A 111291-nucleotide genomic window follows, 5' to 3' on the forward strand; every position below is an offset into this window, starting at 1 on the left:
CGTACGCCGATAGGTCGGGGTAGGCGCCGGTGAGGACCGGGTCGTTGAACAGCCGGTTGTGCAGGACGTCGTACGCCTCGGCGGCGGCGAGGTCCTGCTCGGAGCCGGAGGCCGGCCAGACGGGCGTGCAGTTGTTCGTGATCAGCACGTGGCGCGCTCCGGCCGCCCGCAGCGCCTGTGTTGCCAGGCCGTGGCCGAGTAGCTGGTGGTGGGCGGTCGGCAGCGCGCCGAGCATGAGCGTCCTGCCGGGGGCGTGCATGCCGAGGGCGTATCCGTACACCATGTGGACGAACGGCTCGTTCAGTGTGATCCACATGGAGACCCGGTCGGCGAGCCGGTCGGCCACGACGGCGGCGTAGTCGGCGAAATATCGCGACGTGTCGCGGTCGAGCCAGCCGCCCTCGTCCTCCAGGGCCTGCGGCAGGTCCCAGTGGAAGAGCGTCGGGACCGGGGTGATCCCCTTCTCGTGGAGCGCGTCCACGAGGCGGTCGTAGAAGTCGAGCCCGGCCTGGTTGACCCGGCCCCGGCCGGTCGGCAGGACCCGCGGCCAGGCGATCGAGAACCGGTAGGCGTCCACCCCCAGACCGGCCATCAGGGCGACGTCCTCGGCGTACCGGTGATAGTGGTCGCAGGCGACGTCGCCGGTATGCCCGTCACGGACCTTGTGGGGGGTGTGGGAGAAGGTGTCCCAGACGGAGGGGCCCCGGCCGTCCTCCGCGACGGCTCCTTCGATCTGGTAGGACGCGGTGGCCGTACCCCACAGGAACATGCCGTCTCCCGTTATCATGAGTGTTACTCGCGTTAACGTATCCGCCTGATGGGCGGGAGACAATGGCGGCATGACCACAGGGGGAACGTTGCGCCGGCGGCCCGCCCAGCGCCGCAGTCAGGAGCGCGTGGAGCGCATGCTCGACGAGTGCGCCGGGCTGCTCGACGAGGTGGGGTACGAGGCGCTGACGACCAAGGAGGTCGCCCGCCGGGCCGAGGTGCCGATCGGCACCTTCTACCAGTTCTTCACGGACAAGCAGAGCCTGGTCCGCGCGCTCGCGCTGCGGAACCTGGAGGCCTACCTGGACCGGATGGCGACCCTGCTGTCCGACGCGCGGCTGTCCGACTGGGCCGGCGCGGTCGACCTCGGCATCGACGAGTTCGTCCGGATGAAGCGCACCATGCCCGGCTTCGGGGTGGTGGACTTCGGCGAGGTGCTGGCCGCCCCCGGCGGCCCGGCCCTGCCCGGCACCCAGCGGATGCTCGACGAGGCCCTGGAGAACAACGTGGTCGTGGCCGACCGGCTGCGCTCGATGATGGTGGAGGTGCTCGGCGTCGTGCCGGGCGACGGCCTGTCCCGCGCCTTCGTGGTCGCCGTCGAGGCCGCCGACGCCGTGCTCAAGCTGGCCTTCCGCGCCCACCCGGACGGCGACCCCGACCTCATCGCCGAATGCAAACGCCTCGTCCGCCGCTACCTCTCCGACCACCTTCATTAGGCGCCTGTCCGGACGCTCTGAAGAACCCGCGATCCGAACCCGGAGCGGCGGGGGTCGTACACCCTGAAGGCGTATCGGCTCCTGAGAGTTGCGGCAGGCCGGCCGCCACGTTTCGTATACGGGCAGGCCGCGGTCGCGAAGGAGCCGCTCCTGTGGGTGGCGGACGTAGTGGTGAGCAGTACGGCGAGGGCGCTGGCGCGAGGCGAGGACCCCGGAACTGTCGGCTTGGGGGATGCGCTTTCGTACGTGGGCTGTGAGCCTGCATGACCTCTGAACACGCGAAAGCCGGGCCACCACCTGCGGAGGTTAACCCGGCTTCACTTCGTAACCCCGAGTGGGCTACGCATCACTAATAGTATTCAACTTTGACTTCCTGTCAAGTCCCTCGGGCCAGGGGCCGCCCGCCGTACAGAGCGCACGGCGGGTGAGGAAGGGCGGCGGTACCTCGGCGGCGTGGGTCGGCCGACGCCTCCGCTCCGTGACCGGCGCAGACTGAGCGGGCCGGCGAGTGTGATCACATCGCCGCTGAAAGTTTCACCATTGCACGTGATCCACCACTGCTGATGTGGGCGGTTCGCTGCCTCGGCCTGTCCCGGAATACGGGCTGATCCGGCGGCGATCCGGGGTGTCGCAGGCTCCGCATGTCGGATCGCGCCGGGCCGCCGGCAACCGGCGCGTCACCGGATACGCCTGCCACTGACCTGGTAGATCACGCCCACGGGCTGCCAGGGCGTGCCGCTCGGGTGACCGGCGGCACCCAGCCGCGACGCGTGTGAAGTTCACCATGTCGCGAACGATCACTTTGCCTTATGGCGCCGGGGTGGGCGAAGGCGCGCCTTCCCACGCTCCATCGACTCTTGCGAGACACCCCTCAAAATGCCACATTACCCATCGACATCAGACGGCATACGTCATACGTTACGACGTCACAGTCGGTAACGCTATGTCTGCCACGGATTCTTAGGGCGTGTTATGGCCGCGCATGCCGTGAGGACGGCCGGCTCCTCGGCCCGGAAAGACGCACGGCCCTCCGATCGAAGTCCTCGACCACAAGACAGGCGCCACACCCGCGCAGTGGCACACCCCCGATGAGTTCTCCTGTGGCGGGTCGATCGCGCGGCGAAAATATGCTCGGAACCAGCGAAGGGAACAGAGCGTGAAGTCAGCCCTGTCCACCACTGGGAAGGCGTTAGCAGCGCTTGCGGTGTTCGTCGCCGCCGTGTTGCTGCCGACCTTCGCAGGCCCGGCCTCGGCAGCGACCCAGGCAACCTACTACGTCGCTCCCGACGGAAACGACGCGAACCCCGGAACGATAGCGTCGCCGTTCAAAACCCTGCAGCGCGCGAGGGACGTCGTCCGCACGGTGAACGCCAGCATGTCAGGCGACATCTACGTGTATCTCCGCGGGGGCAACTATCCGGTCGGCAGCACAATCGACTTCACGCCGGCCGACTCCGGCACGAATGGTTACCGGGTCATCTACGCCGCGTACCAGAACGAGACGCCGATCCTCAGCGGAGGCGTCCAGGTAACCGGATGGACGCAGCACAGCGGCAACATCTGGAAAGCCCCGCTGAATCGCAGCAACAAGCTCCGTGCGCTCTATGTCAACGACAAGCGGGCGTACATGGCCTCGAAGACGATGAATTCGGCCGGATGCTACGGGACCTACAACATCACGGCGGGACAGGCGTCCTGGGCGTGGGAATCGGGTTCGCAGTGCGCGGGGGCGAAGTACAGCCTCAGTGATTTCCCCGCTGTCGCCGCCAACCAGGACGACATCGAGATAGAGACGTCGACGACCTGGACCACGGCCATCGTGGGCGTCCGGCAGGTCACCACCGAGGGCTCGAACCGCATAGCTCTGTTCCAGCAGCCGGGAGCGGCCATCGCCCAGGGCGCCTTCAACGGCAACGCCCAGGTCGGCGGCAGCCACAAGGTGATGAACGCCTACGAGTTCCTGGACGCGCCGGGCGAGTTCTTCTTCGACAAGACGAGCCGGACCTTGTACTACTACAAGGCGAGCTCGGAGGACATGACGACCGCCGCGGTCTGGGCGCCGAACAACGTGTCCACCCTTATCAAGGTCGCCGGCACCTCCACGAGCAACCGCGCCAAGAACATCACGTTCTCCGGCCTCACGGTCCAGCACTCCGACTGGAACCTGTTCAACGTGGCCGGCTCGGTGTTCAAGCAGGCCCAGCAGGGCAATCTCGGCGCACAGGTGTACGCCAAGCAGAACTTCCACGCCTATTACTACCGCAACGTCGACCTGGCGCCCGGCATGATCCAGATCGAGAACGCCGACGGGCTCGTCCTGCAGAACAACCGGATTCAGCACACCGGCGTCGACGGAATCACCCTGGCCAACGACGTGGTGAACACCCAGTTGATCGGTAACTACACCAACGACATCGCCGGATCCGCCATCGACGTGGGCCACCCCCAGCATGTCTACATCGGGGACTACACCTCGTCGAACCGCGAGAAGTATCCCGTTCAGGTCGAGGGCGCCCCCAAGAACATCGAGATCAAGAACAACTACATCTACGACAGCGCCGTGTTGTTCAACGGGCACAGCCCCATCTCGGCGTACTTCGCCGACACCCTGTCCATCCAGCACAACCGCATCGAGAAGACCCCGTGGTCCGGTGTCACGCTCGGCTGGGGGTGGTGGAACTTCGACGGATCGTCAGGCTCGATCGCGCCCAACCGGCCGACCACCACGGCGAGGAACAACACCATCAGCTACAACCACTTCATCGACACGGTGCAGCGGCTGAGCGACACGGCGCCCATCTACACGCTGGGCAACCAGCCGGGCACCACGATCACCAACAACTATCTGCAGGGCGTCCCCTCCGGTCACAAGTACGGACTCCACCCGGACGAGGGCTCGGGAAACATCACCTTCCGCGACAACGTCCTGAGCGTGGACAAGAACGTCACGTGGCTCATCAACTCCGACGACTTCGGGCGTAAGCACGACCTGAGCATCACGCAGACCTACGGCCCCATCAACAAGGTCTCCAACAAGAACCTGCCGAACAGCACGGTCCAGGACATCCTCGTGTACTCCGACTATGTCTGGCCGTCGCAGGCCTACGGCATCGCCGTGAACTCCGGACTCGAGGACGCATACCGGAACATCGTCCCGCAGAGCAATCTCTCCCTGCCGGACTACGTCCTGCCCGCCAGCACGTTCGTCGCCTCCGGTGTGACGTCGATTCCGATCCGGAGCGCCGGCGACGCGAGCAAGACGGTCTGGCTGGCTCCCTCGGGTACGACCAACTTCACCGCCGGAAACACGATGACCACGGCGAGCGGAACCGCGACCTCCATCGCTGTTCCGGCGTCGAACGGCGAGTATCGGCTCTACGTCGTGGACGCCCAGGGCAATCGATCGGCCGAGTCGAAGTCGCTCGTCAGGCAGGGGAACGGCGGTAGCAACCCGCAGCAGGGCGTCCAGATCGTGGGCGGCCAGTCCGGCCGGTGCGTCGATGTGCCGAACTCCAGCACCACCAACGGCACCCAGGTGCAGCTGTGGGACTGCGGGAGCGGCACCAACCAGCGGTGGACGTACACCTCGGGCAAGCAGCTGCAGGTGCTCGGCAACAAGTGCCTGGACGCCTACGGCCAGGGCACCGCCAACGGCACCCAGGCGATCATCTGGGACTGCAACGGACAGACCAACCAGCAGTGGAACGTCAACTCCAACGGCACGATCACCGGCGTGCAGTCCGGGCTGTGCCTCGACGCCAACGCGGCCGGCACCGCCAACGGCACGAAGCTCATCCTCTGGGCCTGCAACGGCGGAAACAACCAGAAGTGGACCCTGCGCAGCTGACGTGAGGTCCTGACCGGGCCGCGGGCGGTCGTACACGCACCGCCCGCGGCCCGCACAGCTCCACAGATCGAGGTCGTCCGGCAGGCGTCAGTCGGCAGACGTGGCGACGAGGGCGGGCGCGGCGTCGCGAGACGGGGTACGCCACGGGAGTATCGCGGCCGTCGCGACGAGCAGCACCACGCCGATCGCGATCGCGGCGCGGGCGCCGGCGAGGCCGGCCAGGACGCCCCACACGGCCGTGAGCGTGGCGGTCGTCGTCCGCGAGGTGATGGTCCAGGCGGTCAGGACCCGCGCCACCTTGCCGTCCTCCACCCGTTCGAGCCGGTAGGTGGCGAAGACGGGGTTGAAGACGCCCATGCAGGTGATCAGGCCGAACTCGACCAGCATGATCAGCGCGAGGCCGGCCGGGCCCTGCCCCGTGAACGGGAGCCCGACGAGCCAGGGCACCCGCGCGACGCCGAACGTCAGCAGCATCGCCCGCTGCCCGAACCGGCGGACGAGCGGGCGGGAGATCCGCGAACCCAGGATGCCGCCCAGGCAGGGAACGCCGAAGGCGAGCCCGTACTGCAGCGGCGTCAGGCCGAGATCGTGCAGCATCAGGAAGGTCAGCGGCGGAGCCGTCGCCATGATGAGCGCGGAGACGAGCACCGTGTTCGCGAACAGGACGCGCAGCCCGCGGTCCGCGACGATCGTCCGCCACCCCTCGGCGATCTCCGCCCGGCGCGAGGTGCCCGTACGGCGGACAGGTGGGTCCGGCTCGGGAGCCGTGATCGCGCGGATCCCCAGCGCGGACAGCAGATAGCTGGCCGCGTTCAGGGCGACCGTGACAACAGGGCCGAGCATCCCGATGAGCGCGCCTCCGGCCGGCGGGCCGACAGCGGTGGACGTCCACATGACCATCTCGAACCGGCCGTTCGCCTCCATCAGGTGGCTCTTGGGCACGAGGGCCTTGAGGTGGGCCCCGCCGGCCCCCACGAAGACGATGTCGGCCAGGGCGACGACCACGGCCACGACGAGCAGGTGCGCGTACGTCAACGCGCCTGCGGCGTACGCGACCGGCACGGTCAGCAGCGTCAGGAAGCGGACCAGGTCGGCCCGGATCATGAGCCGCCGCTTCCTCCGGAACTCCATCCACGGGCCGAGCGGCACAGCCAGCAGGGCGCCGGCGGCTCCGCCGGCCGCCGCGATCAGGGACACCTGCGCGGCGCCGGCGTGCAGGGCCAGGATGGCGATCAGCGGGAACGCGTCCAGCGCCAGCCATGTCCCCAGCGAGCTCACCGCGTAGGCCCCCCACAACCACGCGAAGTCCCGTCCCAGCCCCCGCGCCATCGGCCGCCCCCGCCTCTCCCCAAGCGAACAGAGGTCGATCCAACACCCGTCCGGGACCGGGAGCCAACCGACGGCCGTCAGCCGGTCCGGCGCCGGGACTACTCCGTGCCGTCCGCCGGCAGGCGCTCCGGCAGCCCGAGCCGCGGGAACCGGTCGCCGTGGAACGTGACGATCTCGGTGATCGCCCCGCCGGTGACGCGCAGGACGTCGATCGTCAGCGGCAGGTACGCGCCCTCCCGCTTCCGCCACTGGTAGAAGGCGACGGCGGGCTGCCGGTTCACGGAGGTGGGGACGGCGCGCAGGTGCTTCATGCTCTCGAAGCCGCTCTCGACCCAGTCCTTCACCACCGCGTCGCGGCCGACGCACAGGCCCGGCGTGGGCGGCATCGAGCAGCGGACGTCGTCCCGCAGCAGGGCGGCGAGCCCGTCGACGTCCGTGGCCACGCTGGCCTCGGTGTAGCGGCGCACCAGCTCGCGCGTCCCGGCGTCCTCCTCGCCGCCGGTCCAGTCCTGCCGTTCGGAGGGCAGATGCTCCCGCATGCCGGCGCGGGCCCGTTGCAGCGCGCTGTTCACGGAGTTGACCGAGTCGCCGAGGAGCTCCGCGACCTCCTTCGCCGGCCAGCCGAGCACGTCCCGCAGGATCAGCACGGCCCGCGGGCGCGGCGCGAGGTGCTGGACCGCGACCACGTACGCCAGCTCGATCGTCTCCCGCGCGACGGCGACGGCCTCCGGCTCGTCCGCGTCGCCCGCGGGCAGTTCGTCGAGCAGCCGGTCCGGGTACGGCTGCAGCCACAGCACCTCGCCGCCTGTCGCGGGCTCCGGGCGGCCCCTGGCGAGGAGGTCCAGGCAGGCGTTGGTGGCGATCCGGTACAGCCAGGCCCGGAACGTCGACCGCCCCTCGAAGGTCTCCCGCCGCCGCCAGGCCCGGAGGAACGTCTCCTGCACGGTGTCCTCGGCGTCCTCGAACGACCCGAGCATCCGGTAGCAGTGCACGTGCAGCTCCCGCCGGTGCCGCTCCGCCAGCCCCGAGAACGCCGGCTCGTCGACCTCGCCCGGACCGCTTGCACCCAGTCCACTTGCGCCCAGACCGCTCACGTTCGGCTCCTCCGGCCGCGTGTCCGCACTCATCACGTCATCCTTCCGCCTCGTCGTGTCCCTAGGTGTGACGGGTGCGGGCGCGACAACTCATCACCCGGGCCGGCATGGCCGGCCCGGGGCCGGATCGGGCTGAGCGGCCCCGGCGGGAGAGGTCCCGCGCCGGGGCCGGTGGGGGTCAGACGGGGGCGTCGAGGCGGGAGAGCAGGTCGTCGTCGAGCTTCACGTCGGCCATGACCTCCTCCAGCTGGGCGACCGAGCTGACCCCGACGATCGGGAGGATGTCCTGCGCGCGCAGCCAGGCGAGCACGACCTGGTTGCGCGTCGCGCCGATCTCACCCGCCACCTCGTCGAGCACGGCCAGCCGCCTGGTGGTGCCCGGGTGGTCGTAGTGCTCGGGCAGCGGCTTGGCCGTGTACGCGCCCGCCAGCAGTGTGGAGTAGACCCACAGCTTCAGGTCGCCCTCGGAGCGTACGTAGTCGAGCAGCTCTTCGGTGACCAGGGTGTGGCCGCCCTCGGGCAGCCGTACGCCGGGGCGGGGACGGAGGTAGGAGTGACGGAGCTGCACGTGGCCGTACCGGGTGCCGCCGCGCGCGGCCGCCAGTGTGCGGGCCCGCTCCAGCCGCCAGGTGGCGTGGTTGCTCGCGCCGATCTCCCTGGCCTTGCCGGCCCGCACCACCTCGTCGAAGGCGGCGACGGTCTCCTCCAGGGGCGTCGTCCTGTCGTCGATGTGGGCCCAGTACACGTCCACGTGATCGGTGCCGAGGCGCCGCAGGCTGCCCTCGATCGCGGCCCGCACGACACCGGCGGACAGGCCCTCGGCGGCGTCGAGCGTACGGGCGCCGGGCACGGACGGGCGGGCGCCGCACTTGGTGCTGATCACCACCGCGTCCCGGTCGCGGCGGGAGGCGAGCCACCGGCCGATGGTGGCCTCGCTCTCGTCCCCGGTCGCGCCGTCCATCCAGAAGGGGTAGTTGTTGGCCGTGTCGAGGATCGTTCCGCCGCCTTCGACGAAGCGGTCGAGTATGGCGAAAGAGGTCTCTTCGTCCACGGCTGTCCCGAAGGGGATCGTCCCCAGAGCGATTCTCATGCCGATCACCCTGCCGCCTGGAGCGCACTCCAGCGCAAGCCGCTTTCACCGGCGGCGGGTGAGGGCCTTCCGGCCGCGCGCCACGATCGTCTCGACGTCCTTCAGGTCGTCCATGTCGTGGGCGGTCGCCAGCGCCTCCTTCGCCGCGTCGTAGGCGTCCAGGGCAGCGTTCCAGTCGATTTCGCCGGTTCTGTCCGCTGCGCCGTCGATCTCCTCTCCCAGCCGCGTGACGTTCTCCTCCTGCACGCTCCGGGCGTCCGAGAAGCGGACGGCCCTTTCCGCGGCCTGCTTCCTGGCGGCCTTCCTCCGGCGGGTTCCGCGTACGACCAGCCCGAGGACGATCCAGAAGACGATCAGTCCCACGATGCCGAAGAAGACGACCCAGCCGGCGCCGAGCCTGCTGGTGGACCCGGACAGGTCGGCGTCCTCCGCGTAGTCGACCTCCAGGCCGGTGACCTCGGCGTCCTGGAAGGTCGCGCCCCGCAGCTCGGCCGACTGCAGGCTGGCGTCGGTCAGCGTCGCCTTGCGGAAGACCGCCTCCCGGAGCCTGCCGCTGTTGAGCTGTGCCCGGTCCATCCGCGCGGCGGTGAAGTCGGCCTGGTCCGCCGTGACGCTGGTCATCTCCGCCCCGCGAAGATCGGCGCCGGTCAATGTGGCCCCGGTCAGGTCGGAGCTGCTCATCGCGGCCTCCGAGAGGTCCGCCCGGGTCAGGTTCGCCCCGGTGAGGTCCGCGCTGCCGAGCGCGGCCCGTCGCAGGTGCGCGCCGGTCAGGTCCGCGCCCTTGAGGGAGCGGAAGGTCGTCCCGGCCGCGGAGACGTCCCGCAGGACGGCCCGGTTGAGCTTGACGCTGCTCAGGTCGAGGCCGTCCAGCTTGGCGCCGGTGAGGTCGGCGCAGCTCAGGTCGTCGGGGAAGTCGGTGACCGTGGTCAGGTCCCACCCCGCGTAGTGCTGGCCCTCGCCCGGCTCGCACGCCGCGCCGGGAGCGGGCAGGTCCTTCGGCATGCCCGTGCTCCCGGTCAGCCGGGCGCCCCTTACGTCACGCAGGTCGGCCCCGCCGAGGTCGGCGTCCCGGAAGTCCGCGCCGTCCATCACCGACCCGTACAGTTGAGCGTCCCGGAGGTCGGCCCGCCGCAACACGGCCTTGATCAGGGTGGCGCCGTAGAGCCGGGCCTTCGGGGCCTTCACCCGGGTGAGGTCGGCCCGGCGCAGGTCGGCCCCGTAGACGTCGGCGTCGGTGAGGTCGGTGCCGACCAGCTTCGCGTCGTCGAACTGGGCGGAGTACGCCTTGGCCCGCGTCAGCGTGGCTCCGCTCAGGTCGGCGCCCTCCAGGTGCGCGCCGTACGGCGAGGAGTCGTCCATCGTCGCCCCGCGCAGGTCCGCGCCCCGCAGGTCCGCGTAGTAGAGCTCGGCCTCGGACAGGTCGGCCTTGCCCAGCCTGACCCCGGCCATCTGGGCGTTCCCGAGATGCGTCCCCTTGAGCGACGCTCCGCGCAGGTCGGCCCCGGTGAGCGGGACGCGTACGTACAGCCCGTCCAGCGTGGCGCCACGCAGGTCGGCGCAGGACAGGTCGGCGGGCAGGGCGGCCCGGGTGAGATCCCGCCCGGCCAGTTTCGGGCCACTGCCGGGACGGCACGGGAGCGGCGCGGCGGAGGCCGGCGAGACCAGGACCACCGGCAGGACGACGGCGGCGGCGAGTGCCATGCCGGCGAGTAGGCGGGGAAGGCCGGGCATCTCTGTCTCACTGTCTCCTTCGGAAGCGCCGCCTTTCGGAGAAGGTCCCGGGAAAGGCGTTGAACAGCACCCGTTATATGGGGAACTGTTTGCGATCCGCTTGCGAACCGCCTACAGACACAACCGCTCGCGGCGGTACGGCATCCGCTGTGACAGGATCAATGGCGTGGCCGTGTACACACCTGGACAGGTCGTCGAGGAGACCGGTTTCAGCCTCGACACCCTTCGTTACTACGAACGGATCGGGCTGCTGGAGCCGATCGGCCGGAACGCGTCGGGCCAGCGGCGCTTCACCGAGGAGGACGTGAGCTGGCTCGGCATGGTCCGCTGCCTCCGGGACACCGGCATGCCGATCGCCGAGATGCTGCGCTTCGCCGCGCTCGTACGGCAGGGCGAGCACACCATCGCCGACCGGATCGCGCTGCTGGAGGAGCACGACCGGAAGGTCGAGGCCCAGATCGCCGACCTGCGTCAGAAGCAGGGCGGGGTGCAGCGGAAGATGCAGTACTACAAGGACGTGCTCACCATGCGCGCCATGCTCCCCGACTGCGAGCAGGCCTCCTGAGGGCCGGACCGGGCCGGTCCAGGTGCGTGACCGGCCATGCTGGACTGTGCCCGCTCGTGCCCGGCCCGCTGGTGCCCGGCCCGCTCGTGGCGGGCCGGGCGGGCGGCTTGTAAGGCCGGCTCAGGGGGCCCGGTACGCCTCGGCCTGGAGGTTGTAGAGCTCGGCGTAGAGCCCGTCGAGCGCGATCAGTTCGTCGTGCGTGCCGTGCTCGCGGACGAGGCCGTGGTCGAGCACGTAGATGCGGTCGGCGTAGCGGACGCTGGCGAGCCGGTGCGTGATGAGCAGCACCGTCCGCCCGTCGGCGTGTCGCCTGATCCGGTCGAACAACGCGTGCTCGGCCCGGGCGTCGAGGGCCGCCGTGGGCTCGTCGCAGATCAGCAGTGGCGCGTCGCGGTAGAAGCCGCGCGCCACCGCCACGCGCTGCCACTGGCCGCCCGACAGCTCGTGGCCGTTCTTGAACCGGCGGTCCAGCAGCGTGCGGTAGCCGTGCGGCAGTTCGGCGATGACCTGGTCGGCGCCCGCCACCTCGGCGGCGCGGACCACCTCGTCCTCGCCCCTCTGCATGCCCATCGTGATGTTGTGGCGGGCGGTCAGCGGCCACCGGGTGTGGTCCTGCGCGATGACCGCGATCCTGCGACGCAGGCTGTCAGGATCCACCTCGCTCACGTCGACGTCGTCCCACAGCACCCGCCCTCCGTCCGGCTCGTACAGCCCGGCGAGGATCTTGGCGAGGGTGGTCTTGCCCGAGCCGTTCTCCCCGACGAGGGCCACGACCTCCCCGCGCTCGACTCGGGCCGACACCCCGCGCAGGGCCGGGGCCGGCGTGGCGGGGTAGGTGAACGTGACGTCCTCGACCGTGATGCGCTCGAAGCGTTCCGGGGCCTGCCGCTCGCGGAGGGGCGGGACCCTGCTCTCGGCGTGCGCGACGAAGTCCAGGAAGTCGGTGAAGTAGAGGCCCTCCTCGTAGAGCCGGTTCGTCGCGTACAGGAGGTTCGCCAGCGACGCCTGGCCGGTCCGGATGGCGAGCACCGCGGTGCCGGCCACCGCGAGCGGCACCGCGCCGATCACCAGCAGCACCCCGAGCGTGACGTAGACGACGCCCTGACCGACGCCGCCGAGCGCCTCGCCCAGGACCCGCGCGAACGTCTGCCGCCGCGCGAGCGCGAGCATCGCCCGCTGCTCGCCCATGGCGACCTTGTCGAACATGCGGAGCAGGAAACCGCGCATGGTGAACGTGCGCACCTCGGCCGCGGTGTCCTTGTCGGCGAGCAGTTCCTCGATGATCCACTTGCGGCGGTGGACCGAGATCAGCTGCAGATTGGTCGTGTAGTTCATCCGGGCCGACCGGACCGCCGCCCAGGCGTCGGGCAGCACCGCCAGCAGGAGCAGCGGCAGCAGCACGGGGTGCAGCACGCCCAGCACGCTCGCCGCGGCCGCGAGCCCGACGAGGGCGGACACGGTGTCGATGGCCGTGCGCACGATCGAGTCGGCCACCATGCCGCGCATGCGGGCCCGCTGCAGCGCGTCGTGGAACTCCGGATCGTCGTAGCAGACGAGCTCGACCTGGCTCGTCAGCGTGTAGAGCCGTCGCTCGGTGATGCGGCTGACCTGGGGTGACAGCCGTGACTCGGCCCAGCCCGCAGCGGCCTGCACCGCCGTGCGCACGGTGGCGGCGAGACCCACGAGCAGCAGGCTCGGCAGCGCGGCCCGGACCCGGTCGGGGGTCGGGCCGGCCTGGAGCAGCGCGGTCAGGACGCCGGTGGTGGCCAGCAGGCCGAAGGCGGTGAAGACGCCGCCGAGCACGCTCAGCGCGATGGTGGCCAGGGTGTCGCGGGGGCTCGCCTCCCACGCGATGCGGAGGGCCTGGCGGGTCAGGCCGGGCAGCCGCCGCGCCACGGTCAGGAAGCTGAGCCCCGCCATCGTGCCGTAGTGCCGGGCCCACTGAGGTGACTCGATCTCCTCCAGATCAGGTAGGTCGTCCTCGGACAGATGGTCATGTCCCCCCTGCTGTGTGACCGTCATGCCAGCAGTGTGTGCGCCCGTACCGACAATTTCCCGGGCTCCGGCTGCGGCGCTTCCTTTGACGCACGTCCCTAACAGTCCGCCAACCTCCGTATGCAGAGACGTTATCGGGACAAACTTGACGGCGTGCCCGTGGAAGTGGCTGGATGGGCTGTGCTGACAACGTTGTCAGCCATATGTGTCTTCGGGGAGCCCGAAATCCTCGCGAAAAGCCTGAAGGGAATGTTGCGATGAGACGACGGTGGATGGCGGCCGTCGCGGTCTCGGTGGCAGGCCTGCTGACCCTTTCCGCGTGCGGCGGCGGTGACAAGCAGGACACCGCGGGTGGGCCGGCCGCGCACAAGAAGGTCGAGGTCTTCTCGTGGTGGACGGGCCCGGGTGAGGCCGACGGCCTGAAGGCGATGCGTGAGATCTTCGCCAAGGAGAACTCGAACTTCGAGTTCTTCGACGCGGCCGTGGCCGGCGGCTCGGGCGACCAGGCCAGGGCGCTGCTGTCGAGCAAGCTGCAGGCCAACCAGCCTCCGGACACCTTCCAGGGGCACGCCGGGGCCGAGCTCCAGGGCTACATCAAGAGCGGCAAGCTGGAGTCGCTGAACTTCCTCTACGACGAGCTGAAGCTCAAGGACGTGCTGCCGCAGCAGCTGATCGACCAGATCACGGTGGAGGGCCAGGTCTACTCCGTGCCGGTGAACATCCACCGGTCGAACGTCCTGTGGTTCAACCCCTCGGTCCTCAAGGACGCCAGGATCTCGGGCGCGCCGAAGACGGTGGACGAGTTCATCGCCGACCTGGAGAAGGTCAAGAAGAGCGGCAAGATCCCCCTGTCGATCGGCTCGCAGTGGACGCTCGTCCACCTGCTGGAGTCCGTGCTGCTCGGCTCGCTCGGCACCGACGCCTACAACGCCCTGTGGACGGCCACCTCCGACTGGTCCAACGCGAACGTGACCAAGGCGCTGGAGAACTTCAAGACGATCCTGTCGTACGCCGGGACCCCGCAGGACGACTGGCAGCCGGCGGCCAAGCAGGTCGCCGACGGCGAGGCCGCCTTCAACATCATGGGCGACTGGGCCTACGGCTACTTCCACAACCCGCCGGAGGGCGGTCTCGGCAAGGAGTCGAAGAAGGACTTCGACTGGGCCGCGTCCCCGGGCACGGACGGCACGTTCATGTGGCTGTCGGACAGCTTCACCCTGCCGAAGGGCGCGCCCAACCGCGACGGCGCGATCGCGTGGCTGAAGGTGGCCGCCAGCAAGGAGGGCCAGGACGCGTTCAACCCGCTGAAGGGCTCGATCCCCGCCCGCAAGGACGCCGACCAGTCGCTCTACAAGGACTACCTGTCCTGGAGCCTGGAGCAGTGGTCCGCCGACAAGCTGGCCGGCTCCATCCAGCACGGCGTGGTCGCCAACGACACCTGGCGTACCGCGATCACCGACGCGGTGGGTCTGTTCCAGCAGGACAAGAACGTCGCCAAGTTCCAGCAGGCGCTGGTCGCGGCGGCCAAGAACAGCGGCCAGTGAGCTGATCTCCCCGTACGGCCCACGCCGTGACCGCCGCCGGGCTCCGGCCGGCGCGGCGTGGGCCGTGCTTGACTTCTGAGAGGCGCAAGTGACGCGGGTGCGCAGATGGCTGCCGGGGCTGCTCCTGGTCTCGCCGTCGATCATCCTCATCGCGGTCTTCGTGTACGGCCTGCTGGGCTGGAACTTCAAGCTCGCCATGACCGACAAGCACAACGAGATCGCGGAGATCCCCGGCAAATTCGTGGGGCTGGAGAACTTCACCGGCATCTGGGGCGAGGAGCGCTGGGGCCTGTCGGTCCGGCACTCGATCGTCTTCACCCTGGTCTTCGTCGCCGGCGCGCTCGTCCTCGGCTGGCTCCTCGCGTTCCTGATGGAGAAGGGCATCCGGGCGGAGGGCGGCTTCCGCACCGTCTACCTGTTCCCGATGGCCGTCTCCTTCATCGCCACCGGAGTGGTGTGGCGGTGGCTGATGAACAGCGCGACGGGTGAGCACGCGGTGGGCCTCAACCGGCTCTTCCACTACATCGGGCTCGACTTCCTGCAGTGGCAGTGGTTCCGCGATCCCGACTGGGGCATGGCGGCCATGGCGATCCCGGCCGTCTGGCAGATGTCCGGATACATCATGGCGCTGTTCCTCGCCGGGTTCCGCGGCGTTCCCGACGAACTGCGGGAGGCCGCCCGGGTGGACGGCTGCGGCGAGTGGGGGGTCTACCGGCATGTGGTGCTGCCGATGCTGCGCCCGGTGACGCTCTCCGCGCTGATAATCCTCGGCCACATCTCGCTGAAGGTCTTCGACCTCGTCGTCGCGGTGTCGGGCAAGCAGATCATCACCGACGTGCCCGCGACGTTCATGTGGACGGCGGTCTACGACTCGCACGACCCGGCCAAGGGCGCGACGATCGCGTCCTACATCGTGCTGTCCGTCGTGATCTTCGTCGTGCCCTACCTGATCTGGAACGCCCGTAAGGGGAACCGTTCATGACCGCCCACGTCGCCGGGAAGGCCCCGCGTACGGCGCCCGCCGCCCCGGCCCGCGAGAAGGGCAGGGCGGGCACGTGGGTGCGGCTCGTCCTGTTGCTGCTGTTCGTCCTGGTCTTCCTGATCCCGGTCTACGTTCTGCTGGTCACGAGCTTCAAGCCGCTCAGCGAGGCCGACCCCGCCCAGGCGTGGAACCTCCCCAAGGTCTGGACGACCGAGGCGTGGAGCGTCGCCTGGGAGAAGCTCGAACCGGGCATCGTCAACAGCTTCCTGCTCGCGATCCCCGGGTCGCTGATCTCCGCCGCCCTCGGGTCGCTGAACGGATACGTGCTGTCCAAGTGGCGCTTCCCCGGTGCCGACGTGCTGTTCACGCTGTTCCTCTTCGGGATGTTCATCCCGTACCAGGGCGTCATGATCCCGCTGGTGCAGCTGATGGTGGACCTGGGCGACGCGCTCGGCGTGCAGCTCTACGGCGGCATCCCGGGCCTGGTCCTCGCCCACGTGGTGTACGGCATCCCGATCTGCACGCTGATCTTCCGCAACTACTACGTGACGATCCCCGACGAGCTGATCGAGGCCTCCCGCGTCGACGGCGCGGGCATGCTGCGCACGCTCTGGTCGATCGTGTTGCCGGTCTCCGGCCCGGCCTTCGCCGTGGTGATCATCTGGCAGTTCACCTCGATGTGGAACGACTTCCTCTTCGCCGTCTTCCTCACCGGGCCCACCTCGTGGCCGACCACGGTCATGCTCAACAACATCGCGGGCGCGGTGACGACGCCGTACAGCCAGCAGATGGCCGCGGCGATCCTGGCGTCCATCCCCACGATGGTCGTGTACGTCCTGCTCGGCCGGTTCTTCATGCGCGGCCTCATGGCCGGCGCGCTCAAGGGCTGACGCTCGGGGGCCGGTCGTCACAGAGCGGGGGCACCGGCCACCAGGGCGTCCCCGAGAGGGGTGCGGCGGTAGAGCACCTGCCGCCCGACGCGGGTGCCGGCCACCAGCCCGGCGGCGCGCAGCGCGCCCACGTGGCCGCCGGCCGTGCCGAGCGCCAGCCCGAGGCGGGCGGCGAGTTGCGTCGTGGTCGCCGGAGTCTCCAGCTCGGCCAGGATCCGGGCCCGGGACCGGCCGACCAGCCCGGCGAGCGCCGCGGCGCCGCCCGCCCGCGGGCGCCCCGCCGCCACCCCGCGCGCCGGATACACCAGCGCGTACGGCCAGGCGTCGTCGAGATAGGCGATCACGTTCCGTACGAAGACGCTGGGCAGGAACAGCAGGCCCCGGCCGTCCAGCCGGTGCCGCTCGTCCCCCTTGCCGGGGGCCCCGACCTCGATCCGGCCGGGTTCCGGCCGCCAGCGGACCCGCGGGCCGAGGTCGCCGAGCGCGGCCGCCCACCCGTACGTCGCCAGCCGCCCGGCCCGCTGGATCACGTCACGCTCCAGGACGGCGTGGAAACGCGGCCATTCCGGCGCCACCAGGTCGGTCCAGGTGCGCTCCAGCCCGTCGGCCAGCGACGCGACGACGTGCTCGTCGTCCAGCACCGTCATGATCTCGTCGGACGGCGGCGGCCGTCCGTCCAGCGACAGCGCGATCTCGGTGCGCGCCCGGTCCAGCGGTGTGGCCCGCATCGCCGCGATCTCCTCGGCGAAGGAGACGTTCACGCCCGCCGGCGGCGGTGCGATGAAGTCGGCGTTGTAGGCCCCCTGCCGGAACAGCGCCACCAGCGCCCGCGCTCCCGCGCTCGCGGTGAGCAGCCGGGCGAACCGGGGACGCGCCACGGCGGCCCAGGCCGCGTGCGCGCCCGCCTGCTGCCGCCCGGACAGCATCCACATGGCGTGCATGGTCTCGTTCAGCGGGGAGATGGCGAACCGGCTGGCGGCGACGTCCTGGGGGCCGACCTCGATCAGGTACACGACGTCCATTCTTCGGCCATTTCCGAAGGATTGGCGCGGCCGGAGGCCCGGTGCCGAGCATGGTCGCCGGGAGGTGGCCATGACACCGGGCCAGGACAGATCCACATTCCGGGCGTGCTTCGCCGTCGCGGAGTTCCGGGTGCTGTTCGGGAGCCAGCTGCTGCTGGTCCTGGGCGACACCGTGAAGATGCTCGCGTTCTCCGTTCTGGTCTACGCGCGGACGGGGTCGCCCGGCCTGGCGGCGCTCGCGTACATGATCGGGTTTCTGCCGCAGGTCGCGGGTGGCGTGTTCCTGCTGTCGCTCGCCGACCGGTGGCGCCCGCGTGCGCTCATGGTCGCGGGCGACCTCCTGCGCGTGGCCACGTGCCTGGTCCTCGGCCTCGGTGACCTGCCGATCGGGGTCATGCTCGCGCTGGTGTTCGCGGCGGGCGTGCCCACGCCGCTGTTCTCGGCCGCCCGCGCCGCCGTGCTGCCCGACGTGCTGGCCGGCGACGCGTACGTGCTCGGCCGGGCGGTGTTCGGCACCACCGCGGCGGGCGCGCAGATCGCGGGCCTGGCGGCCGGCGGCGGCCTGCTCGCCGTGTCGGGTCCCGCCCGGGCCCTGCTGATCACCGCGGCGTTGTCACTGGTCAGCGCGGTGGTCGTACGGCTGGGGCTGCGCGATCGCCCGGCGCGGGCCACGAGGGGCGAGCGGGAGGCCGGGGCCGTACGGACGACGTTGCGGGTCAACCGGGCGCTGCTGGCCGACCGGGCCGTCCGGGGGCTGCTGCTGGCCGGGTGGCTGCCGGCCATGCTCTCCGTCGGGGCGGAGGCCGTCTACCTGCCGTACCTGACGGACGAGGGATCGGCGCCGGGCGTGGGGATCGTCCTCGCCGCCGCGGCGGCGGGGATGGGAGCGGGGGAGTTCGTGGTCGGCAGGTTCGCCGCGCCCGCCCTGCGGGAACGGCTGGCCTTCCCGCTGGCGTTCGTGCTCGGCGTGCCGCTGCTCGGGTTCGCCGTCCGGCCGGGCGTCGCGGGAGCGGCGGTGCTGGCGGCGCTCTCGGGGGCCGGGCTGGCCTACAACCTGGGATTGCAGCGGCGGTTCCTCGACGCGGTGCCGCCGCACGCCCGGGGCCAGGCGTTCGGCCTGCAGACCTCCGGCGTGATGACGGCCCAGGCGCTGGGCGCCGCGGCGGCCGGGGCGCTCGCCGAGGCGGTGCCCGCCCATCTCGCCATCGCGCTGATGGGCTGCGCTTCCGTCGCCGCCGTGGTCGTGCTGCGCCGGCACCTGCGTGGCGGCGCGCGTCCCGGTGTCAGCCGCGGTCCCGGCGGGGCGGGGGAGGGCGCTCGCCCGAGCCGCGCGGGATCAGCCGGGTAGGCAGTTCGAACCGGGTGACCGGGCCGTCGTCCCCGGCCAGGCGCAGGAACAGCAGGTCGGCCGCCGTACGGCCGAGCCGGGCGGGGTCCTGCGCCACCACGGTCACGCCCAGCAGGTCGGCCAGTTCGAAGTCGTCGAACCCGACCAGGGCGAGGCCGCCGAGGCCGGGCGGCGCGCGGTCCGGGAAGGCGCCGGTCGTCGCCGGGCCGGTCGCGGAGCCGGTGATCGAGGCCAGCGCCCGCAGCGTCTCGACGGTGGTCCGGCCGTTGCCGGTCAGCAACGCGGTCGGCGGGTCGGACGCCCCCAGCAGCCGGGTGAGGTCGGCCCGCATGCGCGCCGGTTCGGCCGGTCCCATGGCCACCAGGCCCTCGTCGTACGGCAGGCCCGCGGCGGCCAGCGCCTCCCGGTAGCCGCGCAGCCGCTCGGCGGCCGTGAAGATCCTGGGAAGGTCGCCGAGGAAGGCGACGCGGCGATGACCGTGGGCGATCAGATGCGCCGTGCCCGCCCGGGCTCCGCCCACGTTGTCGGACAGGACGACGTCCGCCTCGCAGCCCGCGCCGGGCGGCCGGTCGGCGAACACCGCCCTGGTCCCCGCCTCGAACTCGGGAGCCAGATAGGTGTGGTCCGTCCCGGCGGGCACGATGATCAGCCCGTCCACCCGGCGGGCGCAGAAGGCGAGCACGAGGTCGCGCTCCCGGGCCGCGTCCTCCTGGGACGACCCGGTGAACAGCAGGCATCCGTGGTGCAGCGCGGTCTCCTCGACCGCCCGGCTGAGACTGGAGTAGAAGACGTCGGCGGCGTCCTCGATGACCAGGCCGATGCTCGCCGTACGGCCGCGGCGCAGCGTCCGCGCGCTGTCGTTGCGGCGGTAGCCGAGCCGGTCGATCGCGGCGTGCACCCGCAGCGCCGTCGCCGCGTTCACGCCGGGCTCGTTGTTGACGACGCGGGAGACGGTCTTCAGCGCCACGCCGGCCGCGGCGGCCACGTCGTTCATGGTCGGACGGCCGCGTCTGGTCTCTCCCACGCAGGGATCATCTCCCATTCCACGACGTCTGGACAACGTTGTCAGCACGCCGTCACGTCACGGCTCCATCGGCGTGTCCGGTCGCCACTCGGTCGGGCGGGGCGCAGGTCCGGCACCCGGCGGTCGCCGAGGTCGGCTTTGAACCGCGACGGTAGGGTTTCGCGGGTGATGAGGGGGATTGTTGGCTATCGGGGCGATGTATTGCTGATAGTCGGGTTTGTCCTAGCGGCGCTGAACCTCCGGCCCGCGCTCGCGGGCGTGTCGCCGATCCTTCCCACGATCATGCGCGACCTCGGCCTCGGCCCCGCGGGCGGCGGCGCCATCACCACGGTCATGGTGGGGTGCCTCGGCCTGCTCGCCCCGGCCGCGCCCGTGCTGGCCACCCGGATCGGGCTCGACCGCACCCTGCTGGCCGGCCTGCTCGTGCTCGCGGCCGGCGTGGCCCTGCGCAGCGCGGACGGGGTGAGCGCCCTGTACGGCGGGGCCGCGCTGGCCGGCGCGGCGATCGCCGTCATGAACGTGGTCATGCCGGGGCTGGTCAAGCAGCACTTCCCCGGCCGGATCGGCCTCTTCACCGGCCTGTACGTCTCGGTCATGGTGGGCGGGGCCGCCCTGGCCTCGGCGGTCATGGTCCCGCTGACCGACGGTCTCGGCTGGCGGACGGCGGCCGGTTCGGCGGCGCCGCTCGCGCTGCTGGCGGCGGCTCTGTGGGCGGTGGTCGCGGTCCGGCCGGGCGCCGTACGCCGGACGCCGCGCGTGGGGGCGGATCCGGCCCCGGTCGCACCGGCGGGATCGGCGGAGGTCCCGGCCGCGGAGAACCGGAGGGCCGGCGCCCGGGCGACGGCTCCGGGAGTACGGCGGATCCCGGCGACGGGGGAGGGGCAGGTCCCGGCGACGGACGGGCGGGCTGGTGGGCGGCCCTACCTCGCCCTGCTCCGCGCCCGCGCCACCTGGCTGGTCGCCGCCTTCATGGGCCTGCAGTCGCTGACCTTCTACGTCATGCTGGCCTGGCTGCCCACCATCTTCCAGGCGGCCGGTCTGCCGGCCGGGCAGGCGGGATACCTGCTGGGCCTGACGAACCTCGTGCAGATCCCCGCGGCGCTGATCGTCCCCCTGCACGCGGGACGTGCGCGTTCCCAGGTGCCGCACGTCGTCGCCGCCATGCTGCTGGTCATCGCCGGATACGCCGGACTGCTGCTCGCGCCCACGACGGCGCCCTGGTTGTGGATGGTCGTCCTGGGCCTCGGGCAGGGAGCCGCGATCGCCCTCGCCCTGCTCGTGATCACGGTGCGGGCGCCGGATCCGGCCTCGGTGACGGCGTTGTCGGCGGTCGCCCAGACGGGCGGCTACCTGCTCACCGCGCTCGGGCCGCTCGCGATCGGCGTGCTCCACGAGGTCTCGGGCGGCTGGACCGTGCCCCTGCTCGCCGGGCTGGGCGCCTGCGTCGTCCAGCTGGCCGTCGGCGTGTTCGCCGCCCGCCCCGCACCCGGCTGAGGATCGGCCCGTCGCCGGAAAGGGCCGCGGCGAGGTCAGTCGTCGCCGAGGATCATGTTGAGGACCCAGCTGATCACGCCCACGACGATGGCGCCCCAGAAGGCGGCGACGAATCCGCTGACGTGGAAGGGAAGGTCGAGCTGCCCGGCGAGCCAGCTCGTCAGCAGCAGGAGCGCGGCGTTCACCACGAGGGCGAACAGGCCCAGCGTGAGCACGTAGAACGCGCATCCGATGGTCTTGATGACCGGCTTGATGACGGCGTTCACCAGACCGAAGATCAGCGCGACCGCGAGGAGGGTGCCGATCTGTTTGGCGGTGGAGCCGGCGCTCACGGTGATGCCGTCAACCAGCTTGGTGGACGCCCACAGGGCCGCGGCCACCACAACGATCTTGAGTATGATCTTCACGTCCACGATCCTTCCACGGTGCGGCAAAGAGTGCGCGGTTTCCGTGTCCGGGGAACGGCCGGAGCCGTACGCCCGGTTCCCCCCGGCTTGACCGGGCGCGGCGGCCCGGTGGGTGTGGGCCCCGGCACGCCTTTCTCCCGGCGCCGGGTATAAGCGGCAAACATCGGGGAAACCCTCCTTGCGGAGGTGAGATCGAATGGACGTGGAAGAGCTGGAGTCGCTACCCGCGAAGGAGCTGCACGACCGGGCCGTGCGCTACGCCGTGCGACACGGTGACCTGGGTTTCCTGTGGGATCTGCTGAAGGTCATCCCGGCGGCCGAGGCGGCCAGCGGGAACACCGACGAGACCGCGAACGACCTCAGCAGAGTGTCGGCGCTGCTCAGCGATGCCATGGCGGCGGGCGAGGGCGAGCTCGGCGACGCGCTCCGGCCGGTCTACGTCGACTACCTGTCCAGACACCCCGACGCCTGAGCGCACTCCGCCCCTGCTCAGCAACCTCTCATCTCCCCACGTCACAATGACGGCGTGGTCAAGACACAGGTGCTGGTGGTCGACGACGAGCCCGAGGTCCGCGACGCGATCGCGCGCGCCCTGCGGGTCGAGGGGTACGGCGTGGCGACCGCGGGCGACGGCCTCGACGCCCTGGACGTCATCGGCGGCTCGGCGCCCGACCTGATGGTGCTCGACGTCCTGATGCCGGGGATGGACGGCATCGAGGTCTGCCGGGCGCTGCGGGGCGACGGCAACCGGCTGCCGGTCCTCATGCTGACCGCGCTGGACGGGATCGGCGACAAGGTCGCCGGGCTGGACGCGGGCGCCGACGACTACCTCGTCAAGCCGTTCGCGCTGGAGGAGCTGTTCGCCCGGGTGCGGGCGCTGCTGCGCCGCGCCGCGCCGTCGCCCGAGGCGGGCTTCGCCGACCTCCACCTGCTGCCGGACAGCAGGCAGGCCCGGCGCGGCCGCCGGCTCATCGACCTGACCAGGACCGAGTACGCCCTGCTGGACCTGCTGATCCGCAACGGCGGTCAGGTGCTCACCCGGCAGGTCATCCACGAGCGCATCTGGGGCTACGGCTTCCGGCCCGGCTCCAACCCCCTGGAGGTCTACATCCGCTACCTCCGCAGGAAGACCGAGGCGGGGGGCGAGCCCCGGCTGATCCACACCGTGCACGGCCTGGGGTACGCGCTGAGAGAGCCGGTCGTGGAGCCGGTCGGTGAGCCGGCGGGGGAGGAGCGGTGAAGCTCCGCTGGCGGCTCGCGATGGCCTCGGCGCTGGCCGCCGCGGTCAGCGTGATCGTCGTCATCGTGGCCGCCTACTTCATCACCTGCCGCCGGGTCGAGTGGGCGAGGGACCACTACGGGACGTACGAGGGGTACGGCGACTCCCCGCCCCGCGGTGTGCTGGCGGCCCTCGCGGACGTCGACGACCTGGGCTGGCCCTTCGTCGCCGTGGCCGTCGGCGGGCTGGTGCTGTCGGGGGCGCTCGGCTGGCTGGCCGCCCGGGCGGCGCTGCGGCCGGTGAACGCGCTCAAGGACGCCGCGGGACGGGTCACCACGACCCGGGATCTCACCACCCGCATCCAGGTGTCCGGGGACGACGAGCTGAGCAGCCTCGCCCGCAGCTTCAACGCCATGCTCGACGCCCTCGAACGCTCCGCGAAGTCGCAGAAACGCCTGGTCGCCGATGCCTCCCACGAGCTGCGCACGCCGCTCACCGCCGTACGGACCAACGTGGAGCTGCTGATCAGGGGCAACCTGCCCCCGGAGGACCGCGACGAGGCGAGCAGGGCCGTGATGAGCGGGCTGGAGGAGCTCACCGCGCTGGTCGCGGACGTGGTCGAACTGGCCCGCGACGAGGAGCCCGCCGTACTCGTGGAACGCGTGCGCTTCGACGAGCTGGTCTCCCGGGAGGTCGCCCGCGCGGCCAGGCACTGGCCCGCGACCGAGTACGCGGTGTCGGTCGAGCCCGCGGTGGTCCGCGGCGTGCCCGACCGGCTCGCCCGGGCCGTCGCCAACCTGCTCGACAACGCGGCGAAGTACAGCCCCAGGGGCGGGCGGGTCGAGGTGTCCCTGCAGGACGGCGTGCTGACCGTCCGCGACCACGGCCCGGGCATCTCGACCGACGACCTGCCGCACGTCTTCGACCGCTTCTACCGGGCGCCCTCGGCGCGGGCGCTGCCCGGGTCGGGGCTGGGGCTGGCGATCGTGGGCCAGGTGGTGGACAGCCACGGCGGCAGCGTTTCCGCCGGTCCCGCTCCCGGCGGAGGCACGCTCGTCCGGCTGGCGCTGCCAGTAGGGTAGACACATGGGCTCTGTACGCGTCGAGCGGACCGAGGACGGCTTCGTCGCCCGCAACGAGAGCGGCGCGGAGATCGTGATGGGCTCCGGTGACGGGCTGTTCAGCCCGGTGGAGCTGCTGCTGGCGGCCGTGGGCGGGTGCAACGTCATGACCGTCGAGCCGCTCACCGCCAAGCGCGGCCACCGGCTCGCGCGGCTCGCCGTGGAGGTCTCGGCGGAGAAGGAGAGCCCGACCCTGTTGCGGTCCGTCACCGTGACGTACGACGTGGAACTGCCGCCGGGGGACACGGGAGAGGTCTTCGAGGCCGTCGCCGGACGGGTCCACGAACGGCACTGCACGGTGAGCCGGTCCCTGCAGCAGGGCACCGAGGTCAGGCTCGTGCTCGGCGAGTAGCACGGGCGGGCGGAGCCCGCCGGATGCAGGCCGAAAGTCAACCTGCGTATGACGACTTCATGGCAAGCGGGCTTGTACTGTTGAAGCATGTCCTCGGGAGAGGACGAGAGACTTTTTCGATAAGGGCGCGGATGGGGGAACCGCGTCCGGAAAGCGGGGGACCCGCCGGTGCCTTTGGGGAGGGCATTCCTGGCGGAACCGCTTTGATCCGGAGCCGGGCAGTTGGGGGACTGCCCGGCTCCGGCATTTTCCGGCCCGTCCGAAGGCCGATCCCTTCCCCGCACACCCCGCTCGATCCCTTCCCCCGCCCACCCCCGCCCCGTCCCTTCTCCGCACGCCGCCGGCCGTCTCGCCGGCAGGTCCGACCGTCCGCCTGTCGGTGCGGCCTGTCCGCCTCGGGGTTCTTGACCGCCGCCTCCCGCCGGCTGCTCTCTCTTCTTTACTTTCATGAAGGAGCGCCTGCGGCGGATCGCCCCAGATGTGCGGCGTGGCCGACGTTGCCGCTGCACAAACAAGCCGACAGGTAGATCTTCCGCGTGTTATGTCCGGTTTACTTTGCTCCGTCCTGACTCATCCTGTAGTGTCCTATTCGTTGCCGCCGACCGGTGGCTGGATTGGACTTGGGGAGGCGATCACGGTGGGCGACCCCGCCCGGACCTCCGACCCAAGGCGCTTCGGATCCCACGTCTGACTCACGACGGCCTTCCGGCCGATCGCCATAGCTTCAGCGCACACGCCTCCGGGTGGTCGATCTGTCCCGCCCGGACACGTGGCCCGTCACCGCGACCCGCCGTACGGCGGGTCCCTTGATGACGCATGGCCATCCACTGTCGTCTCACGAAAGATCCCCAGCCTTGATGAAGACTCTGTCCGACCTGCGTGGCAAGCGACGGGTCACCGCCGTGGCCACGCTCGCCGGCGCCGCGGTGCTGGTCACGTCCCTCGTGGCCGCCGCCCCCGCGCCCGCGGAGCCGCCGGTCGGGGAAGCCGTCAACCTTTCCAGCATCGTCCCCATGCACGAGGAGGTCCTGTACGCGGGGGCCACCACGGGCTCGTACTTCTGGGACGACGCGTCGGGCCGCCAGGGAGACACCGGCATGCCGGCCATCGGCAAGCCGATGCAGAAGGGCCTCTTCGCCAGCCCGAGCTGGCCGCTCGGCACCGAGGGCTACATCATGTACAAGGGCCGGAAGGCCAAGTTCTTCATCGGCGACCGCGGCCCGGGCATCCCCTCCAACAGCGGCGTCATGCTGGACATTGACGGCAAGACCTTCGCCGAGCTCACCGGCACCACCTGGAACGAGAACACGCTGACCGTCAGCGGCGACGTCGGCCACATCCCGATCCAGTACGTCATCACGAGGTGGGGCGACGGGCCGGGCCTGCGCGGCGAGCCCGCTCCCTTCTCCAGTGGCGCGTGGCGGGGCTGACCCGGCACGGGTGATCCCCGCATCCGGCGATGTGCGCGACCTGCGCAGGACTGCTATGGTTACGGACATCGCGGGCGCCGCTAGCTCAGTTGGTTAGAGCAGCTGACTCTTAATCAGCGGGTCCGGGGTTCGAGTCCCTGGCGGCGCACAACATGTGATCAGGCCCGGCATCCGGAACGGATGCCGGGCCTGATCCGTCCCGCGCTCCGGGTCGTTGTCCGCACGGGTCGCCCGGTTTGTCTAAGATGCGTATGGGGTGCCGGGAAGTCTGGTCGGCTGTCGCTGACCCGATCCCGGAAACGGAGCCTCATGAGCACGCCCCGCCGCACCCCTCTTCTCGGCCCCGGGTCCCGGACGGAGACCCGCCGGATCGCCGACATCCTGCGGCAGGAGACCATCGGCGGCGCGTTGCTGCTGATCGCCGCGCTCGCGGCCCTCGTGTGGGCCAACTCGCCCTGGTCGGCCGGGTACGAGACGCTGCGGTCGGCCCGGGTGGGGCCCGAGGCGCTGCACCTCGACCTCAGCCTCGCGACCTGGGCCGCCGACGGGCTTCTGGCGATCTTCTTCTTCGTCGCCGGGCTGGAGCTGAAGCGCGAGTTCGTCGCGGGCGACCTGCGCGACCCCCGGCGGGCCGCGGTGCCGGTCGTGGCGGCGGCCGGCGGCGTGGTCGTGCCCGCGCTGCTCTACCTACTGGTGAACACGCAGCTCAACCCGCTGACCGGCCCCGGCGCGGACGGCGCGCTGCGGGGCTGGGCGGTGCCGACCGCCACCGACATCGCCTTCGCGCTGGCCGTGCTCGCCGTGGTGGGCAGGAACCTCCCGTCGGCCCTGCGCACGTTCCTCCTCACCCTCGCGGTCGTCGACGACCTGCTCGCCATCGCGATCATCGCGGTGTTCTACACCACGCACCTCGCGCCGCTTCCGCTGCTCGCGGCGCTGCTCCCGCTGGGCCTGTTCGCCGTGCTCGTACGGCGTGGGGTGCGCGCGTGGTGGCTGCTGGCGCCGCTCGCCGCGGTCACCTGGGCCCTGGTGCACGCCTCGGGCGTACACGCCACGGTGGCCGGCGTGCTGCTCGCCTTCACCGTCCCGGTCCACCGGGCCCCTGGGAAGGGCACGGCGGAGGCCGCCGGGGAAGGCACGGCGGAGGGCTCTGGGGAGAGCGCGGCGGAGGGCGCGGGCCCGGCCGAGCACTTCGAGCACCGGTTCCGGCCGCTCTCCGCCGGAGTGGCGGTGCCGCTGTTCGCCTTCCTCTCGGCCGGGGTGGCGTTCGGCGGGCCCGGGGGCCTGCCGGGACTGCTCACCGACGGCGTTCCTCTCGGCGTCGTCGCGGGGCTCGTCGCCGGCAAACCGCTGGGCATCACGGCGGCCACCTGGCTCGTCGCGCGGTTCACCCGGGCCGGCATCGACGAGGGCCTGGCCTGGGTGGACATCGTGGGGGTGGCGGTCCTGTCCGGCATCGGGTTCACGGTGTCGCTGCTCATCGGCGAGCTCGCGTTCGGCGCCGGATCCACCAGGGACGGCCAGGTCAAGGTCGCGGTGCTGACCGGGTCGCTGGTCGCGGCGCTGCTGGCCACGGTGATCCTGCGCCTGCGGGACCGCGTCTACCGCCGTATCGCCGAAATCGAAGCCGAAGCCGAAGCCGAAGCCGACGCCCAAGCCGACGCCGAAGCGCGGGCCGCCGCCCCGCCCACCACGTGACGGCTCACCAGGTGACGACTCGCTGGGTGACGGCTCACCAGGTGACGGGGAGCGCGTCGAGCCCTCCGGTCAGCCTGCCGGTCCGCGCCTCCAGCTCCTCGTACGGCACGGCGAGCGCGAGCGAGGGGAAGCGCGCGAACAGGGCGCCGAAGACGGCGTTGAGCTCGATCCGCGCCAGGCCCGCTCCCAGGCAGTGGTGCGGGCCGTGGCCGAAGCCGATGTGCGGCCGCGGATCACGCCTGCGGATGTCGAATCTCTCGGGGTCGGGGTAGACGCGCGCATCCCTGTTGGCCGCGTGGATCGCCAGCGCCACCAGCTCACCCTTCCGGATGCGCACCCCGCCGACCTCGACGTCGTCGTGCGCGTAACGGATCAGGCCGTGCTGGCTCGGCGCGCCGAACCGCATGATCTCTTCGACGGCGGCGTCGAGGAGGGAGGGATCACGCAGTAGCGCGTCGCGCTCGGCGGGATTGCGCAGGAACAGCAGGGTGCCGTAGTCGATCTGGTTGACCGTGGTCTCGTGGCCGGCGAACAGCAGGCCGCCCGCGATCCTCGCGATGTCCTCCTCGGGCAGTGAGGCGTTCGCGAGGTCGGTGTAGACGTCCTCGCCGGGGCTCTCGCGCTTGGCCTTCACGATCTCGTAGGTGTAGGCGTTCAGCTCCATCTGCGCGTCCGCGGACCGGGCGAGATCGGTGAGATCGGTCATCGCCTCGGCCACCGCCCGGAACCTGTCCCTGTCCTCGTACGGCACGCCGAGAAGCTCGCAGATCACCTGGATGGGGAGCGGAAGCGACAGCCCCGCGTGCAGGTCCGCCGGCGGGCCCTGCTCGGCGAGCCCGTCGAGGAGGTTCCCGACGAGCGCCCGCACGCCGTCCGACAGGGCGCGCATGCGCCGGGCCGAGAACGCGGGGGACAGCAGGCGCCGCATCTCCTTGTGGATGATCCGCTCGGTGGCGTAGTCGCCGGTCGGGCCGCCGAGCAGGACGTTGTTGGACAGCCGGGCCGCCGTCGCGGGGGCGGGGTGCGAGCGGCCGAACCGGTCGTCGCCGAAGACCTGCCGGATCTCGTCGTAACCCGTGACGAGCCATGCCTCGTCCCCGACATGGGTTCTGACCCTGGTGATCGGCGCGCTGGCGCGCAGCTCCCCGAAATATGGAGAGATATCCAGTATGTCCGGCCGATCGAACGGCAGTCGTGGCAGTTCGGGCATGGGCGGTCTTCCCTTCGGCCTAGGCGTGAACCACTCGAATCTCCCCCCTGACCGCCTGGCTGACAAGGTAGTAAAACCATGTCCGGTGTGACAGGAGAGCGGACGTTTGCCTCCTGCCATCGTCCCGTTCCTCCGGGTTCCGGCGTGGATCGTCAGGGTCGCGCCCGGGCGAGGCATGGGACGGATGGGGCTGGAGGAACGGGGATCAGGTGGTGGTGAAGTCACCGCAGCCCCGGGGGAGATCTTCACCCGGGCCGCGGTGGCGGGCCCTCCGGATGGGGGAGATGGCCTCTCACTACCAATCGTGTCCGGACGAGCACATCGTTGTGTCCCGGCACCGAGCCTGGAGGTGGTGACGAGTGCGGTTCTCCGCCGAGGACGCTGCGTACAGACAACTGAGCAGCGAGTACGCCGGCCGCTGGTCGGTCTGGAGAAGCGACGCCGGCCGCTGGTACGCGACCCGCATGACGCGGTCACTGTCCAGGATCGAGATGGACCGGGGGCTGATCATGACCGCCTGCGGGGAGAGCGCGGACGAGCTGCGCGCGCTTCTCATGGTTCAGGAAGGCCTGGCGGGCCAGCCGCTCCCCTCCTCCTGACAGCCGTGAGAGCCGTGACGGCCGGGCGGGGTGCGGGCCAGGCGTAGGGCAGGGTGCGGGCGGCGTGGGTCCGGTGGGATTAGTGGGAAAACGGGGGGGAAGATCGGTTTCATGACAGAACCGGTGGTCCGCCGACCCGTCCCCCCGACCGGTACGCAGCACGTCATCGCCGCGCACGGCTACCGGGCGATCGTCACCGAGGTGGGCGCGGGCCTTCGTGCCCTCACGTTCCGGGACCGGCCCCTCGTCATGTCGTACCCGGAGGGCAAGTCCCCCGTGGGCGGCGCCGGCCAACTGCTGCTCCCGTGGCCGAACCGGGTCAGGAACGGCCGGTACGACGCCGATGGCGAGACGCGGCAGCTCGCGATCACCGAGCCGCGGACCGGCAACGCCGCGCACGGCTTCACCCGCCTGCTGCCCTGGACGGTCCTCGACGCCGGCGAGACCTCGGTCCGCCTCGGGCTGCGGCTGTTCCCCCAGCCCGGTTATCCGCACGTGCTCGACCTCACGGCGTCGTACGCGCTGGGTGAGGCGGGCCTGGAGGTCGAGGTGTCGGCGGTCAACGTGGGGGAGGGGGTCGCGCCGTACGGCATGGGCGCGCATCCCTACCTGACGCTCGGCGAGGAGGCCGTAGAGACCGGGCATGACGCCGGGCACGGCGCGGGCCATGACTCCGTGCACGGCACGGGCCATGACGCCGTGCACGGCACGGTGGACGACGCGGTGCTGGAACTGCCCGCGGCCGAGTGGGCGCCCGTGGACGAGCAGCAGATCCCGGTCGGCCGCCGGACGGTCGAGGGCACCGAGTACGACTTCCGGGCGGGACGCCGCATCGGCGGCACCGTGCTCGACACGCCCTTCACGAACCTGGAGCGCCACGCCGGCGGCCTGGTGCGGGCACGGCTCAGGACCGCCGACGGCTCCCGGGGTGTGGAGCTGTGGGGCGGGCCGGGCATCGAGTGGCTCCAGGTCTTCACCGGGGACACGCTCGCCGCGCCGTACCGGCGCTCGGGGGTCGCGGTCGAGCCGATGAGCTGCCCGCCGAACGCCTTCGCGAGCGGGGAGTGCCTGGTGCGCCTGGCCCCGGGCGAGCGGGCCACCCACCGGTGGGGGATCACCGCACTGCCCGCGGCCGGAGCCTGACCGGCCGGCCGGAGGGGCCGCACGCCTCCGGAGCGGGCACGACACGGCACGGCGGGATTCCGGTCCGCGCCAAACGGAAGAGACGGAAGTGGCTGATTTCAGCTACTTTCATGACCACTCCCGAGGCCGGCGCGGACACCGGCGCGGAGGCCGGTCGCCCCGCGCTCCCGTGATCCGCACCCCTAGCTGCGGCGACGGCGCCGGAAGGCCGGTCACGCCGCCGTCGCGATCTCCGCACGCATCACAGATCGGGCATTGACCGGAAACAATCTTGTTTCTTTGAATTCACACGACCACGTTGTGTCCCGTATCTTGAGTCGTGGGAGCGCTCCCATAGCCTTAAGGAGGCGCGCGTGTCTCTCCCCTTCGGTGCGGCGCCGGTTGACCCGGCCCCCGTCTGGACCGCCGAGTGCCTCCTGCCCGCCGTCGGCGCGAGCGTCGCGACCGCGCGCTCCCTCGTCCGTCGTGAGCTCGGCCGATGGGGTCTGGACGCGCTGGTCGACGATTGCTGTCTGATCGTGAGCGAGCTCGCCTCCAACGTCGTGCGGCACGGCGGCAACGTCTTCACTCTCCGGCTCGGCAGCAACGGCTGCTGGGTGTACGGCGAGGTGTTCGACCAGGGCGACGGAGTGCCGTGCCAGCGCGACGCCGACCCGGAGTCGGTGAGCGGCCGGGGGCTGCTCATCGTGGACGAGCTCGCCGACGACTGGGGCGTGGCCGCCGCGGGCCGGGGCGGCAAGACCGTCTGGTTCCTGGCCGGGACGGGCAGCCGGTCGCTGCTGCCCGTCGTTCCGCACCAGTCACGCATCGCCGTCTGCTGACCCCGGACGCCCAGCCGTCCGCCTCGCCGTCCCTCTCACCGTTTCTCGGACGCTCCGGAGATCCGGGCCCCGTCCAGGTGGGCCAGCACGGCGTCCGCGATCTCCTCGGGCGTGTGCGCGGCGGGGTCGAGTGTCAGGTCCGCCACCTCCTGGAAGCCGGGCAGCCGCAGGTCGCGCTGCTCGGTCAGCATGCGCACCAGGTCGGGCTTGAAATGCGGCCGGTGAGGGCTCGACTTCATCCGCTCGGCGAGGACCTCGGGCGGGCCGTCGAGGAACACCACGAAGGCGGGGGCCAGAGCGTTGCGCGTCTCGGGGTCCTCGACCGTGCTGGCCGCGGCGGCGATCACCGGGGACCGGTCGTCCGTCAGCGCGTCCCGCAGCACCAGCGCCTCGCGCGCGTGCAGCTCGTCGGGGCCCAGATCCGCCGCGATCACCGCGGCGGTCGTGCCGTACCTGGCTTCGAGATCGGCGTCGCTGTCGCGCATGGGGCGGTCGAGGGCGGCGGCGAGCAGCCGTGCGACGGTGCTTTTGCCCGCGCCCATGAGTCCCATGACCACGACGGGGGTATCGGTCATGTTCGCCATGCTGCCCCATACGCCCACCGGCATGCGACGTTTGGAATCCGTGGAGGGGATAGAGCACAAGGCGAAGGAGGAAGCCATGACCATCGCCGGAAGCATCATCCTCATCATGTTGGGGGCCATCCTCACCTGGGCGGTCGACTTCACGATCGCGGGTCTCGACATCCAGGTCATCGGAGTGATCCTGATGGTGGGCGGCCTGGCCGGGCTGCTCTTCGGGATCTGGCGCATGACGACGCTGCGCCGCCGGACCACCGTCACCGCCGCCGCCCCCCTCGACGCCACCACCACCCGCCGTCAGGTGTACGAGGAGCGGCGCTACGACGACCCCATCTGATCCCCCCGCCCGACTTCTGCTGGTCTGAAGGGAGGCATGGACATGCCGGGACGTAAGGAACTGCCCTCGACCCTGGAGCGCTCGCCCAAGGAGGCCCAGGAGACCTGGATCAAGGCGCACGACTCCGCCGTCGAGACGTACGGCGAGGGCGAGCGCGCCCACCGCACGGCGTTCTCCGCGCTCAAGCACTCCTTCGAGAAGGTGGGCGACCACTGGGAGAAGAAGAAGAGGCGCGGGCCGTCGGACGAGCAGGCGAGGAAGAGCACGCCGAAGCAGGGCGAGACCGCCGAGGGCGTCGACGCCAACGCTTCCAAGCAGCACCTGTACGACGTCGCCAGCCGACTCGGCATCCCGGGCCGCTCCAAGATGACCAAGGACGAGCTGGTCGACGCCATCAAGAAGGCCAACCGCAGGGCGACCGCCAAGGCCCGCTGACAGCGCCGCGGGACCAGCCCATACAACGATGAACACGGAAACCGCGCCGCCGGACCGCCCTCAGGGGCCACGGTCCGGCGGCGCTTCCACGTGTGACGGGCGTCAGGGAAGCATGGCGAGGCGTCAGGGGAGCATGGCGAGGACGGCCTCGCGGATGGCGGTCCTGTCGATGCCGGCGTCCCGGAGCTGCTCCGCGGAGCCCGCGCTTCCGGGCATCCGCGCCACGGCCAGCTTGCGCACCGGCACCGGGTTCTCCGCGAGCGCCGAGAGCACGGCGTCGCCCAGCCCGCCCTCCGGCCAGTGGTCCTCCACCGTCACGACCCTGCCCGTGGCGGTGGCCATCGCGACCAGTTCGGGCGAGTCGAGCGGCTTGACGGAGTAGGCGTCGATGACGGTGACGGAGACGCCGTCCCCGGCGAGCAGGTCGGCGGCGGCCAGGGCCTCGTGCACGGTGACGCCCGCGGCCACGATCGTCGCCTGGCCGCCGGTCCGCAGGACCTTGCACCCGCCCACCGGGAACTCCTCGTCCGGCCCGTAGATCACCGGGGTCTCGCCCCTGGTGGTGCGGAGATAGCGGATGCCCTCCAGGCCGGCCATGTCCGCGACCAGCCGGGCCGTCTGGTTCGCGTCGCACGGATACAGCACGGTGCTGCCGTGCACCGCGCGGAAGGCCGCGAGGTCCTCCAGGCCCATCTGGGAGGGGCCGTCCTCGCCGATGGACACGCCGCCGTGCGAGCCGACGAGGCAGAGCCCGGCCCGGCTCACCGCGGCCATCCGGACGAAGTCGTACGCCCTGGTCAGGAAGGCGGCGAACGTCGCAACGTACGGGGTCCAGCCGCGCGCCTGCATGCCCGTCGCGGCGGCCACCATCTGCTGCTCGGCGATGTAGAACTCGAAGAAGCGCTCCGGATGCGCTTCGGCGAACGTCTCCAGCTTCGTCGAGTCGGCCACCTCGCCGTCGAGCGCGACCACGTCGCCCCGGGCCGTGCCGAGCGCGGCCAGGGCCTCGCCGAAGGCGGTCCGCGTGGCCACCTCCTCGCCCAGCTCGTACTTGGGCAGGACGAGCGGTCCGTCGGCGTACCGGTACGGCACGCCCTGGGAGGCGGGTGGGGTCATCGGCACGGTCAGCGAGCGGGGGCCGCCGAGCTCGCCGAGCGCCTGCTCGGCGTCGGCCAGCGGCTTGCCGTGCTTGCCCTCGCGGTCCTCGACCGCCGACACCCCGCGGCCCTTGCAGGTCCTGGCGATGATCGCGGTCGGGCGGCGCCGGGTGGCCCGGGCGTCCGCGAGGGCGAAGTCGATCTGGCCGGGGTCGTGGCCGTCGATCTCGATGGTGTGCCAGCCGAAGGCGCCGAGCCTGGCGGCGTACGCGGCGAGGTCCCAGCCGTGCCGGGTGGGGCCGCGCTGGCCGAGCCGGTTCACGTCGACGATCACCGTGAGGTTGTTCAGTCCCTCGTGCCCGGCGTGCTCGAAGGCCTCCCACATTGATCCCTCGGCGAGCTCGCTGTCGCCGCACAGCACCCAGACGTGGTTCGGCAGCCGGTCCAGCCGCCGCGCCGCCAGCGCGAGCCCCACGCCGACGGGCAGGCCGAATCCCAGCGAACCGGTGGCCACGTCGACGAACGGCACATCCGGCGTCGGATGCCCCTCCAGACGGCTGCCGCGCCTGCGGAAGGTCAGCAGTTCCTCGTCGGACACGACGCCCATGGCCTTGAGCATGGCGTAGAGGAGAGGGGAGGCGTGCCCCTTGGAGAAGACCAGGTGGTCGTTGGCCGGGTCGGCCGGGTTCTCGACGTCCACGCGGAGCTGCCGCGCGAGCAGTACGGCCATCAGCTCGGCCGCCGACATCGAGGACGTCGGGTGCCCCGAGCCGGCGGCAGCGGCGGCCCGCACCGAGTCCACCCGGAGCTGGGCCGCGAGTTCGCACAGGAACCGGTAGTCAAGCTCGTCCATCGTCCTCGACTACCCGGGTACGCCCCTTCGTATCGCCAGAAATGGGGCGTACCCGATATATCAGTGTTTTCTTGTCAGTTTCGGTTCTGCGGTCAGCGGCGGCGCAGCCCGATACCGGCGACGGCGGCGGCCCCGAGGGCGGCGGCGACCAGGCCGCGGTGCTGAGACATCCACAGCTGCGCGCTCCGGCCGTGCGAACGCCGGTCGAAACCGCCGTGCGCGCCGTAGTCCTTGTCCTCGTCGGCCGGCTCCCACAGGTTGGAGACGCCGGTCGGCGCCTTCTCGGTGGTGAGCTGCGACTTGACGCCGGTCCTGGCGAGGTAGCGGTCGAGCAGGGCGGGCACCGCCCGCTGCCCCATGATCGTGGCCGCGGTCATCCCGCCGACCCAGTACTCCTTCCGCTCCGGGTGCTCGGCGGCGTGGACGATCGCCCGCGCCGCCACCTCCGGCTGGTAGATCGGCGGCACCGGCTGGGCGTGGCGCCGCATCCGGTTCAGCCCCCAATCGAACTGCGGGGTGTTCAGGGCCGGCAGCTGCACCATCGTGATCTTCACGCCGGAGTCCTCGGCGAGCAGCTCCGTCCGCACCGACTCGGTGAAGCCGCTGATGGCGTGCTTGGCCCCGCAGTACGCCGACTGCAGCGGGATCGACCGGTAGGCCAGGGCCGAGCCCGCCTGCACGATCGCGCCCTTGTCCCGTGGTTTCATCAGCTCCAGGGCCACGCGGGTGCCCCACACGTAGCCGAGATAGGTCACCTTGGTCTCACGTTCGTACTCCTCCGGGGTGATCTGGAGGAACGGCGCGAAGACCGTCGTGAACGCGATGTTGATCCAGACGTCGATCGGCCCGAGCTCGGCCTCGGCCTGCTGGGCGGCCGCGCGGACCTGGTCGTAGTCGGAGACGTCCGCGGCGAAGACCTTGGCGGTCCCGCCCTCGGCTCCGACGTCGACGGCGGCGCCCGCCAGGCCCGCCTCCCCGCGTGCCACGAGGGCGACCTTCGCGCCCTCGGCTCCGAGCTGCCTGACCACGGCGCGGCCCACCCCGCCGCTCGCCCCGGTCACCACCACGACCTTGCCCCGCAGGCTCACCTCGTCATCCTCTCGATTGCGGCCCGCCGCCGAGTCTCTTCTGCCTGCGCACGGCGAGGAGCATGGCGGTCCCGACGACCGCCATGATCGCCAGGACGACCCCCGTCAGCCACCACAGGCGGCCGACGAAGGAGAGCACCAGTACGGCGAAGCAGAAGACCAGAGCGAACGACCCGATGCGGACGTAGATAACGTCCATCGGGGTCGCCTCGACCATGGGCTTTCCGGTCGGCGAACGTTGTTCTTCGGTCATGAACGGCCCCCTACCCTCGAATCCGGTTCACTATCGCGGTCGTCGACCTGTCCGGGACGTACCCGAGCACCCGCACCTCGCCGCCGAGCTCCCTGACCAGGTCGGCCTCGGGCAGCAGGTCAGGGTGGTAGTCGCCGCCCTTGACGTACACGTCCGGCCGGACCATCCGCAGCAGCTCGACCGGGCTGTCCTCGTCGAAGACGGTGATGTAGTCGACGCAGCCCATCGCGGCGAGCACCGCGACGCGGTCCTCGCAGCGGTTGATCGGCCGTCCCGGCCCCTTCAGCCGGGCCACCCCGGCGTCGCCGTTGACCGCCACGACCAGCACGTCGCCGAGCCGGGCGGCCTCCTCCAGACAGGCCACGTGGCCGCGGTGCAGCACGTCGAAGCAGCCGTTGGTGAACACGACGCGCCTGCCCTCGGCGCGGTCGCGCTCCAGGCAGGCGGCCAGCCGCCCGGGCGGCAGCGCGACGTCGGGGCGCAGCGCCTGCACCAGGTCCTCACGGGTGCACACGGCGGTGCCCGGGCGGCGCACCACCACGCTCGCCGCGGCCTGCGCGATGTCGGCGGCCCGCTCCGGCCCGGCGCCGGCCGCGAGGCTCAGGGAGAACGCGGCGGTGAACGTGTCGCCCGCGCCGATGCTCATCGTGTCGGGCGCGGGGCTCGCGAAGGTGCGATGCGGCTCCCGGCCGCGCCGGTGCAGGAGCGTGCCCTGGCCGTCCAGGGTGGTGACCACCAGTTCGGCGCCGGTGGCCTCGACGATCTCCTCCGACCGCGCGGACAGGAAGGCGACCCGGTCGTGGTCACCGCCCTCGCCGAGCAGCCGCACGATCTCGGCGTAGTTGGGCAGCACGGCCTTCGGGCGGCACTCCCGCCAGGCCGCCACGTCGTGGGCGTCCACGACGAGGACCGGCGCCCCCCGGGAGCCCGCGTTCCGGTCGGCGCTGAGCTCGCACAGCAGCCGGCGTACGGCCGGGGTGCAGACGCCGCCGCCGTAGTCGCAGGCGACGATGACGTCCGCGTGCGCCGCCAGCCGGGTGATCTCGTCGATGAGCTCGCGTTCCGCCGCCTCGGGCAGCGGCGCGTCGTCCTCCTCGTCGTACCGGGCCACGATCTGACCGTCCGTCAGCACCCGGCGCTTGACGGGCGTCCGCAGGCTCCGCACGATGACCAGGCCCTCGATGTCGAGCCGTCCCAGGGTCGCGTTGAGCGTCGCCCCCGCGGGGTCGGCGCCGGTGACGCCGACCATGTGCACCCGCGCGCCGAGCGCGGCGAGGTTCACGGCCGTGTTGGCGGCGCCGCCCGGCTGGTCCTCGATCCGTTCGATGGTCACGACCGGGACCGGAGCCTCCTGGGCCATTCGCTTGGTGCGCCCCCGCAGCCACGAGTCGAGCATCACGTCCCCGACGACGACGGCTGTGACTTCACCGAAGCGGTTGAGCGTCTCTTCCGTCATACCAGGGCGGCTACCCCGGCGGACGCAGGGAAAACAACAGTCACGCCAGGCGCGCCCGCCCGGTTTGGCGGGCCGGCACGGGGGTAACCGGGAGCAGACCGCTCCACACGAGCGCCCCGCCGGTGGTCAGCCGGCGGGCCGGACGGAATGGGGGGTGTCCGATGGACGAGAGGACGCGGGGAACCAGAGGTTCGTGCCCATGAGCGCGTTGCTCGTCGAAGGCGTCGAGCGGATCGCCGTCCTGCGGGCCAACGCGCTCGGCGACCTGCTGCTGGCCCTGCCCGCGATCGGGGCGCTGCGCCGGGCCTACCCGGCTGCGAAGATCACCCTGCTGGGCCGTGAGTGGCACGCGAAGTTCCTGCGGGGCCGCCCCGGCCCAGTGGACGAGGTCGTGCCCCTGCCGCCCATCTCCGGCGTCTCCTCCCCGGCGGACGGGTCCGCCGCCCCCGAGGAGCTGTACGAGCACCTGCGCGAGCGCAGGTTCGACCTGGCCGTCCAGATGCACGGCGGCGGGCGCAACTCCAACCCGTTCATCCGCCGCCTCGGCGCGCGGCTGACCGCCGGGCTGCGCACCCCCGACGCCGAACCGCTCGACCGCTGGGTGCCGTACGTCCACTACCAGCACGAGACGCTGCGCTACCTGGAGGTCGCGGGCCTGCTCGGCGCGGCGACCAGCGAGATCGAACCGAGGGTCGAGGTCGTCAGGGAGGACTGGGCCGAGCTCAACCGCGTGCTGGGCAAGGTGCCGCGCGGCCTGGTGGCGATCCATCCCGGCGCGCGCGACCGGCGCAGGCGCTGGCCCCCGGAGCGGTTCGCGGAGGTCGCCGACCGGCTCGGCCGGCCGGTGGTGGTGACCGGCGTCGAGGAGGAGCGCGACCTCGTCGAGAAGGTCGTCGCCCAGATGCAGGCCCCGGCGAGAGCCGTGATCGGGGAGCTGTCACTCGGCGGGCTCACCGCGTTGTACGCCGCCTGCGACCTGCTCGTCTCCAACGACACCGGGCCACGGCACCTGGCCGCGGCGACCGGCACGCCCACGGTCGGCGTCTACTGGTGCGGCAACATGATCAACTGGGGGCCGCTGAGCAGGGGCCACAACCGGCCGCTCATCTCCTGGACGTCGCGCTGCCCGGTCTGCGGCGCGGGCGCGACCAAGGACGGCATGCGGGAGTGCGGCCACCGGGACGTCTCCTGGGTCGCCGACGTCGGCGTCGACGACGTGCTCGAACAGGCCTGGGACCTGCTGCGATGAGCACGGCCGCGGCCGAGGTGTTCCAGGCGAAGCCCGTCGAGCTGCGGCCGAGCGATCCGGCCGAGCCGGGCATCAGGCGCCGCCGCCGGGGGCGCGGGTTCAGCTACACCTGGGCCTCCGGCCGGCCCGTGCGCGACCGCGCCGCGCTGCTCCGGATCAGGGCCCTCGCGATACCGCCGGCCTGGACCGACGTCTGGATCTGCGCTCATCCGAACGGCCACCTGCAGGCGGTGGGGACCGACTCGGCCGGCCGGCGCCAGTACCGCTACCACGACGAGTGGCGAAGGCAGCAGGACGAGGCCAAGTTCGACCACGTGCTGGAGATCGCCGAACGCCTCCCCGCGTTCCGGGAACGGGTCGCGCGGGATCTGCGCGGCGAGGGGCTGGGCCGCGAACGGGTGCTGGCCACGGCCGCCCGGATGCTCGACATCGGCTTCTTCCGCGTCGGCGGCGAGGAGTACACCGACTCCTACGGCCTGGCCACGCTCAGGACCTCGCACGTGAAGTGCGGCGACGGCAGGGTCGTGTGCCGCTATCTCGCCAAGGGCCGCAAGGAGCGGGAGCAGGTGCTCGCCGACGCCGAGGTCTGCGAGGTCCTGACCGCGCTGTCGAAGGGACACCGCGGCGAACTGCTGCGGTACCGCGCCGACGAGGGGGCCGACGAGAGCGCCGGCGAGGGGGCCGGCGAGACGGGGGAGGGGGCGTGGGTGGACGTGCGCAGCTCCGACATCAACGCCTATCTCAGGGACGCCTTCGGCTCCGACGTCTCGGCCAAGGACTTCCGCACCTGGCACGCCACCGTGCTCGCGGCCGTCGGGCTCGCCGTCTCCCGGCCGGTGCGCAGCGGCGCCGGCCGCAAGCGCGCGGTGTCCCGGGTGATGAAGGAGGTGTCGGAGTATCTCGGCAACACCCCGTCGGTGTGCCGCGCCTCCTACGTGGACCCGCGTCTCGTCGCGCTGTACGAGAAGGGCCGGACCATCCCCCTCGAACGGCTGGCCGAGGACGCCGAAGGCGGGCTCGCCACGCACGGACCGGTCGAGCAGGCCGTCATCGCCCTCCTGCGGCAGGCGCCGTCCCGGCGATCGGCGCGGCGGTCGGCACAGCGGTCGGCACGGCGCCGGCGCCACAAGGACCGCCGGGCCGCCTGACCCTGTCACTCCAAGAGGCAGCCTCCACCGTGCCGGCCGTCTCCCTCGTTCTTTCCGGGGCCGCCTCGCACGCGCGAGACGGCACGCCGAGCGGGGAGGCGGTCAGCGCACCCCCGCCCCGAGGGCCTGCACCGCGGCGTCGATCACCTGGGTCGCCGAGATCGCCCCGGCGTCCCCGGCCTCGTGCAGCAGCGGGTGCCGGCGGCCGTCCGGAGGCGACACCAGCACCGAGGGCGTCCGGTAGGCCGCCGCGAGCCGCGTCAGCGCGACGTCGCCGCTGATCACCAGGCGGGCCCCGGCGACCAGCGCGCACAACTGCCGCAGCGACGTGCGGCCGGCCAGCACGATCTGCGGCGGCAGCACCGCCCGGGTCGCCACGAGCAGCGCCATCGGCCGCTCGCGCAGGCTCCCGGTGATCACGACGGGCAGGCCGTCGTCCGCCAGCGTCCGCGCCACCTTGGCGAAGCGCTCCGCGGGCCAGCGCAGCGACGTGCCGCCCGCTCCCGGGTGGATCACGACCGCCCCCGGCGCCGGGCTGGCTGTCAGGGGCGTGGGCAGCGTCGTGTCCTCCGGGTCGGCAGGCACGCCGTACCACCGCAGCAGGCGGCACCAGCGCAGCACCTCGTGCTCGCCCGGTTGCCACCACGGGCCCCTGACCCAGGGCACGTCCCGGTTGGCGTACGCCCACAGGCGGTCGACGCCCCTGCCCTCGTGCCGCAGGTTCAGCAGGACGTGGTGGCTGCGCGGCCCCCGGCCGTGCAGGTTCACGGCGAGGTCCGGCAGGAGCGGGGGATGCCCGGCGTCCTCCTCGCCGGGGCCGGGCCACGACAGCGGCGCGAGCCCGCGGGCGGGCAGGATGCGGTCCACCGCGCCGGTGAGCGCCGCCAGTTCGCTCAGCTCCGGCGGGCACGCGAGGACGACGCGCAGCCCGTGCCGGCGCAGGGCGCGCAGCGCCGGCACGACGGTGAGCAATCCGCCGATGCCGTCGGAGCGCAGCACGAGAGCCGTGGACGTCATCGCCTCACCTCCGGGGGGCGACGCCGCTCACGACGCGCTCCGGTCGAGGTGGCGGGCGGGCAGCACCTGGTCGTAGGCGGCCAGGGTCTCGCCGGCGATCCGGCCCCAGTTGTACCTGGCCCGGGCGCGGTCCGCCCCGGCGATGCCGTACGCCGTGCGCCGCACCGGGTCGTCGATCAGCCGGCGCAGCGCCCTGGCCAGCACGGCGGGACGACGGGGCGGGACGAGGACGCCGGTCACGTTGTTGACGACGGTCTCCCGCTGCCCGCCGACGGCCGAGGCGACGACCGGGACGCCGCAGGCCATCGCCTCCAGCGCCACCATGCCGAACGGCTCGTACCACGGGACGGAGACGACCGCGGTGGCCGAGCGCATCAGCGCGGGGAGCCTGTCGCGCTCGACGCGGCCGAGGAAGCGCACCCGGTCGGACACCCCCGCCTGGGCCGCGAGCCAGCGCAGCCGGGTCACCTCGGGGTCGCGGTGCAGTTCGGCCGCCGGGGGGCCGCCCGCGACGACCAGTTCGGCGTCCCTCAGGTACTGCAGGGCGAGGATCGTGGTCTCCACGCCCTTGCGCGGCACCAGCCGGCCCACCGACAGCAGGCGCGGGCGGCCCGGCCGCTCCAGCGGCCGTACGTGGGGATTGAAGGTGGTCACGTCCACCCCGCAGGGGACCACCCGCGCGGTCCGGCGCGGCACCCGCATGCGGATCAGCTCGTCCACCTCGTCGCCGCAGGTCGCGATGACGGCGTCCACGCGCCGCCCGATCTCGGCCTCGGCCTCCACGCGGTCGCGCGGGCTGGTGTCGGCCGGGCCCTGGTGGCGCCGCTTGACGCTGCCGAGAGCGTGGTAGGTGTGCACGACGGGAATCCGCAGCTTCTCCGCCGCCGCGAGCGCGGCCAGGCCGCTCATCCAGAAGTGGCTGTGCACGACGTCGGGCCGGTCGAACAGCCACCGGTCGTGCAGCCACTTCCCGAAGTGGGGGACCCAGGGAAGGATCTCGTCCTTGGGGATCTCGGAGGCGGGGCCCGCGGGGACATGGACGACGTCCACACCGGGGGCGAAGGCGACGGTTTCCGCGAGGTCCTCACGGTCCTTGCGCGTGTAGACGGTGACCTCGTGGCCGGCTCCGGCGAGTTCGCGGGCGAGCGCGGCGACGTGCACGTTCTGGCCGCCCGCATCGACGCCGCCGAGCGTGGCGAGTGGGCTGGCATGCTCCGAGACCATGGCGATCTTCACTGGGGGTTCCTCCATGAGCGGCAGTGGCGGGTACCCGGCTCGGGAGTCAGGGAGTCCAGGTGAACGGGCCCGGCGACCGGGGGTGCCTCAGGAGCCGGTCGTGTACGGCGGGCCGTTGCGGGCGAGGGGCGGAGGGCGGGCCCGGGGCCCGTGAGCGGCAGGGCGCGCGCCGCACGGGCGTCGCCGGGGGCGGCCGTCAGGGGGGAGGCCGCGGCGTGGGAGCCGTCGGAAAGGAGGGGGAGACAGGTGCCGACGCCGACGTGTTCCGTGCCCGCAGCGGTTCTTTCAGGGCGGGGGGAAGACCGGTCGCACGTTCCCAAGACGCTCCTCCAACATGGCATGCTCACGCCAAGGAGGTACCTGCGTCTTAGGCACCAGGAATATCACTAACCATAACCCCCTAGCAGCCCGCCAAACCAGGGTTTTCGCCGGGAAAGGCCAGTGGTTTCGCCAGGGAAGCTCCGGGCAGCGCTCATCTAAAAGGCCTAGGGGGTGCAGAGATGGAGACGCCGCACTATGTCGCGGCCCGCGTGCAGCGGGCTCTCGCGGAGGACGAACGGACCACCGAGCTGGGCATCCGGGTCGACGTGCGGGGAGAACAGGTCTACCTGCGCGGGCAGGTGTCCTGTGACGAGCGGCGGCACCAGATCGAGAACGTCGCCCGCGAAGCGGCTCCGGGCCTGCGCGTACACAACGAGATCACTCTGGTGGAAGTGCGGGAGCCGGGAGAGGAGGAACACCTGTGACGGAGTTGCGCATCGCCGCCGTAGCGGACATCCACTTGGGCGAGGACCTGCGCGGCCACTATCGCAAGAAGATCGAGGGCATCGAGCGCCGCGCCGACGTGCTGCTCGTGGGGGGCGACCTCACCAGGCACGGCACGATCGCCGAGGGCCGGGTGGTCGCCGAGGAACTGAGCGGCCTGCCCATTCCGGTCGTCGCCGTGCTCGGCAACCACGACTACCACTCCGACCACAACCAGGAGATCATCGATCTCCTGCGGGACGCGGGCATCACCGTGCTGGACGACGAGGGCACCGTGGTCCCCGTCGACGGCGTACGGCTGGGAGTGGCCGGCGGCAAGGGCTTCGGCGGCGGCTTCGCCGGGAAGTGCGCCAGCGAGTTCGGGGAGCCGGAGACGAAGGCGTTCGTCCGGCACACCAAGGACATCGCCGAGAGGTGGCGGCGGGCGCTGAAGGAACTGGACGCCGACCACAAGATCGTGCTCAGCCACTACTCCCCGGTCAAGGACACGCTGATGGGCGAGCCCCCGGAGATCTATCCGTTCCTCGGCAGCTACATGCTGGCCGAGGCGGCGGACGCGGAGGGCGCCGACCTGTTCATCCACGGGCACGCGCACGCGGGCACGGAGAAGGGCGTCACCCCCGGCGGCATCCGGGTGCGCAACGTGGCCCTGCCGGTCATCAAGCACGCCTACACCGTCTACTGCCTCAACGGCGACGACTGCTGAGCGGCCGCTGCCGCCTGACCGCCGGGCGAGGGGACGACGCGTCCCGGCGGGCGTCCGCCGGATACGGAACGGCGACCGGTTGTCAGAACCGGTCGCCGTTCCGTGTCAGATCAGAGTGGTGCCAGATCAGGGTGTACGCGGCTAGGGATTGAAGATGCTGACACCCCCGGGGCCGATGAGGAACCCGAGGACGATGAGGACGATCCCCCAGAGGATGTCCCGACGGGCCAGGATGACGTAGATCCCGGCGATGACCAGTACCACGGCGATGATCCAAAGCAGAGTAGCCATGGCCCTCCACTGCCCTCGCGAGAGGGCACGTAACATCATCCAGTCCTGGGCCCGAATGAATTTGCGGCCAAAGCACACATTGTTACGTTTGCTTGACCTGATTCGGGCATGTGGGGATACATGACTACTTTCGGATATTTTCTGTCGAGCGAGGAACACGATCCCAAGGAGCTCGTACGGCAGGCGAAATTAGCCGAGGAGGCCGGGTTCGAGGCCCTCTGGATCTCCGACCACTATCACCCCTGGCTCGACGAGCAGGGGGAGAGCTCCTTCGTGTGGTCCGTCATCGGAGCCGTCTCGCAGGCCACCTCGCTGCCGGTGACGACCGCGGTCACCTGCCCGATCATCCGCATCCACCCGGCGATCATCGCCCAGGCGGCGGCCACCGCCCAGATCCTGCTCGACGGGAGGTTCCGCCTGGGGGTGGGCACCGGAGAGGCGCTCAACGAGCACATCCTCGGCGACCAGTGGCCCCCCGCCGAGGAGCGGCAGCGAATGCTGGAGGAGGCCGTCGACGTCATCCGCGAGCTGTGGACGGGTGAGCTGGTGACGTACCACGGGGAGTTCTACGAGGTCGACACGGCGCGGCTGTACTCGCTTCCCGACCAGCCTCCGCCGATCTACATCTCGGGTTTCGGGCCCAAGTCGGTGGAGCTGGCCGGCCGGCTGGGCGACGGATACATCCACACCGCTCCGGCGGGCGACATGGTGGAGGCGTTCCACAAGGCGGGCGGCGAGGGCAAGCCGTCGGCCGCCGGGCTCAAGGTCTGCTGGGCGGACGACGAGGCCGAGGCGCGCAAGACCGTCCACCGGCTCTGGCCCAATCAGGGCATTCCAGGTGAGGCCGCCCAGCTCCTGCCGCTGCCGCGGCACTTCGAGCAGCTCTCGGAGCTCGTCACGGAGGAGGCCGCCACCGCCTCGACGCCCTGCGGGTCCTCACCCGAGGCGCACCTGGACGCCATCCGCCAGTACGTGGACGCGGGCTTCGACGAGGTCTACATCGCCCAGATCGGCCCGGAGCAGGAGGGGTTCTTCTCCTTCTACTCGGCGGAGATCCTGCCGAGACTGAAGGACGGACGGTAGGCAGCCTGTACGAAGCGGAGCGCGACCGCGGTGACCCGCGGTCGCGCTCCCCGTCTCAGGTGTCGTTCCTGACCAGGCGCAGCGACAGCAGCGGCTGGACGAACCACAGCCAGGCGCAGAGCAGCGCCACTCCCGTTCCCACCGCCGCGGCGGGCCAGGCGCTGGTCAGCGCGTCCAGGACCAGAGCGGTCGAGCAGGCCATGGCGACGGCCAGGGACATCGCCCCGGCCACGCCCAGCCGGTTGGCCCGGCGCAGCAGCAGTTCCTTGAGTCCTGACCGGAACAGGATGCGGTGCTGGGTCGCCGGAGCGATCGTGCAGATCGACGCGAACGCCGCGCTGACGACGGCGATGTAGAACAGCCAGTTCCCGGTCGTGTCGATCTTCCCGAAACCGGAGGAGAACGGGAGCGTCAGCAGGAACGCGAACAGCACCTGCACGCCCGTCGCGGCCACCCGCAGACCCTGCAGCAGCTCGCCGAGCTCGCGGTCGACCCGCTCCTTCGGGTTCTCGTCGGTGTTCTCCAGGGGTTCGAGCACTTCGCTCATTCGGAGGCCTTCATCAGCCGGACGTAGGCGAACTGGAGCCAGTCGGAGATCGCCACGGCCGCCATGGTGGCGCCCGCGAGCCGGGTCAGCCGGGGAAAGAACACCGTGCCCGCGGCGTATCCGGTCGCCACCCACTGGGACAGGCAGAACGGGCAGGTCAGCAGCTCGCCCACGGTGTGCTGCAACCCGTGACCACGGACCTTCTCGTTCAGCTCGGCCGGGCCGGAGACGCCCTCATAACGAGTGAAGGGGGCGCGTATCGGGCTGGTCACCGGGTCCTTGGCCAGCGTCCGTGAGAGCCGGTGCGTGAACAGGCCCATGAGCATGAGGTCCATCGGGCCGATCTTCTCGGGCGGCTTCCGGCCGGTCAGCTTCGCCGTGGCCAGCAACGCGGAAACGGCCCCGCCGTACACCGCGAGAACCCGTGTGTACGAGGAGAGCGGACGGTTCTCCTCGCCCTCGTAGGCGCGCTTGATCTCCTGCAGGGTCTCGGTCATGAGCGCGCCCTACCCCCGATTGTTTGCGGCGAACATTGCTGGGCAAGCGACGTGAGTGGGTAGTCACAGTCACGAAGTCACCGACGCGATTCTCGAAACGCTCAAGCGCGCCGGCTCCGGGCTCAAGGAGGCCGGGGTGCGCTTCGCCCTGGCCGGAGGCTGCGCCGGATATGCGAGGGGCGCCGCGCCATCGCTGCACGACGTCGACTTCGCTCTGCTGGAGGAAGACGTCCCGCTCGCGCTGAAGACCCTGGAGAGCCTGGGTTTCCGGACCGCGAGACCACCGGAGGACTGGCTGGTCAAGGCGTTCGACGAGGAAGGCGTGCTCGTCGACCTGATCTTCTCGCTCGCCGAACGGCCCGTCACCGAGGCCATGCTGGCCCGGGCCGAGCCGATCAACGTCGCCGCGCTGAGCCTGCCCGTCCTCGAAGCCACCGACCTGGTGATCTCCTGGATCATGCCGTTGTCCGAACACGCCTGCGACTATGGTTCGCTGCTGCCGATGGTCCGGGCGATGCGCGAACAGGTGGACTGGGACCGGGTCGCCTCTGTCGTGGCCCCGTCGCCGTACGCCTCGACGTTCGTCACGCTGCTGGAAAAACTGCGCATCGTCGCTCCTACGAATCCGACATCCGACGCCGCCTGGCCATGAAGGTTTTTCGTCCTGCTACGTGCGGGCCCGCCCGGCCGGGCGGGCCCGCACGTGGTGAGGGGCCACGCCGTCGCGGCGCGGCCCCTCACTTCGTCATGCCGTCAGTCGGTCATGCCGTCACAGGGCCTCGCTGTGGGGGAAGCGCCCGTAGTAGTCGGCCAGGCGGTCCCGGTACTCGGGCTGCATCACCGCCGCCTCGTCGTACTCCGGTGCGTTCTTGATCTCCTGCTTGGTCCTGGTGACGAAGACCTTGTGATCCTCGCGGTCGATGCTCTTCACCACGCTCGCGGGGAGCATGACCTTCCTGCCGAAGATCCAGGGGCCCGTGTCGACGACGATGTAGCTCTGGCCGGCCTCGTAGGTGGCCTCGTCCACAGATCCGATCTTCCCGTCCACGGCCTGGACGTCGTATCCGACGATGTCCATCTGCCCTCCGGCGCCGTACACGGTGTCGGGATACGACCAGAGATCCGGTGTCATGGGTGACTCTCCCTTCGTCGTCACTGACCTATCCCGGAGCACGGAATGGGAATACCCCGGCGACGTAAGAGCAGGACAGGGCGCGGCCGCGCCCTGGCGCGGGAGACCTCCGGATGCCGCTACTCTTGTGGTGCGGGCGCCGCTAGCTCAGTTGGTTAGAGCAGCTGACTCTTAATCAGCGGGTCCGGGGTTCGAGTCCCTGGCGGCGCACCATCACCGCGGTTCACCACCGCGGTTCGTGACACCGCTTCTGCGAAGCAGCTCAGCGCGTCCCGGCTCCGGCCGTGGCGCGCTGATCTTTTTCGCGCCCGCTCGCCCGGACGACTCCCGCGTCAGGGTACGGCGGCGCCGGCTTCGGGGAGGTCCGCTACCGGGCGGAGATCAGCGGACACCGCGCCTGACCGCCTGCCGCGGGGCTTCCGCGGCGGACCGCCGGACGCACCGGAACGGCTGGCGTCAGTGCTGGGAGGCCTCGTACCAGAGGTAGGGGATCGACCAGTCCCAGTGCTCGGCCTCGTCCATCTCCCGTACCGGATCGGGCTCGGGAGACCACAGCACCGCGCCGGGGACGCCGAACTGGGCGGCCCAGTATCGCCCGAGCCGTACGAATCCCCGGCCGAGAGCGCAGGCCATCCGCTTCACCAGTGCGAACATCACCGGGCATCACTCCTCGTACGCTCTGGCACGACACCGCTTGTGACCCAGACCACCATGGATCTGGAAATAAAGATTTAATCTGGTCGATTACCGGAAGTAAATGGTCAGACGGCCTCATGGCGGTCTCAGGCGCCGAGTAGTTCGTGCAGGCCCCAGCCGTCGGCGTCCTCCACCACCCGCAACGCCAGCTCCGCGCGGCCGGCCATGTCGAGCGGGGCGACTCCGGAGACCGCGTGACCGTGCGCGAGCCGGTCGAGCGCGGCCCCGACGAGAGGCCCCGCCGTCCGTACGGTCGAGGGCAGCGCGATGGAACGGGTCGACCCGCCGTGCAGCACGATGTTGCGCTGGCGGTAGAGGCGCCGGAAGCAGCCGCGCAGATAACGCTCCACCCGGCCCAGCGTCACGGACGGCGCGGCAGCCAGCTCGCGCATCCGCCCGAGGGCCGCCGTCGTCACCGGATCGTCCACGTGGACGACCGGATCGGCGGCCAGCCACCGCACCATGCGCCGCACCCGTTCCCGGTTGTTGCCGCCGATCGCGTCGAGGTCGCGTCGCAGCCGCGGGTCTGCCTCGCGGATGCGGGGGTCGTAGCTCAGCGCGGTCAGTTCGGCGCGCGGCCATCCGGCGGTCACCAGGGCTGCGGCGCGATCCGCGGCCACCGCCCGGCCCTCCTCGCGGTCCGCCTCGTCGGTGTCGCAGAAGAGCAGTGACTCGATCGCGGCCCACGCTCCGGCGACGGCGGTGCTCGGGGAGCTCTCCGTGAGCGGCGCGGCGAGTTCGAGCGCGTCGTCGATGCGCAGGCCGTGGGCGCCGGAGTCGGGCAGGTCGTAGAGCACGCCCACCCGTTCCAGGGAGAGCACGGTTACCGCCGGATCGCCCCGCCGGAAGTCCTGCGGGTCGGCCAGGCCGGTGAGGAACACCTTGGGATAGACGTCCAGCGCCGTCTGCCCGCGCCGATACCGCACCCTGTTGCGCACCCGGTCGAACAGCTCGGTCACCTGCTGCACCGCCGAGACATGGTCACGCGCCCGTACGCGGAAGAGCAGCCCGCCACTCGCCCGCACATGCTCGATGTGAGGGTAAGCGGTTCCCAGCCGGTGACTGACCTCCTCCCTGGACAACCAATGGGGCGACTTGCTCGCCACCTGTGGGGCGGGCACCCTGTCCTGGATGACGATCAGCCCCTCGTACTCGCGATCGCCACGCGACTCCAGCTCCAGGAGAAGATCGATCAGGTCCACCGAGCCGGCCGCGGCGCCCAGCCGCGACTTGATCTCCTGACGGAGGAAATCCTGATGGAATCCCTCGTCGAGCAGATGTGAGGCGATGCACCTCGCGGAACGTTCCACATGCACAGGGCCGCTGGTGAGGACGTCACGCCAGCGCCTCAGATAGCCGTCGGCGACCAGGTCCGACAGGAGCGCCATGTTCCGCTGGCTGCGGGCCCCCGGCCTGATCGGTCGGAGGCAGGTCGAGTGGATGTGCCGGCGAATCTGCCCGTCGCCCAGTGCGCTGTCGGTCTTGAGCCTCCGCAGCAGCGACTCACGTGCGTACCAGGCCAGGGAGCCCTGCGAGAGAACGTGGCTTCCGACCCAGTCGGCCGCCTCAACGGCTTCGCGCAGGGCGAGCACGGTGCCCACGTCCCACAGGCGGCGATGCCAGGGCCGCCAGGACTCCAGCAGTTCCTGAACCCGGGCGTTCACCACGACACTCGTCGTCGGTCTGCCGCTGACGGCTTCCATCGGTGACGTGCTCCTTCTGGCCTAGACTCGTGAGCGCTGCGTTACCGGTTGCGCACAGCGCGCAGGGGAAGTACTCTCAAGAGAACTTAGGCAGGGGAGTCGCCCGGAAGGGCCTCTCCCCATCGCCTTTTCTGGGGGTTGTGCGGCATCCAGTTTGGCCGATCAGAGCTCCGCCGTCACAATTTTCGTACAAATCGAACACTCTCCGTCATCCCATCCGGCTCGCGGCGCGTACGGCTGCGCCTCGTGACGCTTCCGGCCACCCTTCGAGGGCAGTGAAAACCCCGGCGTCCGCGTATCGTTCTCGAAACGCGAGTGACTGGAGGTGCCGATGCGGCTGGAGGCCGTCTTCTTCGACGTCGGGGAGACCCTCGTGGACGAGACCCGGGAGTACGGCACCTGGGCCGACTGGCTCGGAGTGCCACGGCACACCTTCTCCGCCGTGTTCGGTGCGGTCATCGCTCGTGGCGGGGACTACCGGGAGACCTTCCAGCACTTCCGGCCGGGGTTCGACCTCCACGCGGAACGGGAGCGCCGGGCACGGGAGGGGCAGGCCGAGACGTTCGGCGAGGAGAACCTCTATTCCGACGCGCGGTCGTGCCTCGCCGAACTGCGGGCGATGGGGCTGCGTGTCGGGCTCGCCGGCAACCAGACCGCCCGGGCCGAGGGCATCCTACGCGCCCTCGGCCTGCCCGTGGATGTGATCGGCACCTCCGACGGCTGGGGCGTGGAGAAGCCCGCCCCGGCCTTCTTCGAGCGCGTGGTGGCGGAGGCCGGCTGTCCCGCGGGGTCGGTTCTCTACGTGGGCGACCGGATCGACAACGACATCCGGCCCGCGCAGCGGGCCGGGCTGCGCACCGCCCTCGTACGGCGGGGCCCCTGGGGCCACGTCCTCAGGGACGAGTCGGTGGCCCGGGCGTGCCTGTTCCACGTCGACTCGCTCGACGAGTTACCCGCCCTGGTCCGCAAGCACAACGGCGACTGAGAGCCTCCCGGGCGTCCGGAGTGACGGCTGATCGTGGCCGGCGCGGCCGCGGTCACATCGTGAGCTCGGAGAGCCGGGCGCGGCCGAGGTCCGTCAGCCGTTCGCCCAGTTGGCGCGTCGCCGCCGCGGGCGGCAGCGCGTCCAGCACCCCACGGACGCGATCATGGCCGATCGCGTACCAGTGCTCCTCCAGCGCTTCCACGGCCCGCCTGAGGTGCTCGGCGGCCTGGTCGCCGTCGGCCGGGGCGTGGGCGGCGGCGAGGTCGGCGAACAGCACCGAGCGCTGTTTGCCGCCGTTCGGGCCGAGGTGGTCGAGCGCCGTGCGCAGCCGGCGGGCCGCCTCCTCGTGCTGGCCGGCGGTGAGCGCGCTGTATCCGGCGAAGCCGTCGAGCCGTGCACGCTCGAAGAAGTCCAGCCAGGGAGGGTCGTCCCCGCTCGTGTCGATCATCTGGTCGGCCCGGTCGATGTGCCGCATGCACTCCTTGGGCTCGCCGCACCGGGCGGTGATCTCCGAGGCGACGCAGTGGAGCCACGCCCTGGTCAGCGGGCCGACGCCGTGCCAGGCGTGTGCGAACGCCGCGTCGAGCAACCCCAGCGCGTCGGAGCGGCGGCGGTCGAAGCCGGGGACGAACGCCGCGTGGGCGAGCACGGCGGCGGCGAGCGGGTGGTCCCCGCACTCCCGGGTCGCCGACAGGGCCAGCCGGAACAGCCGCGCGGCCGTGTGGCACTCCTCCAGATCGAAGAAGGCCACCCTGCCGGACAGCAGGGCAGAGCGCGCGGCCGCCTCGGCGAGTGTCTGCCGCACGGCTCCCTCCGGAGCGGCGCGCAGCAGGCTCGTGCCGAGCCGGGTGTGGGCGACCGACGCCTGGAAGATCTCCTCCGGGGGCGAGGTCCAGTAGAGCGCGGCCTGCCGGTCGACGACCCGGGCGAACGCCTCGGCCGACTCGGCGTCGACCCCGCGCCCGCGCTCCACCGCCGCCGGGAGACGTTCGCCGCCCTCGCCGAGGAGCGGGGCGAGCACGCCCGCGCCTAAGAGGTTCCGCAGGAACGTGGAGCGGTCGATGCCGTCTGCGGTGATCATGCTCAGCAGCCTCCCAATCTCGTCCACCACCTCCGTCACCGGCCGCATGGCCATCTCGTCGGGGGTGAGCAGTCCCAGTTCGCTCGCGGACTTGCCGAAAATCGTCACGAGATGCTTGCGGTAGCGCGGGTCCGGCCACCGCTCGCCCGTCTCCCACCGGCGGACGGTGTTCGCCGTGAGGCCCGTGTCCTTCTCCCCGCACGACCGCATGGCCGTACGGATGCGTTCGCACAGTTCCTCGTAGGACCACCCGCGCTGCAGGCGTTCCCATGCGAGCCGGCGATTCGGCGGATGACGGTGGCTGGCCGGCATGTCGCACCCCTCCTCGCATGACCGCTTCTCGCGCGACCACATGCACGCTGCGTCGGCGTGACACGCTGACACTACGGGAGTTTCCGTGTTCGCGTGGCTACTGGCTGTGATTGGACGTCTCCTGGCTGATACCGCCGCCGTCGTGGACGCGCTTGACTTGGCCCACTTCCGCGAGCAGCCGTTGGAGATGGGTGACATGACCACGTTGGAGGACATCGCGCGAGTCCACACCGGCTGGATCATCTGGCGGTCGGACGCCGGCCGCTGGTGGGCCACCAGGCGCGGGGCGGTCGACCTGGAGGCCATCCGCAGGGGGTGTGCGATGACGCTCGACGCCGACGACCCCGACGGGCTCGCCGCCGCCCTGACCGCTCAGGAGGAGGTGACCGCCGAGATCGTCGCCGATCTCGCCCCGGTCGTCGCGGACTCCACCACCGCCGGATAACCCGGAGCGCGGTCAGCGGCCGTCGTGCCGTCAGGCGAGGAGATCGGACCGAAGGACCTCCGCCTGGAGGATGCGTTCGATCTCCTTCTCGTCCGCATTGTGCCCCGTCTGCCGCCGCAGTTCCTTCCGTACGGCGTCGAGGATCACCGGCGTGAGGAGAACGCGTACGAGGGACTTCGGGGCCGTCGCCGCGCGGGCCTTCCACAGGTCGTCCTGCACCTGCCGCAGATGTTTGACGCCCATCTTCTGTGTGCACCGCTTGACCTCGTTGAGAGCAGGGGACTGTGTTGACATCGCCACTCCTAAGAGAGAGCATTGCTCTCGAAACGGAGCGATGTCTCAACCCCTGCTTGCCGATGGAGCCCCCCATGAACGCCGCCCTGCCCGCCCGTGCCCGGTTGACCGGGCTGTCCTTTCTCGTGGCCGGAGTCCTGTTCCTCCTCTATCCGCTGGTCCGGCCGTACGGGGACGAGACCGCGCTGTCCGGAGCCGCCACGATGGCGTCGCCCGCCTGGGTCGCGGCGCACCTGTTCGCGATGGTCGGGTTCGTCCTGCTCGCGCTGGGGACTCTCGGCCTCTACCTGGTGCTGGACCGCCCCCTCGCCCTGCGGGCGGCGGTGGTGACCTGGATCGGCGCCGGGCTGACCCTGCCGTACTACGGCGCGGAGGACTTCGGGCTGAACGTCATCGGCGCGCGGGCGGTGCGGGACGGCGACGTCTCGCTGCTGGCGCTGGTCGACGAGTTCCGCTTCGGTCCCGTGGCGATCGCGATGTTCGCGTCCGGGCTCGCGCTGCTCGGCGTCGGCGCCGTCCTGGCCGCGGTCTCCGCCGGGCGCTCGAAGGTGCTGCCCCGGTGGAGCGGCGCTCCGCTGGCCGCGGGGATGGCGCTGTTCATCCCCCAGTTCTTCGGGTCGCCGGCGGTGCGCGTCGCCCACGGCCTGCTGCTCGCGATCGGCGGTGTCTGGCTCGCGGTCGCCCTGTGGCGGGCGAGCCGATCATGATCGAATGGTTGTTCTAATACAATGGACTCATGACGGCTTTTCAGGCCTCACTGCTGGACTGGGGCGAGGATGTTCACATGGGGCCGCTCGGCGCCTCGGTGCGGCGCACTCCGCTGGAGCGCGGCGCCTGGGTCGACGTCCGGCGGCACTGGGTCCAGGGCGCCGACGCGCTCTTCGAGCGGCTGCGCGACGGGGTGCCGTGGCACGCGGAGCGCGTCCACATGTACGACAGGGTCGTGGACGTGCCCCGGCTGCTGAAGTTCTACGACGAGGGCGAGGAGCTTCCCGACCCGGTGCTGGCCGAGGCCAGGGACCTGCTCAACGCCCACTACGAGAAGGAACTCGGCGAGCGGTTCGTCACGGCGGGCATGTGCCTCTACCGCGACGGCCGGGACAGCGTCGCCTGGCACGGCGACACGATCGGGCGGGGGAGCGTGGAGGACACGATGGTCGCGATCCTGTCGTTCGGCACGCCGCGCCCGCTGCTGCTGCGCCCGCGCGGCGGGGGCACGGCGCTGCGTCACGAGCTGGGTCACGGCGACCTCATCGTCATGGGCGGAAGCTGCCAGCGCACCTGGGAGCACGCGGTCCCGAAGTCGTCCACGGTGACCGGCGCCCGGATCAGCGTGCAGTTCCGCCCCCGGGGCGTCCGCTGACGGAGCTCGCCCGCCGGGTGCCCCCCTTCCCCGCCGGCGGCGGCCCTGTAGCGTGGAGATCGTGTTCCTCCGGGTCGAGATCGACGGCCGCCCACCCACGGCCGAGGCGCTATGGCATCCCGCACTCGTCAACTACGGCCACTTCACCGCCCTGCAGGTCAGGAACGGCCGCGCCCAGGGGCTCGGCCTGCACCTCGCCCGGCTCGACGCCGCCAACCGGGAGCTGTTCGGCGCCGGACTCGACGGCGACCTGGTGCGCGAGCGCGTCCGGCACGCTCTCGCCGGCGACGCGCGCGACGCCTCCGTGCGGATGATGGCCTTCTGGCCGGAGGGCCGGGACGCGGTGAGCCTCCTCGTGGCCGTGCTGCCGCCCGCGCCCCCGCCGTCCGGGCCGCAGAGCCTGAAGCCGGTGCCGTACGAGCGGCCCGTCGCGCACGTCAAGCACCTCGGCGGGTTCGGGCAGCTCTACCACCGGAAGATCGCTGAGCGTGAGGGCTTCGACGACGTCCTGCTCACCGGTCCGGACGGCACCGTCGCCGAGGGCGGCGTCACCAACGTGGGCTTCTTCGACGGCTCGTCGGTCGTGTGGCCCGACGCGCCCAGCCTCAGCGGCGTCACCATGCAACTCCTGGAGGCCCGCCTCCCGGCCGCCGGAATCGGGTCGCGGCGCGGGCCGGTGCGGCTGGCCGGCCTGTCGTCGTACCGGTCGGCCTTCGTGGCCAACTCCCGCGGCGTCGCACCCGTCGGGCGGATCGGCGACGTCACGCTCCCTGTGGACGACGACTTCACCCGGACGCTGGTCGAGGTCTACGAGTCGGTTCCCTGGGACCCGATCTGAGGGCGGGCGGCCCCAAGGTGAGCGGCCGTCGACACGTGCGGTTTCCTGGTAGTCCTTGGAAGGCGCCGGTGAAGGACCGGTCCCGGCCGCACGAGCGAAAGGTCACGGATGATCCCGCACCCCTACGTCCCCGCCCCCGCCCGGTACGACGACATGCGGTACCGGCGAAGCGGAAGGAGCGGCGTGCTGCTTCCCGAGATCTCCCTCGGCCTGTGGCACAACTTCGGCGACGGCCACGCGTTCGACGTGCAGCGCGCCGTCCTGCGCCGCGCCTTCGACCTCGGCGTGACCCACTTCGACCTGGCCAACAACTACGGCCCGCCGTACGGCTCGGCGGAGGAGAACTTCGGCCGCCACCTGCGGGCGGACTTCCGGCCCTACCGCGACGAGCTGTTCGTCTCGACCAAGGCGGGCTACGACATGTGGCCGGGCCCGTACGGCGAGTGGGGGTCGCGCAAGTATCTGCTGGCGAGTCTCGACCGGTCGCTGAGCCGGATGGGCCTCGACTACGTCGACGTGTTCTACTCCCACCGCCCCGACCCTGACACTCCGATCGAGGAGACGATGGGCGCCCTCGACACGGCGGTGCGCTCCGGCAAGGCGCTCTACGTGGGCATCTCGAACTACTCCGCGGAGGAGACCGAGAGGGCGGCCGCGGTGCTGCGCGACCTGGGCACCCCGCTCCTGATCCACCAGCCGCGTTACTCGATGCTCGACCGCTGGGCGGAGGACGGGCTGCTCGACGTCCTGGAGCGGTCCGGGGCGGGCTGCATCGCCTATTCGCCGCTGGCGCAGGGCCTGCTGACCGGGCGCTACCTCGACGGCGAGGTGCCGGCGGACTCGCGGATGGCGATCGGCCACTTCCTCACGCGCGACCGGCTCACGCCCGGGCTGCTGGACACCCTGCGCGGCCTCGACAAGATCGCCCAGGCGCGTGGCCAGTCGCTCGCGCAGCTCGCGCTGGCGTGGATCCTGCGCGACCCGCGGGTCACGTCCGTGCTGGTCGGGGCGAGCTCGGTGGAGCAGTTCGAGCAGAACGCCGCCGCGCTGGCCGCGCCGCCGCTCAGCCCGGAGGAGCTGGCCGACATCGAGAACCTGCTGCGCGCCGCCTGACCTAGTTGTACTGCCCTGGGAGGTTGGTGACGCGGCTGATGGGTGGCTGGCCTTTCAGCGCGGTGTGTCCGCGGTGATGGTTGTACATGTGCAGCCAGGGATCAAGTGCGGCGCGGCGTTCGGCTTCTGAGGCGTACGGGCGGGCGTAGGCCCATTCGTCGGCCAGGGTGCGGTGGAAGCGTTCGACCTTGCCGTTGGTCTGGGGCCGGTAGGGGCGGGTGCGCTTGTGGGTGATGCCCAGCTGGGCGCAGGTCTCGCCCCACAGCCGGGAGCGGTAACAGCTGCCGTTATCGGTCAGTACGCGTTCGATGACGATGGCGCGGGCCGCGAACCAGGTCCGGGCGCGCAGGAGGAATGCGGTGGCGGTTTCCTTGGTCTCATCGGCCAGGATCTCGGTGTAGGCCAGGCGGGTGTGGTCGTCCAGCGCCGTGTGCAGGAAGCCGTGGCCCAGGCGGGGGTTGCCGTGGGCGTTGCGTGAGGCGGTGGGGGTGGCCTGGCGGTTGCGCCCGCCGGCGGCGCGGCCCAGCACGCGGTGGCCGCCACCGTCGGGGATGTTGCCCAGCTTCTTGACGTCGATGTGGACCAGTTCGCCCGGGCGGTCACGCTCGTAGCGGCGGACGGGCGCACCGGTGGCCCGGTCCAGGTGGGTCAGGGGTGGCATGCCGTAGCGGACCAGTACCCGGTGCACGGTGGAGGGGGCCAGGCCCAAGCGGGCGGCGATTCGGGCGGGTCCCAGCCGATGGGTGATGCGGAGCTTGCAGATGCGCCGTTCGGTCCGCTGCGGGGTACGGGCCGGGCTGCGGCGCGGCCGGGACGACCGGTCGGCCATGCCGGCTGGGCCGAGCTGTCGATAGCGGCGGGCCCAGCGGGCGGCGGTGGTGTGGGAGACCTGGAAGCGTTCGGCCGCGCGGCGAATGCTCCAGCCGTCCTCGACGATGCAACGCGCGAGCCGGAGTCTGCCGGTTTCGGTCAGCGGGGCGTTACGGTGGGGCATGAGGGCCTCCGGGCGATGTGAATCTTGGTCGACTCACACCACGCCAGAAGGCCCTCACCCCTTTCAAGGTCATCGACAGCGTGTCGCCGATCCTCCACCGCTGTCACCAACGTCCATGGTCAGAACACCTAGTCGACCTCGGCGCTGCCGTTCACCCGCAGCTTGCGGCGGGCCCGCTCGTAGAAGGTCGTCGTCCCGAGCCGCACCACGCGGGCCGCGGCGCGCAGCGCCGTCACGGTGAGCCGGTCGCCCGGGCACAGGTGGCCGCCGATGGCGCCGTCGACCTCCATCGCGAGCTGTCCGCTCGTCGGGAGCACGTCGAGCGTCACCTCCTCGTCGGCGGACAGCACGAGCGCCCGGTTGAAGGCCGTGTGCGCGGCGGCCGGGACGACGATGAAGCCCTCGACGGTGGGGGAGACGATCGGGCCGCCGGCCGAGAAGCTGTACGCCGTCGACCCGGTGGCGGTGGAGACGATCACCGCGTCGGCGGCGTACCGGACGAACGGCTCGCCGTAGACCGAGACGGCCACGGCGGCGAGCCCGTCGCCGGGGATGCGGACGAGCGCGATGTCGTTGAAGGCGGTCACCGTCCGGCCGTCGTGGGTGGTCGCCCGGACCGCCATGCGCGGCTCCACCGTGTACCTGTGCTCGTCGATCGCCGACAGCGCGGGCGCGAGGTCCGCGACGTCGATCTCGGCGAGGAAGCCGAGCCGGCCCAGGTTGACGCCGAGGACGGGCGTCGGCCGCCCGGCGATCAGGCGCATGGTGCGCAGCATCGTGCCGTCGCCGCCGAGGCTGACCAGCAGGTCGGCCTGCCGCACCAGCGTCTGGTCGTCCACCGCGACCGCGCTGCAGTCGATGCGCCCGACCTCGTCGGGCAGGCCCAGCACCGGGCAGCCCCGGTTGCGCGCCCACTCGACGATGGTGTCGATCGCCTCCTTCGAGTCGCGCTCGGGGTGCAGAACGAGACCGACGGTGCTGACCATGCCCATGCCCCTCACTGTACGGGGCATCAGGCACGACCTAACGCGCGTCGTCGCGGGGGGCCTGGGTGATGGGGAGGACGACCCGGAACCGGGTGTCTCCGGGCGTGGACTCCACCCGGATGTCTCCATGGTGCTTGTTCACGACGATCCGATAGGAGATGTCCAGGCCAAGGCCGGTGCCCTCGCCGACGGGCTTGGTGGTGAAGAACGGCTCGAAGATGCGGGGCCGGACCTCCGGCGGGATGCCGGGCCCGGTGTCGCCGATCTCCGTGATGAGGTGCCCGTCCTTCCGCCAGGTGCGGATGGTGAGCGTGCCCTCGCCGTTCATCGCGCAGAGCGCGTTGTCGATGAGGTTCGTCCACACCTGGTTCAGCTCCGCCGCGTACGCCGGGATCGGCGGCAGCGACCGGTCGTACTCCTTGACCGTGCGCACGCCCTGCGGGATCTTGCCGTGGAGCATGGTCAGCGTGGCGTCGAGCAGGTCGTGCACGTCGACGGTCTGGTACGGGGCCCGGTCGAGCTGGGAGTACTGCTTCGCCGCGCCGACCAGGCTGGAGATCCGGTTCACCGCGTCGTCGATCTCGCCCATCAGCAGCTCGGTGTCGATGGTGTAGGTGAGCCACCGCACCGCCGGCTCCAGGTTCTCCTCGCCCACCGCGCCGGCGATCTGGCCGAGCCACTCCACGTCGAGGCCCCCGGCCACCAGCGTGGCCGCGAGGTCCCAGCCGCCGACGATGTCGTGGTCGTCCAGCCAGTCGGCGATGGCGTCCTCGGCGTCGGACCGCGCCAGCGGGGACAGCTCGGGGGCGGACGCGGCGCGCTTGACCGCGTCCTCCTGGAGCTCCACGAGATCGTGCAGCTGGCTGCCGTCCAGCCGCCCGTCGGCGATCATGGCGAGCTTCTGCCGCATGCCCGCCACCCGCCCGCGCAGCGCGGACGTGGCCCGCACGGCGGCGGCGGCCGGGTTGTTCAGCTCGTGGGTGAGCCCGGCCGACAGCGAGCCGAGCGCGAGCAGCCGCTCCCGCTCGCCCACGACCGTCTGGGTGGCGCGCATGCCGATGAACAGCCCTTCAAGCAGGTGCATCGCCATCGGGAACCACTCGCGCACGCACTCGGCGATCACCTCGGCGGGCAGCACGAAGAACTCGGCGTCGGTGACCGCGCGCAGCGAGTTGAGGTAGAGCTGGTGCGGCTCCCCGGTGATGTACGACTGGGTGGCGCCGCCGTACACGCCGCGCTGGCCGGTGCGGCTCACCTCGACCTCGTCGCCCTGCACCCGCCTGCTCATCGCGACGGTGCCGCTGAGCAGTACGAAGAAGCAGGTGGCGGGCTCGCCCTCGCCGTAGACGAGAGTGCCGGCGGCGCGGGTCTCCACCCGGCCCTCCGCCGACAGGGCGGCGAGCTGGCCGTCGTCCAGGGACTCGAAGAGGAACAGGGTGCGCAGCTCGTGCGGCGGCAGCGTCTCGGTCATCGGCCCTCCAGGTAGCGGTGGACGAGCGAGACCGCCATCGCGCCCTCGCCCACGGCCGAGGCGACGCGCTTGACCGATCCGGCCCGCACGTCGCCGGCCGCGAAGACGCCCGGCATGCTCGACTCCAGGTGGTAGGGGTCTCTGGACGGCGCCCACCCGGCCGGGCGGCTTCCGTCGGCGAGCAGGTCGGAGCCGGTCAGCACGTATCCGTTCCCGTCGCGGGCCACCACGTCGCCGAGCCAGTCGGTGCGCGGCTCGGCGCCGATGAAGACGAAGAGCCACGACGTCGGCACGGTGGCGACCCGGCCGGACCGCCGGTCGCACAGGGTCAGCCGCTCCAGGTGGTCGCGTCCCTCGCCCCCCACGACCTCGGTGTTCGGGTGGACCTCGATGTTCGCGATCCCCTCGATCTGGTCGATCAGGTAGCGCGACATCGACCGGGTGAGGTCGTCGCCCCGGATGAGGATGTGCACCTTCCTCGCGAAGCGGGAGAAGTACACCGCCCCCTGGCCCGCCGAGTTGGCCCCGCCGACGATGTAGATCTCCTCGCCGGAGCAGTTCGGGGCCTCGATGGCGGCCGAGCCGTAGAAGACGCCGCGGCCGGTCAGATCGGCGAGGCCGGGCGCGTTCAGGAGGCGGTACGACACGCCCGTGGCCAGCACGACCGTGTGCGCCGCGACGGCCGTGTCGTCGGAGAACCGCAGCAGCGTGACCGGGTCCTGCCGTTCGAGGCCGACGACCTCGCGGGTGGTGAGCATCTCGGCGTTGAACTTCTGGGCCTGCCTGCGGGCACGGTCGGTGAGCTGGGCGCCCGAGACGCCGTCGGGGAAGCCCAGGTAGTTCTCGATCCGGCTGCTCTGCCCCGCCTGGCCGCCGGTCGCCCGCTGTTCGACCAGCAGGGTCCGCAGGCCCTCGGAGGCGCCGTAGACCGCCGCGCCGAGCCCGGCCGGGCCCCCGCCGATCACGGCGAGGTCGTAGAGGTCGGAGGCGGGGGTGGTGGCCATGCCGACGTGCGCGGCGAGGTCGGTCTCCGTGGGCCGGGCCAGGGCCTTGCCGTCCGTGGTGATCACGACCGGCACGTCCGCCTCGGCCAGCCCGGCCGCGGCGAGCAGCCGCGCGCCCTCGGCCTCGTCGGCCCGGATCCAGCGGTACGGCACGAGGTTGCGGGCCAGGAAGTCGCGCACCGCGAACGACCGCGCCGACCAGCGGTGCCCGACGACCTTGGTCTCCGGCATCGTCACGGCGGGGGTGGCGAGCCACGCCTCCAGCAGCGCGTCCAGCACCGGGTAGAGCTTCTCCTCGGGCGGGTTCCACGGCTTGAGCAGGTAGTGGTCGAGATCCACGATGTTGATCGCGTTTATGGCCGCGTCCGTGTCGGCGTACGCGGTGAGCAGCACACGGCGGGCCAGCGGGAAGACGTCCATGGCGGCCTCGAGGAACTCGATGCCGTTCATCCCGGGCATCCGGTAGTCGGCCAGGAGCACGGCGACCTGCTCGCCGCGCAGCTTGATCTCCCGCAGCGCCTCCAGCGCGGTGGACCCGGACTCCGCCCGGATCACGCGGTAGCGGTCGCCGTACCGGCGGCGTAGGTCGCGCGCCACCGAACGCGAGACAGAGGGATCGTCGTCGACGGTGAGGATCGCGGCGTTCTGCACCTCTCCAAGGTACTGGCGATAAACATGATCCGGTTCATCCCCGAAGGGCCATAGGTCCCATGTCAGGGGGACGTTCGCCGCTCGCCGCACCAATGGGTATGACGAAGTCTGAGGAGGGACGGGGAGGAAGATGCGATGCCCATGACCGTCCGTGACGTCATGAACAGGTTCGTGGTCGCGGTCGAGGCGGACGCCTCGTTCGGCGAGGTGGTGACCGCGATGTGCCGGTTCCACGTCGGAGCGGTCCCCGTGGTGGACGGCGAGCGGCGGGTGCTCGGCATGGTCAGCGAGGACGACCTGCTGCTGAAGGACATGGACCGGCGGATGGGCGACCTGCTCTTCGAGGGGCCCACGCGTCACCGGGAGCGGAGGAAGGCGGCGGGCCGGCTGGTGCGCGATCTCATGAGCACTCCCGCGATCACGGTCACCGAGGACACCCCGGTGCGGCAGGCGGCCTGGCTCATGCACCGGAACCGGATCAAGGATCTTCCGGTGGTGGACGAGCAGACCGGGCGCATCACCGGGCTGGTCCGCAAGTCCGACCTGATCAGGGTGTTCTGCCGCTCCCCGGAGGACATCCACGACGACGTCCTCGACGCGATCGGGCGGCACTCCGGACGGTGCTCGATGCGGGTCGAAGACGGGATCGTCTACCTCGACGGCAGCGTGGAGCGGCGTTCGCAGCTCAGGACGCTGCTGGAGGACATCTGGCGGGTGGACGGCGTGGTGGACGTCGACTCCGACGTCTCGTACGAGATCGACGACCTGGGCCGGGTGGTCCCGCCCGTCACCCGTCCATGATCAGTACGGCGGCTCCCTCCACCCGGTCGGCGGCGAGGTCGGCCAGCGCCCGGTCGGCGGCCGAGAAGGCGTAGGGCGTGGTCGTGACCCGAGGGCGGTGGAGGGACGCCAGCCGGAGGAACTCCCGGCCGTCGGCGCGGGTGTTGGCCGTGACGCTGCGCAGCGTGCGCTCCTGGAACAGATGGCGCTGGTAGTTCAGCGCCGGGATGTCGGTCAGGTGGATCCCGGCGACCGCGAGCGTCCCGCCCCGGTCGAGCGCGGCGAGGGCGACCGGCACGAGGTCGCCCACCGGGGCGAACAGGACGGCCGCGTCCAGGGGCTCCGGTGGCGGGTCGGCGCTGCCCCCGGCGGAGGCCGCGCCCAGCCGGAGCGCGAGTTCCCGGGCCGCCGCCGACCTCGTCATGACGTGCACGGTCGCGCCCTCGGCGATCGCGATCTGCGCGGTCAGGTGCGCCGAGGCGCCGAAGCCGTAGATCCCGAGCCGGCCGCCGGGCGGCAGATCGGCGCGGACCAGCGCCCGGTATCCGATGATCCCCGCGCACAGCAGCGGCGCCAGCGTCTCCGCCGGAGCGTCTTCCGGCAACGGGTAGACGTACGCGGCGGGGGCGGTCAGCAGTTCGGCGTAGCCGCCGTCGGCGTCCCAGCCCGTGTAGGCGGACGCGGGACACAGGTTCTCCGCGCCCCGCAGGCAGTATCGGCACCGGCCGCAGGTCGAGCGCAGCCACGCCACGCCCACCCGCGAACCGGGCGGCGGCCCCGCCGTGTCCGGGCCGAGGGCCGCCACCCGCCCCACCACCTCGTGCCCGGGAACCTTACGGGGCCGCCTCGGGGGGAGATCGCCCTCGGCGAGGTGCAGGTCGGTGCGGCAGACGGCGCACACCTCGACGCGGATCAGCAGTTCCCCCGGCCCGGGCACGGGGTCCGGCAGTCCGGCCCGCTCCAGGGGCCGCGTCGCGACCGGTCCCGGGCGGGCCACGACCCAGGCGTCCACGGCTAGCCGTGCCGGATGCGCCGGCCGCTGATCTCGACCGGCTCGATCCTGATGTAGAGGGGGCGCTCGCCGCCCGCCCACGTCTCGACCTCCTTGTGCACGTCACCGGTCACGTGGTGGGCCCCGCCGCGGACGAGCACGCTCCAGCCCTCCCGCGTCCTCTCGTCGATGCGGTCGACCTCGAAGGCGACCATGAAGTCGGCCCCGTTGACGCCCGTGCGCAGGTCGGCGTCCATCGGGCCGCCGAGCGCCGTGCGGAACAGCACCGCGCCCTGCTCCACCGTGTAGTTGACCGGCAGGATCACCGGACCGCCGGGGTGGGTGAAGGCGATCCTGCCGACGCCCCCAGGGGAGATCAGCCGCAGGCAGTCGTCGCGGTCCAGCTTCTCCAGGTGCGGCAGGCCGGCGGGTGCGGTGTTCTCAGTCATGCGTTCCTCTTCTTCACAGTCGGGTCCTACGGCCTCGTTCGGCGCGTGACCAGCGTCCCGTCCCCGGCGCCGGCGGCGGCACCGCCGTCCGTCACGTTCCGGGGGACGAAAGACCCTTGGCCGCGTCTCCTCCCTTGGCCGTCGTTTGCCGTAATCCCTCCTTTAGTCGCATGCCCCGGATGGGCACGACCGTCACGTGACTCCCGCCGGGGGAGCGCCACGGGGAGGACCCCCCGTCATCACCACAACGGGAAGGACGCCGCGATGAGGCCGTACGGACAACCACACGCCGATCACCCGGCGAGGCGCTGATGGAGGTGCTGAGCGGCCGCGTGCTCGTGCGCTCCGCCGACCGGGCCGCGAGCCGCCGCTTCTACCGGGACGTCCTGGGCCTGGCGGTGAGCCGGGAGTTCGGACCGGCCGAGGACCCCGGGGTCGTGTTCTTCCTCGGGGCCGGATTCCTGGAGGTCTCCTCGCACGGCGGCGGCGCACGGGAGAGCCCGGCGCTGTGGCTCCAGGTCCGCGACGTCCGGCGGGAGCACGAACGGCTGGCCGGCGCGGGGGTGCGGGTGTCGCACCCGCCCCGGCTGGAACCCTGGGGCCTGGTGGAGATGTGGATCGAGGACCCCGACGGCCTGCCGATCGTGCTCGTCGAGATCCCCGAGGGACATCCGCTGCGGCGCGATCCCCGATCCTTCACCCCTCATCCCACCTGACCAGGATGAGTGTGATCCGGGTCTCACCTCGCCGTAGGCTTCTACTGGGAGACGGTAGCCTTAATTTCCTACCGGATTCGTGGGAGAATCGGGCGATGAGTACCTGGCCATGTGAGACGCCGACCACCGCCGCCGTCATGGCCGCGCGCTGGGTGAGGTCGGCGGCCGTCGACGACGCCCTCGGACGGCACTGGCTGGCCAATCCCGATCCCCGGGGCCGGTCGGCCGGCGCGGGGAACGCCTCCTCCCTGTACGCGGGGGCGGCCGGCGTCGTGCTGTTCTTCCTGGAGGCCGCCGCCGCCACCGGCGACCAGACGTATCAGGACGACGCGCTCGCGGGGGCGCGGCGGCTCGCCGCGACATGGCGGGAGCAGCGCGATCCGACCTTCTACCACGGCCGGGCGGGGATGCTCTTCGCGATGGCCGAGACCGGCTGGGCGACCGGCGACGAGGAGGTCCACGAGGCGGCCCGCGCCGCCGCCGACGGCCTGGTGCGCGACGTCCGCCGGTTCGACGACGGCGTCGGCTGGACCGGGGACCCGGCGCTGCGCGGCGACGGGGGGATCGTGCTCGCGCTGCTGCACGCCTCGGGCCTCCTCGGGGTGTCGGCGTACGAGGAGGTGGCCGTCGAGGCGGGCGGGCGCATCGCGGCCCTCGCCGTGCCCGGCCACCGCTTCGGCGGAAAGGCCTGCCCCGACCTGCCCGTGGACGCCGTCACGCCGGGGTTCCTCTCGGGTACGGCGGGCACCGCGTTCCTGCTCGCCCGGCTGCACGGCGTGACCCGCGACGCGCGGTTCCTCGCGGCGGCCCGCCGGGGGGCCGACTTCGTCCGCACGGTCAGCGTGGTCACCGACAGGTGCGCCCGCGTCCCGCACCACCTGCCGCAGGGGCGCCGCCTCCACTACCTCGGCTTCTGCTCCGGCGCGGCCGGGGTGGCCCGGATGTTCCACGAGCTGCACCGCGTCACCGGCGATCCCGGCGACCTGGACTGGGTGGAGCGCCTCGCCCACGGGATCGTGCAGAGCGGGCTGCCGGAGCACGCCCCGCCCGGCCACTGGGACGTGGCCTGCCTGTGCTGCGGCACGGCCGGGCTGCTGGAACTGTTCACCGGCCTGTACGCGGCCACCGGGCGGGAGCCGTACCTCGCCTTCGCCCGCACCCTCGCCGCCGATCTCATCGGACGCGCGGCCGGGGACGAGGAGGACGGCTTCCGCTGGTACCAGGCGTACCGCCGGCTGCGGCCGGAGGAGTTCACCGCCGACACCGGCTACATGGTGGGCGCCGCGGGGATCGGGACCGCGCTGCTGCACCTCGCCGCCACCGAGGCCGCCACCGAGGACGCCGCCCGGGACGCCGCCTCGGCCGCGGCGGGGGGTGGGGCGCAGGGCGGCCCGCGCCGTCTGATCCTCCTGCCGGACAACCCGTTCCCGGCGATCCCGGTCCCCGCCGCCGTTCTGCGCGGGGGCGACGCCTGAGCGGCGCCCCTTGGCGGCCGGCTCCACAGGTCCTTCGGAGGTCGTCTCCGGAGCTCGTCTCAGGGCCGTCGCCGGAACGGGGCGAGCGTGGCGCGCACGAGATCGGCGGCGCCCCAGTCGGGGTCGAACTGGGCGATCACGGCCAGGTGCTGGCGTAGCTGGAGGATCGGCATCCGTTCGCGCCAGTCGCGGTCGAGCCCGGTCAGCTCGGCGTAGAGCTCGAAGAACACGTGCGCCTCGGGCGGCGGCGCCGTCGTCCACAGGTGGGCCAGGTCGACCTCGGCCCACGTGTACGACACGGCCGGGTCGATCAGCGCGGGCCGCCCGTCAGGGGTGGCCATGACGTTCAGCGCCCACAGGTCGCCGTGCGTCAGGCACGCGGGCCGGACGGGCAGCAGCTCGGGCAGCCGGTCGCACAGCCGCTCCAGCGCCGCTCGGTCCGCGACGTCGAGCGCCTCCCGGACGCGACGCTCGCCGAGCCAGCGCAGCAGACGGTGCTGGGCGAAGAACTCGTACCCGTCGTCGTCCCAGGTGTTGACCTGCCGGCGACGGCCCAGCCAGTTGTCCCTGTGCCACCCGAATCGGGAGTGCCGCGTGGTGGTGTGCAGGTGGGCGAGCGCATGCGCGAGCTGCTCCCAGAAGGCCCCGGTGCCCGGCCGGGGGCGCAGCACGGACAGCACGAGCAGGTCGCGGTCCGCCAGGATGATCTCGGGCGTGGCGACGCCGCCAGTCTCGCGGAGCACGGTGAGCCCCTCGGCCTCCGCGGTGAAGGCGTCGTCCGACGGCGGCTCCCCGAACGCCTTGACGAACACCGTCGTGCCGTCACCGCGGCGCGCGAGCCCCGCGATCGCGGCGAGGCCTCCAGCGGCCGGCTCGACCGCGACGACGTCGGTCAGACCGGCCGCGTGCAGGCGTTCGAGCAGGACGGACGTCGTGTCTGTCACGGGTGTGCTCCTGTCTGCAGGCCGCGCGTCATGGCATGTCAGGGCCGAGCCGGCGGCGGCTCACTCATCGGTACGGGCTGTGTCCTCCTGTCGAGTGTGCTCGCCGTCGGCGGGTGCCGGCCTCCACTGTCGAGTCGTGCCGCTGGACGGTGCCGTGCGTCCAGGGGCCCCGCTCCGGCCCTCCTGGGAGGAGGGTGCGTCCACATCTGACTTTGACACGTGATGGGGTGTTCGTCCAGAAAGTAAAACTTTCGTCCGCAATGTCGAGATTTGGGGTCTTCTTGGTTTAGTGTCCGGTTACCCAACCGTGACCAGTCAGGAGATCCCCCATTTCCAGCTACGCGGACCCCCATGAGCAGCACGTGACCGCCCTCTCCCTCGCGGCGGCCTCCCTCCCCGCACAGGCCACCGAGGCGGCCGAGACTCCGGCCGTTCCCGAGGTCGGCTGTCCCACGGCCGACGGCCGGACGGTGCTCTACGCCGGCAAGACGACCGCGTCCTACTTCTGGGACGACGGATCGGGCGTCAACGGCGACACCGGAGCCCCCGCGTCGGGCGAGCCGATGCAGAAGGGCCTGGCGGCCAGCCCGAGCTGGCCCATGGGCACCAAGGGCTATGTGATCTACCAGGGCAAGAAGGCCGAGTTCTTCGTCGGCGACCGCGGCCCGGGCGTTCCCTCCAGCAGCGGGGTCATGCTCGATCTCGACGGCAAGACGTTCGCCGAGCTCACCGGCGGCACCTGGGACAGCGACTCGCTCACCGTCGAGGGCGCGGGCGGGCTCGGCCACATCCCGGTGAAGTACGTGATCACCGAGTGGGGCAAGGGACGCGGCAAGACGGGCGCGCCCAAGCCGTTCTCCACCGGCGCGTACGGCGTGCGGGACCAGGCCGAGCCTCCGCCGCCCTGCCCGACCGCGGCCCCCGCCCCCTCCGAGGAGTCGCAGACCACCGCCTCCACGCCGGCTGCCAAGGCGGCCCCCGAAGCGGCCGCGAAGGCGGCCCCGGCGCAGCCGCTCACGCCGGCCTCTCCCGCTCCCGCCGAGCAGGCCCAGGCCGCCGCGGCGGCCATGGCCCCCTTCGCCGGCGGGCAGGACGCGGCGGGCGGCGCGTCCCCGGCTGTGCCGGCGGGCGGCGCCGGGACCACGCCGGCCGCCGCGACCGGTACGGCGTCGGTGCAGGCCGTCACCCCCGTGTCCGCCACCGGCGACCCGTCCGGCGGCGACGACGCGGCTCCCGCCGTCTCCGCCGCGATCGTGGTGTGCGCGCTCGTCGCGGTGGGCGCGAAGGCGGTGCACAGCCGGGTCACCCGCCGGCCGAGCGGCGAAGAGGCCCAATAGGGGCGCGCGGGAGAGGCGGGGCTACCTCCTGCGGCCCCGCAGCGCTCCCGCCACCCGGTTGAACACCCGGTCCCACTCGGAGCCGAACGGGTTGTCCTGCACCAGGTAGGTCCAGGTCGCCGTGGGCCGCTTGAGGCCCTGGTCCGCCAGATCGCGGGTAACGTCGGCCTTTTCGAAGGTCTCCCGGGAGCGCCGTTCGACCTCGTCCAGCATCGCCCGGTAGGCGGGGACGGCCTCCCGGTTGAACTCGTCCAGCGGGTTGAGCCGCCCGAGCGCGCGCAGGTGGATGCCCTCGCGCAGGTCGGACAGGAAGCCGAGGTGTTCGGTCCAGCACTGGTCGAGGTGGTACAGCACGATCTGCCGGGCCGCCCGCTCGACCGCCTCCTCGCCCGCCGTCTCGCACAGCTCGCGGTAGCGCTCCGGGCAGGCCGACTCCAGCGCCCGCGCCCCGGTGTCGCCGTTCAGCACCCGGTCGCGCTGTTCGAGCACCTCGGCCCGCTGCCGCTCCAGCAGCCGGGTGTACCGCCAGGTGTTGCGGTGGATCTCCAGGTTCACGCCCTCGGCCACCCGCTGGGCGTGCGCCACGAGCGCGTGCGCGTCGGGATTCCGTACGGCGCCGTCGGCGTCGGCGGGCGGCAGCGACTGGTCCGGCGCGTAGACGGTCAGGAGCGGGTCCTGCCCGCTGACGAAGAACACCGAGCCGCCCGGGTCGCCCTGCCGCCCGGCCCGGCCCCGGAGCTGGTCGTCCAGCCTGCTGCTGTCGTGCCTGCCGGTGCCGATGACGTAGAGCCCGCCGAGCGAGGCGACCTCGTCCTCCTCGCCGGGGTCGCCCGCGCCGAGCCGGATGTCGGTGCCGCGCCCGGCCATCTGGGTGGAGACCGTGAGGGCCCCGCGCCGTCCGGCCCGCGCGATGATCTGCGCCTCCTCGGCGTCGTTCTTCGCGTTCAGGACGGTCGCGGCGAGCCCTCTGGCCTCAAGGGCCCCGGCCAGGCGCTCGGACTCGGCGACGTCGAGCGTGCCGACGAGGATCGGCTGCCCGGTGGCGTGCCGGGTCTCGATCTCGTCCAGCAGCGCCCCCTCCTTGTCCTCCACGGTCGCGAAGATCCGGTCGGGCTCGTCCACCCGTACGCAGGGGCGGTTGGGCGGGACGACCACGACGGAGAGGTCGTAGAACTCGCGGAGCTGCTCGCCCACGGCGACGGCGGTGCCGGTCATGCCGCACACGCGGGGGTAGCGGTGGATGAGACCCTGCACGGTGATCGAGTCGAGGATCTCGCCCGTCTCCGACGCCTGCAGGTGCTCCTTGGCCTCCACGGCGGCCTGCAGCCCGTCCGGCCAGCGCTGCAGCGCCGCGACCCGGCCGCGCGAAGTGTTGACGAGCTCGACCTTGCCGTCCCTGACGATGTAGTCGACGTCCCGGGTGAGCAGCGTGTGGGCGTGCAGCGCGAGGTTGACCTGCGTCACCACGCCGGGGTGCTCGTAGAGGTCGACGCCGAGGGCCTTCTCGACCGTGTCGGTGCCCTTGGGGGTGAGGAAGACGGCCCGGCCCTCCTCGTCGATCGTGTAGTGGTAGCCGCGCGACAGCCGCCGTACGAGGGCCGCCATCTCGGGGAGGGCCGTCCCCGCGTCGGCCGCGCCGGCCAGCACCAGGGGCACCCGGGCCTCGTCCACCAGCACCGAGTCGGCCTCGTCGACGAGCGCGACCTCCGGGGCCGGCACGACCAGCTCGGCCGGGTCGGTGCACAGCCGGTCGCGCAGCACGTCGAAGCCGAGCTCGCTCACCGCCGCGTACGTGACGTCGCACGCGTACGCCTTCCTGCGCTCCTCCGGCGTGGAGGTCTCGGCGATCCATCCGGCCGTCAGGCCCAGCGTCTCGTACAGCGGACCCATCCACTCGGCGTCGCGGCGGGCGAGGTAGTCGTTCACCGAGACCACGTGGACCCGGGAGCCGCGCAGCGCGTACCCGGCGGCCGCCATGGCCCCGACGAGCGTCTTGCCCTCGCCGGTGGCCATCTGCGCGACGTGGCCCTCCAGCAGCGCCAGCATGCCCGCGAGCTGCACGTCGTACGGCCGCTGGCCGAGCGCTCGGACGGCCGCCTCCCGCATCACCGCGCAGAAGTCGGCGGTGCCGACCCAGGCCGGGTCGGCGACGGCGGGGCGAAGCTCGTCGCGCCGGCCGGCCTCGGCCGCACGCCCGGCCGCCTCCGCCGCGACCCGCTGGAAGGGGGCGAGATCGACGCTTCCCGGCTTCTCCAGGAACCGCCTGATCCATCGACCTACCCGCGTCACATCCGCTCCAACGACTCTTGGGTCCGACTGGTTCCACATGCCCGGTTCATGGTCCCACTATCTGGGAGGTGCGACAGGTGAGCGTACCTGACACTCCCTGACAGGTACGGACGGCAGCATGGCCGCATGACAACGATCGCGAAGCTCATCGCCGTGACCATCGACTGTGCCGAGCCGAAGAGGCTCGCCGACTTCTACTCCCAGATCACCGGGCTGCCGGTGCAGTATGCCGAAGAGGAGTACGCCGGCATCGGCGACGACACGACGACCATCTACTTCCAGCGGGTGCCCGAGCGGAGGGCGCCGTCCTGGCCCGGCGCGGACAAGCAGTTCCACCTGGACTTCCGGGTGCCCGACGTGGCCAAGGCCGTGGAGGAGTACGTCGCGCTCGGGGCGACCAAGCCGGAGTTCCAGCCGGGCGACTGGGTCGTGCTCGCCGACCCGGAGGGTCACCTTTTCTGCGTCTGTCCGGAGAGGTCCTGAATCGGGCCACAGTGTGGCCGACTCTCCTGACGATGCAAGAAGCGTGATTACATCGCGTGATCGAATCTAGTCTCTCCGTGATCGATTCCCGCGGGCAGGGGGCCCGCCCGATGCGATGCGGAGGCATTCATGACGACTCGATCAGCGGCCCGTCCCGGCCTGGTTCTCCTCGCGGCGACTCTCGCCTGCACGGCGGGCCTGCTACCGGCCGGACCGGGCACGACCGCGGCGAGCGCGCAGTCGCGGGCGGCCGTCGCCCCGCCCCGGATCGGCGTGCTCAAGGTCGGCGGCGACGCCCTGGTCAAGGAGGGCGGTCTGTCGGCGAGCTGGGTGCTGGAGCACGACGGGGTCGTCCAGATCGCGCTGGCCGGTGACCGGATCGGCGTCCTCACCGGGGATGGCAGGGCCTGGGTGAAGCAGGGGGGCCTGTCCACCAACTGGGTGCTGGAGCACGACGGCGGTGTCAAGCAGCTCGCGCTGGCCGGCGACCGGATCGGCGTCATCACGGGGGACGGCAGGGCCTGGGTGAAGGAGGGCGGCCTGTCGGCGAGCTGGGTGCTGGAGCACGACGGCGTCAAGCAGCTCGCGCTGTCGGGTGACCGCATCGGGGTGCTGACGACCGACGGCAGGGCCTGGGTGAAGGAGGGCGGCCTGTCGGCGAGCTGGGTGCTGGAGTACAACGGCGTCAAGCAGCTCGCGCTGGCCGGCGACCGGATCGGCGTGGTCCGGGCGGACGGCGTCGCGCTGGTCAAGGCGGGCGGGCTGTCCGCCACCTGGGTGACCGAGAACACGGCGGTGAAGCAGCTCGTCCTGGCCGGCGACCGCATCGGGGTCGTCCGGGGCGGCGGCGCGGCGCTGGTGAAGGAGGGGGGCCTGTCGGCCACCTGGGTGACCGAGAACGTGGACGTCCTCGAACTCGCGCTCGCGGGCAAGCGGATCGGCGTGCTCAGGGTCACCGGCGAGGCTTTGGTCAAGGAGGGCGGGCTGTCCGACGCCTGGGTGACCGAGAACGCCGGGGTCGTCGGCATCGCCCTGTCCAGCGGCACCGACTGATCGGACACCGCGGGTTCCCGGGATCCTCGGGTCCCGGAAGCCGCGATTTCGCGGACGTGGGGAGTGGGCCCGGAAGGTCCTGAGAGCCGCGGGTTCCCGTGGCGCGGACCCACTCCCCCTAAACTTGCGTGGTGATTTCTGGACACACCGCCGGCTCCCGGCACCCCGGCCGGCGCCCATGATCTGGGCGGGAGTGGCGATCGCCCTCGTCGGGGCGCTCGGGTACGCGCTGGGCGCGGCGCTGCAGCAGTTCGAAGCCGTGCGCGACGGGGCCACGCTCGCGCTCGTGCGCAGGCCCCGCTGGCTGATCGGCGGGGTGATCGGCTTCGCCGGCGCGTCCCTGCACGCCGTGGCGCTCAGCGTGGCCCCGCTCGTCGTCGTCCAGCCGGTGAGCGTGGCGACGCTGGTCTTCGCGGTGCCGCTCGCCGCCACGCTGCACGGCAGGCGCCCCCGGCGGGCCGAGATCACCGGGTCGATCGCGGTGGCGGTGGGCCTGCTCGGCCTGATGCTGCTGGTCCCGGCGCACAACGTGACCCCCGTGCTGTCGGACGCGAACGCCCTCGCGCTGATCGGCTGCGTCGCCCTGGTCGCCGCCGTCACCTTCACCGCCGCGCGCCTGCTGCGGGGGCCGCTCAAGGCGCTGCTGATGTCGGTCGGCGCCGGAGCGGTGACCGCGACCGTGTCCACGTTCGTCCGGGTCGTCGGCGGCGGGCTCAACGGAGACCTCGGACGGCTGCTCCACTGGTTCACCCTGGCCATCCCGGTGCTGCTGGTCTGCGCCATCGTGCTGCTGCAGAAGTCGTACGCCGTCGGCTACTTCGGGATCGCCTACGCCGGAGTCCAGGTCGTCGATCCCCTCACGTCGGTGACGGCCGGGGCCGTGCTGCTGGGCGAGTCGCTGCCCACCGGACCCGACAAGGTGGTGCCCGCGCTGCTGGCCGCCGCCCTGCTGATCGCGGGGACGGTCACCCTGGGCCGCTTGGCCCCCGACCACTCCAAACCCGCTGTCGTACGCGGCGAGCCCGGCCCGCGCGAGGAGCCGGTGAACGCGGCGACGCCCGAGGCGGCCTGACCCCTCGGCCGCCCGGTGCTGGCGGCGCTCAGGCCGGCCAGCGGAAGACGTCGTCGAACTGGCGCACCGCGACGGCGGGCCCGAGCATGCCCGCCGCGCGCAGCGCGCCGTCGCGCAGGGCGACCGCCAGCGGGTCACGCCAGCCGCTGACCCGCCCGACCAGCCGCGACCGCCGCACGATCGGCGTCGTGCGGGCCAGCCGCTCCCGGCTGTACGCGGCGAGCCCCGCAGTGACGTCCGGGGCGGGGCCGCCGCCCGGTGAGACGTGCCGGGCGAGCACGACGGCGTCCTCGATCGCCTGGCAGGCGCCCTGCCCGAGGTTGGGCGTCATGGGATGCGCCGCGTCGCCCAGCAGCGCGATCCGCCCGGAGTGGAGCGCGGGCAGCGGGGTGTCGAGGGAGTAGATGTCATGGCGCAGCACCGCGCCGGGCTCGGCGGCGGCCAGCAGCCCGGGGATCGGGTCGTGCCAGCGGCCGAACAGGCGGATCAGCTCGTCCTTCTCGCTCTCCGCGCGCAGGCCGGCGGGGACCGGCGCGGTGGCGTAGCAGTAGACCTGGCCGCCCGCCAGCGGCATCACCCCGAACACCAGGCCCGCCCCCCAGGTCTCCGACGCGCCGACCGGTCCGGGGAAGGGGACGAGCGCCCGCCAGCTCGTCACGCCCGCGTAGCCGGGCTCAGGGTGGCCGGGGAACAGCGCCGCGCGGGTCCGCGACCGGATGCCGTCCGCCGCCACGACGAGATCGGCCTGAATCGTCTCCGTGCCGCCCGTGCCGCCTGTGCCGCCTGTGCCGCCCGCCGAGGTGGCGAGGGTGACCAGGCCCGTCCGGGGGTCGGCCGACACGGCCCTTGTGCCCAGGCGCAGGGCGCCTCGCGGCAGGCGCGCGGCGAGGATGCCGACCAGCGCCGACCGGGTGAGCAGCACGATCGAGTCGCCGTACCGCGCGGCGGCGTCCTCGGCGGTGGTCCGCGACAGCCAGCGGCCGGACGGCCGCCAGAGGCCCGCCTCGCCCTGGATCGCCGAGAGCTTCCTGACCTCGTGCCCGAGGCCGATCATGTCGAGGGCCCGCAGCGCGTTGGGCGCGACCGCGAGGCCCGCGCCGACCGGCTCGATCGAGGCCGCCTGTTCCAGCACGGTCACCTGCCAGCCGTTCCGCGCCAGGGCCAGCGCCGCCGTCAGCCCGCCGATGCCCGCCCCGGTCACCACCGCGTGTGCCATGCCCGGCCTCCTTCACTACAGGTGTAGTCACACGCTACTACGCCTGTAGTGCGCCCGTACGATGGGGGCCGTGAACAGTCAGCGGGCGGTCCTCGTCGCGGACGCGGCCATCGCGATCCTGGCCGAGCGCGGCATGCGCGGGCTGACTCATCGGGCGGTCGACGAGGCCGCCGGCCTCCCTCCCGGGTCCACGTCGAACTGCGCCCGCACGCGTGCGGCGCTGCTGGAGCTGACGCTGGCCCGGCTGTCCGAGCGCGAGGCTGCGGCGCTCTCCACGGTCGTGTCCGCCCTCCCCTTCGGCGAGGGGGGCGCCGCCGACCTGACGGAGCTGCTCGCCGCCTTCGCGTACGCGGCGATGACCGAGCACCGGGAGACCACCGTCGCCCGGTACGAGCTGGCGCTGGAGGCGAGCCGCCGGCCGGAGCTGCGCAGGCTGTACGACGAGCTGGGCCGCCGCATCCGTGAGCCCGCCGTCGCCATGCTGGCCGCCGCGGGCTCGCCCGACCCGGTGCGGCGGGGCGGGCAGATGGTGGCCTACGTCGACGGCCTGCTGTTCGACGCGGTGGCGGGCGCGGGCGGCATCCCCTCTCCCGAGGATCTGCGGGCCGCCTGTGAGGACCTCATGAGCCTGTTCCTCCGCGGCTGAGCAGCGCCTCCATCCGGCCTTCCAGGCGGGCGCGATGGGCCGGCCACTCGTCGTCGAGGATGGAGTAGAGCGGGCTGTCGCGCCAGGTCCCGTCGGGGCGGCGCAGCTGCCGGCGGAGCACGCCCTCCCGCACACCGCCGATGCGCTCGATGGCGGCCTGCGACCGCAGGTTGCGGACGTCGGTCCGCAGCACGACACGGGTGAACCCGAGAGCGAAGGCGTGGTCGAGCAGCATGATCTTGCAGTCGGTGTTCACGCCCGTGCGCCAGTGGGCCCTGGCGTACCAGGTGGACCCCACCTCCACGCTCTCGTCGAAGCCGCCGACGTCCCAGTAGGCGGTCGAGCCGATCGCCCGCCCGGTCGCCTTGAGGATCACGGCGAACTGGACGGTCAGCGGCCTGGCGAGGAGGCCCGCCACGTGGCGGCGCATCCCCTCCTCCGAGGCGGGGAAGATCCGCGGACTGAACCGCCACACCTCCTCGTCATCCCGGCCGGCCGCGTACAGGTCGGGGACGTGGCCGAGGGTGAGGGGCTCCAGCCGTACGACGCGGCCGTCGAGCACGACGGGCGCGGGCATCTTCGCGGTCATGCGGCCGACGCTACCGAGAGCGCGCGGCACGGAGAACGGCCACTTCGGAGGCATCGCCGAGGACCACTTGTGCAGCCGTGTCGACACGCATACCGGCTGGTCGGTACGCTCACGGGGTGGACGCCGACCCGCCCGGCCTCGATCTCGCCCGCCTCGCCGGGCACCTCCAGCGCGCGGGCCTGACCGAGGGGCCGCTCACCGCCGAGCTGATCGTGGGCGGAAGGTCCAACCTGACGTACGTCGTCCGCGACGCCGCGCGGACGTACGTGGTGCGCCGGCCGCCGCTCGGGCACGTTCTGGCCACGGCCCACGACATGGCCCGGGAGCACCGGGTCATGAGCGCCCTGCGGGACACGCCGGTCCCCGTGCCGCGCATGTTCCATCTGTGCCGGGACGCCGAGGTGATCGGCGCGCCCTTCTACGTGATGGAGCACGTCGAGGGCGGGCAGCCGCCGCTCACCCCCGCCCTCGCCCACGCGCTGGTGGACGTGCTGGCCGCGCTCCACTCGATCACTCCCGGGAGCGTGGGGCTCGGCGACTTCGGCAGGCCCGAGGGCTTCCTGGAGCGGCAGGTCGCCCGGTGGAAGCGGCAGCTCGACGCCTCCCGCAGCCGGGACGTCCCCGGCTTCGACGACCTGTACGAACGCCTCGCCCGCGACGTGCCCGCCGAATCGGGGGCTCCGGCGATCCTGCACGGGGACTTCAAGCTCGGCAACACGCTGGTCGCCGACGGCGAGGTGCGGGCCGTGCTCGACTGGGAGATGTCCACGCTCGGCGACCCGCTCACCGACCTGGCGCTGTTCCTCCTGTACGGCGAGGTCTCCGCGCTCGACCCCGCCGCGGGCCGCGCGGTCGGCGCGACGGGTGAGGCGGGCGGCGAGGCGCCGCCCCTGCCGATCGAAACGGGGGCCGACCTCGCCGCACGGTACGGCGAGGCGTCCGGCCGCGACCTGTCCCGATTCGGCTGGTACGCCGGCCTCGCCTGCTTCAAGCTCGCGGTGATCGCCGAGGGCATCCACTTCCGCCACACGATGGGCCTCACGGTGGGGGAGGGCTTCGCCGGGATCGGCGAGCAGGTCGCCCCGCTCGTCGCCCGCGGGCTCATGGAGGTCTGAATGCACTTCGCGTTCGACGACAGGACGGAGGAGCTGCGGGCCCGGTTGCTCGCCTTCATGGACGAGTGCGTCCTTCCGGCCGAGCGCGCCTTCCACGAGCAGGCGGCCCAGGTCCGGGCGGCCGGCGGCTGGGGCCCGCCGCCGCTGCTGGAGGACCTCAAGGCCGAGGCCCGCTCGCGCGGCCTGTGGAACCTCTTCCTTCCAGGAGAGCAGGGCGCGGGGCTGACCAACCTCCAGTACGCCCCGCTCGCCGAGATCATGGGCAGGTCACCGGCCATCGCCCCGCCCGCGACCAACTGCGCCGCCCCCGACACCGGCAACATGGAACTGCTGGCGGAGTTCGGCAGCGAGCGGCAGCGGGCGGAGTACCTGGAGCCGCTGCTGGCGGGGGAGATCAGGTCGGCCTTCGCCATGACCGAGCCCGAGGCGGCCTCCTCCGACGCGACGAACATCGCGACCTCCATCAGGAGGGACGGCGACGAGTACGTCGTCAACGGCCGCAAGTGGTACATCACCGGCGCGATGAACCCGAACTGCCGGGTCTTCGTCGTGATGGGCAAGACCGACCCCGGCGCGCCCCGGCACCGGCAGCAGAGCATGGTGCTCGTGCCGCGTGACACCCCCGGTCTCACCGTACGGCGCGGCATGACCGTCTTCGGGTACGACGACGCCGACCACGGCGGCCACGCCGAGGTGGTGTTCGAGGACGTACGCGTGCCCGTGGGCAACCTGGTCGGCGAGGAGGGCGGCGGCTTCGCCATCGCCCAGGCGCGGCTCGGGCCGGGACGGATCCACCACTGCATGCGGCTCGTCGGCATGGCCGAGCGGGCGGTGGAGCTGACGTGCCGCCGGGTGCTGTCGCGCGAGGCGTTCGGCGGGCCGCTGGCCCGGCAGGGCGTGATCCAGGACTGGATCGCCGAGTCGCGGGTGCGCATCGAGCAACTGCGCCTGCTGGTGCTCAAGACGGCCTGGCTGATGGACACCGCCGGCAACCGGGGCGCGCACACCGAGATCCAGGCCATCAAGATCGCCGCACCCGCGACCGTGGAGTGGATCCTGGACAAGGCGATCCAGGCGCACGGCGCCGCCGGGCTGAGCCAGGATTATCCCCTCGCCGCGCTGTGGGCGGGGGCGCGGGCGCTGCGCTTCGCCGACGGTCCCGACGAGGTCCACAAGCGGTCGCTGGCCCGCCGCGAGCTCAAGAGACACATGGGGTGATCTTCTGGTGACATGGGATGAGGCGTCAGTCGCCGAGCGTGCCGCGGCCTTCCTCGCGGCGCACGACCCGGCGGCCATGGACCGCCTGGAGTTCCTGCGCGCCCGGTTCGACGCCGGGCTCGCCTGGGTGCACTTCCCCGAGGGCCTCGGCGGCCTCGGCGCCCCCCGGGAGCTGCAGGCCGTGGCCGACCGGGAGCTGAGGGGCACGCCCGACAACCAGCCCGGCCGCATCGGCATCGGCCTCGGCATGGCCGCCCCGACGATCCTCGCCTTCGGCACCGACGAGCAGAAGAAGCGCTTCCTGCGCCCCCTCTGGACGGGTGAGGAGGTGTGGTGCCAACTGTTCAGCGAGCCCGGCGCCGGTTCCGACCTCGCCACCCTGGCCACCCGCGCCGTACGCGAGGGCGACGAGTGGGTGGTGAACGGCCAGAAGGTGTGGACGTCGAGCGCGCACACCGCCCGCTGGGGCCTCCTGCTGGCCCGCACCGACCCCGGCGTGCCCAAGCACCGCGGGCTGACCTACTTCGTCTGCGACATGCGCGCGCCCGGCGTCGAGGTGCGCCCGCTGCGGCAGATCACCGGCGAGGCCGAGTTCAACGAGGTCTTCCTCACCGGGGTCCGCCTGCCCGGCGCGCTGCGGCTGGGCGAGACCGGCGACGGCTGGCGGGTCGCGCAGGCCACGCTGATGAACGAGCGGGTCGCCATCGGTGGCATGCCGGTCCGCCGCACCATGATGGAGGTCGTCGCCGACACCTGGCGCTCCCGGCCCGAGCTGCGCACCCACGACCTGCACCAGCGGCTGCTGCGGCTCTGGGTGGAGTCGGAGGTCATGCGCCTGACGGCCGCGCGGCTGCGCGAGCAGCTCGCCGCCGGGCACCCGGGACCGGAGGGCTCGGGCATGAAGCTCGCCTTCGCCCGGCTGCACCAGGAGCTCTCCGGCCTGGAGGTCGAGCTGCTGCGCGAGGACGGCCTCGGCTACGACGACTGGACCTTCGGCCGCCCCGAGACGGTCGACTTCCTCGGCCGGGAGGCGGGCTACCGCTACCTGCGGGCCAAGGGCAACTCGATCGAGGGCGGCACCTCGGAGATCCTGCGGAACATCATCGCCGAACGCGTGCTCGGGCTGCCCGCCGAGCCGCGTGCCGACAAGGACGTCGCGTGGAAGGACCTCCCCCGATGACCCTGCTGTACACGGAGGTGGAGGAGGAGCTGCGGGCCGCCGTGCGCGACCTGCTCGCCGACAGGTGCTCCCCGTCCGCCGTGCTCGGGCGCGCCGAGTCCGGCACGCCGTACGACGCGGAGCTGTGGAAGACGCTGGCCCGCGAGATCGGCGTGGCCGGGCTGCTGGTGCCCGAGGAACTCGGGGGCGCCGGGGCGTCGGCCCGCGAGGCCGCCGTCGTGCTGGAGGAACTGGGCCGCGCCGTGGCGCCGGTGCCGTTCCTCGCCAGTGCCGTCCTCGCGACCCAGGCGCTCCTGACGGCGGGGGGAGAGGCGGCCGGCGAGCTGCTGGGCCGTCTGGCGGCCGGGGAGGCGACGGCCGCGCTCGCGGTGCCGTTCGCCGCCTCGCCGTACGCTCCTCCGGCCCCCGCGGCCGTCCTCGGCGAGGACGGCACGGTGACGGGCACCGTCGGCGGCGTGATCGGCGCGGAGATCGCCGACGTGCTGCTCGTCCCGGTACGGCTGACGCGGGGCACCGCCCTGTGCGCGGTGGAGGCGTCCCCGGCCGGATCCGCCGGAGGGACCGTACGGGTGACCCCGGCCACCTCGCTCGACCTGACCCGGCCGATCGCGACCGTGTCGTTCACCTCGGCTCCCGCGCGCGTCCTCGCCACCGCCGGCGGCCCGGAGACGCCGTGGGTGCGGGAGGCCCTGCTGCGCGGCGCGGGGCTGCTCGCCTCCGAACAGCTCGGGATCGCCGAGTGGTGCCTCGCCACCACGGTCGCGTACGTCAGGGAACGCAGGCAGTTCGCCCGGCCGGTGGGGTCGTTCCAGGCGGTCAAGCACCGGCTGGCCGACCTGTGGCTGGAGATCGCGGGAGCCAGGGCGGCGGCCCGGAACGCGGCCGCCCGGCTGGCGGAGGCGCCGGTCGCGGGACCGCCCGGCGGCGACGCGGCGGTGGCCGTCACGGTGGCCGTCGCCGTGGCCCAGGCGCACTGCGGAGCGGTCGCCGTCCACGCCGCCGAGGAGTGCGTGCAGCTTCACGGCGGCATCGGCATGACCTGGGAACACCCCGCGCACCTGTACCTCAAGCGGGCCAAGGCCGACCAGATCGCCCTGGGCACGCCGGGCGACCACCGCGAGGCCCTCGCCGGTCCGGCGGACCTCCCCGCGCCGGTCTGACCTCTCAGAGCCGCTTCTCAGAGCCGCTTCTCAGGGACGCAGTGATCTGAGCAGGAGGTCGGCGAAGTGGCGGCCGACCTCCTCGCCGGTCAGCGGGCCGTCCGGGTGATACCAGGTGCCGAGGTGGTGGACCGAGCCGAAGAAGAAGTCGACCACCATCTCGGCGGGGATGTCGTCGCGGAAGACGCCGTCGCGCTGCCCCTCGGCGACGAGGCCGCGGAACCGCTCGTGGTAGCGGCGCCGCTCGGCCCGCACGGTCTTGTAGGTCTCGGGGGCGAGCTGGTGCATCGACCTGAAGAAGATCTTGGAGTCGTCCAGGTTGTCGACCGTGGTCACGACGACGTCCGTCGCCGCCGCGTGGAGCCGCTCGGCCACCGGGCCCCCGGCGTCGGCGAAGCGGTTGAGCCGCTCCATCTGCAGGCGCAGCACCCGGGCGTAGATCTCGTGCAGCAGGTCGTCCTTGGACCCGAAGTAGTGGTACATCGCGCCCTTGGTGACCCCGGCCGCCGCGACGATCTCCTGGACCGAGGTGCTCTCGAAGCCCCTCTCGGCGAACAGCCGGGTCGCCTCGGCGAGCAGGCGCCGCCGTACGGGCTCCTCCACGGGCGCGCCGCCGGCGGCAGGTGCGGAGCGATCCGATACACGCCGGGCCATCCTGACCTCCTCGTCGTCCGGCCCAAGCATACCGACTGGTCGGTCGCTGCCGGGGGACTGCGCTGCTCGGTAATGCGTGATCCAAGGACTGGCGGAATCGCATTACTTCCCTCACCTTAGGAGGGTTGGGATTCCCGCTCGGGTATCCCGGGAGAAAGCCGCATGCAGACTGTGGGGGTTGGCGTGCCAAACGGTTCCATCTATGTGCCGAAAGACGAGAAGTTCACCGGCGCATCGCCGCAGAACCTGTACGTGACGTTCTGGTTCGCCGGACGCAAGAACCGGATCCGGATACGGGCCGCCATCGCGGTCGCGGGCTTCGTCGTCGGCAACCTGCTGGGCTCGCGACTCGGGTTGAACCCGTTCGTCGCGGGAGTCGTGCTGGGCGCCCTGGCGGGTGGCGTGGACTGGTTCGTCGCCTGGCGGCTGTACGAGCGCACGGCGGTGTGGCGGGGCAAACGCCGCGGCGAGGTGCGCACCGGGCGGCTGCTGCGCCTCATGCTGCGCCGTCGCGGCTACCGGGTCATGGACGGCCGGGCCGTCCCCGGAGAGGCGTCGATCGACCACCTCGTCATCGGCCCCGGCGGCGTGTGGATCGTGGACAACGAGGCGTGGTCGCCCGACACCCTCATCGCGCGGTACGGCGAGCGGCTCTTCTTCGACGAGAAGTTCGGCACCTCGGTCGCCAAGGGCCTGATCTCCGCCGCCGAGTCGATGGCCGCGCTGCTGACCAAGGAGACCGGGATCGCGGTGACGATCGCCCCGGTGCTCGCCGTGCACGGCGGAAAGATCAAGGCCTGGGGCGGCGTCCTGAGCGGCGAGGGGCTGACCGTCGCCTACCCCCGCCGCGTCGCGGGCTGGATCCGCTCCAACGGGTCGGCGGCGTACACGGAGGAGCAGATCGACCTGCTGGCGCGCACGGCCGCCCGCATCCTGCGCCGCATGAGCTGACCCGGGCCGCCGGGCCGGACGTCGCTGCGCGCCGGCCCGATTTTGAGCGCTCTGAGGTGTGCGATAACCTCTAAGAGCTCTGCGCCGCTAGCTCAGTTGGTTAGAGCAGCTGACTCTTAATCAGCGGGTCCGGGGTTCGAGTCCCTGGCGGCGCACCGAATCCGGAAGCCCAGGTCGTCATCGGCCTGGGCTTCCGTCATTCGCTGATCCTGGTGGCCGGTGTCGGCGGTGCGGGGGTGCTCAGGCCTGGTCCGGCGCGCTCCCCGAACCGGCCTGAAGTGCTACTCGGACGGCGCCGACCATACCTTCGGCCGATACCGCGCCGGGTTCGGGCCTCGCAGGATCAAGCCATGCCATACGAAGATCCGTACGCCGCGCCGAGAGCCGAGGCCCTCACCAGGCATGACAAGGCTCGTCCGGCTCTGACCGACCGGATCCTGCGGGCCGGCCTGGCCGCGGTCGCCGGACTGCTCACCCTGACGGTCTCCGCCTCCTGGACGCCGGCGTCCGCCTCTCCCGCACACGCCTCCGCCGGCTCTTCGGTCACGCCGAGCGGCAGGCCGTATCTGCCCGAGCCGACCGGTCCCCATCCGGTCGGCACGACGTCCCTGCGTCTGGAGGACACCTCGCGCCCCGACCCCTGGGTCCCCGCGGCCAGGTCGAGGGAGCTCATGGTCTCCCTCTGGTATCCGGCGAAGTCCCGGAACGGACGGCGGGCGCCCTACATGACGCCCAGGGAGTCGGAGCTCATCCTGAAGGGCAAAGGGGTGACGGGCGTGCCGCCCGACGTGCTGAGCAGAACGCGGACCTACGCGTTCAGCGGCGCCGGGCCGGCGGGACGCCGACACACCCTGCCCCTTGTCGTGCTCTCTCCCGGCTTCACCGACCCCCGCAGCTCGCTCACGGCCCTGGCCGAGGAACTGGCGAGCAGAGGCTACGTGGTGGCCGGCGTCGACCACACGTACGAGACCTTCGCCACCACGTTCCCCGGCGGGCGGCTGACGACCTGCGCCGCGTGCGAACTCGAAGGCGTCGACGACTTCGGTGCGCAAGCGGTGAGGAACCGGGCGGCCGACGTCTCCTTCGTGATCGATCAGCTGACGGGTCCGCACTCCAGGTGGACGGGCGCCTCGCTGATCGACGCGTCCCGGATCGCGATGGCGGGCACGTCCCTCGGAGGCGCGAGCGCCGCCGAGACGATGCTGAAGGACTCCCGGGTGCGTGCCGGAATCAACATGGACGGCCTCATGTTCGCCCCGATCCCCGCGAGCGGGGTGGCGCGCCCGTTCCTGTTCCTGGGCCAGCCGTTGCACAGCCCAGGGGGAGAGGACGCCACCTGGGACCGCGACTGGGCACACCTGACCGGGTGGAAGCGCTGGCTCGTGGTGGCCGGAGCGGTGCACCCGTCCTTCAGCGACTACGACCTGCTGGCCCAGCAGATCGGCGTCGACCTCGGCAGCAGCCTCCCCGGAAGCCGCTCACCCGCAGGTACGTCCGAGCCTTCCTCGACCTGCACCTGCGCGGTAGGCCACAGCCGCTGCTGGACAGGCCGTCGGCGCGCTACCCCGAGGTCGGATTCTGCACGCCGGAGACGAAGACCTGCACATAGAGGGGCCGACGGCGGGGGTCACGGGGTCCGGGTTTCGAGTGCCTGGCGGCGCGCCGCTTTGGACGGCCCGGGCCGATCCGCCCGGGCCGTCCGCGACTCCCGGGAGGCGTGCAGGGACGCGAGCAGGCGGACGCGTTCGTCGTCCGCGGTGCCGGGCTCGGCCGTGTAGACGAGCAGGACCGGCCCGGGATTTCCGGGCAGGGGATAGACGTCCCAGTCGAGGGTGAGCTCGCCCACCTGGGGATGCCGGAACAGCTTCGTCCCGTGAACCGTCTCACGCACCTCGTGCCGGGCCCAGAGCCGGCGGAAGTCCGCGCTGCGGATGCTCAGCTCACCGATGATCGTCGTGGCGCGCGGATGGGTCGGATCGGTCGCGACGGCGGCCCGCAACATGCCGATGTACTGCAGGGCGGTGGTCTCCCAGTCGGGGCAGCGCGCAGGGGTCCCGGGATCCTCGAACAGCACCATGAGCATGTTCCGCCGTCCCGGCGGCAGGGTGGCCGGATCGCCGAGCAGCGCCTCGGCGAGCGTGTTCCACGCGAGCACGTCGAGGTGGCGGCCGAGCACGACCGCGGGAGTGCCCATGACATGCAGGAGTCGCCTTGTGCCGTCCGGCACGCGCTCGGGGGCGCGGCGCGTGCGGACGGCCGCCGGTCGCCGTGCCGCCCGGGCGAGGGTGAACAGGTGCCGGCGTTCCTCGTCGTCGAGGTCGAGCGCGGAGGCGAGGGCGTCGAGCACCTCGTCGGAGGGCCGCACCTCACGGCCCTGCTCCATGCGCTGGTAGTAGTCGGTGCTCAGCCCGGCCAGCAGCGCGACCTCCTCACGTCGCAGGCCGGCCACCTTGCGCCGGGGCCCCGGCTCCAGGCCGACGTCCCGCGGGCGCAACCGGCCGCGCCGGGCACGCAGGAAGTCACCGAGCTCACGGGCGTACGCGTGGTCGACAGCCATGACGACAGTCTGCCGCCGCGGTCCGCGCCGAAGGTAGGTCCGGCGTTCCCAGGGAAACGCGTGCGACCGAGTCCCGGCGACCCCGTCCTAGCGTCGTCGCCATGACCGAATGGAACGCCAGTCACATCCCCGATCAGCACGGCAGAGTCGCCGTCGTCACCGGCGCGAACTCGGGACTCGGCCTGGTCACCGCGACCGAACTCGCCCGTCACGGGGCACACGTCGTGATGGCCGTACGCGACGTCGCCGCGGGCGAACGGGCGGCCGAGGCGATCCGGCGATCCGCGCCACGGGCCGGGATCGAGGTGCGGGAGCTCGACCTGGCCTCGCTCGCATCGGTGCGCGCGTTCGCGACGGGCATGACCGCCGGCTTCCCGGCGATCGATCTGCTGGTCAACAACGCCGGTCTGGTCCTCCTCGGCCCGGCCCGCACGACGGCCGACGGGTTCGAGCTTCAGCTCGGCACCAACATGCTGGGCCACTTCGCTCTCACCGGCCTGCTGCTCGGCAGTCTCGGCCGGGCGGACGCCGCACGGGTGGTCAGCCTCAGCTCGATCACCCACAAGAACGCCCGCCTCGACTTCGACGACCTGATGTCGCGGCGCGACTTCAACGCCAGTCGCGCGTACGGCCGCTCCAAGCTCGCCACCACCGCCTTCGGCCTCGAACTCGACCGCCGCCTGCGCGCCGCCGGATCACCGGTCGTCAGCGTCGTCGCCCATCCCGGGCTGTCCAGAAGCAATCTCACCCCCCGGGCCTGGGAGCACCGCGGCCGGATCGGGCGGATCTTCGCCCGAGGCGGGCTGCTGGTGACGCAGCCGGCCGAGCGGGGGGCGCTGCCCCAGCTCTTCGCCGCGACCGCGCCCGGCGTGCGCGGCGGCCAGTTCTTCGGGCCGTCCGGCCTCTTCGAGACGCGCGGCCGGGTCGTCGAGGTCCGCCCCAGCGCGCACGCGGCCGACCCTGCCGTCGGGCGCCGCCTCTGGACCGCCGCCGAAGACCTGACCGGCGTCACCTACCCCTGACCCCCGCCCGACTCGGAAGCCACCGGGTCGAGGGTGTGGATGCGGCCGAACTCGCCGTCGTAGCCGGGGTCCTTGGTCACCTCGCCGTTCCGCAGGCGGCCGACCGCCTCGGCGAGGCGCGGCGAGCAGGCGGCGATGTCGGCGAGGGGAAGATCGCCCAGGATCGCGAGTTCCGGGCCGAGCGCGGCCACGAGCCGGTCGGTCTCGGCGGCCACCTTCTTGCTCTTCGGGCCCACGCCGAGGATCTCCGCCACGACGTCCGGCAGCGGGAGGAGGTTGCGGAAGCCCGCCGCGCCGCGCGGGCTCCGGCCGGCCGGGCGGTCGGCGAGGTCCTCGACCCTGCTCTGCACGCCGACCGTGAGCGTACGGCCGCAGACCGGGCAGATTCCACCGATCTTGCGGGTCTCCTCCGGGTCGAGCCGCACGCCGCACTTGCGGTGACCGTCGACGTGGTACTTGCCCGCCTCGGGGAAGAACTCCGTCGTACCGGCCAGCCCGTCACCGCTGCGCAGGGCCTCCAGCACGGCGAAGTAGTCGAGACCGGTGTCGAACACCGTCGTCTCGCGGCCGACGATGGGCGGCGAGTGGGCGTCGGAGTAGCTCACCAGCCGATAGCCGTCCAGCCCGGAGACCTGCCACATCATGCCGGGGTCGGCCGACAGCCCCGTCTCCAGCGCGAACACGTGCTCGGTGAGGTCGCCGAAGCACTCCTCCAGCGTGTCGAACCCCGACTTCGAGCCGAACACGCCGAACCAGGGCGTCCAGACGTGCGCCGGCACCAGGTAGGCGCCCTCGCCCCGGGCCAGGGTCGTCTCCAGCAGGTCCCGCGCGCTCATGCGTACGGTGGGCCGCCCGTCCACGCCGAGGTCGGCGATCCCGGCCAGGACCCGGTTGAACGCCTCCACCTGCTCGAATCCGGGCAGGTGGACGAGATGGTGAATCTTGCGGGACCGGCCGCCCTGCCGGTAGACCGTGGAGACCTCCACGGTCAGCATGTACCGCACGGGCGCGGTCGCGACGCTGCCGGGGAGGGTGCGGGAGACCTCCCGGTCGAGGTCCTCGCGGAGCCGGAACAGCCCCGGCTCGGCCGGTACGAGAGCGGTGCGCAGCCGGTCCAGCCAGGCCGGGTGGGTGAAGTCGCCGGTGCCCATCAGCGTGACGCCCTTGCGCCGCGCCCACCAGGTCAGCTGCTCCAGGTCGCTGTTCCTGCTGCACGCGTAGGCGTACCTGGAGTGCATGTGCAGGTCGGCGTGGAAACGCACGGCGAACCTCCCTTCGCTTGACCAACGATCTACCACGTTGCCGACGCCGGAAGGCCGAAACACGGCCCGGACCGGAACCGTCACGGGCTGGGGGACGGCCGGGGCCACCGGCGCAGCCCGGCCGCAGGGGGACGGGGTGCTCGGCCCAGCGCAGCGCGCACCCTGCCACGACGACCGGATACCAGCGTCGCAGCGGCTGACCGCTCTCCAGCGCGCCGGCCAGCGCCTCCAGCATCGCGACGTGCGACGGCCAGCCCATCGGGCCGTCGTACGCCAGCTTCTCCTGCCACGAGGCCTCACCCACACGGCCCGTACGCGGCTCGACGAACAGGTCCCGGCTGTAGCCGTCGCTGCCGATCGCCAGGAGGCTGCCGTGCCACTTCCCGTGCTCGGGGTCGGCTCCCTCCCGATCGCCCCACATCACCAGGGAGCGGCAGTTGGAGTCGTTCCTGTCGTCGATGTCGAAGAGGCCGAGCAGGTCGTACGACGGCGGGAGCTGGAAGCCCGCTCCGGAACCGTCCTCGGTGCCGTCGTGACGGAGGTAGGAGGCGTACAGGTCGTCGGGCAGGCGGCGTGAGTGCGTGGCCTCCCATCGGGCGAGGTCCTCCGGGTCGGCGCCGAGCTTGAGCTGTCGCAGCGTGGCCGAGGCGTGCGCGGCCAGCCACCGTTCGATCCGGTCCCACGCCCGGTTCACCCGTGCGGCGACCGCCGGATCGGGCGCGCGAAGTGGGTACGTGGACTGGTCGTCTGCGAAGGCCGGGTCCTGAGCCTCCAGGATCTCCGCCGCGCTCTGGTCGTCGTCCCACAGGACCGGCGGGCAGTCGATGGCCTTCGCCTCCTCCGGGGTGAGCGCGTTGGCCCTGATCCTCGTTTCAATCGCGGGATCGCCGCAGGACAGCGACACCAGGCCGCCGAAGGCGTAGGAGCAGGTCACCGTATTCCCACCAGGATCCGGCTCGCCCGCGAGCCCGGCCGTCAGGAGCGCGGTCACGAGCGCCGGCCCCGCGACGCGTGTCCACCGGGATGCGATCACCCGCGCACCTTATCGATCTTGCGTCCCGCCATACCGGGAAATTCGCAAGTATGTGCGGTCGGTCGTGCCGCACGTCGATCCGGGTTGGTTTGATGGGGGCATGAAGACGGCGGAGTGGTACCGGTACTTCGCGGAGCGGGAGGCCAGGGGGCACAGCCCGGTCTACGAGGCGCTGGGCCTCGCCGTGGCCGCCGACCCCGGGCTGCTCGAACTGATCGACGGCCTGCCGGAGCCGAAGCGGCAGCCCAACCTGCTGCTCGCCGCGGTGCGCTTCCTCGGCGGGCCGTACGACGACTTCGGCCGCTTCCGCGCCTGGACCGTACGGCACTGGGACCGGGTGCGGGAGACCGTGCTCGCCCGGCGGACGCAGACCAACGAGACGGGCCGGTGCGCGAGCCTGCTGCCCGTGCTGGCGGCGCTGCCGCGGCCGCTGGCCCTCGTCGAGGTGGGCGCGTCGGCGGGGCTGTGCCTCTACCCGGACCGCTACCGCTACCGCTACGACGACCCTGCCGGCCCTGGGCCGGAGATCGGACCGGCCGCGAGTCCGGTCCTGCTCACCTGCCGGACGAACGGCCGGGTGCCGGTGCCGGACCACCCGCCGGAGATCGTGTGGCGGGCCGGGATCGACCTCGACCCCGTCGACGTACGCGACGACGAGGCCGTGCGCTGGCTGGAGTGCCTGGTCTGGCCGGGACAGGACGACCGGCTGGCGCGGCTGCGCGGGGCGGTGCGGATGGCGCGGCGGGACCCGCCGCGCCTGGTGCGAGGGGACGCCTCGGCCGTCCTGCCCGATCTCGTCGCCGCCGCCCCCGCCGGGGCGACGGTCGTCGTCTTCCACAGCGCGCTGATGCCGTACCTCGACGCCGGAGCGCGGAACCGGTTCGTGGCACTGGTGCGCGGCCTGCGGGCCCACGGACTTCCGGTGCGGTGGATCTCCAACGAGGGCGCGCCCCGGCTGCCCTCGGTGCTCGCGGGGCTGACGGCCGCCCTGCCGGGCGACCGGCTGACGTTCCTGACCGCGCTCGACGGCCGCCCGCTCGCCATGACCGGCCCGCACGGCGAGTGGCTGGACTGGCTCGCCTGACCGAGTGCGGCGGATGCCGATACTGGGGTCATGACGCTTTACGACGAGATCGGCACGACGTACAGCGCCGTCCGCAGGCCGGACCCGAGGGTGGCCGCCAGGATCACCGCCGCGATCGGGGACGCCGCCACGGTCGTCAACGTGGGGGCGGGCGCGGGGTCGTACGAGCCGCCGCGGACCCTGCTCGCGGTCGAGCCGAGCGCGGTGATGATCGCGCAGCGGCCGCCGGGGGCGGCCCCCGCGGTGCGGGCCCGGGCCGAGGCCCTGCCCCTCGCCGACGACGTGGCCGACGCCGCGATGGCGATCCTGACCGTGCACCACTGGTCGGACCTCCCGGCCGGGATCGCCGAGATGCGCCGGGTCGCCCGGCGCCGCGTGGTGATCCTCACCTGGGACCAGGAGGTCACCAGGGACTACTGGTTCCTCGCCGAGTACCTGCCCGAGGGCGTGGCGCTGGACGAGGGCCGCACCCCCTCGATCGCCGAGCTCGGCCGGATGCTCGGCGGCGCCAGAGTGGAGGCCGTGCCGGTCCCGCACGACTGCGCCGACGGGTTCGGCGCCGCCTACTGGCGCCGCCCGGGGGCCTATCTCGACCCGGTCGCCCAGTCGGGCATGTCGGTGTTCGGCCAGCTCGGCCCGGAGATCGTACGGCCGGCCCTCGACCGGCTCGCGGCCGACCTGAAGTCGGGCCGCTGGCACGAGCGGCACCGCGACCTGCTGGGCCTGGAGGAGTACGACGCCGGCTACCGGCTGCTCGTCGCGGACCTGTGAGCCGGCCTGTGGGCCGCCGTGCGGACCGCCGGCCGCCGCGAACGGCGGCCGGCGAGCCACTCTTCGTCAGGCCTTGACCTCGACCGCCGCGGGCGGCGCCTCGGCGCGGCTGCGCAGCGCCTCCAGGCCGACCAGGTCGTCGGGCTCGGCGTCCGGGGTCTCCTGGTCGAACCGCGCCAGCGCCGGGTGACGCAGCGCGATCGTGATCGTGAGGGCGATGGCCAGCCCGCAGACCACGTACAGCAGGCCGATCCCGCGCCCCTCGCCGACCCCGAGGACCTTGCCGACCGAGCCGGCCAGCGCGCCGTCCGGCCGCATCAGCGGCTCGAAGACCAGCCCCACCAGCCAGGCCTGTACGGCCAGCCCGACCGGCTGGGTCGACAGCGCGAGCATCCGGTTGATCGAGATCACGCGGGCGTGGTAGCGCTGCGGCACCTTCGAGTGGATGATCGTCAGCCAGATGCCGTCGCTGATCGTCATCATCAGCGACATGCCGAACGCGCCGAGCGTGATCAGGATGAGCGACGGCCGCAGACCGGCGATGGCGCAGAAGATCCCGAGCACTCCGGCGGCGGCCAGCATGCCGAACATCCGGCGGTCGCGCGGGCCGCCCCACAGCGTGATGACCAGGCCGCCGCAGACCGCCCCGATGCCCGCGAGCAGCGCGACCCGTCCGGTGTCGGCCAGCTCGCCGACCGACAGCACCAGCGGCGGGATCATGATGAACCCGGTGAACAGGAAGAAGTTCACGATGAACATCGTGAAGGCCATCGCCCGCAGGCCCCGCCGCCGGAGCAGGTAGCGGAAGCCGTTGCGGATCTCGGCGGAGACGGTCTCCCGGCGCCGCCAGGCCATGCTGGCCGGGAAGCGCACCAGCAGGGTCACCGTGAACGCGGCGGCGTAACAGACCACGTTGGCCGTGAGGATGCCCTCGATGCCGATCAGCGCCAGCACGGCGACGGAGAACAGCGGCACCATCAGCTGGGCCACGGCGTTGCCGAGCTGGACGACCCCTCCCACGTGGTGCAGGTAGGCCTTGGGCGCGAGCTGCGGGCCCGCCGACTGCCAGGCCACCCGTTGCAGGGTCACCGATATCGATAGCAGCACCAGCAGGCCGTACAGCAGCGGCATGTTCAGGGTGTCGGAGACCATCAGCGCGAGCAGCCCGGCCTGTACGGCGAGGGACATGCCGTCGGCCACCAGCATCGCCCGTTTGCGGTCGTACCGGTCGACCAGCGCGCCGATCAGCGGGGCGAGGATCAGCCCCGGCACCAGCCCGACGATGGCGAACAGGCCGAACTGCACCAGCGAGCCGTTCTTCAGGTACGCCCAGATCGGCACGGCGAACTCGGTCATCACCGCGCCGATCATCGAGACGATCTGGCCGGTCGCCACCGTGAAGAACCGGCCGAGGGTGGGCTGCGGCCCGTCCGTGTCGGCCTTCCGGTCGGACGAGACGGCCTCCCGCCACCAGGTGGCCGTGTCGCCGGGCGCCGGGACGTGCCACTCCTCGGGACGGTCCACGGAGGTGTGCGCGGTGGTGACGATCGCGGCCAGCTCCTCGGTGCGGTACCGGAGGAAGTAGTGCCCGGCCTCGGCCATCACGACCAGCGCGGTGGTCTCGGAGACGCAGTGCCAGTCGCGGTAGCGCTCCTCGTAGAAGTCGGTCAGCGCGTCGCGGTCGCCCACGATGGAGATCACCGGGGCGCGCAGCTGCGGGCTCTGCTGCTCGACCAGCTCGCTGAAGTAGTCCTCACCGGCCCGCGCGTCCACCCGCATCGTGCTGATGATGTGGTCGACCTGCTCGGGGTCGAGGTCCTGCAGGTCGGCGCCCATCGCGCGCAGCCAGTTGGCGTGCGCGTTGGCGTTGTCCAGCGCCTTGCTGCGGAAGATCCGGCCGAGCAGGCCGTTCAGGCCCTTCGTGGGGGTGGCGAACGGGAAGCTCCCGCCGGTGTAGACGGCTTCGACGCGCCGCCCCGCCGCCTCCAGCCTGCGGGCGATCTCGGCGGTCAGCGCGCTGCCGACGCAGTGGCCGTATAGCGCGACCGGGCCGCGCACGCGCTCGACGACCTCGTCGCAGACCCGCTGCGCGGCCTCGTGGAACGGGATCGGGCTCTCCTCGACCCCGAGCTCGTGGCCCGGCAGGGCGACCGAGAACAGCGAGTGCCCGGCCGGCAGCGCGTCGGCCAGCGGCTGGTAGACCATCGCGCTGGCCCCGCCGTACGGGATGCAGACCAGCGACAGCGTCGGCGTCTTCACCGGCCGGGTCAGCTCGACCAGCAGCCCCCGCGCGCCCTCGCCCGCGGCGCCCTCCGGGGTGCCGTTGGCCCTGTCGATCAGCGCGGCCAGCTCCCGTACGGTGCGGTTGGCGATCGCGTCGAGCACGGTCACCTGGTAGCCGTCGGAGGGCAGCGCCTGGCGCAGCTTGGCGACCATGCGGATGAGCAGCAGCGAGTGGCCGCCCAGCGCGTTGAAGTCGCTGTCGATCGAGATGGCCTCGATGCCGAGGACCTCCCGCCAGACCCCGGCCACCACGATCTCGGTCTCGGTCTCCGGCTCCGCCAGGTCCTCCGTCGCCCGGACGACCGGGTCGGGCAGCGCCTTGCGGTCCACCTTGCCGTTCGCGTTGAGCGGGATGCTGTCCAGCGGCACGAACATCGACGGGACCATGTACTCCGGCAGCCGCGCCGCGCAGTGGTCCGCGAGGTCTCCGGGCTCCTGCGCCTCGGGCACGTAGTAGGCGACGAGCCGCTTGTCCTCGGGCGTGAACGCGTGCACGACGACGACCGCGTCCCGCACGCCGGGGTGGTCGAGCACCGCCGCCCTGACCTCGTCCAGCTCGATGCGGTAGCCGCGGATCTTCACCTGGTCGTCGAAGCGGCCGAGGAAGACCACGTTCCCGTCGCGGGCCCAGGCGACCCGGTCGCCGGTGCGGTACATCCGCCCGCCCGGTACGAAGGGATCGGCCAGGAACCGCTCCTCGGTGAGGTCGGGACGGTTCAGGTAGCCGCGGGTGACGCCCACGCCGCCGACGTACAGCTCGCCCGGCACGCCGACCGGCTGCAGCCGCCGGTTCGGGCCGAGGACGTACATCCGCATGTTGGGCAGCGGACGCCCGATCGGCACGACCTCCACGAGCTGGGCGTCCCGGACCGGGTAGATACACGTGCCGACCGACGCCTCGGTGGGACCGTACTCGTTGACGAGCCGCCCTGGGCCGAGCATCTCCATCCACCGGTTGGCCATCGACCCGGGCAGCGCCTCGCCCGCCACGACGATCGTGCCGGCGAGCGCCTCGGCCTGCCGGGCGTCGATCTGGTGGCCGAGCACCTCCAGATGTCCGGGCGTGCACTTGATGAAGCTGTACGGCCCGCCCGCGACGAGCAGCGCGCCCAGCTCGCCCATGTCGAAGTCCTGCGCCAGCACGGTGACCCGCTGGCCGGTGACGAGCGGCGCCCACAGGTTGGGGACCACGAGGTCGAACGCCACCGAGCCGAACAGTGGCGCCCCGCCGTCGCCCTGGCTCGCCAGGTCCTCCACGGCCCACCACACGTGGTTCACCAGGCCGCGGTGGGTGACCTGCACGCCCTTCGGCTTCCCGGTCGACCCCGAGGTGAAGATCACGTACGCCAGCCGGTCGATGTCGTACGGCACGCCCACCGGGTCCGCGGGCAGGCCGTCGAGCACGCCGCTCCCCACGTCGACCACGTCGTCCAGCGCGTCGACGCCGTCGAACAGGTGCGCGTACCCCGCTGAGGTCAGGACCAGCGGGGTCGCGGCGATCGACAGCATGTCCGAGACGCGCTGCGCGGGGAACTTGGGATCCATCGGCAGGTACGCCGCGCCGGCCTTCCACACGCCGAGCAGGCAGGCGATCAGCTCCGGGCTCCGGTCGAGCAGCACGCCCACCGTGTCCTCGGGCCCGATGCCCCGCTCGCGCAGCAGGTGGGCGACCTGGTTGGCGCGGGCGTGCAGCTCGGCGTACGTCGTGGTGCGGCCCTCGAACGCGACCGCGACCGCATCGGAGTCCGCGTGCCGCTCCAGCAACTCGGGCAGGGCCACATCCGGGTACGGCCGGGCCGAGTCGTTCCAGGCGCCCAGCGCGAGGTCGCGTTCGGCGTCGGTGAGCAGGTCCAGGTCGGCGAGCGGGGTGTCCGGGGCGGCGGCGATCCGCTCGGCCAGCGCGCGGTAGTGCCCGGCGAGCCGGGCGACCGCGTCCGCGTCGAACCGGTCCTTCTGGTAGGTCAGGTAGAGCTCGGGGTCGCCGCCGCCGTTCAGGTGCACCAGCAGCGCGAGGTCGTAGGTGAAGTCGTCGACCTCGTGCGCCCAGACCGACGCCTCCAGCCCCGGCCAGCGCCCGCGCTGGTCGCGGAAGACCCGCAGCGAGAAGCCCACGGTCGACAGCGAGAAGTTGCGGGCGTCCCGGTCGCGCAGCGCCCCCGCCAGCTCGGAGAACGGCAGGTGGTTGGTGAGCGCCTCGCCGAGCCGCCGCCGCACCCCCGCCGCGGCCTCGCGGAAGGAGGGGTTGCCCGACAGGTCGGCGCGCAGCGGGAGGGCGTTGACGAAGCAGCCGAGCACGGGCTCCAGCTCCACCCGGCGGCGCCCGCCGTCGACGGTGGCGATCGTCAGGTCGTCCTGGCCGGTGTAGCGGGCCAGCGCCATCGAGAAGACCGTGAGCAGGGCCACGAACGGCGTGGTCCCGGGGCCACCCGCCTCACGCAGCGCCCGCAGGACCTCCTCCGGCAGCGTGAACAGGTGGCAGTCGCTCCGCCTGCCCTCGGGGACGGCCTGGTCGGTTCTGGCGATCGGCAGTTCGACGGAGGCGGCGCCGTCGAGCCGGTCGCGCCAGTAGGCGAGCCGCCGTTCCCGCCGCTCGCCGGTCAGCTCACGCCGGGACCAGGCCGCGTAGTCGGCGTACTGGAGCGGGGGAGGGGCGACCCCGGCGGGGCGGCCCTCGTGGGCGGCGGCGTACACGGTGGTGAGCTCGTCCACGATGATGCCGACCGACCACCCGTCGCAGGCGATGTGGTGGCAGACGAACATCAGCACGTGGTCCTCGTCGCCCAGCTGGACCAGCGTCGTGCGGTGGACCGGCCCGGTCTCCAGGTCGAAGCGCTCGACCGCGGCCCGGGACGTGATCTCGCGGGCCCGCTCCTCCCGTTCGGACTCGGGCAGGTCGCGCAGGTCGACGACGTCGAGAGGCGCGGGCCCGGGGTCGAGGACGACCTGCCGGGGCTCGGGCCCGTCGCCCTCGTAGACCGTACGCAGGATCTCGTGGCGTTCGACCAGGGTGTCCAGGGCGATGGTCAGAGCCCGGACGTCGAGCGGGCCGGCGAGCCGCAGGCCGATCGTGGCGTTCGGCGCCGGGGCGCCTTCGGCGAAACGGGCGCCGAGCCACATCTGGGCCTGCTCGTAGGAGCAGGGGGCGGGCCCCGCGCCGCGTGGCGTGATCGCGTCCGCGGCGGCCGCCCGGGCGGCGAGCAGCCGGCGCAGCGCCTCCTGCCTGCGTGGGGAAAGCGACGCTATTAGATGCTCGTTGTCAGTCGTCGGCGTTATCGTCACCGAGCGTTCTCCTCTCTGCGCACAAATGCGCAGGCGCCAACTGACCAGACGGAAAAGTGGTTGATCGAGAAACGCTTGAACGTTGAATTCCGCAGGGGTCGCCGCATATCTCGCCACTTTTGGCGGCGGGACGCATGGGAGCGCTCCCACGAAAGGATTATTACGATACGTGATACACCCTGGTAACGCAAGCCTTACATTGACCTGCTGTTGGCCACATTCGGTAAGAGGAAATCGACCTTCCGTGATCATGCGCAGACGAGGGAAGGTTCGGCCGCACAGGCCTTGCCGAGTGCCACAGCAAGGTGTCGAATAACCTGACTGAGGTGGTCGGAAAAGGCGTGTAACTTGTTTCTTGCGCGGCACCCTATCGGGGTTCTATGTTGGCCGCCGGAATGAATTTCCGCAGGGGCGCCACCTATTCGAGGGCCCGCCTGCCTCCTCAATTCGACTTGTCGTCGTGGCCGATCACGGCCGGATATCGCTCAGCAGGAGGACGCATGAACGACGGCTGGACGCCCCTGGAGATAAACCCGGACGGCCCCGCCACTCCCGAAGGGCTGGTCGAGCGCCTGCGCGGGCTGGACGTGGGCGATCTGCTCGTACGGGAGAAGGCCCTCGTCTTCCGCGGTTTCGGCGTCACGCCCGAGACTCTGGACCCGGTCATGGACATGCTCCTGCCCAACCGGCTGGCGTACGTCCACGGCAACTCGCCCCGCACCAAGGTCGGCGGCAACGTCTACACCTCCACCGAGTACCCGCCCGAGTACACGATCTCGATGCACAACGAGTTGTCGTACTCCGCCACCTGGCCCTCCCGGCTGCTGTTCTTCTGCGAGAAGGCGGCCGAGACCGGCGGGGCCACCCCTGTGGTGGACGGCGTGCGCTGGCTGGAGTCGCTCGACGACGAGGTCAGGGAGGCCTTCGCCAAGGGCGTGCGCTACACCCAGAACCTGCACGCCGGCCGGGGGCTCGGCAAGAGCTGGCAGGAGACGTTCGAGACCGAGGACCGCGACCAGGTGGCCGAGTTCCTCGACGGCATCCGAGCCGACTGGCAGTGGCGGCCCGACGGCGGCGTGCGGGTCTCACAGATCAGGCCGTCCACCACCCGGCACCCCGTGACCGGGGCCGAGGTGTGGTTCAACCAGGCCGACCAGTGGCATCCCGCCTCGCTCGGCGACGAGACCGCCGCCATGCTCGCCGAGCTCATGCCGCCGGAGGAGCTGCCGCAGTCCGTGACGTTCCCCGACGGCGCGCCGATCCCCGGCGACTACGTCATCCAGGCGCGCGACCGCGGCCTGGACAACGCGGTGGACGTCGACTGGCGGAGCGGCGACCTGCTGCTGATCGACAACGTGCTCGTCGGTCACGGCCGCCGGCCCTTCACCGGCTCCCGCCGCGTCCTCGTCGCCATGTCCGACTGAAAGCCCCGTCCGACTGAGAGCACGGCCGACTGAACGCCGTCTCCGACTTCCAAGCCGTCTCCGGCTGAGAGGGGATCCGCAGTGAGCAAGATCGCTTTGGGGGTCGCCGCGACCTTCACCGCCGAGCCGCTCGGGGACGCCCTGAGATTCTGGCTCGCCGAGCTGGGGACCGAGGGGGACGTCGCCTTCGCTCCGTACGACCAGGTCTTCCCCTCGCTGCTCGACCCGGGCAGCGTGCTCGGCCGGGCCGGCGCCGTGGTCGTCCTCGTCCGCGCCGAAGACCTCACGGCCGGCGCGGCGGATGCGGCCGGCGAGGACTGGGCCGCTCTCGACGCCGCCGCGGACGACCTGGCCACCGCGCTCCGGACGTCGGCGGCCGCGGCGGGCACCCCCCACCTCGTCGCCGTCTGCCCCGCCTCGCCCGAGCACGGCTCGACCGGCGCCCACACGCGCCTGACCGCCAGGCTGGCCCAGACGCTGGAGGACGACCGCGCGATCGCCGTGCTCACCTCGGCCGAGCCGTACGAGCCCGCGGACCCGGAGGCCGTCCACGACGCGTTCGCCGACCGGACCGGCAACGTCCCCTACACCGACCACTACTTCGCCGCGCTCGCCGCGGCGGTCGTACGTCGTCTGCAGGCCGTGACCACCCCGCGTCCCAAGGTCGTCGTCGCCGACTGCGACGGCACCCTGTGGGACGGCGTTGTCGGCGAGGACGGCCCGGACGGTGTCGTGATCGGCCCCGAGCGCGAGGAGATCTGGCGGGAGCTGGCGCGGCAGGTCGCGGCGGGCCGGCTGCTGTGCCTGTGCAGCAAGAACGAGGAGAAGGACGTCCGCGAGGTCTTCGCCCGGAATCCCGGGCTGCCCTTCGGCCTGGACGACGTCACAGCGATGCGCGTCGGCTGGGAGGCCAAGTCGCAGGCCCTGCGCTCGCTGGCCGACGAGCTGAACCTCGGGCTCGACTCCTTCGTCTTCCTCGACGACAGCCCGGTCGAGTGCGCCGAGGTCCGGGCCGGCTGCCCTGAGGTGCTGACCCTCCGGATGCCGCCCCGCGCCGCGGAGGCGGCGGCCTTCCTGCGGCACTGCTGGCCGCTCGACCTCGCCGCGGTCACCGAGGCCGACCGCGAGCGCACCCGGCGCTACCAGGAGGAACGGCGGCGCGAGCAGGCCAGGGGCGAGATGTCCCTCGCCGACTTCTTCGCCACGCTCGACCTGCGGGTGACGATCACCCCGGCCGGCCCCGCACACGAGGCGCGGGCCGCCCAGCTCGCCGAGCGGACCAACCAGTTCAACCTCTCGGGGACCCGGCGCCTGGACGGCGACGAGATGTTCGTCGTGGACGTCAGCGACCGGTTCGGCGACTACGGCGTCGTCGGCCTCACCGACGTGCGGACGGACGGGGACACGCTGCGCGCCGGCGCGTTCCTGCTGAGCTGCCGCGCGCTCGGGCGCGGGGTCGAGCACCGCATGCTCGCCCACCTGGGCGCGCTCGCGCGCGACCGCGGGCTGGCCCGGGTCGCGCTGTCGTTCCGGGCGACCGAGCGCAACCAGCCCGCCAGGGACTTCCTCGCCACCCTGCCCGCCACCGCCGAGCCGTACGGCGAGGAGGCGGCGTGGTACGTCCTCACCGCGGCCGACGCCGCGGCCGTCGTCCACTCACCCGTCCACTCACCTGTCCACCCATCGGGCCCTGCTGAGGAGAGGGCAGCGGGGCCCGTCCGGATCGATCCGACGGCCGCGCCCGCCGGATGGGCGGCCGTCGAGCGGATCGCGACCCGGCTCACCGGCCCCGAGGCGATCCTGGACGCGATGCGGGCCGCGCGCCCGGCGACCGAGGTGGCCGGGGCGACGCCCGTCGAGGCGACCGTCATGCGGTGGTGGGCGGAGCTGCTCGACAAGCCGCCCACCTCGGTGAACGACGGCTTCTTCGAGCTGGGCGGCCACTCGCTGCGGCTGGTGCAGTTCATGGCCCGGGTGCGCGCCGAGTTCGGGGTGGAGCTGCCCTTCGACACCCTCTACACCACCTCGTTCACCATCGCCGAGGTGGCCAAGGTGATCGAGGAGCGGCAGCTCGCCGAGACCGGCGACGAGGAGCTGGCCGGGCTGCTCGACGAGCTCGCGGGCCTGTCGGACGAGGAGATCGACGCCCTGCTCGAATCAGGGCTCGAATCGGGGAACGGCTGATCCGCATGGCCACGATGCTGCTGAGCACCCACGGCACGAACGGCGACGTGCTCCCCTTCATACGGATCGGGCGTGAGCTGGCGGAGCGCGGCCACGAGGTCACCGTGCTCACGCACTCCTGGTTCGCCGACCGGATAGCGGCCGCGGGCCTGCGGCACCTGCCGATCGACACCGCGGAGGGATACGACCGGCACCTGGACGACGCCCGGCGCTACATGCTCGACCCGCTGAAGGACCCGGACGGCGTGCTCCGGCTCTACCGGCGCAACGGCCTCTTCGAGCTGCTGGTCGAGGAGGTGCGCATGATCGAGGCGCACTACCGGCCGGGGGAGACGGTGGTGGTCGCCCGGCACACCTCGGGCATCGCCGCGCTGATGGCCGCCGAGCTGCACGGGGTCCCGGTGGCGCTGGCGTCCGTCACGCCCCACCAGTACGTCTCGCTGCCGGTCCTCGCCAACCTCTTCCGGCACGTGCTCGGTGAGGGGTACGACGAGGTCTACCGGACGTTCGGCCTGCGCCCGGTCCGCGACTGGGCCGCCTACCTGAACAACGCCCCGGTCCAGCTGGTGCTGTGGCCGGAGTGGTTCGACGCCGCGGGCCTGCCGGCGCCCGCGAACGCCGTGCGCTGCGGGTTCGTTCTCGGCGACACGGCGGAGGGGCCGGTCCCCGACTGGGTCGAGCCGCCCGTGCTGATCACCGGTGGCACCGGCCAGGTGCTGCACGACCGGTTCTACGAGGTGGCGGCCGCCGCGTGCCGGCGGATCGGGAGGCGGGCCCTGCTGGTGAACCGGCACCCGGCGTTCCAGCCGGAGTCGCTGCCCGACGGGGTGGAGTGGGTGCCCTCGGCGCCGTTCGCCTCGTTCATGCCTCGTGTCGCGGCCGTCGTCCACCACGGCGGGATCGGCACGCTCGCCCGGGCGCTGGCGTCGTCGACCCCGCAGGTGCTGCTCGCCCACGGAGTCGACCGCCCCGACAACGCGGAGCGGCTCGACCGCGCGGGTGTGGCGGAGTGGCTGCCCGTGTCCCACTGGGACGAGGAACGCGCCGCCGGGCTGCTCGCCCGTGCCCTCGCCGACGACGGGTACCGCGAGCGGATCGCCCCGCTCGCGGCCGACGCCGCGTCGGAGGACGGCGTACGGGTCGCCGCCGACCACGCGGAGGCCCTGATCGGCACCGACGAGATCCTGCGGCGGCCGGTCCCGCGCGAGCGGCTGGCCCGGCTCACCCCCGAGCAGAAGGTGCGGCTGGCCGCCCTGGCCCGCGCCCGCCGCGGCTGAAGGGGCGTGTGAAGGAGGGCCTCCCGGGTACGCCGTACGCCCACGGAGGGGGAGGCCCATGAGCGAGGTGACGGCGCCGATCTCGCGCTTCGACTACGACAAGGTGGCGATCGTCACCGGAGCCGACTCGGGGATCGGGCGGGCGACCGCGGTGGCGCTCGCCGCGCACGGGTTCGACGTCGGCGTCACCTACCACCAGGACGAGAAGGGCGCGCGGGAGACGGCCGGGCAGGTGGCGGAGCAGGGCCGCCGCGCGGCCGTCCGGCGGCACGACCTCACCGACCCCGTGACCGCCGCCGAGGTGATCGACGAACTCGCCGGCGAGCTGGGCGGCCTCGGCGTGCTGGTGAACAACGCGGGCACCGGAACGGCCGAGCCGCTGCTCGACATCGGCTACGACCGGTGGCGAGAGGTGGTGGCGGTCGACCTGGACGGGCCGTTCCTGTGCGCCCAGCGCGCCGCCCGCCGGATGATCGAGCGCGGCGCGGGCGGGCGGATCATCAATGTGACGAGCGTCCACGAGGAGTATCCCCGCCTGGGAGCGGGGCCGTACTGCGCGGCGAAGGGCGGCCTGCGGATGCTCAGCCGCACGCTCGCGCTGGAGCTGGCCAGGCACGGCATCACGGTCAACACCGTGGCCCCCGGAGAGATCGCGACTCCGATGACCGGGCAGGAGGACCGGCCGCCCCGGACCGGCACCCGGCCCGGCTATCCACTGGGCCGTCCCGGCGACGCCCGCGAGGTCGCCCAGGTGATCGCCTTCCTGGCCGGCCCGGCCTCGTCGTACGTGACCGGCGCGTCGGTCTTCGTGGACGGCGGGCTCGGCCTGATGGGTCCCCAGGCCGCCGGTGACGCGGACAAGGACCTCTGGGCGTCCGCCTGAGCGAACCGGCTCAGGTGAGGTCTCGAAGCCAGCGGAGGGCGACCGCGCCGGCCAGGCGGGGCGGCACCGTGCCCGCGCCGAGCCCGACGTCCACGAGCAGGTCGAACACCTCGGTGCGGCGGGCGGCCACGGAGATCGCCGCGTCGATGAAGCCGGGGGAGCGGGCGGCCAGGGAGAGCACGTCGGTGGTGCGCAGGTGCCGCCCGAGCGCCCGGCGCAGGGCCCGCCGGTAGGCCCGCAGCGGGTCCGCCGGCGAGCCGGTCGCGGCCTCGGCGGCGAGCCGCCCCGACAGCAGCGCGTAGTAGATGCCCTCGCCGGTCAGCGGATTGACAAGGCTCGCCGCGTCGCCCGCCAGCAGCACCCGGCCCGCCCCCGGCACCGGCCGTCCGCTCGACAGCGGCAGGTGGTGGGCCCGCAGGTCGCGGACGGGCGACCTGATCTCGCCGAGCAGGGGCAGCAGCCGGTCCAGCCGCCCGTGCAGGATCTCGCGCCCCGGCCGGCCGGTCTGTCTCAGCATCGGCAGCAGCAGCCCGTAACCGACGTTGGCCGTGCCGTCGCCCACCGGGAACGACCAGGCGTAGGCCGGCCAGCCCTCGCTCCGCATGACGATGACCTGCACGTCGTCGTCCGGCGGCACGTCGGCGTACCCGCGCACCGCGATGGCGGTGTGCCGGTCCGGGCTCGGCGGGACGCCGATCAGCCGCCGTACGGCCGAGTTGGCGCCGTCGGCGGCGACGACCACCCGCGCCGCCACCTCGCCGTCGAGCACGACGAGCCCGTCGCGGACGGCCAGCGTGCGCACCCGGTGGCGGCGTACCTCCACGCCGCGCGCCGCGGCGGCCTCGACCAGCCGGGCGTCGAAGACCCGGCGGGGAACCACGTGGTTGGGCCGCGCGACCGCGGCCGAGACCCGGACCCCGCCGGGCGACGTCACCGCCAGGCGCGGTGTGGGCCGGTGGTCGGAGAGGAGATCGGGCAGGCCGAGCAGCGCGAGCTCCTGCCGCGCGTGCGCCGCGATGCCGTCGCCGCAGGGCTTGTCCCGCGGGAAGGCCGCCCGGTCGAGCAGCAGCACCCGGCAGCCGGGGTCGAGCTGCCTGGCCCGCAGCGCGGCGGCGGAGCCCGCCGGTCCGGCGCCCACCACCACGAGGTCCCACACGTCGTCCACATTCACAGACCGTACGTGGAGAAGAGGCTGGTGGTGGGCCACGACTTCACCGAGTTCGCGGCGGTGTGGAGAAGGGCGTCGATGTCCCCGTAGTTCAGTCCCGAGGCATCGTCGCGCTGGTCGAACAGCACCACCCAGCTCAGTCCGTCGTAGCGCCGGACCATGAGCGTGGAGGTGCCGGCCAGCGACCCCGTGTGCCAGGTGTTGCGGCCCCCGGTGACCGGGCGGACCTGCCAGCCGAGGCCGTAGTACCAGCCGTCGGAGTTGACCCCGATCGACGGCTTGGCGAACGCCTTGGAGATCGACGCCGAGGTCAGCACACCGGCCGCGTCGAAGAGGGTGGTGAACTTGGCCAGGTCGACGGCCGTGGCGAGCCAGCCGCCGTGGGCGGCCATGTTCTCCAGGTTGAACCCGCCGTAGGGGAAGGGCACCACGGAGTTCGAGGTGTCGATCATGCTCTTGCCGGTGTACTGCGAGAAGTACGGTGCCTCGCCCGACTTGCGGAGACTCTTCGCGGTCCTGCCGAGCGCCATCCGCTTGATCTTGAGAGGTGTCAGCACCTTGCTCTGGACGTAGCTCGCGTACGAGACGCCGCTCACCCTCTCGATGATCTTCTGAAGGAGGACGTATCCGTAGTTCGAGTACGCGTACGTCGTGCCGGGGGCGTGGTCGAGCTTGAGACCGGACGTGTGCGCGATGATCTGCGCCTGCGTTATCGGCAGCGGGACGCCGAGCGCCGCCGCGATGACCCGGTCCCTGAACATCGGGTCGCCCGAGACCTCGGAGTCCCACCCGCCGAGGTGCTGGAGCAGGTGGGTCACGGTCACGGCGGCGAGGCGCGGATCGGCGGTCGTGCTCAGCCCCAGCAGCGGCGCGACCTTGGCCGAGAGGCTGAGCTTGCCGTCCTGCGCCAGCTTCAGCACCGCGGCGGCGGTGACCGGCTTGCTCAGGCTCGCGACGCGGAACAGCGAGGTGGGACCGGCCGCGAACGAGGTGTCCGCCGTCCAGTTGTAGCCCCGGGCGAGCACCAGCTTGCCCTTGCGGACCACGGCGAGGGACGCGTGCGGGATCGTCCGTGCCTGCATGAAGCGCTTCAGCGTGTCGTCGAAGGGCTTCAGCGACGTCGCGCCGCGGCCGGTGACGCTCCACACGCGGGCCGCCGCGCCCGCCGGCGACGCGGGCAGCCCGGCGGCGAGCCCCGCCGCGGCGCCGCCCGCCAGCAGGCGCAGGGTGTTCCTCCGGGCTACCGAAAACCTGTCCGAAATCATGACGGTTGATCTTAGGGGAGCTCTGACCGGTCGTTACCGCCCCCCTGACCGCGCCGACAGGCCGACGGTCCAGCCTGGTGCTCGTCACTTTTTGCGATCCTGCCATCACAACGGGTAGCGACTTGATAAGTTCAATTAGCTGCTGGTGAGGCTTATCAAAATGGAAGAGGCGGCCGGGTGGCGGGCAGAGGCAGGCCGAGTCGGACCACGGTATACGCACGTCTGGGCATGGCGCTCGCCGAACTCAACGACCGGCTCGGCGGCTTGCCCAACCCGCGGGAGGCCCAGGAGATCTGGGACGACATCTGGCATGAGGAGGCCCATCACTCTACGGCCCTTGAGGGGAACACGCTCGTGCTCCGCGAGGTTCGAGCCCTTCTTGACCAGGGAAGGGCGGTGGGAGCGAAGGCCCTCCGCGAGTACAACGAGGTGCGTGGCTACGCCACGGCAGCGCAGTGGGTTTACGGGCAGGCGTTGGAGCCGGACGCCTGGCACGACGGAAACCTCATCACGATCAACGAGGTCCGGAGGGTGCATCATGCGGCGATGACCCCGGTGTGGGATGTCGCACCACATCCGGACGCGACGGATCGAGAGGGGCCGGGGAACTTCCGCGAGCACGACATCATGCCCTTCTCCGAAGGGATGATGCCGCCGCCTTGGCCCTTGGTGCCGGAGCAGGTCGGTCAATGGGTCACGGAGGTGTGCGTTCTGGGCAAACGGATCGAGGCGGGTGACGAGCTTGAACATCCCTGCCCGAGGAGCTGGCCAGGTTGCACAACGGCTTCGAGCGCATCCACCCCTTCCTTGACGGCAACGGTCGTACGGGACGTCTCGTTGTGAATCTCGTTCTCGTCAGACTTCGCTACCCTCCGATCATCATTCTGAAGCGACAGCGTTCCTCCTACCTCGCGGCGCTGCGGCGAGCGGACAACGGGGACTACGGGGCGCTGGGCGAGTTGATCGCACGCGCGATGGAGGACAATCTCAACCGCTTCATCGTCCCGAACATCGCCGGGCCTGCCCGTCTGGTTCCGCTGGCGGCGCTCGCCGACGATGAGTTCAGCCTCGCGGCTCTCCGGCAGGCCGCTCAGCGTGGTCGTCTCAAAGCCGTCCAGGGGGCCGACGGGATCTGGAGGTCCTCACGCAAGTCCGTTGAGGCGTACCGGGCCTCGAAGCACCAGCGGCCGGTGGGGCGCGGGCAGGCGTGACGGAGGCCGCGGCGGGGTGGCCGCGGCCTCCTGGCTTCACCGGGACATGCCGGTGCCTGCGCGTCTGGACCTAGATCCTGCCGGTGCCGGCGTTGGCGAGGACGTTCGCCTTCACGCCGCTCGGGTTGTCGACCGTGTACGAGTACGGGATGGAGGCGACGCTGCCGGAGGTCTGCGGCGTGCCGGAGTTCACTAGGTAGTTGTTGCGGGCGACGATCGAGCCGCCCGGCGAGGAGCCTTCGGAGGTGTGCGTGGGCTCGGCGACGTTCTCGAAGTAGTTGCCCTCGACGAGCACCCCGGCGCCGCAGGTGGAGGCGATGCCGTAGCTGTAGTCCGTGTACGACGGGTTCTTGTAGTAGTAGTTGCTGAACACGTGGACCGGGTTGCCGAAGCGCACTCTCGGGTTGCGCTGGGCGCAGGTCTGGAACGCGTTGTGGTGGTACGTCACCCGCAGGTGCCCGGTGTCCTCGGAGCCGTTGCTGTCGCTGTGGCCGACGAGCGAGCACTTGACGTGGTCGTGGAGCTTGTTCCAGGACACGGTGACGTAGTCGGAGCCGTGCGTGATGTCGAGCAGGCCGTCGTAGTAGTCGGTGCCGTGGCTCGTGTCGCTCGACAGGTCGTTGTGGTCGAGCCACACCCGCTTGGCGTTGTCGAGGTGGATCGCGTCGCCGTTGCCGTTGCCGGCCGGGACCTTGGAGATCTTCAGGTTGCGCACGATGACGTTGGAGACGTCGCGGATGTTGACGCCGCAGCCGGTCAGCCCGGAGTTCGCGCCGACCCCGACGAGGGTGGTGTTGCCGCCCACCCGTACGTCCTCGGAGCAGGTGAAGTTGCCGTTGATCTGGACGGTCTTCGCGGTGTCACCCTTCACGGCGGCGGTGAGCGCGGTCAGCGAGGTGACCGTCGTCGCCGGCCCGCCGGCGCCGCCGCTGGTGCCGCCGCCCTGCGTCGCCCAGCCGACCAGCCCGGTGGTGGGCGGAGTGGTGGGGCCGCCCGTGGGGGTGGAGGTCGGGGTGCTGGTGGGGGTCCCGCTCGGGGTGGAGCCGGTGGGCTGGAGGGTCCACTGTTTGGTGGCGACCGAGTCGCAGGAGTTCTGCTGGACGAGGGCGCCGGAGGTGGTGGAGTTGTCGGCGGTGTTGAGGCATTTGTCGCTGTTGGCGTTGATGATGCGGTAGGTGGATCCGGAGGCGGTGAGTTCCCAGGTTTGGGAGGTGGCGCCGGTGCAGGTTTCCTGTTGGACGGCTTTGCCGGCGGAGGTGGAGGCGCCGGTGACGCCGGCGCATTTGCCGCTGTTGCCGGCGGTGAGGCGGACGCCGCTGCCTTGGGCGGACAGGGTCCAGGTCTGGTTGGTCGTGCCGGTGCAGGCGGAGACGGTGAGTTGTACGCCGTCGGAGCCGCTGTTGCCGGGGACGGTGAGGCACAGCCCGCTGGCGCCGTTGACGATGCGGTAGGCGCCGGTGGTGGGTGCGGCGTTGGAGACGCCGGTGAAGACTCCGCCGACCAGGGCGACGATCCCGGTGACGGCGCCGGCCATCCCGGCTGCGTTTCTGGTGCTCCTTCTCAAGGCCGAGCTCCTTGCGTGTCGTGCAGGACCCCTGACCGAGGGGATGAATCCTGGTCCCACGAGGAATTCATGGACATGAACGACATTCATGGGTAGGAACGCCAGGTTCAAGGTACGGACCTGTCCAGCGGTGGTCAACGGTCACCGCCGGGGTCTCGTGCATACGCGGCGCGCCGTACGAGATCATCGTGAAACGTTCACGCCGGACGTGCCGGGGAGGAGTGGGGAATGACCGACGAACAGGTGTTCAGCGCGTGGCTGCGGGACCGCAGCGAGCCCGACTGGACGGCGGTGGTCACGCATCCCTTCGCCGCCGCGATCAGCCGCGGCACCGCCGACATGCGGCGCTACCTGGAGCAGGATTTCCAGTTCGTGGACGCCTTCACGGCGCTGCTCGGTGCGGCTGTCGCCGCGGCCGACTCCTTCGAGTCGCGGGTGGCCGTGGGCCGCTTCCTCGGGCAGACGGTGGCCGACACCGAGCGCGGCTACTTCCACCGCGCGCTCGCCGCGGTCGGCGGCGATCCGGCCCCGCCCGTGCTGGAACCGGTGACGATCGAGTTCCGCGCGCTGATGGACGAGGTGCGCCTCAGCCAGGACTATCCGCTGATCCTGGCCGTGCTGTGCGTGGCCGAGTGGACCTATCTCGGCTGGGCCACCCGGATCCCCGCCGAGGGCGGGACCTTCGTCCACCGCGAGTGGGTCGAGTTGCACAGCGGGCCGGATTTCGAGGCGTGGGTCGGCTTCCTGCGCGGCGAACTCGACCGGCTCGGCCCGGGACTGGACGAGAGCGGCCGGGCCCGCGTGCTGGACGTCTTCCGCCGCGCGACCGCCCTGGAGCGCCGCTTCTTCGACATGGCGGCCGGCTGATCGGCAGGGTCGTCTCAGGGAGCGCGCAGGGCCAGCGCGGCGAGGCGGCGCAGGGAGAGCCGGAGGAAGACGGCGCTCAGCGGCCCGGCGACCCGCCAGCCGATCCGGCCGGCCACCCCGAAGGGCAGGTGCAGGTGCTCCTCCCACAGGATCCTGCTCCCGCCGCCGGGGCGGGGCAGCACCTGGAACCTCCCCGTCCCGCGGACGACCCGGCCGGTGTGGCGGACCTCCACCTCGTCCGGCGGACGCCAGCCGGTGACGTCCATCGTGTCCAGGAACGAGAGCGGGCCGATCCCGGTCGTCGCCGCGAGCCTGCTGCCCCTGCTGTGGCCGTCGCCCTCGACCACCCACGCCCGGGTCAGCAGCATCCACTCGTGGTGCCGGGACCAGTCGGTCAGCACGGCGAAGACACGCTCCGGGCTCGCCTGCGCGTCCACCGTCACCGTGAGAGTCTCCATGCCTGTCCCCATGCCAGTCCATACGCATCGGTCGTCGCCGCCGGACGCCTCCCGTCCCGGAGGCGCGGGCCGTCAAAGAAGCGGGCTATGCCAGGAAGCGGACCGCGTGCGACGTGGCGCCGTCCGCGGCGAACCCGAGCAGGCGCTCACCCTCGTCGGCCAGCGCGTCCCGGGCCGCCGAGTCCAGCGGTGCGAACGGCTCGATCTCCAGGGTCGCCGTCTCCCCGGCCCGCTCGATCCGCCACAGCCCGGCCACGAACCCGTCGACCAGGATCGTCGCCCGGACGATCCCGTTCACCGTGAACACCCGCCGCCGGTGCTCGTCGGCGATGATCCGCCTCCGGTCGGCGTGTGAGAGCAGCAGGTTGTCGAACTCGGGCAGGAACCGCACCGGCGCCTCGGCGTCCGGTTCCGGCGGCGGCGCGCCCGGCACGTCGAGAAGCTCCACGCCGTTCTCGTCCCGGTACGCCACCAGGTCCAGGCCCTTCACCACCGAGCGGAGCCCGGTCAGGCCGGACCAGGTCCGCAGATCAGCGAGCGACGCGGGCCCGAAGGCGGCGAGATACCGCAGCACCATGTCCCCGGCGGCCGAGCCGTCGCCGAGCGGGCGGCCCAGCCACGACTCGGCCGGGACGTGGCGGGCCTGCGACGAGGCGCCCCACACGCCCCGCGGCGGCACCTGCACCAGCGGCACGATCCCGCGTACGGCCCTCGCCAGGGCCTCGCCGTCCGGCCACCGCTCGCCCAGCCGTGCGGCGAGCTCGGTGAACGTGCGGGGCCGCTCCTCCATCAGCGCGCGGGCGGCGGCCTCAACCTCCCGGAGGTCGGCCTCCGGCAGGCGTCCCGCGACCGACGTGCGGAGCCAGCGGTCGAGGACGGGCTGCACGACCGGGCGCAGGGCCAGGCAGTCGTCGGCGCTGACGAGGTGGATCGTGCCGCGCATCAGCACGATCCGCACGACGGAACGGTCGACGAGCAGATCGGCCAGGTCCTCGTGCCGGAAGCCGAGCAGCCGCGTCCACAGGCCGACGTACGCCGACAGGGGCGCCTGGGACTGCATGCCCACCAGGCGTTCGATCGCGGCCGACGCCTTCATGGTGTGGCGGCGCAGCAGCATCTGACGGTCGAGCAGGGCGCGGTTGAGCGCACGTGTGGTCAGGGCGGGGGTGAGCACGCGTGGGGTGAGCACGCCGTCAACCTAACGCCCCCGACCGACATTCCGGCCGCGCCCTGCTGCCGGGATCACTGCCGGGCCCTGCTACCGCGACCGCTGCCGGGATCCGCTCAGGTGCGTACGAGCGGCGTGTCGACGAGGTGCTCGGCGAGGAACCACGCCTGCAGCTCGCCCGTACGGACGACATCGGAGACGAGCAGGTCGTTGGTGCCGTCGTCGCCCATGTCGGCCGCCCGGGAGGCGGCGTCGTGCGCGGCGACCAGGATCGTCTCGTGGGCTTCGAGAAGCCGCGAGAGCATGGCGGGCACCTCCTCCACGCCGTCCGGCGGCCGTGGGATCACGGTCATCTCCGCCACCTGGCGCGGATCGCCGACCGCGACCCCGCCGAGCGTCTGGATCCGTTCGGCGACGGCGTCGATGATCGGCAACTGCTCGCTCGCGTGCTTGTCGAGCAGCAGGTGCAACTGGTAGAAAGTCGGCCCTCGCATGAGCCAGTGGTGCTTCTTGTACAGGCTGTACAGGATCTGCGTGTCGGCCAGGATCTGGTTGAGCCGCTGGCAGGAGTACTCCCGGGTCTCTCTCGGCAGGCCGACGGGGAAGTCCCGGACCGTGCCGAACGACTGGATCTCCACACCCCTCTGGTGCAACCAGGGCTGGCTGCTCGCACGGACTCCGGAGGAAGGGTTGGCAGCCAAGACGTCGCTCCTCACTCATTCGGTTTGTAGCTACCAGTGAGTCTTTCGCCTGGTATGTCCCCTAAACGCCTTCTATAGCGATTTGGCCAAGGTGAACCCTCCGGCCCCGTGCCCGCGTACCTCGGAGGTGTTGAGACTTCCGCGTCACCGCGCCCTCGCGTTCGCCGCCGTCGCGGCCGCCGTCCTGTCGTCCGCCCTGTCCTCCGCCTGCGCCGGCCCGGACGCGACCCCCGTGTACGGCCCGCCGCCCACCGTCGAGCAACTCGCCGCGCGGGCGGGCTGCACCCCGAAGATGCAGATCGACGCGGCGGAACTCCGCCAGGGGCACTGCCACACGCCGATCGGCGACTTCTTCCTCACCACCTTCGCCACCCAGAGGGGCAAGGACGAGTGGATGGACCAGGCGCCGGAGTACAGCCCCCACCTCGTCGGCGACATCTGGACCGCCCTCGCGCCCCGGGACGTCCTCGACCGGCTCCGGCTGAGGATCGGCGGCGACCTCCACCTCAAGGACCACAGGGTCAAGAGCCCCGGGTGAGCCGGGCGCTATCCGGCCCGCAGAGCCTCCTCCCGGCCCTCCGACAGCCGGGCGGCCGTGCGCTCCGCCGTACGCCTGGCCCAGCGGCCGGTGGTCAGGACGGCGAGACCCAGGACGAGCAGGCCGTACGCGGCGGTGATCCAGTGGCCGGTGCGCGCGGCCGGCACGAAACGCGCGCCGGAGGCGGCGGCCACGACGGCTCCGGCGATGGCCACGCCCAGCGACTGGCCGACCTGGCGGCTGGTCGAGGCGACCGCGGCGGCCACTCCCGCCTGCTCCAGCGGCATCCCGGAGACCGCGGTGTTGGTGATCGGCGGGTTCAGCATGCCGAACCCCACACCGAAGATCACGTAGATGCCGAGCAGGAGGGGGAGGGGCGTGGTGAGCGTCACCTGGGCGAGCAGCGCCCCGGCGGCGGCCAGGCAGACGCCCCCGGCGACCAGCGGCGCGCGCGGGCCGCGCGTGCCCACGAGCCGGCCGGACAGCGGCCCGACGATCATCGTGCTCACCGCGACGGGCAGCGTGCAGAGCCCGGCGTCGAACGCGGAGAGGCCGCGGTGTCCCTGCAGGTAGAGCGTGTTGAGGAAGAGGAACGCGCCCAGGGCGGCGAAGCCGGAGACCGCCATGAGGGCCGCTCCGGAGAACGGCGCGCTGCCGAAGAACCGCATGTCGATGAGCGGTTCCGGCCTGCGCAGTTCGTAGGCGACCAGCCCGGCCAGGGCCGCCGCCGCGACCGCGAAACAGGCGGCGCTGACCGCGGCGCCCGCCGCCGGGCCCTCGATGATCCCGTACGTCAGCGTGCCGAGCAGGACGATGACCAGCACCTGCCCGGCCGGGTCGAGCCGGCGTGCGGCCGGCGCCTTGGACTCGGGCACGTAACGCCAGGTGAGGAACACCGCGAGCAGGCCGATGGGCACGTTGATCCAGAAGATCGCCCGCCAGCCGACGCTGTCGGTGAGCAGGCCGCCGATCACCGGGCCGAGCGCCATGCTGATCCCCACGACCCCGCCCCACACGCCGATCGCCTGGGCCCGCTCCCTGCGGTCGGTGAACGTGTTCGTGATGATCGACATGGCGACCGGGTTCATCATCGACCCGCCGACGGCCTGGACGACCCGGGAGGCGACCAGCCAGGCGAGGCTCGGCGCGAGGCTGCACAGCAGGGACCCGGCCGAGAAGATCACCAGCCCGGTCTGGAAGGTGCGCCGGCGGCCCACGCGGTCCGCCGTGGACCCGGCCAGCATGAGCAGGCCGGCGAGCGTCAGCGTGTAGGCGTCGACCGTCCACTGCAGGCCCGAGACCGGCGCGTGCAGGTCCCGCCCGAGGGCGGGCAGCGCGACGTTCACGATCGTGTTGTCCAGCGACACGATCAGCAGGCTCATGCAGCAGATCAGGAGAACAAGAATCCGCCTTCGGCGGGTCATTTACGACACCTCACCACGCAACCGTACAGAAGCGGTCAAAAGTGGGTTGAGGTGGGTCGGGAGGCCGCCCCCGGCGGCCTCCTGGCGGTCTCCTGGCAGGCTCGCGAGGTCAGATCTCCAGTCTGTCCTCGATCGAGCGGAGCTGGTGCCGGGCCAGCGCCAGGTTGGCCCGGGCGCGGTCGAGGGCGAGGTAGAGGAACAGACCCTTGCCGCCGCGGCCGGTCAGCGGCCGGATGAGGTGGTACTGCGAGCCCAGCGTGATGAGGATGTCCTCGATCGTCTCGTTCAGCTGGAGCGCCTCGATCGCCCGCAGCTTGGCCCTGACCACCTCGGTGTTGGCCGCCGCGGCCACCTGGAGGTCGAGGTCCTTGGACCCGCCGAGCGCGCCCAGCGCCATCCCGCTT

The 111291-nt window shown here is 72.0% G+C and carries 102 protein-coding genes, 3 tRNA genes and 2 pseudogenes (2 of these 107 cut by a window edge); 59 read left to right on the forward strand and 48 right to left on the reverse strand.

The window, feature by feature from the left end; translation table 11 throughout:
* Positions 1 to 769: the 5' portion of a GH1 family beta-glucosidase gene (locus HHX40_RS17250; RefSeq protein WP_182881695.1), read on the reverse strand. The gene continues 512 nt to the left of window position 1, outside the view; 769 of the gene's 1281 nt are visible here — the first part of the coding sequence; the start codon lies at positions 767 to 769; the stop codon falls past the left edge of the window.
* 70 nt (positions 770 to 839) lie between these two features.
* Here HHX40_RS17250 and HHX40_RS17255 point away from each other — a divergent pair, with 70 nt between their 5' ends.
* Together HHX40_RS17255 and HHX40_RS37735 are read left to right on the forward strand one after the other, a co-directional pair.
* On the forward strand, positions 840 to 1484 hold the full coding sequence (locus HHX40_RS17255; protein ID WP_182875413.1) for a TetR family transcriptional regulator: 645 nt from the start codon (positions 840 to 842) through the stop codon (positions 1482 to 1484).
* Between the two features lie 1156 nt (positions 1485 to 2640).
* Positions 2641 to 5331: a ricin-type beta-trefoil lectin domain protein gene (locus tag HHX40_RS37735; protein WP_182881399.1), complete on the forward strand. Its 2691-nt coding sequence runs from the start codon at positions 2641 to 2643 to the stop codon at positions 5329 to 5331.
* Between the two features lie 87 nt (positions 5332 to 5418).
* Here the strand turns inward: HHX40_RS37735 and HHX40_RS17265 are convergent, their stop codons facing one another.
* The 4 genes from HHX40_RS17265 to HHX40_RS17280 form a co-directional block, all read right to left on the reverse strand.
* Positions 5419 to 6660, reverse strand: a complete 1242-nt coding sequence (locus HHX40_RS17265; protein WP_182881400.1) for an MFS transporter — start codon at positions 6658 to 6660, stop codon at positions 5419 to 5421.
* A 98-nt stretch (positions 6661 to 6758) separates the two neighbouring features.
* Positions 6759 to 7787, reverse strand: a complete 1029-nt coding sequence (locus HHX40_RS17270; protein WP_182881401.1) for an RNA polymerase subunit sigma-70 — start codon at positions 7785 to 7787, stop codon at positions 6759 to 6761.
* Between the two features lie 145 nt (positions 7788 to 7932).
* Positions 7933 to 8844, reverse strand: a complete 912-nt coding sequence (locus HHX40_RS17275; protein WP_182881402.1) for an aldo/keto reductase — start codon at positions 8842 to 8844, stop codon at positions 7933 to 7935.
* A 45-nt stretch (positions 8845 to 8889) separates the two neighbouring features.
* Entirely contained in the window at positions 8890 to 10575 is a 1686-nt protein-coding gene (locus tag HHX40_RS17280) for a pentapeptide repeat-containing protein (RefSeq protein ID WP_259403684.1), read from the reverse strand.
* 166 nt (positions 10576 to 10741) lie between these two features.
* Between HHX40_RS17280 and HHX40_RS17285 the strand changes: the two genes are divergently transcribed.
* Positions 10742 to 11140: a MerR family transcriptional regulator gene (locus HHX40_RS17285; protein ID WP_117408441.1), complete on the forward strand. Its 399-nt coding sequence runs from the start codon at positions 10742 to 10744 to the stop codon at positions 11138 to 11140.
* Between the two features lie 120 nt (positions 11141 to 11260).
* Here HHX40_RS17285 and HHX40_RS17290 read toward each other — a convergent pair whose 3' ends face one another.
* Positions 11261 to 13162, reverse strand: a complete 1902-nt coding sequence (locus HHX40_RS17290) for an ABC transporter ATP-binding protein (RefSeq protein WP_182881405.1) — start codon at positions 13160 to 13162, stop codon at positions 11261 to 11263.
* A 230-nt stretch (positions 13163 to 13392) separates the two neighbouring features.
* Between HHX40_RS17290 and HHX40_RS17295 the strand changes: the two genes are divergently transcribed.
* The 3 genes from HHX40_RS17295 (at position 13393) to HHX40_RS17305 (ending at position 16551) form a co-directional block, all read left to right on the forward strand.
* On the forward strand, positions 13393 to 14679 hold the full coding sequence (locus HHX40_RS17295; RefSeq protein WP_182881406.1) for an ABC transporter substrate-binding protein: 1287 nt from the start codon (positions 13393 to 13395) through the stop codon (positions 14677 to 14679).
* A 97-nt stretch (positions 14680 to 14776) separates the two neighbouring features.
* On the forward strand, positions 14777 to 15661 hold the full coding sequence (locus tag HHX40_RS17300; RefSeq protein ID WP_310738153.1) for a sugar ABC transporter permease: 885 nt from the start codon (positions 14777 to 14779) through the stop codon (positions 15659 to 15661).
* A complete protein-coding gene (locus HHX40_RS17305) occupies positions 15658 to 16551 on the forward strand; it encodes a carbohydrate ABC transporter permease (RefSeq protein ID WP_117408445.1) in 894 nt (297 codons plus the stop codon). The genes HHX40_RS17300 and HHX40_RS17305 overlap by 4 nt, the downstream gene beginning before the upstream one ends.
* Positions 16552 to 16568: 17 nt before the next feature.
* Here HHX40_RS17305 and HHX40_RS17310 read toward each other — a convergent pair whose 3' ends face one another.
* The gene (locus HHX40_RS17310) at positions 16569 to 17573 is read right to left on the reverse strand and encodes an ArsR/SmtB family transcription factor (protein ID WP_182881408.1); all 1005 of its coding nucleotides are present in this window, start codon (positions 17571 to 17573) and stop codon (positions 16569 to 16571) included.
* 70 nt (positions 17574 to 17643) lie between these two features.
* Between HHX40_RS17310 and HHX40_RS17315 the strand changes: the two genes are divergently transcribed.
* Positions 17644 to 18921, forward strand: coding sequence for an MFS transporter (locus tag HHX40_RS17315; RefSeq protein ID WP_182881409.1), 1278 nt, complete (start codon positions 17644 to 17646; stop codon positions 18919 to 18921).
* Here HHX40_RS17315 and HHX40_RS17320 read toward each other — a convergent pair.
* Positions 18857 to 19945 carry a LacI family DNA-binding transcriptional regulator gene (locus HHX40_RS17320; protein WP_310738154.1) on the reverse strand — a complete coding sequence of 363 codons (1089 nt, stop codon included), beginning with the start codon at positions 19943 to 19945 and terminating at the stop codon, positions 18857 to 18859. The genes HHX40_RS17315 and HHX40_RS17320 overlap by 65 nt on opposite strands.
* A 258-nt stretch (positions 19946 to 20203) precedes the next feature.
* On the opposite strand from HHX40_RS17320, the gene HHX40_RS17325 reads away from it, so the two are divergent.
* Positions 20204 to 21439, forward strand: a complete 1236-nt coding sequence (locus HHX40_RS17325) for an MFS transporter (RefSeq protein WP_310738155.1) — start codon at positions 20204 to 20206, stop codon at positions 21437 to 21439.
* A gap of 35 nt (positions 21440 to 21474) precedes the next feature.
* On the opposite strand, the gene HHX40_RS17330 is transcribed toward HHX40_RS17325, so the two are convergent.
* Entirely contained in the window at positions 21475 to 21846 is a 372-nt protein-coding gene (locus HHX40_RS17330; RefSeq protein ID WP_182881411.1) for a phage holin family protein, read from the reverse strand.
* Positions 21847 to 22042: 196 nt separating this feature from the next.
* Between HHX40_RS17330 and HHX40_RS17335 the strand changes: the two genes are divergently transcribed.
* The 7 genes from HHX40_RS17335 to nhaA all read left to right on the forward strand — a co-directional run bounded on the left by HHX40_RS17335 (position 22043) and on the right by nhaA (position 27666).
* Entirely contained in the window at positions 22043 to 22318 is a 276-nt protein-coding gene (locus tag HHX40_RS17335) for a hypothetical protein (protein ID WP_117408449.1), read from the forward strand.
* Positions 22319 to 22372: 54 nt separating this feature from the next.
* A complete protein-coding gene (locus tag HHX40_RS17340; RefSeq protein WP_310738156.1) occupies positions 22373 to 23086 on the forward strand; it encodes a response regulator transcription factor in 714 nt (237 codons plus the stop codon).
* Positions 23083 to 24147 (forward strand): HAMP domain-containing sensor histidine kinase, encoded by a 1065-nt coding sequence (locus tag HHX40_RS17345; RefSeq protein ID WP_182881412.1) that lies wholly within the window; start codon positions 23083 to 23085, stop codon positions 24145 to 24147. Before HHX40_RS17340 ends, HHX40_RS17345 begins: the two co-directional genes overlap by 4 nt.
* Positions 24148 to 24151: 4 nt before the next feature.
* On the forward strand, positions 24152 to 24538 hold the full coding sequence (locus HHX40_RS17350) for an OsmC family protein (RefSeq protein ID WP_182875426.1): 387 nt from the start codon (positions 24152 to 24154) through the stop codon (positions 24536 to 24538).
* An 857-nt stretch (positions 24539 to 25395) separates the two neighbouring features.
* Positions 25396 to 25968, forward strand: a complete 573-nt coding sequence (locus HHX40_RS17355; RefSeq protein ID WP_182881413.1) for a hypothetical protein — start codon at positions 25396 to 25398, stop codon at positions 25966 to 25968.
* Between the two features lie 74 nt (positions 25969 to 26042).
* Positions 26043 to 26116, forward strand: a tRNA-Lys gene (locus HHX40_RS17360).
* Between the two features lie 161 nt (positions 26117 to 26277).
* The gene (nhaA, locus tag HHX40_RS17365; protein ID WP_182881414.1) at positions 26278 to 27666 is read left to right on the forward strand and encodes a Na+/H+ antiporter NhaA; all 1389 of its coding nucleotides are present in this window, start codon (positions 26278 to 26280) and stop codon (positions 27664 to 27666) included.
* 34 nt (positions 27667 to 27700) lie between these two features.
* Here the strand turns inward: nhaA and HHX40_RS17370 are convergent, their stop codons facing one another.
* Positions 27701 to 28876 carry a cytochrome P450 gene (locus HHX40_RS17370; protein ID WP_182881415.1) on the reverse strand — a complete coding sequence of 392 codons (1176 nt, stop codon included), beginning with the start codon at positions 28874 to 28876 and terminating at the stop codon, positions 27701 to 27703.
* A 359-nt stretch (positions 28877 to 29235) separates the two neighbouring features.
* Between HHX40_RS17370 and HHX40_RS17375 the strand changes: the two genes are divergently transcribed.
* From HHX40_RS17375 to HHX40_RS17385, 3 genes are all read left to right on the forward strand, one after another.
* Positions 29236 to 29475, forward strand: a complete 240-nt coding sequence (locus HHX40_RS17375; RefSeq protein WP_117408459.1) for a hypothetical protein — start codon at positions 29236 to 29238, stop codon at positions 29473 to 29475.
* Positions 29476 to 29586: 111 nt separating this feature from the next.
* The gene (locus HHX40_RS17380; protein WP_182881416.1) at positions 29587 to 30618 is read left to right on the forward strand and encodes an aldose 1-epimerase family protein; all 1032 of its coding nucleotides are present in this window, start codon (positions 29587 to 29589) and stop codon (positions 30616 to 30618) included.
* A gap of 353 nt (positions 30619 to 30971) precedes the next feature.
* On the forward strand, positions 30972 to 31439 hold the full coding sequence (locus HHX40_RS17385) for an ATP-binding protein (RefSeq protein ID WP_165900797.1): 468 nt from the start codon (positions 30972 to 30974) through the stop codon (positions 31437 to 31439).
* A gap of 35 nt (positions 31440 to 31474) precedes the next feature.
* On the opposite strand, the gene HHX40_RS17390 is transcribed toward HHX40_RS17385, so the two are convergent.
* On the reverse strand, positions 31475 to 32014 hold the full coding sequence (locus tag HHX40_RS17390) for a shikimate kinase (RefSeq protein WP_208759272.1): 540 nt from the start codon (positions 32012 to 32014) through the stop codon (positions 31475 to 31477).
* A gap of 85 nt (positions 32015 to 32099) precedes the next feature.
* Between HHX40_RS17390 and HHX40_RS17395 the strand changes: the two genes are divergently transcribed.
* Positions 32100 to 32357 (forward strand): DUF6458 family protein, encoded by a 258-nt coding sequence (locus HHX40_RS17395; protein WP_117408497.1) that lies wholly within the window; start codon positions 32100 to 32102, stop codon positions 32355 to 32357.
* A gap of 42 nt (positions 32358 to 32399) precedes the next feature.
* Positions 32400 to 32792: a ChaB family protein gene (locus HHX40_RS17400; protein WP_117408498.1), complete on the forward strand. Its 393-nt coding sequence runs from the start codon at positions 32400 to 32402 to the stop codon at positions 32790 to 32792.
* A 123-nt stretch (positions 32793 to 32915) separates the two neighbouring features.
* Here the strand turns inward: HHX40_RS17400 and HHX40_RS17405 are convergent, their stop codons facing one another.
* From HHX40_RS17405 to rfaE2, 4 genes are all read right to left on the reverse strand, one after another.
* Complete coding sequence (locus HHX40_RS17405; RefSeq protein ID WP_138462909.1) at positions 32916 to 34742, reverse strand: transketolase; 1827 nt, start codon at positions 34740 to 34742, stop codon at positions 32916 to 32918.
* Between the two features lie 92 nt (positions 34743 to 34834).
* Positions 34835 to 35824, reverse strand: coding sequence for an SDR family oxidoreductase (locus HHX40_RS17410; protein ID WP_182881698.1), 990 nt, complete (start codon positions 35822 to 35824; stop codon positions 34835 to 34837).
* 10 nt (positions 35825 to 35834) lie between these two features.
* A complete protein-coding gene (locus HHX40_RS17415; RefSeq protein WP_133306076.1) occupies positions 35835 to 36083 on the reverse strand; it encodes a hypothetical protein in 249 nt (82 codons plus the stop codon).
* A gap of 10 nt (positions 36084 to 36093) precedes the next feature.
* Positions 36094 to 37539, reverse strand: a complete 1446-nt coding sequence (gene rfaE2, locus HHX40_RS17420; RefSeq protein ID WP_182881417.1) for a D-glycero-beta-D-manno-heptose 1-phosphate adenylyltransferase — start codon at positions 37537 to 37539, stop codon at positions 36094 to 36096.
* A gap of 199 nt (positions 37540 to 37738) precedes the next feature.
* Between rfaE2 and HHX40_RS17425 the strand changes: the two genes are divergently transcribed.
* Positions 37739 to 38788 (forward strand): glycosyltransferase family 9 protein, encoded by a 1050-nt coding sequence (locus HHX40_RS17425; RefSeq protein ID WP_182875484.1) that lies wholly within the window; start codon positions 37739 to 37741, stop codon positions 38786 to 38788.
* Complete coding sequence (locus tag HHX40_RS17430; protein ID WP_182881418.1) at positions 38785 to 39936, forward strand: DNA topoisomerase IB; 1152 nt, start codon at positions 38785 to 38787, stop codon at positions 39934 to 39936. The genes HHX40_RS17425 and HHX40_RS17430 overlap by 4 nt, the downstream gene beginning before the upstream one ends.
* Positions 39937 to 40038: 102 nt before the next feature.
* Here HHX40_RS17430 and HHX40_RS17435 read toward each other — a convergent pair whose 3' ends face one another.
* Together HHX40_RS17435 and HHX40_RS17440 are read right to left on the reverse strand one after the other, a co-directional pair.
* Complete coding sequence (locus HHX40_RS17435; protein WP_117408468.1) at positions 40039 to 40953, reverse strand: glycosyltransferase family 9 protein; 915 nt, start codon at positions 40951 to 40953, stop codon at positions 40039 to 40041.
* A gap of 27 nt (positions 40954 to 40980) precedes the next feature.
* On the reverse strand, positions 40981 to 42204 hold the full coding sequence (locus HHX40_RS17440) for a glycosyltransferase (RefSeq protein WP_259403685.1): 1224 nt from the start codon (positions 42202 to 42204) through the stop codon (positions 40981 to 40983).
* Between the two features lie 485 nt (positions 42205 to 42689).
* On the opposite strand from HHX40_RS17440, the gene HHX40_RS17445 reads away from it, so the two are divergent.
* Both HHX40_RS17445 and HHX40_RS17450 read left to right on the forward strand, forming a co-directional pair.
* Positions 42690 to 42935 carry a BON domain-containing protein gene (locus HHX40_RS17445; protein WP_142558089.1) on the forward strand — a complete coding sequence of 82 codons (246 nt, stop codon included), beginning with the start codon at positions 42690 to 42692 and terminating at the stop codon, positions 42933 to 42935.
* The gene (locus HHX40_RS17450; protein WP_208759273.1) at positions 42932 to 43660 is read left to right on the forward strand and encodes a metallophosphoesterase family protein; all 729 of its coding nucleotides are present in this window, start codon (positions 42932 to 42934) and stop codon (positions 43658 to 43660) included. Before HHX40_RS17445 ends, HHX40_RS17450 begins: the two co-directional genes overlap by 4 nt.
* Before the next feature lie 141 nt (positions 43661 to 43801).
* On the opposite strand, the gene HHX40_RS17455 is transcribed toward HHX40_RS17450, so the two are convergent.
* Complete coding sequence (locus HHX40_RS17455; protein ID WP_165900798.1) at positions 43802 to 43951, reverse strand: GPGG-motif small membrane protein; 150 nt, start codon at positions 43949 to 43951, stop codon at positions 43802 to 43804.
* A 120-nt stretch (positions 43952 to 44071) separates the two neighbouring features.
* On the opposite strand from HHX40_RS17455, the gene HHX40_RS17460 reads away from it, so the two are divergent.
* Positions 44072 to 45034 carry a TIGR03557 family F420-dependent LLM class oxidoreductase gene (locus HHX40_RS17460; RefSeq protein WP_138462912.1) on the forward strand — a complete coding sequence of 321 codons (963 nt, stop codon included), beginning with the start codon at positions 44072 to 44074 and terminating at the stop codon, positions 45032 to 45034.
* Positions 45035 to 45089: 55 nt separating this feature from the next.
* Here HHX40_RS17460 and HHX40_RS17465 read toward each other — a convergent pair whose 3' ends face one another.
* Together HHX40_RS17465 and HHX40_RS17470 are read right to left on the reverse strand one after the other, a co-directional pair.
* The gene (locus tag HHX40_RS17465) at positions 45090 to 45581 is read right to left on the reverse strand and encodes a DUF6328 family protein (RefSeq protein WP_182881419.1); all 492 of its coding nucleotides are present in this window, start codon (positions 45579 to 45581) and stop codon (positions 45090 to 45092) included.
* Positions 45578 to 46078 (reverse strand): DUF1360 domain-containing protein, encoded by a 501-nt coding sequence (locus HHX40_RS17470; RefSeq protein ID WP_182881420.1) that lies wholly within the window; start codon positions 46076 to 46078, stop codon positions 45578 to 45580. Before HHX40_RS17470 ends, HHX40_RS17465 begins: the two co-directional genes overlap by 4 nt.
* Before the next feature lie 55 nt (positions 46079 to 46133).
* On the opposite strand from HHX40_RS17470, the gene HHX40_RS17475 reads away from it, so the two are divergent.
* Complete coding sequence (locus HHX40_RS17475; RefSeq protein WP_182881421.1) at positions 46134 to 46730, forward strand: nucleotidyltransferase; 597 nt, start codon at positions 46134 to 46136, stop codon at positions 46728 to 46730.
* A 117-nt stretch (positions 46731 to 46847) separates the two neighbouring features.
* Here HHX40_RS17475 and HHX40_RS17480 read toward each other — a convergent pair whose 3' ends face one another.
* Positions 46848 to 47210 carry a PRC-barrel domain-containing protein gene (locus HHX40_RS17480; RefSeq protein WP_182881422.1) on the reverse strand — a complete coding sequence of 121 codons (363 nt, stop codon included), beginning with the start codon at positions 47208 to 47210 and terminating at the stop codon, positions 46848 to 46850.
* 136 nt (positions 47211 to 47346) lie between these two features.
* Here HHX40_RS17480 and HHX40_RS17485 point away from each other — a divergent pair.
* Positions 47347 to 47423: transfer RNA gene (locus HHX40_RS17485), tRNA-Lys, on the forward strand.
* 243 nt (positions 47424 to 47666) lie between these two features.
* Here HHX40_RS17485 and HHX40_RS17490 read toward each other — a convergent pair.
* Positions 47667 to 47864: a hypothetical protein gene (locus HHX40_RS17490; RefSeq protein WP_117408476.1), complete on the reverse strand. Its 198-nt coding sequence runs from the start codon at positions 47862 to 47864 to the stop codon at positions 47667 to 47669.
* 128 nt (positions 47865 to 47992) lie between these two features.
* Positions 47993 to 49609, reverse strand: coding sequence for a hypothetical protein (locus HHX40_RS17495; protein ID WP_182881423.1), 1617 nt, complete (start codon positions 49607 to 49609; stop codon positions 47993 to 47995).
* A 331-nt stretch (positions 49610 to 49940) separates the two neighbouring features.
* Here HHX40_RS17495 and HHX40_RS17500 point away from each other — a divergent pair, with 331 nt between their 5' ends.
* Complete coding sequence (locus HHX40_RS17500; RefSeq protein ID WP_182881424.1) at positions 49941 to 50594, forward strand: HAD family hydrolase; 654 nt, start codon at positions 49941 to 49943, stop codon at positions 50592 to 50594.
* Positions 50595 to 50646: 52 nt separating this feature from the next.
* Here HHX40_RS17500 and HHX40_RS17505 read toward each other — a convergent pair whose 3' ends face one another.
* On the reverse strand, positions 50647 to 51987 hold the full coding sequence (locus HHX40_RS17505; protein WP_182881425.1) for a helix-turn-helix domain-containing protein: 1341 nt from the start codon (positions 51985 to 51987) through the stop codon (positions 50647 to 50649).
* 142 nt (positions 51988 to 52129) lie between these two features.
* On the opposite strand from HHX40_RS17505, the gene HHX40_RS17510 reads away from it, so the two are divergent.
* Positions 52130 to 52432, forward strand: a complete 303-nt coding sequence (locus HHX40_RS17510) for a hypothetical protein (RefSeq protein ID WP_259403686.1) — start codon at positions 52130 to 52132, stop codon at positions 52430 to 52432.
* A 30-nt stretch (positions 52433 to 52462) separates the two neighbouring features.
* Here HHX40_RS17510 and HHX40_RS17515 read toward each other — a convergent pair whose 3' ends face one another.
* Complete coding sequence (locus tag HHX40_RS17515) at positions 52463 to 52726, reverse strand: hypothetical protein (RefSeq protein ID WP_182881426.1); 264 nt, start codon at positions 52724 to 52726, stop codon at positions 52463 to 52465.
* Positions 52727 to 52800: 74 nt separating this feature from the next.
* On the opposite strand from HHX40_RS17515, the gene HHX40_RS17520 reads away from it, so the two are divergent.
* The 4 genes from HHX40_RS17520 (at position 52801) to mgrA (ending at position 56040) form a co-directional block, all read left to right on the forward strand.
* Entirely contained in the window at positions 52801 to 53433 is a 633-nt protein-coding gene (locus tag HHX40_RS17520; RefSeq protein ID WP_182881427.1) for a hypothetical protein, read from the forward strand.
* 29 nt (positions 53434 to 53462) lie between these two features.
* A complete protein-coding gene (locus tag HHX40_RS17525; protein WP_117408481.1) occupies positions 53463 to 54089 on the forward strand; it encodes an alpha-ketoglutarate-dependent dioxygenase AlkB in 627 nt (208 codons plus the stop codon).
* Positions 54090 to 54150: 61 nt separating this feature from the next.
* The gene (locus tag HHX40_RS17530) at positions 54151 to 54927 is read left to right on the forward strand and encodes an aminotransferase class IV (RefSeq protein ID WP_220499237.1); all 777 of its coding nucleotides are present in this window, start codon (positions 54151 to 54153) and stop codon (positions 54925 to 54927) included.
* Between the two features lie 108 nt (positions 54928 to 55035).
* Entirely contained in the window at positions 55036 to 56040 is a 1005-nt protein-coding gene (gene mgrA / locus HHX40_RS17535; RefSeq protein WP_182881429.1) for an L-glyceraldehyde 3-phosphate reductase, read from the forward strand.
* A gap of 1 nt (position 56041) precedes the next feature.
* On the opposite strand, the gene HHX40_RS17540 is transcribed toward mgrA, so the two are convergent.
* The 4 genes from HHX40_RS17540 to HHX40_RS17555 form a co-directional block, all read right to left on the reverse strand.
* Entirely contained in the window at positions 56042 to 57034 is a 993-nt protein-coding gene (locus HHX40_RS17540) for an IS481 family transposase (protein ID WP_182881430.1), read from the reverse strand.
* Between the two features lie 128 nt (positions 57035 to 57162).
* Positions 57163 to 58026 carry an NAD(+)/NADH kinase gene (locus HHX40_RS17545; RefSeq protein WP_182875462.1) on the reverse strand — a complete coding sequence of 288 codons (864 nt, stop codon included), beginning with the start codon at positions 58024 to 58026 and terminating at the stop codon, positions 57163 to 57165.
* A 31-nt stretch (positions 58027 to 58057) separates the two neighbouring features.
* A complete protein-coding gene (locus HHX40_RS17550) occupies positions 58058 to 59491 on the reverse strand; it encodes an ATP-binding protein (protein WP_182881431.1) in 1434 nt (477 codons plus the stop codon).
* Positions 59488 to 61146, reverse strand: a complete 1659-nt coding sequence (locus HHX40_RS17555; RefSeq protein WP_117408485.1) for an FAD-dependent oxidoreductase — start codon at positions 61144 to 61146, stop codon at positions 59488 to 59490. Before HHX40_RS17555 ends, HHX40_RS17550 begins: the two co-directional genes overlap by 4 nt.
* Positions 61147 to 61281: 135 nt before the next feature.
* On the opposite strand from HHX40_RS17555, the gene HHX40_RS17560 reads away from it, so the two are divergent.
* Positions 61282 to 61947 carry a CBS domain-containing protein gene (locus tag HHX40_RS17560; protein WP_182881432.1) on the forward strand — a complete coding sequence of 222 codons (666 nt, stop codon included), beginning with the start codon at positions 61282 to 61284 and terminating at the stop codon, positions 61945 to 61947.
* Here the strand turns inward: HHX40_RS17560 and HHX40_RS17565 are convergent.
* Positions 61934 to 62938, reverse strand: a complete 1005-nt coding sequence (locus tag HHX40_RS17565) for a zinc-dependent alcohol dehydrogenase family protein (RefSeq protein ID WP_182881433.1) — start codon at positions 62936 to 62938, stop codon at positions 61934 to 61936. The genes HHX40_RS17560 and HHX40_RS17565 overlap by 14 nt on opposite strands.
* 2 nt (positions 62939 to 62940) lie before the next feature.
* Entirely contained in the window at positions 62941 to 63366 is a 426-nt protein-coding gene (locus HHX40_RS17570) for a pyridoxamine 5'-phosphate oxidase family protein (RefSeq protein ID WP_117408488.1), read from the reverse strand.
* Between the two features lie 311 nt (positions 63367 to 63677).
* Between HHX40_RS17570 and HHX40_RS17575 the strand changes: the two genes are divergently transcribed.
* A complete protein-coding gene (locus HHX40_RS17575) occupies positions 63678 to 64082 on the forward strand; it encodes a VOC family protein (protein ID WP_117408489.1) in 405 nt (134 codons plus the stop codon).
* A 95-nt stretch (positions 64083 to 64177) separates the two neighbouring features.
* Positions 64178 to 65557, forward strand: coding sequence for a lanthionine synthetase LanC family protein (locus HHX40_RS17580; RefSeq protein WP_182881434.1), 1380 nt, complete (start codon positions 64178 to 64180; stop codon positions 65555 to 65557).
* Between the two features lie 59 nt (positions 65558 to 65616).
* Here the strand turns inward: HHX40_RS17580 and HHX40_RS17585 are convergent, their stop codons facing one another.
* Positions 65617 to 66501 carry a fructosamine kinase family protein gene (locus HHX40_RS17585; protein ID WP_182881435.1) on the reverse strand — a complete coding sequence of 295 codons (885 nt, stop codon included), beginning with the start codon at positions 66499 to 66501 and terminating at the stop codon, positions 65617 to 65619.
* A 362-nt stretch (positions 66502 to 66863) separates the two neighbouring features.
* On the opposite strand from HHX40_RS17585, the gene HHX40_RS17590 reads away from it, so the two are divergent.
* Positions 66864 to 67838, forward strand: coding sequence for a hypothetical protein (locus tag HHX40_RS17590; RefSeq protein ID WP_396788002.1), 975 nt, complete (start codon positions 66864 to 66866; stop codon positions 67836 to 67838).
* A 21-nt stretch (positions 67839 to 67859) separates the two neighbouring features.
* Here HHX40_RS17590 and secA2 read toward each other — a convergent pair whose 3' ends face one another.
* Complete coding sequence (secA2, locus tag HHX40_RS17595) at positions 67860 to 70127, reverse strand: accessory Sec system translocase SecA2 (RefSeq protein WP_310738158.1); 2268 nt, start codon at positions 70125 to 70127, stop codon at positions 67860 to 67862.
* A 126-nt stretch (positions 70128 to 70253) separates the two neighbouring features.
* Here secA2 and HHX40_RS17600 point away from each other — a divergent pair, with 126 nt between their 5' ends.
* The 3 genes from HHX40_RS17600 to HHX40_RS17610 all read left to right on the forward strand — a co-directional run bounded on the left by HHX40_RS17600 (position 70254) and on the right by HHX40_RS17610 (position 72735).
* The gene (locus HHX40_RS17600) at positions 70254 to 70610 is read left to right on the forward strand and encodes a VOC family protein (RefSeq protein ID WP_111699286.1); all 357 of its coding nucleotides are present in this window, start codon (positions 70254 to 70256) and stop codon (positions 70608 to 70610) included.
* A gap of 129 nt (positions 70611 to 70739) precedes the next feature.
* Complete coding sequence (locus HHX40_RS17605) at positions 70740 to 71663, forward strand: peptidase S1 (protein ID WP_182881437.1); 924 nt, start codon at positions 70740 to 70742, stop codon at positions 71661 to 71663.
* Between the two features lie 178 nt (positions 71664 to 71841).
* Positions 71842 to 72735, forward strand: coding sequence for a DMT family transporter (locus tag HHX40_RS17610; protein ID WP_182881438.1), 894 nt, complete (start codon positions 71842 to 71844; stop codon positions 72733 to 72735).
* A gap of 28 nt (positions 72736 to 72763) precedes the next feature.
* Here HHX40_RS17610 and HHX40_RS17615 read toward each other — a convergent pair whose 3' ends face one another.
* Positions 72764 to 73951, reverse strand: a complete 1188-nt coding sequence (locus tag HHX40_RS17615; RefSeq protein ID WP_182881439.1) for an FAD-dependent monooxygenase — start codon at positions 73949 to 73951, stop codon at positions 72764 to 72766.
* Between the two features lie 70 nt (positions 73952 to 74021).
* Between HHX40_RS17615 and HHX40_RS17620 the strand changes: the two genes are divergently transcribed.
* Positions 74022 to 74597, forward strand: coding sequence for a TetR/AcrR family transcriptional regulator (locus HHX40_RS17620; protein WP_310738159.1), 576 nt, complete (start codon positions 74022 to 74024; stop codon positions 74595 to 74597).
* On the opposite strand, the gene HHX40_RS17625 is transcribed toward HHX40_RS17620, so the two are convergent.
* On the reverse strand, positions 74572 to 75186 hold the full coding sequence (locus HHX40_RS17625; RefSeq protein WP_182873912.1) for a GNAT family N-acetyltransferase: 615 nt from the start codon (positions 75184 to 75186) through the stop codon (positions 74572 to 74574). The two genes, HHX40_RS17620 and HHX40_RS17625, sit on opposite strands and share 26 nt — an antisense overlap.
* A gap of 116 nt (positions 75187 to 75302) precedes the next feature.
* Here HHX40_RS17625 and HHX40_RS17630 point away from each other — a divergent pair, with 116 nt between their 5' ends.
* From HHX40_RS17630 to HHX40_RS17645, 4 genes are read left to right on the forward strand one after another with little or no spacing between them, the layout of a single operon-like run.
* Positions 75303 to 76301: a phosphotransferase family protein gene (locus HHX40_RS17630; protein WP_182881441.1), complete on the forward strand. Its 999-nt coding sequence runs from the start codon at positions 75303 to 75305 to the stop codon at positions 76299 to 76301.
* The gene (locus HHX40_RS17635) at positions 76302 to 77519 is read left to right on the forward strand and encodes an acyl-CoA dehydrogenase family protein (RefSeq protein WP_182881442.1); all 1218 of its coding nucleotides are present in this window, start codon (positions 76302 to 76304) and stop codon (positions 77517 to 77519) included.
* Between the two features lie 7 nt (positions 77520 to 77526).
* A complete protein-coding gene (locus HHX40_RS17640; protein WP_182881443.1) occupies positions 77527 to 78699 on the forward strand; it encodes an acyl-CoA dehydrogenase family protein in 1173 nt (390 codons plus the stop codon).
* Positions 78696 to 79859, forward strand: coding sequence for an acyl-CoA dehydrogenase family protein (locus HHX40_RS17645; RefSeq protein ID WP_182881444.1), 1164 nt, complete (start codon positions 78696 to 78698; stop codon positions 79857 to 79859). The genes HHX40_RS17640 and HHX40_RS17645 overlap by 4 nt, the downstream gene beginning before the upstream one ends.
* Positions 79860 to 79889: 30 nt before the next feature.
* Here the strand turns inward: HHX40_RS17645 and HHX40_RS17650 are convergent, their stop codons facing one another.
* Positions 79890 to 80513 carry a TetR/AcrR family transcriptional regulator gene (locus HHX40_RS17650; protein ID WP_182873907.1) on the reverse strand — a complete coding sequence of 208 codons (624 nt, stop codon included), beginning with the start codon at positions 80511 to 80513 and terminating at the stop codon, positions 79890 to 79892.
* Positions 80514 to 80717: 204 nt separating this feature from the next.
* Between HHX40_RS17650 and HHX40_RS17655 the strand changes: the two genes are divergently transcribed.
* From HHX40_RS17655 to HHX40_RS17665, 3 genes and pseudogenes are all read left to right on the forward strand, one after another.
* A complete protein-coding gene (locus HHX40_RS17655; protein WP_310738160.1) occupies positions 80718 to 81464 on the forward strand; it encodes an NERD domain-containing protein in 747 nt (248 codons plus the stop codon).
* An 81-nt stretch (positions 81465 to 81545) separates the two neighbouring features.
* Positions 81546 to 81619: transfer RNA gene (locus HHX40_RS17660), tRNA-Lys, on the forward strand.
* Positions 81620 to 81814: 195 nt separating this feature from the next.
* Positions 81815 to 82843: pseudogene (locus tag HHX40_RS17665) on the forward strand (alpha/beta hydrolase family protein); the annotation flags it as partial.
* Between the two features lie 248 nt (positions 82844 to 83091).
* On the opposite strand, the gene HHX40_RS17670 reads toward HHX40_RS17665, so the two are convergent.
* Complete coding sequence (locus HHX40_RS17670) at positions 83092 to 84021, reverse strand: helix-turn-helix transcriptional regulator (protein ID WP_182881446.1); 930 nt, start codon at positions 84019 to 84021, stop codon at positions 83092 to 83094.
* Positions 84022 to 84122: 101 nt separating this feature from the next.
* On the opposite strand from HHX40_RS17670, the gene HHX40_RS17675 reads away from it, so the two are divergent.
* Positions 84123 to 85043: an oxidoreductase gene (locus HHX40_RS17675; protein ID WP_182881447.1), complete on the forward strand. Its 921-nt coding sequence runs from the start codon at positions 84123 to 84125 to the stop codon at positions 85041 to 85043.
* Here HHX40_RS17675 and HHX40_RS17680 read toward each other — a convergent pair.
* The gene (locus HHX40_RS17680; protein ID WP_182881448.1) at positions 85034 to 86305 is read right to left on the reverse strand and encodes an endonuclease Q family protein; all 1272 of its coding nucleotides are present in this window, start codon (positions 86303 to 86305) and stop codon (positions 85034 to 85036) included. The genes HHX40_RS17675 and HHX40_RS17680 overlap by 10 nt on opposite strands.
* 334 nt (positions 86306 to 86639) lie before the next feature.
* Positions 86640 to 87338, reverse strand: a pseudogene (locus tag HHX40_RS38230) (SMI1/KNR4 family protein); the annotation flags it as partial.
* A 100-nt stretch (positions 87339 to 87438) separates the two neighbouring features.
* Here HHX40_RS38230 and HHX40_RS17685 point away from each other — a divergent pair.
* A complete protein-coding gene (locus tag HHX40_RS17685) occupies positions 87439 to 88422 on the forward strand; it encodes a DUF2332 domain-containing protein (protein WP_182881449.1) in 984 nt (327 codons plus the stop codon).
* A gap of 30 nt (positions 88423 to 88452) precedes the next feature.
* Complete coding sequence (locus tag HHX40_RS17690) at positions 88453 to 89193, forward strand: methyltransferase domain-containing protein (protein ID WP_182881450.1); 741 nt, start codon at positions 88453 to 88455, stop codon at positions 89191 to 89193.
* Between the two features lie 66 nt (positions 89194 to 89259).
* On the opposite strand, the gene HHX40_RS17695 is transcribed toward HHX40_RS17690, so the two are convergent.
* Complete coding sequence (locus HHX40_RS17695; RefSeq protein WP_182881451.1) at positions 89260 to 94755, reverse strand: non-ribosomal peptide synthetase/MFS transporter; 5496 nt, start codon at positions 94753 to 94755, stop codon at positions 89260 to 89262.
* Positions 94756 to 95255: 500 nt separating this feature from the next.
* Here HHX40_RS17695 and HHX40_RS17700 point away from each other — a divergent pair, with 500 nt between their 5' ends.
* The 4 genes from HHX40_RS17700 (at position 95256) to HHX40_RS17715 (ending at position 100523) form a co-directional block, all read left to right on the forward strand.
* Positions 95256 to 96179: a TauD/TfdA family dioxygenase gene (locus HHX40_RS17700; protein ID WP_182881452.1), complete on the forward strand. Its 924-nt coding sequence runs from the start codon at positions 95256 to 95258 to the stop codon at positions 96177 to 96179.
* Between the two features lie 81 nt (positions 96180 to 96260).
* On the forward strand, positions 96261 to 98363 hold the full coding sequence (locus HHX40_RS17705; RefSeq protein WP_182881453.1) for an HAD-IIIC family phosphatase: 2103 nt from the start codon (positions 96261 to 96263) through the stop codon (positions 98361 to 98363).
* A 5-nt stretch (positions 98364 to 98368) separates the two neighbouring features.
* Positions 98369 to 99640, forward strand: a complete 1272-nt coding sequence (locus tag HHX40_RS17710) for a glycosyltransferase (RefSeq protein WP_182881454.1) — start codon at positions 98369 to 98371, stop codon at positions 99638 to 99640.
* A 58-nt stretch (positions 99641 to 99698) separates the two neighbouring features.
* Positions 99699 to 100523: an SDR family oxidoreductase gene (locus tag HHX40_RS17715; RefSeq protein WP_182881455.1), complete on the forward strand. Its 825-nt coding sequence runs from the start codon at positions 99699 to 99701 to the stop codon at positions 100521 to 100523.
* A gap of 10 nt (positions 100524 to 100533) precedes the next feature.
* Here HHX40_RS17715 and HHX40_RS36760 read toward each other — a convergent pair whose 3' ends face one another.
* Positions 100534 to 101688 carry an NAD(P)/FAD-dependent oxidoreductase gene (locus tag HHX40_RS36760; protein ID WP_310738161.1) on the reverse strand — a complete coding sequence of 385 codons (1155 nt, stop codon included), beginning with the start codon at positions 101686 to 101688 and terminating at the stop codon, positions 100534 to 100536.
* Positions 101689 to 101690: 2 nt separating this feature from the next.
* Positions 101691 to 102956: a serine hydrolase domain-containing protein gene (locus HHX40_RS17725; RefSeq protein WP_182881456.1), complete on the reverse strand. Its 1266-nt coding sequence runs from the start codon at positions 102954 to 102956 to the stop codon at positions 101691 to 101693.
* Between the two features lie 228 nt (positions 102957 to 103184).
* On the opposite strand from HHX40_RS17725, the gene HHX40_RS36765 reads away from it, so the two are divergent.
* Both HHX40_RS36765 and HHX40_RS36770 read left to right on the forward strand, forming a co-directional pair.
* Positions 103185 to 103799 (forward strand): hypothetical protein, encoded by a 615-nt coding sequence (locus HHX40_RS36765; RefSeq protein ID WP_259403687.1) that lies wholly within the window; start codon positions 103185 to 103187, stop codon positions 103797 to 103799.
* The gene (locus tag HHX40_RS36770) at positions 103730 to 104167 is read left to right on the forward strand and encodes a Fic family protein (RefSeq protein ID WP_259403688.1); all 438 of its coding nucleotides are present in this window, start codon (positions 103730 to 103732) and stop codon (positions 104165 to 104167) included. Before HHX40_RS36765 ends, HHX40_RS36770 begins: the two co-directional genes overlap by 70 nt.
* A 70-nt stretch (positions 104168 to 104237) precedes the next feature.
* Here the strand turns inward: HHX40_RS36770 and HHX40_RS17735 are convergent, their stop codons facing one another.
* On the reverse strand, positions 104238 to 105731 hold the full coding sequence (locus HHX40_RS17735) for an RICIN domain-containing protein (protein ID WP_259403689.1): 1494 nt from the start codon (positions 105729 to 105731) through the stop codon (positions 104238 to 104240).
* Between the two features lie 228 nt (positions 105732 to 105959).
* Here HHX40_RS17735 and HHX40_RS17740 point away from each other — a divergent pair, with 228 nt between their 5' ends.
* Positions 105960 to 106598 (forward strand): TenA family protein, encoded by a 639-nt coding sequence (locus HHX40_RS17740; RefSeq protein WP_182881457.1) that lies wholly within the window; start codon positions 105960 to 105962, stop codon positions 106596 to 106598.
* A gap of 14 nt (positions 106599 to 106612) precedes the next feature.
* Here HHX40_RS17740 and HHX40_RS17745 read toward each other — a convergent pair whose 3' ends face one another.
* The 3 genes from HHX40_RS17745 to HHX40_RS17755 all read right to left on the reverse strand — a co-directional run bounded on the left by HHX40_RS17745 (position 106613) and on the right by HHX40_RS17755 (position 108925).
* On the reverse strand, positions 106613 to 107056 hold the full coding sequence (locus HHX40_RS17745; protein WP_182873888.1) for an SRPBCC family protein: 444 nt from the start codon (positions 107054 to 107056) through the stop codon (positions 106613 to 106615).
* A gap of 85 nt (positions 107057 to 107141) precedes the next feature.
* Positions 107142 to 108245 (reverse strand): winged helix DNA-binding domain-containing protein, encoded by a 1104-nt coding sequence (locus tag HHX40_RS17750; RefSeq protein WP_310738162.1) that lies wholly within the window; start codon positions 108243 to 108245, stop codon positions 107142 to 107144.
* 95 nt (positions 108246 to 108340) lie between these two features.
* A complete protein-coding gene (locus HHX40_RS17755; RefSeq protein ID WP_182881458.1) occupies positions 108341 to 108925 on the reverse strand; it encodes a Dps family protein in 585 nt (194 codons plus the stop codon).
* Positions 108926 to 109055: 130 nt separating this feature from the next.
* On the opposite strand from HHX40_RS17755, the gene HHX40_RS17760 reads away from it, so the two are divergent.
* The gene (locus HHX40_RS17760) at positions 109056 to 109463 is read left to right on the forward strand and encodes a hypothetical protein (RefSeq protein WP_182881459.1); all 408 of its coding nucleotides are present in this window, start codon (positions 109056 to 109058) and stop codon (positions 109461 to 109463) included.
* A gap of 8 nt (positions 109464 to 109471) precedes the next feature.
* On the opposite strand, the gene HHX40_RS17765 is transcribed toward HHX40_RS17760, so the two are convergent.
* Both HHX40_RS17765 and HHX40_RS17770 read right to left on the reverse strand, forming a co-directional pair.
* The gene (locus HHX40_RS17765) at positions 109472 to 110887 is read right to left on the reverse strand and encodes an MFS transporter (protein WP_167521575.1); all 1416 of its coding nucleotides are present in this window, start codon (positions 110885 to 110887) and stop codon (positions 109472 to 109474) included.
* 109 nt (positions 110888 to 110996) lie between these two features.
* On the reverse strand, positions 110997 to 111291 hold the 3' portion of the coding sequence (locus HHX40_RS17770) for a hypothetical protein (protein WP_111698019.1). The gene runs 77 nt beyond the window's last position; only the last 295 of its 372 coding nucleotides appear in the window; its start codon lies beyond the right edge, outside the window; the stop codon is at positions 110997 to 110999.

Origin of the sequence: Microbispora sp. H10949 (assembly GCF_014161435.1) — a bacterium.
Taxonomy (GTDB): Bacteria; Actinomycetota; Actinomycetes; order Streptosporangiales; family Streptosporangiaceae; genus Microbispora; species Microbispora triticiradicis.

Bases quoted from the DNA above. Each gene is read 5' to 3' on its own strand.
- HHX40_RS17295 (WP_182881406.1), top strand. From the start codon at position 13,393: ATGAGACGACGGTGGATGGCGGCCGTCGCGGTCTCGGTGGCAGGCCTG.
- HHX40_RS36765 (WP_259403687.1), top strand. From the start codon at position 103,185: ATGGCGCTCGCCGAACTCAACGACCGGCTCGGCGGCTTGCCCAACCCG.
- HHX40_RS17520 (WP_182881427.1), top strand. From the start codon at position 52,801: ATGAACGCCGCCCTGCCCGCCCGTGCCCGGTTGACCGGGCTGTCCTTT.
- HHX40_RS17550 (WP_182881431.1), bottom strand. From the start codon at position 59,491: ATGACCGAGACGCTGCCGCCGCACGAGCTGCGCACCCTGTTCCTCTTC.
- HHX40_RS17600 (WP_111699286.1), top strand. From the start codon at position 70,254: ATGACAACGATCGCGAAGCTCATCGCCGTGACCATCGACTGTGCCGAG.
- HHX40_RS17400 (WP_117408498.1), top strand. From the start codon at position 32,400: ATGCCGGGACGTAAGGAACTGCCCTCGACCCTGGAGCGCTCGCCCAAG.
- HHX40_RS17715 (WP_182881455.1), top strand. From the start codon at position 99,699: ATGAGCGAGGTGACGGCGCCGATCTCGCGCTTCGACTACGACAAGGTG.
- HHX40_RS17545 (WP_182875462.1), bottom strand. From the start codon at position 58,026: ATGGGCATGGTCAGCACCGTCGGTCTCGTTCTGCACCCCGAGCGCGAC.
- HHX40_RS17700 (WP_182881452.1), top strand. From the start codon at position 95,256: ATGAACGACGGCTGGACGCCCCTGGAGATAAACCCGGACGGCCCCGCC.
- HHX40_RS17290 (WP_182881405.1), bottom strand. From the start codon at position 13,162: ATGACGGTCACACAGCAGGGGGGACATGACCATCTGTCCGAGGACGAC.
- HHX40_RS17435 (WP_117408468.1), bottom strand. From the start codon at position 40,953: ATGACGTCCACGGCTCTCGTGCTGCGCTCCGACGGCATCGGCGGATTG.
- HHX40_RS17650 (WP_182873907.1), bottom strand. From the start codon at position 80,513: ATGGCCCGGCGTGTATCGGATCGCTCCGCACCTGCCGCCGGCGGCGCG.
- HHX40_RS17635 (WP_182881442.1), top strand. From the start codon at position 76,302: ATGCACTTCGCGTTCGACGACAGGACGGAGGAGCTGCGGGCCCGGTTG.
- HHX40_RS17335 (WP_117408449.1), top strand. From the start codon at position 22,043: ATGGACGTGGAAGAGCTGGAGTCGCTACCCGCGAAGGAGCTGCACGAC.
- HHX40_RS17605 (WP_182881437.1), top strand. From the start codon at position 70,740: ATGACGACTCGATCAGCGGCCCGTCCCGGCCTGGTTCTCCTCGCGGCG.
- HHX40_RS17765 (WP_167521575.1), bottom strand. From the start codon at position 110,887: ATGACCCGCCGAAGGCGGATTCTTGTTCTCCTGATCTGCTGCATGAGC.
- HHX40_RS17465 (WP_182881419.1), bottom strand. From the start codon at position 45,581: ATGAGCGAAGTGCTCGAACCCCTGGAGAACACCGACGAGAACCCGAAG.
- HHX40_RS17625 (WP_182873912.1), bottom strand. From the start codon at position 75,186: ATGACCGCGAAGATGCCCGCGCCCGTCGTGCTCGACGGCCGCGTCGTA.
- HHX40_RS17355 (WP_182881413.1), top strand. From the start codon at position 25,396: ATGAAGACTCTGTCCGACCTGCGTGGCAAGCGACGGGTCACCGCCGTG.
- HHX40_RS17315 (WP_182881409.1), top strand. From the start codon at position 17,644: ATGACACCGGGCCAGGACAGATCCACATTCCGGGCGTGCTTCGCCGTC.
- HHX40_RS17350 (WP_182875426.1), top strand. From the start codon at position 24,152: ATGGGCTCTGTACGCGTCGAGCGGACCGAGGACGGCTTCGTCGCCCGC.
- HHX40_RS17570 (WP_117408488.1), bottom strand. From the start codon at position 63,366: ATGACTGAGAACACCGCACCCGCCGGCCTGCCGCACCTGGAGAAGCTG.
- HHX40_RS17710 (WP_182881454.1), top strand. From the start codon at position 98,369: ATGGCCACGATGCTGCTGAGCACCCACGGCACGAACGGCGACGTGCTC.
- HHX40_RS17390 (WP_208759272.1), bottom strand. From the start codon at position 32,014: ATGACCGATACCCCCGTCGTGGTCATGGGACTCATGGGCGCGGGCAAA.
- HHX40_RS17500 (WP_182881424.1), top strand. From the start codon at position 49,941: ATGCGGCTGGAGGCCGTCTTCTTCGACGTCGGGGAGACCCTCGTGGAC.
- HHX40_RS17430 (WP_182881418.1), top strand. From the start codon at position 38,785: ATGAGCACGGCCGCGGCCGAGGTGTTCCAGGCGAAGCCCGTCGAGCTG.
- HHX40_RS17265 (WP_182881400.1), bottom strand. From the start codon at position 6,660: ATGGCGCGGGGGCTGGGACGGGACTTCGCGTGGTTGTGGGGGGCCTAC.
- rfaE2 (WP_182881417.1), bottom strand. From the start codon at position 37,539: ATGACGGAAGAGACGCTCAACCGCTTCGGTGAAGTCACAGCCGTCGTC.
- HHX40_RS17515 (WP_182881426.1), bottom strand. From the start codon at position 52,726: ATGTCAACACAGTCCCCTGCTCTCAACGAGGTCAAGCGGTGCACACAG.
- mgrA (WP_182881429.1), top strand. From the start codon at position 55,036: ATGATCCCGCACCCCTACGTCCCCGCCCCCGCCCGGTACGACGACATG.
- HHX40_RS17615 (WP_182881439.1), bottom strand. From the start codon at position 73,951: ATGGCACACGCGGTGGTGACCGGGGCGGGCATCGGCGGGCTGACGGCG.
- HHX40_RS17725 (WP_182881456.1), bottom strand. From the start codon at position 102,956: ATGATTTCGGACAGGTTTTCGGTAGCCCGGAGGAACACCCTGCGCCTG.
- HHX40_RS17270 (WP_182881401.1), bottom strand. From the start codon at position 7,787: ATGAGTGCGGACACGCGGCCGGAGGAGCCGAACGTGAGCGGTCTGGGC.
- HHX40_RS17480 (WP_182881422.1), bottom strand. From the start codon at position 47,210: ATGACACCGGATCTCTGGTCGTATCCCGACACCGTGTACGGCGCCGGA.
- HHX40_RS17670 (WP_182881446.1), bottom strand. From the start codon at position 84,021: ATGGCTGTCGACCACGCGTACGCCCGTGAGCTCGGTGACTTCCTGCGT.
- HHX40_RS17575 (WP_117408489.1), top strand. From the start codon at position 63,678: ATGGAGGTGCTGAGCGGCCGCGTGCTCGTGCGCTCCGCCGACCGGGCC.
- HHX40_RS17610 (WP_182881438.1), top strand. From the start codon at position 71,842: ATGATCTGGGCGGGAGTGGCGATCGCCCTCGTCGGGGCGCTCGGGTAC.
- HHX40_RS17460 (WP_138462912.1), top strand. From the start codon at position 44,072: ATGACTACTTTCGGATATTTTCTGTCGAGCGAGGAACACGATCCCAAG.
- HHX40_RS17280 (WP_259403684.1), bottom strand. From the start codon at position 10,575: ATGCCCGGCCTTCCCCGCCTACTCGCCGGCATGGCACTCGCCGCCGCC.
- HHX40_RS17685 (WP_182881449.1), top strand. From the start codon at position 87,439: ATGAAGACGGCGGAGTGGTACCGGTACTTCGCGGAGCGGGAGGCCAGG.
- HHX40_RS17395 (WP_117408497.1), top strand. From the start codon at position 32,100: ATGACCATCGCCGGAAGCATCATCCTCATCATGTTGGGGGCCATCCTC.
- HHX40_RS17495 (WP_182881423.1), bottom strand. From the start codon at position 49,609: ATGGAAGCCGTCAGCGGCAGACCGACGACGAGTGTCGTGGTGAACGCC.
- nhaA (WP_182881414.1), top strand. From the start codon at position 26,278: ATGAGCACGCCCCGCCGCACCCCTCTTCTCGGCCCCGGGTCCCGGACG.
- HHX40_RS17470 (WP_182881420.1), bottom strand. From the start codon at position 46,078: ATGACCGAGACCCTGCAGGAGATCAAGCGCGCCTACGAGGGCGAGGAG.
- HHX40_RS17525 (WP_117408481.1), top strand. From the start codon at position 53,463: ATGACGGCTTTTCAGGCCTCACTGCTGGACTGGGGCGAGGATGTTCAC.
- HHX40_RS17490 (WP_117408476.1), bottom strand. From the start codon at position 47,864: ATGTTCGCACTGGTGAAGCGGATGGCCTGCGCTCTCGGCCGGGGATTC.
- HHX40_RS17255 (WP_182875413.1), top strand. From the start codon at position 840: ATGACCACAGGGGGAACGTTGCGCCGGCGGCCCGCCCAGCGCCGCAGT.
- HHX40_RS17740 (WP_182881457.1), top strand. From the start codon at position 105,960: ATGACCGACGAACAGGTGTTCAGCGCGTGGCTGCGGGACCGCAGCGAG.
- HHX40_RS17645 (WP_182881444.1), top strand. From the start codon at position 78,696: ATGACCCTGCTGTACACGGAGGTGGAGGAGGAGCTGCGGGCCGCCGTG.
- HHX40_RS17445 (WP_142558089.1), top strand. From the start codon at position 42,690: ATGGAGACGCCGCACTATGTCGCGGCCCGCGTGCAGCGGGCTCTCGCG.
- HHX40_RS17310 (WP_182881408.1), bottom strand. From the start codon at position 17,573: ATGGACGTCGTGTACCTGATCGAGGTCGGCCCCCAGGACGTCGCCGCC.
- HHX40_RS17580 (WP_182881434.1), top strand. From the start codon at position 64,178: ATGAGTACCTGGCCATGTGAGACGCCGACCACCGCCGCCGTCATGGCC.
- HHX40_RS17370 (WP_182881415.1), bottom strand. From the start codon at position 28,876: ATGCCCGAACTGCCACGACTGCCGTTCGATCGGCCGGACATACTGGAT.
- HHX40_RS17425 (WP_182875484.1), top strand. From the start codon at position 37,739: ATGAGCGCGTTGCTCGTCGAAGGCGTCGAGCGGATCGCCGTCCTGCGG.
- HHX40_RS17455 (WP_165900798.1), bottom strand. From the start codon at position 43,951: ATGGCTACTCTGCTTTGGATCATCGCCGTGGTACTGGTCATCGCCGGG.
- HHX40_RS17380 (WP_182881416.1), top strand. From the start codon at position 29,587: ATGACAGAACCGGTGGTCCGCCGACCCGTCCCCCCGACCGGTACGCAG.
- HHX40_RS17690 (WP_182881450.1), top strand. From the start codon at position 88,453: ATGACGCTTTACGACGAGATCGGCACGACGTACAGCGCCGTCCGCAGG.
- HHX40_RS17415 (WP_133306076.1), bottom strand. From the start codon at position 36,083: ATGACCGAAGAACAACGTTCGCCGACCGGAAAGCCCATGGTCGAGGCG.
- HHX40_RS17405 (WP_138462909.1), bottom strand. From the start codon at position 34,742: ATGGACGAGCTTGACTACCGGTTCCTGTGCGAACTCGCGGCCCAGCTC.
- HHX40_RS17505 (WP_182881425.1), bottom strand. From the start codon at position 51,987: ATGCCGGCCAGCCACCGTCATCCGCCGAATCGCCGGCTCGCATGGGAA.
- HHX40_RS17440 (WP_259403685.1), bottom strand. From the start codon at position 42,204: ATGGAGGAACCCCCAGTGAAGATCGCCATGGTCTCGGAGCATGCCAGC.
- HHX40_RS17560 (WP_182881432.1), top strand. From the start codon at position 61,282: ATGCCCATGACCGTCCGTGACGTCATGAACAGGTTCGTGGTCGCGGTC.
- HHX40_RS17675 (WP_182881447.1), top strand. From the start codon at position 84,123: ATGACCGAATGGAACGCCAGTCACATCCCCGATCAGCACGGCAGAGTC.
- HHX40_RS17275 (WP_182881402.1), bottom strand. From the start codon at position 8,844: ATGAGAATCGCTCTGGGGACGATCCCCTTCGGGACAGCCGTGGACGAA.
- HHX40_RS17540 (WP_182881430.1), bottom strand. From the start codon at position 57,034: ATGCCCCACCGTAACGCCCCGCTGACCGAAACCGGCAGACTCCGGCTC.
- HHX40_RS17745 (WP_182873888.1), bottom strand. From the start codon at position 107,056: ATGGAGACTCTCACGGTGACGGTGGACGCGCAGGCGAGCCCGGAGCGT.
- HHX40_RS17305 (WP_117408445.1), top strand. From the start codon at position 15,658: ATGACCGCCCACGTCGCCGGGAAGGCCCCGCGTACGGCGCCCGCCGCC.